The organism is Lacrimispora sp. 38-1 (assembly GCF_049890855.1).
Lineage (GTDB): Bacteria > Bacillota > Clostridia > Lachnospirales > Lachnospiraceae > Lacrimispora.
On the sequence record NZ_JBANEW010000095.1, the window covers coordinates 1 to 115,343 of the forward strand.

General features: G+C 42.5%; 120 protein-coding genes, 1 pseudogene and 2 other annotated features (1 of these 123 running past the window's edge). Of the genes and pseudogenes, 107 read left to right on the forward strand and 14 right to left on the reverse strand.

From position 1 onward, the window contains the following. Positions 1 to 108: 108 nt before the first annotated feature. Positions 109 to 1,251, forward strand: coding sequence for a CobW family GTP-binding protein (locus V7D18_RS23705; RefSeq protein ID WP_426158094.1), 1,143 nt, complete (start codon positions 109 to 111; stop codon positions 1,249 to 1,251). A 4-nt stretch (positions 1,252 to 1,255) separates the two neighbouring features. Beyond that, positions 1,256 to 1,723: a low molecular weight protein-tyrosine-phosphatase gene (locus V7D18_RS23710; protein WP_426158096.1), complete on the forward strand. Its 468-nt coding sequence runs from the start codon at positions 1,256 to 1,258 to the stop codon at positions 1,721 to 1,723. Between the two features lie 68 nt (positions 1,724 to 1,791). Here V7D18_RS23710 and V7D18_RS23715 read toward each other — a convergent pair whose 3' ends face one another. Continuing rightward, complete coding sequence (locus V7D18_RS23715; RefSeq protein WP_426158098.1) at positions 1,792 to 2,862, reverse strand: HD-GYP domain-containing protein; 1,071 nt, start codon at positions 2,860 to 2,862, stop codon at positions 1,792 to 1,794. Between the two features lie 317 nt (positions 2,863 to 3,179). On the opposite strand from V7D18_RS23715, the gene spoIIID reads away from it, so the two are divergent. The 12 genes from spoIIID to V7D18_RS23775 all read left to right on the forward strand — a co-directional run bounded on the left by spoIIID (position 3,180) and on the right by V7D18_RS23775 (position 14,619). Further along, entirely contained in the window at positions 3,180 to 3,455 is a 276-nt protein-coding gene (gene spoIIID / locus V7D18_RS23720; protein WP_097006808.1) for a sporulation transcriptional regulator SpoIIID, read from the forward strand. Between the two features lie 498 nt (positions 3,456 to 3,953). Beyond that, the gene (locus V7D18_RS23725) at positions 3,954 to 5,405 is read left to right on the forward strand and encodes an aminotransferase class I/II-fold pyridoxal phosphate-dependent enzyme (protein WP_426158100.1); all 1,452 of its coding nucleotides are present in this window, start codon (positions 3,954 to 3,956) and stop codon (positions 5,403 to 5,405) included. A 31-nt stretch (positions 5,406 to 5,436) separates the two neighbouring features. After that, positions 5,437 to 6,294, forward strand: a complete 858-nt coding sequence (gene speE, locus V7D18_RS23730) for a polyamine aminopropyltransferase (protein ID WP_426158102.1) — start codon at positions 5,437 to 5,439, stop codon at positions 6,292 to 6,294. Continuing rightward, positions 6,291 to 7,565 (forward strand): saccharopine dehydrogenase family protein, encoded by a 1,275-nt coding sequence (locus tag V7D18_RS23735; protein ID WP_426158104.1) that lies wholly within the window; start codon positions 6,291 to 6,293, stop codon positions 7,563 to 7,565. The genes speE and V7D18_RS23735 overlap by 4 nt, the downstream gene beginning before the upstream one ends. Positions 7,566 to 7,567: 2 nt before the next feature. Continuing rightward, positions 7,568 to 8,689 (forward strand): carboxynorspermidine decarboxylase, encoded by a 1,122-nt coding sequence (nspC, locus tag V7D18_RS23740; protein WP_426158106.1) that lies wholly within the window; start codon positions 7,568 to 7,570, stop codon positions 8,687 to 8,689. 24 nt (positions 8,690 to 8,713) lie between these two features. Continuing rightward, entirely contained in the window at positions 8,714 to 9,868 is a 1,155-nt protein-coding gene (gene aguA / locus V7D18_RS23745; protein ID WP_426158108.1) for an agmatine deiminase, read from the forward strand. After that, on the forward strand, positions 9,816 to 10,703 hold the full coding sequence (aguB, locus tag V7D18_RS23750) for an N-carbamoylputrescine amidase (RefSeq protein ID WP_426158110.1): 888 nt from the start codon (positions 9,816 to 9,818) through the stop codon (positions 10,701 to 10,703). Before aguA ends, aguB begins: the two co-directional genes overlap by 53 nt. A 140-nt stretch (positions 10,704 to 10,843) precedes the next feature. Continuing rightward, positions 10,844 to 11,227 (forward strand): protease complex subunit PrcB family protein, encoded by a 384-nt coding sequence (locus tag V7D18_RS23755; RefSeq protein WP_375340393.1) that lies wholly within the window; start codon positions 10,844 to 10,846, stop codon positions 11,225 to 11,227. 132 nt (positions 11,228 to 11,359) lie between these two features. Beyond that, positions 11,360 to 12,040, forward strand: a complete 681-nt coding sequence (gene cysE, locus V7D18_RS23760) for a serine O-acetyltransferase (RefSeq protein ID WP_426158112.1) — start codon at positions 11,360 to 11,362, stop codon at positions 12,038 to 12,040. Between the two features lie 78 nt (positions 12,041 to 12,118). Beyond that, a complete protein-coding gene (locus V7D18_RS23765) occupies positions 12,119 to 13,690 on the forward strand; it encodes a DUF3794 and LysM peptidoglycan-binding domain-containing protein (protein WP_426158114.1) in 1,572 nt (523 codons plus the stop codon). 282 nt (positions 13,691 to 13,972) lie between these two features. After that, on the forward strand, positions 13,973 to 14,227 hold the full coding sequence (locus V7D18_RS23770) for a GIY-YIG nuclease family protein (protein ID WP_426158116.1): 255 nt from the start codon (positions 13,973 to 13,975) through the stop codon (positions 14,225 to 14,227). 74 nt (positions 14,228 to 14,301) lie between these two features. Continuing rightward, a complete protein-coding gene (locus V7D18_RS23775) occupies positions 14,302 to 14,619 on the forward strand; it encodes a pyrimidine/purine nucleoside phosphorylase (RefSeq protein ID WP_426158118.1) in 318 nt (105 codons plus the stop codon). 58 nt (positions 14,620 to 14,677) lie between these two features. Here the strand turns inward: V7D18_RS23775 and trhA are convergent, their stop codons facing one another. Further along, positions 14,678 to 15,325 carry a PAQR family membrane homeostasis protein TrhA gene (trhA, locus tag V7D18_RS23780; RefSeq protein WP_426158120.1) on the reverse strand — a complete coding sequence of 216 codons (648 nt, stop codon included), beginning with the start codon at positions 15,323 to 15,325 and terminating at the stop codon, positions 14,678 to 14,680. Positions 15,326 to 15,525: 200 nt separating this feature from the next. Here trhA and V7D18_RS23785 point away from each other — a divergent pair, with 200 nt between their 5' ends. The 9 genes from V7D18_RS23785 to V7D18_RS23825 all read left to right on the forward strand — a co-directional run bounded on the left by V7D18_RS23785 (position 15,526) and on the right by V7D18_RS23825 (position 25,893). After that, a complete protein-coding gene (locus V7D18_RS23785) occupies positions 15,526 to 16,281 on the forward strand; it encodes a nitroreductase family protein (protein ID WP_426158122.1) in 756 nt (251 codons plus the stop codon). Then, positions 16,271 to 16,972 (forward strand): RluA family pseudouridine synthase, encoded by a 702-nt coding sequence (locus V7D18_RS23790; protein ID WP_426158124.1) that lies wholly within the window; start codon positions 16,271 to 16,273, stop codon positions 16,970 to 16,972. Before V7D18_RS23785 ends, V7D18_RS23790 begins: the two co-directional genes overlap by 11 nt. Before the next feature lie 98 nt (positions 16,973 to 17,070). Further along, positions 17,071 to 18,186 carry an AI-2E family transporter gene (locus V7D18_RS23795; RefSeq protein WP_426158126.1) on the forward strand — a complete coding sequence of 372 codons (1,116 nt, stop codon included), beginning with the start codon at positions 17,071 to 17,073 and terminating at the stop codon, positions 18,184 to 18,186. Next, complete coding sequence (locus V7D18_RS23800; RefSeq protein WP_426158128.1) at positions 18,183 to 18,764, forward strand: HD domain-containing protein; 582 nt, start codon at positions 18,183 to 18,185, stop codon at positions 18,762 to 18,764. Before V7D18_RS23795 ends, V7D18_RS23800 begins: the two co-directional genes overlap by 4 nt. Beyond that, the gene (locus tag V7D18_RS23805) at positions 18,754 to 19,845 is read left to right on the forward strand and encodes a M20 metallopeptidase family protein (protein ID WP_426158130.1); all 1,092 of its coding nucleotides are present in this window, start codon (positions 18,754 to 18,756) and stop codon (positions 19,843 to 19,845) included. The genes V7D18_RS23800 and V7D18_RS23805 overlap by 11 nt, the downstream gene beginning before the upstream one ends. Positions 19,846 to 19,934: 89 nt before the next feature. Beyond that, positions 19,935 to 20,141: a binding site (T-box leader), on the forward strand. 180 nt (positions 20,142 to 20,321) lie between these two features. Further along, positions 20,322 to 21,755 carry a proline--tRNA ligase gene (gene proS, locus V7D18_RS23810; protein ID WP_426158132.1) on the forward strand — a complete coding sequence of 478 codons (1,434 nt, stop codon included), beginning with the start codon at positions 20,322 to 20,324 and terminating at the stop codon, positions 21,753 to 21,755. Positions 21,756 to 21,789: 34 nt separating this feature from the next. Beyond that, the gene (locus V7D18_RS23815) at positions 21,790 to 22,995 is read left to right on the forward strand and encodes a CCA tRNA nucleotidyltransferase (RefSeq protein WP_426158521.1); all 1,206 of its coding nucleotides are present in this window, start codon (positions 21,790 to 21,792) and stop codon (positions 22,993 to 22,995) included. A 104-nt stretch (positions 22,996 to 23,099) separates the two neighbouring features. Next, positions 23,100 to 24,077: a spore coat protein CotS gene (locus V7D18_RS23820; protein WP_426158134.1), complete on the forward strand. Its 978-nt coding sequence runs from the start codon at positions 23,100 to 23,102 to the stop codon at positions 24,075 to 24,077. Positions 24,078 to 24,156: 79 nt separating this feature from the next. After that, the gene (locus V7D18_RS23825; RefSeq protein WP_426158135.1) at positions 24,157 to 25,893 is read left to right on the forward strand and encodes a phospho-sugar mutase; all 1,737 of its coding nucleotides are present in this window, start codon (positions 24,157 to 24,159) and stop codon (positions 25,891 to 25,893) included. 44 nt (positions 25,894 to 25,937) lie between these two features. Here V7D18_RS23825 and V7D18_RS23830 read toward each other — a convergent pair whose 3' ends face one another. After that, positions 25,938 to 26,822, reverse strand: a complete 885-nt coding sequence (locus V7D18_RS23830) for a putative ABC transporter permease (protein WP_426158137.1) — start codon at positions 26,820 to 26,822, stop codon at positions 25,938 to 25,940. A gap of 173 nt (positions 26,823 to 26,995) precedes the next feature. On the opposite strand from V7D18_RS23830, the gene V7D18_RS23835 reads away from it, so the two are divergent. From V7D18_RS23835 to V7D18_RS23915, 17 genes are all read left to right on the forward strand, one after another. Continuing rightward, positions 26,996 to 28,552, forward strand: a complete 1,557-nt coding sequence (locus V7D18_RS23835) for an ABC-F family ATP-binding cassette domain-containing protein (RefSeq protein WP_426158139.1) — start codon at positions 26,996 to 26,998, stop codon at positions 28,550 to 28,552. Between the two features lie 409 nt (positions 28,553 to 28,961). Further along, positions 28,962 to 29,972 (forward strand): rod shape-determining protein, encoded by a 1,011-nt coding sequence (locus V7D18_RS23840; RefSeq protein ID WP_349667511.1) that lies wholly within the window; start codon positions 28,962 to 28,964, stop codon positions 29,970 to 29,972. Positions 29,973 to 30,101: 129 nt separating this feature from the next. Continuing rightward, positions 30,102 to 32,327: an SF1B family DNA helicase RecD2 gene (gene recD2, locus V7D18_RS23845; protein WP_426158141.1), complete on the forward strand. Its 2,226-nt coding sequence runs from the start codon at positions 30,102 to 30,104 to the stop codon at positions 32,325 to 32,327. Positions 32,328 to 32,389: 62 nt separating this feature from the next. Next, positions 32,390 to 33,100 carry a double zinc ribbon domain-containing protein gene (locus V7D18_RS23850; RefSeq protein WP_426158143.1) on the forward strand — a complete coding sequence of 237 codons (711 nt, stop codon included), beginning with the start codon at positions 32,390 to 32,392 and terminating at the stop codon, positions 33,098 to 33,100. A gap of 49 nt (positions 33,101 to 33,149) precedes the next feature. Next, complete coding sequence (locus V7D18_RS23855) at positions 33,150 to 33,641, forward strand: GNAT family N-acetyltransferase (RefSeq protein ID WP_426158145.1); 492 nt, start codon at positions 33,150 to 33,152, stop codon at positions 33,639 to 33,641. Positions 33,642 to 33,671: 30 nt separating this feature from the next. Beyond that, positions 33,672 to 34,862: a MerR family transcriptional regulator gene (locus tag V7D18_RS23860; RefSeq protein WP_426158147.1), complete on the forward strand. Its 1,191-nt coding sequence runs from the start codon at positions 33,672 to 33,674 to the stop codon at positions 34,860 to 34,862. Between the two features lie 85 nt (positions 34,863 to 34,947). Beyond that, on the forward strand, positions 34,948 to 35,829 hold the full coding sequence (gene rfbA / locus V7D18_RS23865) for a glucose-1-phosphate thymidylyltransferase RfbA (protein WP_117417573.1): 882 nt from the start codon (positions 34,948 to 34,950) through the stop codon (positions 35,827 to 35,829). A 12-nt stretch (positions 35,830 to 35,841) separates the two neighbouring features. After that, the gene (rfbB, locus tag V7D18_RS23870) at positions 35,842 to 36,864 is read left to right on the forward strand and encodes a dTDP-glucose 4,6-dehydratase (protein WP_426158149.1); all 1,023 of its coding nucleotides are present in this window, start codon (positions 35,842 to 35,844) and stop codon (positions 36,862 to 36,864) included. Between the two features lie 25 nt (positions 36,865 to 36,889). Next, positions 36,890 to 37,735 (forward strand): dTDP-4-dehydrorhamnose reductase, encoded by an 846-nt coding sequence (rfbD, locus tag V7D18_RS23875; RefSeq protein ID WP_426158151.1) that lies wholly within the window; start codon positions 36,890 to 36,892, stop codon positions 37,733 to 37,735. Between the two features lie 231 nt (positions 37,736 to 37,966). Continuing rightward, positions 37,967 to 38,116, forward strand: a complete 150-nt coding sequence (gene rpmG / locus V7D18_RS23880) for a 50S ribosomal protein L33 (protein ID WP_013271142.1) — start codon at positions 37,967 to 37,969, stop codon at positions 38,114 to 38,116. A gap of 19 nt (positions 38,117 to 38,135) precedes the next feature. Next, positions 38,136 to 38,339 (forward strand): preprotein translocase subunit SecE, encoded by a 204-nt coding sequence (gene secE / locus V7D18_RS23885; protein WP_117417570.1) that lies wholly within the window; start codon positions 38,136 to 38,138, stop codon positions 38,337 to 38,339. A 23-nt stretch (positions 38,340 to 38,362) separates the two neighbouring features. Next, a complete protein-coding gene (gene nusG / locus V7D18_RS23890) occupies positions 38,363 to 38,878 on the forward strand; it encodes a transcription termination/antitermination protein NusG (protein ID WP_117417569.1) in 516 nt (171 codons plus the stop codon). Positions 38,879 to 38,963: 85 nt separating this feature from the next. Continuing rightward, positions 38,964 to 39,389: a 50S ribosomal protein L11 gene (gene rplK / locus V7D18_RS23895; RefSeq protein WP_097002672.1), complete on the forward strand. Its 426-nt coding sequence runs from the start codon at positions 38,964 to 38,966 to the stop codon at positions 39,387 to 39,389. Between the two features lie 156 nt (positions 39,390 to 39,545). Next, positions 39,546 to 40,241, forward strand: a complete 696-nt coding sequence (gene rplA / locus V7D18_RS23900) for a 50S ribosomal protein L1 (protein WP_314465957.1) — start codon at positions 39,546 to 39,548, stop codon at positions 40,239 to 40,241. A 40-nt stretch (positions 40,242 to 40,281) separates the two neighbouring features. After that, positions 40,282 to 40,425 (forward strand) — a sequence feature (ribosomal protein L10 leader region). Between the two features lie 153 nt (positions 40,426 to 40,578). Continuing rightward, on the forward strand, positions 40,579 to 41,073 hold the full coding sequence (gene rplJ, locus V7D18_RS23905) for a 50S ribosomal protein L10 (RefSeq protein ID WP_117417567.1): 495 nt from the start codon (positions 40,579 to 40,581) through the stop codon (positions 41,071 to 41,073). A 118-nt stretch (positions 41,074 to 41,191) separates the two neighbouring features. Then, a complete protein-coding gene (gene rplL, locus V7D18_RS23910) occupies positions 41,192 to 41,563 on the forward strand; it encodes a 50S ribosomal protein L7/L12 (RefSeq protein ID WP_104439192.1) in 372 nt (123 codons plus the stop codon). A gap of 259 nt (positions 41,564 to 41,822) precedes the next feature. After that, positions 41,823 to 42,026: a cold-shock protein gene (locus tag V7D18_RS23915; RefSeq protein ID WP_104439191.1), complete on the forward strand. Its 204-nt coding sequence runs from the start codon at positions 41,823 to 41,825 to the stop codon at positions 42,024 to 42,026. A 341-nt stretch (positions 42,027 to 42,367) separates the two neighbouring features. On the opposite strand, the gene V7D18_RS23920 is transcribed toward V7D18_RS23915, so the two are convergent. Next, complete coding sequence (locus V7D18_RS23920) at positions 42,368 to 42,985, reverse strand: AAA family ATPase (RefSeq protein WP_426158157.1); 618 nt, start codon at positions 42,983 to 42,985, stop codon at positions 42,368 to 42,370. A 179-nt stretch (positions 42,986 to 43,164) separates the two neighbouring features. On the opposite strand from V7D18_RS23920, the gene V7D18_RS23925 reads away from it, so the two are divergent. Together V7D18_RS23925 and V7D18_RS23930 are read left to right on the forward strand one after the other, a co-directional pair. Continuing rightward, positions 43,165 to 43,740, forward strand: a complete 576-nt coding sequence (locus tag V7D18_RS23925) for a polysaccharide deacetylase family protein (protein ID WP_426158159.1) — start codon at positions 43,165 to 43,167, stop codon at positions 43,738 to 43,740. Between the two features lie 70 nt (positions 43,741 to 43,810). Further along, the gene (locus tag V7D18_RS23930; RefSeq protein ID WP_426158161.1) at positions 43,811 to 44,293 is read left to right on the forward strand and encodes a rod shape-determining protein; all 483 of its coding nucleotides are present in this window, start codon (positions 43,811 to 43,813) and stop codon (positions 44,291 to 44,293) included. 98 nt (positions 44,294 to 44,391) lie between these two features. Here V7D18_RS23930 and V7D18_RS23935 read toward each other — a convergent pair whose 3' ends face one another. Both V7D18_RS23935 and V7D18_RS23940 read right to left on the reverse strand, forming a co-directional pair. Then, positions 44,392 to 45,171 (reverse strand): flavodoxin family protein, encoded by a 780-nt coding sequence (locus V7D18_RS23935; protein ID WP_426158162.1) that lies wholly within the window; start codon positions 45,169 to 45,171, stop codon positions 44,392 to 44,394. A 61-nt stretch (positions 45,172 to 45,232) separates the two neighbouring features. Further along, positions 45,233 to 47,896 carry a LuxR C-terminal-related transcriptional regulator gene (locus V7D18_RS23940; protein WP_426158163.1) on the reverse strand — a complete coding sequence of 888 codons (2,664 nt, stop codon included), beginning with the start codon at positions 47,894 to 47,896 and terminating at the stop codon, positions 45,233 to 45,235. A 355-nt stretch (positions 47,897 to 48,251) separates the two neighbouring features. Here V7D18_RS23940 and V7D18_RS23945 point away from each other — a divergent pair, with 355 nt between their 5' ends. From V7D18_RS23945 to mtnA, 5 genes are read left to right on the forward strand one after another with little or no spacing between them, the layout of a single operon-like run. Next, on the forward strand, positions 48,252 to 49,430 hold the full coding sequence (locus tag V7D18_RS23945) for a sugar ABC transporter substrate-binding protein (RefSeq protein ID WP_426158164.1): 1,179 nt from the start codon (positions 48,252 to 48,254) through the stop codon (positions 49,428 to 49,430). A gap of 44 nt (positions 49,431 to 49,474) precedes the next feature. Beyond that, positions 49,475 to 50,986, forward strand: coding sequence for a sugar ABC transporter ATP-binding protein (locus V7D18_RS23950; protein ID WP_426158165.1), 1,512 nt, complete (start codon positions 49,475 to 49,477; stop codon positions 50,984 to 50,986). Between the two features lies 1 nt (position 50,987). Beyond that, positions 50,988 to 52,007, forward strand: coding sequence for an ABC transporter permease (locus V7D18_RS23955; protein ID WP_426158166.1), 1,020 nt, complete (start codon positions 50,988 to 50,990; stop codon positions 52,005 to 52,007). Between the two features lie 38 nt (positions 52,008 to 52,045). Next, positions 52,046 to 53,275 carry an S-methyl-5-thioribose kinase gene (gene mtnK / locus V7D18_RS23960; protein WP_426158167.1) on the forward strand — a complete coding sequence of 410 codons (1,230 nt, stop codon included), beginning with the start codon at positions 52,046 to 52,048 and terminating at the stop codon, positions 53,273 to 53,275. Between the two features lie 20 nt (positions 53,276 to 53,295). Next, positions 53,296 to 54,396: an S-methyl-5-thioribose-1-phosphate isomerase gene (mtnA, locus tag V7D18_RS23965; protein ID WP_426158168.1), complete on the forward strand. Its 1,101-nt coding sequence runs from the start codon at positions 53,296 to 53,298 to the stop codon at positions 54,394 to 54,396. A 49-nt stretch (positions 54,397 to 54,445) separates the two neighbouring features. Here the strand turns inward: mtnA and V7D18_RS23970 are convergent, their stop codons facing one another. Beyond that, on the reverse strand, positions 54,446 to 55,213 hold the full coding sequence (locus V7D18_RS23970) for a DeoR/GlpR family DNA-binding transcription regulator (protein WP_426158169.1): 768 nt from the start codon (positions 55,211 to 55,213) through the stop codon (positions 54,446 to 54,448). A gap of 242 nt (positions 55,214 to 55,455) precedes the next feature. Between V7D18_RS23970 and V7D18_RS23975 the strand changes: the two genes are divergently transcribed. From V7D18_RS23975 to V7D18_RS24070, 20 genes are all read left to right on the forward strand, one after another. Next, the gene (locus tag V7D18_RS23975; protein ID WP_426158170.1) at positions 55,456 to 56,436 is read left to right on the forward strand and encodes a class II aldolase/adducin family protein; all 981 of its coding nucleotides are present in this window, start codon (positions 55,456 to 55,458) and stop codon (positions 56,434 to 56,436) included. 9 nt (positions 56,437 to 56,445) lie between these two features. Further along, a complete protein-coding gene (locus V7D18_RS23980; RefSeq protein WP_426158171.1) occupies positions 56,446 to 57,867 on the forward strand; it encodes an aldehyde dehydrogenase family protein in 1,422 nt (473 codons plus the stop codon). An 11-nt stretch (positions 57,868 to 57,878) separates the two neighbouring features. After that, complete coding sequence (locus V7D18_RS23985; protein ID WP_426158173.1) at positions 57,879 to 58,208, forward strand: BMC domain-containing protein; 330 nt, start codon at positions 57,879 to 57,881, stop codon at positions 58,206 to 58,208. Positions 58,209 to 58,223: 15 nt separating this feature from the next. Further along, a complete protein-coding gene (locus V7D18_RS23990) occupies positions 58,224 to 58,502 on the forward strand; it encodes a BMC domain-containing protein (protein ID WP_104439175.1) in 279 nt (92 codons plus the stop codon). Positions 58,503 to 58,535: 33 nt separating this feature from the next. Further along, positions 58,536 to 58,919, forward strand: a complete 384-nt coding sequence (locus V7D18_RS23995; RefSeq protein ID WP_426158175.1) for a BMC domain-containing protein — start codon at positions 58,536 to 58,538, stop codon at positions 58,917 to 58,919. Then, on the forward strand, positions 58,900 to 59,199 hold the full coding sequence (locus V7D18_RS24000) for a BMC domain-containing protein (RefSeq protein ID WP_104439173.1): 300 nt from the start codon (positions 58,900 to 58,902) through the stop codon (positions 59,197 to 59,199). Before V7D18_RS23995 ends, V7D18_RS24000 begins: the two co-directional genes overlap by 20 nt. Before the next feature lie 14 nt (positions 59,200 to 59,213). Further along, on the forward strand, positions 59,214 to 59,870 hold the full coding sequence (locus tag V7D18_RS24005; protein WP_426158177.1) for a phosphate propanoyltransferase: 657 nt from the start codon (positions 59,214 to 59,216) through the stop codon (positions 59,868 to 59,870). Continuing rightward, the gene (locus V7D18_RS24010; RefSeq protein ID WP_426158179.1) at positions 59,867 to 60,127 is read left to right on the forward strand and encodes a EutN/CcmL family microcompartment protein; all 261 of its coding nucleotides are present in this window, start codon (positions 59,867 to 59,869) and stop codon (positions 60,125 to 60,127) included. Before V7D18_RS24005 ends, V7D18_RS24010 begins: the two co-directional genes overlap by 4 nt. 19 nt (positions 60,128 to 60,146) lie before the next feature. Further along, the gene (locus tag V7D18_RS24015; RefSeq protein WP_426158180.1) at positions 60,147 to 61,265 is read left to right on the forward strand and encodes an extracellular solute-binding protein; all 1,119 of its coding nucleotides are present in this window, start codon (positions 60,147 to 60,149) and stop codon (positions 61,263 to 61,265) included. 13 nt (positions 61,266 to 61,278) lie between these two features. Next, positions 61,279 to 62,613, forward strand: coding sequence for a CoA-disulfide reductase (locus tag V7D18_RS24020; RefSeq protein ID WP_426158181.1), 1,335 nt, complete (start codon positions 61,279 to 61,281; stop codon positions 62,611 to 62,613). 27 nt (positions 62,614 to 62,640) lie between these two features. Continuing rightward, positions 62,641 to 63,480 (forward strand): CoA transferase subunit A, encoded by an 840-nt coding sequence (locus tag V7D18_RS24025; RefSeq protein WP_426158182.1) that lies wholly within the window; start codon positions 62,641 to 62,643, stop codon positions 63,478 to 63,480. Then, entirely contained in the window at positions 63,467 to 64,189 is a 723-nt protein-coding gene (locus V7D18_RS24030) for a CoA-transferase subunit beta (RefSeq protein ID WP_426158183.1), read from the forward strand. The genes V7D18_RS24025 and V7D18_RS24030 overlap by 14 nt, the downstream gene beginning before the upstream one ends. A gap of 12 nt (positions 64,190 to 64,201) precedes the next feature. Beyond that, on the forward strand, positions 64,202 to 65,380 hold the full coding sequence (locus V7D18_RS24035; RefSeq protein ID WP_426158184.1) for an iron-containing alcohol dehydrogenase: 1,179 nt from the start codon (positions 64,202 to 64,204) through the stop codon (positions 65,378 to 65,380). A gap of 14 nt (positions 65,381 to 65,394) precedes the next feature. Then, positions 65,395 to 66,402, forward strand: coding sequence for a dihydroxyacetone kinase subunit DhaK (locus V7D18_RS24040; RefSeq protein WP_426158185.1), 1,008 nt, complete (start codon positions 65,395 to 65,397; stop codon positions 66,400 to 66,402). A gap of 1 nt (position 66,403) precedes the next feature. Then, positions 66,404 to 67,033, forward strand: a complete 630-nt coding sequence (locus V7D18_RS24045) for a dihydroxyacetone kinase family protein (RefSeq protein WP_426158186.1) — start codon at positions 66,404 to 66,406, stop codon at positions 67,031 to 67,033. Positions 67,034 to 67,603: 570 nt separating this feature from the next. Continuing rightward, the gene (locus V7D18_RS24050; RefSeq protein WP_426158187.1) at positions 67,604 to 67,768 is read left to right on the forward strand and encodes a hypothetical protein; all 165 of its coding nucleotides are present in this window, start codon (positions 67,604 to 67,606) and stop codon (positions 67,766 to 67,768) included. Positions 67,769 to 67,858: 90 nt separating this feature from the next. Then, positions 67,859 to 68,302: a single-stranded DNA-binding protein gene (locus V7D18_RS24055; protein ID WP_426158189.1), complete on the forward strand. Its 444-nt coding sequence runs from the start codon at positions 67,859 to 67,861 to the stop codon at positions 68,300 to 68,302. Positions 68,303 to 68,452: 150 nt separating this feature from the next. Continuing rightward, positions 68,453 to 69,397, forward strand: a complete 945-nt coding sequence (locus V7D18_RS24060; RefSeq protein ID WP_426158191.1) for a hypothetical protein — start codon at positions 68,453 to 68,455, stop codon at positions 69,395 to 69,397. 115 nt (positions 69,398 to 69,512) lie between these two features. Continuing rightward, entirely contained in the window at positions 69,513 to 69,683 is a 171-nt protein-coding gene (locus tag V7D18_RS24065) for a hypothetical protein (protein WP_426158193.1), read from the forward strand. Positions 69,684 to 69,692: 9 nt separating this feature from the next. Continuing rightward, a complete protein-coding gene (locus V7D18_RS24070; protein WP_426158195.1) occupies positions 69,693 to 71,171 on the forward strand; it encodes a recombinase family protein in 1,479 nt (492 codons plus the stop codon). Positions 71,172 to 71,268: 97 nt separating this feature from the next. Here V7D18_RS24070 and V7D18_RS24075 read toward each other — a convergent pair whose 3' ends face one another. After that, positions 71,269 to 71,832 carry a TetR/AcrR family transcriptional regulator gene (locus tag V7D18_RS24075; protein WP_426158197.1) on the reverse strand — a complete coding sequence of 188 codons (564 nt, stop codon included), beginning with the start codon at positions 71,830 to 71,832 and terminating at the stop codon, positions 71,269 to 71,271. 162 nt (positions 71,833 to 71,994) lie between these two features. Between V7D18_RS24075 and V7D18_RS24080 the strand changes: the two genes are divergently transcribed. The 12 genes from V7D18_RS24080 (at position 71,995) to V7D18_RS24135 (ending at position 81,768) form a co-directional block, all read left to right on the forward strand. Next, entirely contained in the window at positions 71,995 to 73,215 is a 1,221-nt protein-coding gene (locus tag V7D18_RS24080) for an efflux RND transporter periplasmic adaptor subunit (protein WP_426158199.1), read from the forward strand. Then, positions 73,212 to 76,313, forward strand: coding sequence for an efflux RND transporter permease subunit (locus V7D18_RS24085; RefSeq protein ID WP_426158201.1), 3,102 nt, complete (start codon positions 73,212 to 73,214; stop codon positions 76,311 to 76,313). Before V7D18_RS24080 ends, V7D18_RS24085 begins: the two co-directional genes overlap by 4 nt. A gap of 158 nt (positions 76,314 to 76,471) precedes the next feature. Next, positions 76,472 to 77,311, forward strand: a complete 840-nt coding sequence (locus V7D18_RS24090; RefSeq protein WP_426158203.1) for a GNAT family N-acetyltransferase — start codon at positions 76,472 to 76,474, stop codon at positions 77,309 to 77,311. After that, positions 77,308 to 77,715, forward strand: coding sequence for a hypothetical protein (locus V7D18_RS24095; protein ID WP_426158205.1), 408 nt, complete (start codon positions 77,308 to 77,310; stop codon positions 77,713 to 77,715). Before V7D18_RS24090 ends, V7D18_RS24095 begins: the two co-directional genes overlap by 4 nt. Before the next feature lie 10 nt (positions 77,716 to 77,725). Next, complete coding sequence (locus tag V7D18_RS24100; protein ID WP_426158207.1) at positions 77,726 to 77,896, forward strand: hypothetical protein; 171 nt, start codon at positions 77,726 to 77,728, stop codon at positions 77,894 to 77,896. Between the two features lie 27 nt (positions 77,897 to 77,923). After that, positions 77,924 to 78,505, forward strand: coding sequence for a histidine phosphatase family protein (locus V7D18_RS24105; RefSeq protein ID WP_426158209.1), 582 nt, complete (start codon positions 77,924 to 77,926; stop codon positions 78,503 to 78,505). Beyond that, on the forward strand, positions 78,496 to 78,945 hold the full coding sequence (locus V7D18_RS24110) for a GNAT family N-acetyltransferase (protein WP_426158211.1): 450 nt from the start codon (positions 78,496 to 78,498) through the stop codon (positions 78,943 to 78,945). The genes V7D18_RS24105 and V7D18_RS24110 overlap by 10 nt, the downstream gene beginning before the upstream one ends. Positions 78,946 to 78,966: 21 nt before the next feature. Then, positions 78,967 to 79,470 (forward strand): DsbA family protein, encoded by a 504-nt coding sequence (locus V7D18_RS24115; protein WP_426158213.1) that lies wholly within the window; start codon positions 78,967 to 78,969, stop codon positions 79,468 to 79,470. Next, entirely contained in the window at positions 79,470 to 79,994 is a 525-nt protein-coding gene (locus tag V7D18_RS24120) for a GNAT family N-acetyltransferase (protein ID WP_426158215.1), read from the forward strand. The genes V7D18_RS24115 and V7D18_RS24120 overlap by 1 nt, the downstream gene beginning before the upstream one ends. A gap of 152 nt (positions 79,995 to 80,146) precedes the next feature. Further along, positions 80,147 to 80,401, forward strand: a complete 255-nt coding sequence (locus tag V7D18_RS24125; protein WP_426158217.1) for a DUF3781 domain-containing protein — start codon at positions 80,147 to 80,149, stop codon at positions 80,399 to 80,401. A gap of 46 nt (positions 80,402 to 80,447) precedes the next feature. Continuing rightward, complete coding sequence (locus V7D18_RS24130) at positions 80,448 to 81,035, forward strand: NAD(P)H-dependent oxidoreductase (protein ID WP_426158219.1); 588 nt, start codon at positions 80,448 to 80,450, stop codon at positions 81,033 to 81,035. A gap of 40 nt (positions 81,036 to 81,075) precedes the next feature. Then, positions 81,076 to 81,768 carry an aspartate/glutamate racemase family protein gene (locus tag V7D18_RS24135; RefSeq protein ID WP_426158221.1) on the forward strand — a complete coding sequence of 231 codons (693 nt, stop codon included), beginning with the start codon at positions 81,076 to 81,078 and terminating at the stop codon, positions 81,766 to 81,768. A gap of 89 nt (positions 81,769 to 81,857) precedes the next feature. Here V7D18_RS24135 and V7D18_RS24140 read toward each other — a convergent pair whose 3' ends face one another. After that, the gene (locus V7D18_RS24140; protein ID WP_426158223.1) at positions 81,858 to 82,733 is read right to left on the reverse strand and encodes a DMT family transporter; all 876 of its coding nucleotides are present in this window, start codon (positions 82,731 to 82,733) and stop codon (positions 81,858 to 81,860) included. 104 nt (positions 82,734 to 82,837) lie between these two features. Between V7D18_RS24140 and V7D18_RS24145 the strand changes: the two genes are divergently transcribed. The 15 genes from V7D18_RS24145 to V7D18_RS24215 all read left to right on the forward strand — a co-directional run bounded on the left by V7D18_RS24145 (position 82,838) and on the right by V7D18_RS24215 (position 94,797). Beyond that, positions 82,838 to 84,259, forward strand: a complete 1,422-nt coding sequence (locus V7D18_RS24145; RefSeq protein ID WP_426158225.1) for a PLP-dependent aminotransferase family protein — start codon at positions 82,838 to 82,840, stop codon at positions 84,257 to 84,259. 37 nt (positions 84,260 to 84,296) lie between these two features. Further along, on the forward strand, positions 84,297 to 84,842 hold the full coding sequence (locus V7D18_RS24150) for a dTDP-4-dehydrorhamnose 3,5-epimerase family protein (RefSeq protein WP_426158226.1): 546 nt from the start codon (positions 84,297 to 84,299) through the stop codon (positions 84,840 to 84,842). A gap of 54 nt (positions 84,843 to 84,896) precedes the next feature. Beyond that, on the forward strand, positions 84,897 to 85,433 hold the full coding sequence (dcd, locus tag V7D18_RS24155; RefSeq protein ID WP_426158228.1) for a dCTP deaminase: 537 nt from the start codon (positions 84,897 to 84,899) through the stop codon (positions 85,431 to 85,433). A 15-nt stretch (positions 85,434 to 85,448) separates the two neighbouring features. Continuing rightward, complete coding sequence (locus V7D18_RS24160; protein ID WP_426158230.1) at positions 85,449 to 85,949, forward strand: GNAT family N-acetyltransferase; 501 nt, start codon at positions 85,449 to 85,451, stop codon at positions 85,947 to 85,949. Between the two features lie 10 nt (positions 85,950 to 85,959). Then, a complete protein-coding gene (locus V7D18_RS24165; RefSeq protein ID WP_426158232.1) occupies positions 85,960 to 86,400 on the forward strand; it encodes a GNAT family N-acetyltransferase in 441 nt (146 codons plus the stop codon). 32 nt (positions 86,401 to 86,432) lie between these two features. Then, positions 86,433 to 86,744 (forward strand): hypothetical protein, encoded by a 312-nt coding sequence (locus tag V7D18_RS24170; RefSeq protein WP_426158234.1) that lies wholly within the window; start codon positions 86,433 to 86,435, stop codon positions 86,742 to 86,744. 104 nt (positions 86,745 to 86,848) lie between these two features. Next, a complete protein-coding gene (locus V7D18_RS24175) occupies positions 86,849 to 87,727 on the forward strand; it encodes an NAD-dependent epimerase/dehydratase family protein (RefSeq protein ID WP_426158236.1) in 879 nt (292 codons plus the stop codon). A 4-nt stretch (positions 87,728 to 87,731) separates the two neighbouring features. Next, positions 87,732 to 88,190 (forward strand): VOC family protein, encoded by a 459-nt coding sequence (locus V7D18_RS24180; RefSeq protein ID WP_426158238.1) that lies wholly within the window; start codon positions 87,732 to 87,734, stop codon positions 88,188 to 88,190. Between the two features lie 40 nt (positions 88,191 to 88,230). Continuing rightward, positions 88,231 to 88,680 (forward strand): SufBD protein, encoded by a 450-nt coding sequence (locus V7D18_RS24185; protein ID WP_426158240.1) that lies wholly within the window; start codon positions 88,231 to 88,233, stop codon positions 88,678 to 88,680. A 23-nt stretch (positions 88,681 to 88,703) separates the two neighbouring features. Continuing rightward, positions 88,704 to 89,549 (forward strand): GNAT family N-acetyltransferase, encoded by an 846-nt coding sequence (locus V7D18_RS24190; RefSeq protein WP_426158242.1) that lies wholly within the window; start codon positions 88,704 to 88,706, stop codon positions 89,547 to 89,549. 33 nt (positions 89,550 to 89,582) lie between these two features. Then, positions 89,583 to 90,326 carry a phosphotransferase gene (locus V7D18_RS24195; protein ID WP_426158244.1) on the forward strand — a complete coding sequence of 248 codons (744 nt, stop codon included), beginning with the start codon at positions 89,583 to 89,585 and terminating at the stop codon, positions 90,324 to 90,326. A 245-nt stretch (positions 90,327 to 90,571) separates the two neighbouring features. Beyond that, on the forward strand, positions 90,572 to 92,296 hold the full coding sequence (locus V7D18_RS24200) for a methyl-accepting chemotaxis protein (protein WP_426158246.1): 1,725 nt from the start codon (positions 90,572 to 90,574) through the stop codon (positions 92,294 to 92,296). A 209-nt stretch (positions 92,297 to 92,505) separates the two neighbouring features. Continuing rightward, positions 92,506 to 93,477, forward strand: a complete 972-nt coding sequence (gene pta / locus V7D18_RS24205; protein ID WP_426158248.1) for a phosphate acetyltransferase — start codon at positions 92,506 to 92,508, stop codon at positions 93,475 to 93,477. Between the two features lie 43 nt (positions 93,478 to 93,520). Then, positions 93,521 to 94,015, forward strand: a complete 495-nt coding sequence (locus tag V7D18_RS24210; protein WP_426158250.1) for a pyridoxamine 5'-phosphate oxidase family protein — start codon at positions 93,521 to 93,523, stop codon at positions 94,013 to 94,015. 20 nt (positions 94,016 to 94,035) lie between these two features. Continuing rightward, positions 94,036 to 94,797 (forward strand): MBL fold metallo-hydrolase, encoded by a 762-nt coding sequence (locus V7D18_RS24215; protein ID WP_426158252.1) that lies wholly within the window; start codon positions 94,036 to 94,038, stop codon positions 94,795 to 94,797. Between the two features lie 3 nt (positions 94,798 to 94,800). On the opposite strand, the gene V7D18_RS24220 is transcribed toward V7D18_RS24215, so the two are convergent. Continuing rightward, on the reverse strand, positions 94,801 to 96,798 hold the full coding sequence (locus tag V7D18_RS24220; RefSeq protein WP_426158254.1) for a methyl-accepting chemotaxis protein: 1,998 nt from the start codon (positions 96,796 to 96,798) through the stop codon (positions 94,801 to 94,803). A gap of 215 nt (positions 96,799 to 97,013) precedes the next feature. Between V7D18_RS24220 and V7D18_RS24225 the strand changes: the two are divergent. Both V7D18_RS24225 and V7D18_RS24230 read left to right on the forward strand, forming a co-directional pair. After that, positions 97,014 to 97,217, forward strand: a pseudogene (locus V7D18_RS24225) (polysaccharide deacetylase family protein); the annotation flags it as partial. A gap of 127 nt (positions 97,218 to 97,344) precedes the next feature. Next, positions 97,345 to 97,704: a heavy-metal-associated domain-containing protein gene (locus V7D18_RS24230; RefSeq protein ID WP_426158256.1), complete on the forward strand. Its 360-nt coding sequence runs from the start codon at positions 97,345 to 97,347 to the stop codon at positions 97,702 to 97,704. Positions 97,705 to 97,789: 85 nt separating this feature from the next. Here V7D18_RS24230 and V7D18_RS24235 read toward each other — a convergent pair whose 3' ends face one another. Next, complete coding sequence (locus tag V7D18_RS24235; protein WP_426158258.1) at positions 97,790 to 98,908, reverse strand: glycoside hydrolase family 5 protein; 1,119 nt, start codon at positions 98,906 to 98,908, stop codon at positions 97,790 to 97,792. A gap of 281 nt (positions 98,909 to 99,189) precedes the next feature. Here V7D18_RS24235 and V7D18_RS24240 point away from each other — a divergent pair, with 281 nt between their 5' ends. The 6 genes from V7D18_RS24240 to prfA all read left to right on the forward strand — a co-directional run bounded on the left by V7D18_RS24240 (position 99,190) and on the right by prfA (position 105,716). Beyond that, complete coding sequence (locus tag V7D18_RS24240) at positions 99,190 to 100,509, forward strand: replication-associated recombination protein A (protein ID WP_426158260.1); 1,320 nt, start codon at positions 99,190 to 99,192, stop codon at positions 100,507 to 100,509. A 164-nt stretch (positions 100,510 to 100,673) separates the two neighbouring features. Beyond that, the gene (rho, locus tag V7D18_RS24245; protein WP_426158262.1) at positions 100,674 to 102,347 is read left to right on the forward strand and encodes a transcription termination factor Rho; all 1,674 of its coding nucleotides are present in this window, start codon (positions 100,674 to 100,676) and stop codon (positions 102,345 to 102,347) included. A 132-nt stretch (positions 102,348 to 102,479) separates the two neighbouring features. After that, positions 102,480 to 102,686 (forward strand): 50S ribosomal protein L31, encoded by a 207-nt coding sequence (gene rpmE, locus V7D18_RS24250; protein ID WP_104439128.1) that lies wholly within the window; start codon positions 102,480 to 102,482, stop codon positions 102,684 to 102,686. 106 nt (positions 102,687 to 102,792) lie between these two features. Further along, positions 102,793 to 103,737: a DUF1385 domain-containing protein gene (locus V7D18_RS24255; protein WP_426158264.1), complete on the forward strand. Its 945-nt coding sequence runs from the start codon at positions 102,793 to 102,795 to the stop codon at positions 103,735 to 103,737. Beyond that, entirely contained in the window at positions 103,734 to 104,603 is an 870-nt protein-coding gene (gene prmC / locus V7D18_RS24260) for a peptide chain release factor N(5)-glutamine methyltransferase (RefSeq protein ID WP_426158266.1), read from the forward strand. Before V7D18_RS24255 ends, prmC begins: the two co-directional genes overlap by 4 nt. A 39-nt stretch (positions 104,604 to 104,642) precedes the next feature. Then, positions 104,643 to 105,716 (forward strand): peptide chain release factor 1, encoded by a 1,074-nt coding sequence (gene prfA / locus V7D18_RS24265; RefSeq protein WP_117416955.1) that lies wholly within the window; start codon positions 104,643 to 104,645, stop codon positions 105,714 to 105,716. Positions 105,717 to 106,149: 433 nt separating this feature from the next. Here the strand turns inward: prfA and V7D18_RS24270 are convergent, their stop codons facing one another. Then, positions 106,150 to 106,824, reverse strand: coding sequence for a GntR family transcriptional regulator (locus V7D18_RS24270; protein WP_426158268.1), 675 nt, complete (start codon positions 106,822 to 106,824; stop codon positions 106,150 to 106,152). A 409-nt stretch (positions 106,825 to 107,233) separates the two neighbouring features. Here V7D18_RS24270 and uxuA point away from each other — a divergent pair, with 409 nt between their 5' ends. Both uxuA and V7D18_RS24280 read left to right on the forward strand, forming a co-directional pair. Further along, positions 107,234 to 108,307: a mannonate dehydratase gene (uxuA, locus tag V7D18_RS24275; RefSeq protein ID WP_426158270.1), complete on the forward strand. Its 1,074-nt coding sequence runs from the start codon at positions 107,234 to 107,236 to the stop codon at positions 108,305 to 108,307. Positions 108,308 to 108,322: 15 nt separating this feature from the next. Further along, positions 108,323 to 109,936 carry a mannitol dehydrogenase family protein gene (locus V7D18_RS24280; protein ID WP_426158272.1) on the forward strand — a complete coding sequence of 538 codons (1,614 nt, stop codon included), beginning with the start codon at positions 108,323 to 108,325 and terminating at the stop codon, positions 109,934 to 109,936. A gap of 63 nt (positions 109,937 to 109,999) precedes the next feature. Here V7D18_RS24280 and V7D18_RS24285 read toward each other — a convergent pair whose 3' ends face one another. Then, positions 110,000 to 111,196 carry a dicarboxylate/amino acid:cation symporter gene (locus V7D18_RS24285; protein WP_426158274.1) on the reverse strand — a complete coding sequence of 399 codons (1,197 nt, stop codon included), beginning with the start codon at positions 111,194 to 111,196 and terminating at the stop codon, positions 110,000 to 110,002. A gap of 2 nt (positions 111,197 to 111,198) precedes the next feature. Next, positions 111,199 to 112,473, reverse strand: a complete 1,275-nt coding sequence (locus V7D18_RS24290) for a serine dehydratase subunit alpha family protein (RefSeq protein WP_426158276.1) — start codon at positions 112,471 to 112,473, stop codon at positions 111,199 to 111,201. Positions 112,474 to 112,623: 150 nt separating this feature from the next. Here V7D18_RS24290 and V7D18_RS24295 point away from each other — a divergent pair, with 150 nt between their 5' ends. The 3 genes from V7D18_RS24295 to V7D18_RS24305 form a co-directional block, all read left to right on the forward strand. Then, positions 112,624 to 113,511, forward strand: coding sequence for a LysR family transcriptional regulator (locus V7D18_RS24295; RefSeq protein ID WP_426158278.1), 888 nt, complete (start codon positions 112,624 to 112,626; stop codon positions 113,509 to 113,511). A 65-nt stretch (positions 113,512 to 113,576) separates the two neighbouring features. Further along, positions 113,577 to 114,563 carry a Gfo/Idh/MocA family protein gene (locus tag V7D18_RS24300; protein ID WP_426158280.1) on the forward strand — a complete coding sequence of 329 codons (987 nt, stop codon included), beginning with the start codon at positions 113,577 to 113,579 and terminating at the stop codon, positions 114,561 to 114,563. Between the two features lie 10 nt (positions 114,564 to 114,573). Continuing rightward, positions 114,574 to 115,343 carry the 5' portion of an MATE family efflux transporter gene (locus tag V7D18_RS24305; protein ID WP_426158282.1) on the forward strand. Its footprint extends 553 nt past the window's final position, so 770 of the gene's 1,323 nt are visible here — the first part of the coding sequence; it begins with the start codon at positions 114,574 to 114,576; the stop codon falls past the right edge of the window.

Below are 115,343 nucleotides of genomic sequence, written 5' to 3' on the forward strand. Positions count from 1 at the left end.
TATTATATGAAATAATGCTTAAGATAGGAATGCGTAAATCCAGGTGTGGGTTTGCGCTTTTTTGCATTTGAGAAGAACTGTTACTGGCCATTGAAAAGTGAGATGAATATGATGAAAAGAAAAATTAACAGGAAAATACCTGTAATATTGATTACCGGATATCTTGGTTCAGGAAAAACAACTCTGCTTCAGGGATTGCTTGAGAATGGAGATAACAGTGGTCTTGCATTAATTATAAATGATATGGGAAGCGTAAATGTGGATGGAAAGCTGGTAAAAAGTGTAGATTCTTCACAAGAAACAGCAAAGATGGTGGAATTGCAAAATGGGTGTATCTGCTGTTCTCTGCGGGAAGAATTTATGAATCAGATTGAAGAACTTTCGAAAGATCAAAGAGTAGACAGAATATTAGTGGAGGCATCCGGAATCAGCAATCCGGCATCTATCGCGGAAGGTTTTCTGCTATCAGAAGCAGGGACGGATGATTTGGGCGTGTATTTGCACTCCATTATAACAGTTGTAGATGCAGACCGGATTTATAATGAATTTTTAGTTGGGATGGAGGAGCAGCTTCAGGAAGATGAGGAAGAGGGACCTGATATCATAAACCTGGTTATGGACCAGATAGAATTTTGCAGCACAATCATTTTAAATAAATGTGATTTGCTGCCGCCTTTTAAAATTGAGCAGGTAATAAATACAATAAGGCAGATTCAGCCCGAGGCAGAGATCATTGAAACAACGTGGGGAAAAGTGGATTCCCGGCTTGTATTTGATGGAAAAGAGTTTGATTATGATAAAGTTATGAATTCATCATCACTGCAGAAAGCGCTTGCCAGAGAAAAACACATGGATGAATCCGGAACAGACGGTTATGGAGTTTCTTCATTTGTTTACGAAGAAAGAAGAGCATTAGACCGTAAAAAGTTTATGGGATTTTTGGAAAACAATTACCCCGAAACAGTAATTCGGGCCAAGGGTTATATCTGGTTCTCAGATGATCTGGTACATGCCCAGCTTTTTGAACAGGCAGGAAGAAATGCTTCTGTTTCAGAGGCTACCAGTTGGGTAGCGGCGCTGCCTGAAGAAGAGAAAGAAGAGATTATAAGAAATTATCCGGATGTGTTGGAAGACTGGGATGAGATCTATGGTGACCGTATGAACCAGATTGTATTTATTGGAAGGGACTATGACAGAGAAGGGCTGATAACAGTGTTAAATAACTGTATTTCAGGAGATGAAGGAGTTTAAATATATGATAAAAATATTATTTGTATGCCTTGGTAATATATGCAGATCACCAATGGCAGAGTTTGTAATGAAGGATTTGATTGATAAGAAGAATCTGACTGAAGAATTTTACATCTCTTCTGCTGCGACCAGTGCAGAAGAGATTGGAAATCCGGTTCATCATGGTACCCGGAATAAGTTAAAGGAATTAGGGATTTCCACAGCAGGCAAGTACGCAGTGCAGATGAAGAAAAAAGATTATGGAAATTATGACTATATATTGGGAATGGAACAAAGGAATGTTGCAGGGATTATGAGAATAGTGGAAAGTGATCCAAAGGGGAAGGTAAAACGGCTTCTGGATTACAGCCCCAATCCCAGGGATATTGCTGATCCATGGTTTACCGGTGATTTTGATACCACGTATAACGATGTAAAAGAAGGCTGTGAGACATTACTGGATACGATTCTTAAGTCAGAAGGCATCAATTAAAGGATGAAAACAGGAGGATGTTCTACGGAATCTTAGGTGAACGTCCTCCTGTTTATAAAACAATCTTATTAATCATCCATGTCTACGATTGTCATGTTAAGCGCTTCCGAGGATAAATTAATCTCCTTGCCAGCTACGCTGGGAGGATTGATGAAGCGGATAATTGGACGCAGGGAGAACCCTGGGGTATTATCTTTGACAACAGCCGTACTTCCGTCGCTTAATTTGACAATCGTACCGATTGGATAGGCGGAGACGCATTGAAAAAAGGCAGATAACAGTTCTGGGTCAAAATGGGAATTACAGCAGCTTGTGAGATAATCAAATATCTTCCGTGGATTCCAGGCTTTACGGTATGGTCTTGTCGCACTTAAGGCATCGTAAACATCAGCTATAGCCAGTATTCGGCCATAAAGAGGAATGTTCTCGCCTGCAAGTCCAAAAGGATAACCGCTTCCGTCATATTTCTCATGGTGGGTCTGTATTCCCTGAAGCACTGACTGCGAGATGGAAGTACAGTCAAACAGTTTGTCATAGGAGAGGCTGGGATGCTGCTTCATAATCTCGTACTCTTCATTTGTCAGAGGACCGGGTTTATTGGTGATTTCAATTGGGATATCTGTTTTTCCGATATCATGGAGCAGGCCGCAGAGGGCTAAATCATTAAGCTTGGAAATAGAGAGCCCGATATACCGCCCAATGAGTACGCTTAAAATTCCTACATACAGGCTGTGGGAATAAGTATAGCTGTCATAGTCTCTGATATCAATCATCTGAAACAGATATTTGTCCATACTTAAAACATTCATAACCACGGTTTTGGCTACGTCAGCAATACTCTCATATATCTGTCTGCTCGTCTGAAAAGTTACTTTTTTCAGGCTCTCATTGAAAGTTTCCTGTATGCTGATCAGCATTTTTGCCTTTAATTCAGGTTCTACAATATCTTCCGGCTCAATTCCCTCAGTAAGTTCAGTCTGAATATAGGCACCCTGTATGCCAATACTCATCATTCTGTTAATGGTACGGTCATTTAGGATGTAACCGGTTACGGCGAAAGGCAGCATTGGGTTTAAACCTGGTATGTTGCGGGCTAACTCCATACCTTCAGTCAATTTCTCAATAGGTAGATAAATCAATTCTTTACACCTCAACAGACTAAATGGCAGTCTCTTCTTTCTGTTCAGTAGTTTCCTTTTTATGTTAAAATTAGAAATAATTCCACATTATTATATTAAATTATAGATGGATTTCACAAATGCGTCAATGAGAATTTATTAACTTATCGTTGGATTAATGGAGAAAATTGTGGTTTCATTTTGTACAATTATAAGAAGTGGTGGTAAAATATGGTAATTTTAGTGAAAAATAATTTAATAAGAAATAAATTTTAAGCATTCATACTTGACCGTCATCCTGCATAAGTATGTAAAAACGTCCTAGCAGGGGGATTTTCTTGAAGGAATATATTGAAGAACGCGCGGTTGCGATCGCCAACTACATCATAGACTACCATGCAACCGTTAGGCAGACAGCAAAGAAATTTGGGATATCCAAATCTACGGTACATAAGGATGTGACGGACCGTTTAGAGCACATCAATCCGTCCCTGGCAGCCCGGGCCAGGGTCATCCTGGACATTAACAAGTCCGAGCGCCATATCAGAGGCGGCCTCGCCACCAAAGAGAAGTATCAGCACCGCCTTCAGATGTGCAGCAAAAAAGATTCATAAAACAAATGAGTGGGGAGACAGCCGCTGTTTGAGAAATGGTAGATGTTCTCAGATCAGCGGCTGTCATGATTCATGAAAATCAAAATTTTACAAAAAACAGGTTGACATGAATCTGCAAAATATGTTATTCTTTACCCCAGTATGAAGAGACATTATCGTTTTCATGCAAATATTGACCACTTCGTAAGAAGTTAAGCCCAGACGGACAGGCGGGTCAGCTGCCGAACGTGGGAAACCACATTATTGATTGAGTTAGAAGCTCAAATTTTATAAGTTGATTACTTTATAATCAGTGCATCTGCACATCATCTTGTGAAACGATCAATAATAGCAGGGACAGTATATTTGCTATGTAGACTCGAAAATGGTAATTGTCATGAATATAATGCGGACGGAGGCTTATTCCGTTATACGATTCATGAAATTTCAGGCAGGTGATGTACATTCACCTGCTTTTTTGATTGTAAGGAATTTTATTGCAGAGAGGTAATTTGCCATATGAACAGAGACGATCAGATGAGAGCTCCGATTTATGATGCTCTTGAGACATTTAGAAAAAAAAGAGTAGTGCCCTTTGATGTTCCCGGGCATAAACGGGGAAGAGGAAATCCGGAGCTGGCGCAGCTTCTTGGTGAGCGTTGTGTAGGGCTTGATGTTAATTCCATGAAGCCTCTTGATAATTTGTGTCACCCGGTGTCGGTCATTCGGGATGCGGAACAGCTTGCAGCTGAGGCTTTTGGAGCGGCAGACGCGTTTTTGATGGTGGGAGGAACCACCTCAGCAGTACAGAGCATGATCCTCTCCGTTTGTAAAGCCGGGGACAAGATCATTCTTCCAAGAAATGTCCATAAGAGCGCCATCAACGCGCTGGTGCTTTGTGGTGCAGTTCCTGTATATGTAAATCCAGAGGTTAACAGCATGCTTGGGATTTCCCTGGGCATGGAGATCAGCCAGGTTGAGAAGGCGATTGAGGAAAATCCTGATGCAGTGGCAGTATTTGTTAACAATCCAACTTATTACGGAATCTGTTCGGATATCCGCTCCATTGTGCGCCTGGCCCATGCCCACGGTATGAAGGTTCTGGCAGATGAAGCTCATGGAACCCATCTTTATTTCGGCAAAAATCTGCCTGTTTCTGCGATGGCAGCAGGCGCGGATATGGCGGCGGTTTCCATGCACAAATCAGGAGGAAGTCTGACACAAAGCTCGCTGCTTCTGCTCAATACCGGTGTGAACGGCGACTATGTGCGGCAGATCATTAACTTAACACAGACTACCAGTGCTTCCTATCTTCTTCTTTCAAGCCTTGACATTTCCAGACGGAATCTGGCACTTCGAGGAGAAGAATCCTTTGCAAAGGTTACGGAAATGGCAGAGTATGCCAGGGAAGAAATCAATTCCATCGGGGGATATTATGCATATGGAAGAGACTTAATAAATGGTACCAGCATCTTCGACTATGACGTGACCAAGCTTTCTGTTTATACGCTGGGGAATGGTCTGGCAGGAATTGAAGTATATGATCTTCTTCGGGATGAGTATGACATTCAGATTGAATTCGGAGATATCTGCAACATTCTTGCCTATATTTCCATCGGTGACAGGATACAGGATATCGAACGTCTGGTGGGTGCGCTTGCTGATGTGGAACGCCTTTATAAAAAAGACAGGACAGGTATGCTCTCGGGAGAGTACATAGCACCAAAAGTGGTGATATCTCCCCAGAAAGCATTCTATTCAAAGAAAGTATCTGTTCCGGTGAAGGAATCTGCCGGTAAGATCAGCGGAGAGTTTGTTATGTGCTATCCGCCTGGTATTCCCATTCTGGCGCCTGGTGAGATGATTACGGAAGAGATTGTGGAATACATCATTTATGCCAGAGAGAAGGGATGCTCCATGCAGGGAACAGAAGATCCGGCAGTGGAGAATTTAATGGTACTGACAGAGTAATTTCCGGTAAAAGGGAAAGATGGAGGAAAATATGGAGATATGGTTTTCGGAATTGCATACATCCAATGTAAAGCTTTCCGTCCGGATTGACAAGCAGCTTTTTTCCGGCGAAAGCGAATATCAGAGAATCGATGTATTTGAATCCCAGGAATTCGGAAAGTTTGTGGCTCTTGACGGAGACATTGTTTTTTCAGAAAAAGATGAATTTATTTATGATGAAATGGTAACTCATGTGCCGATGGCGGTTCACCCTGATGTCAGGAATGTGCTGATTATCGGTGGCGGGGACGGAGGCGTGGCGAAGGAACTTTTGCAGTATCCTTCCATTGAATCTATTGATGTAGTTGAGACAGATAAGCTGTTTGTTGAGGTATGCAGGGAGATATTTCCTGAGGTGGCATGCGGTCTGGCTGATGAAAGAGTACGGGTCTATTATGATGACGGACTTCGTTTTTTGAGAAATAAAAAAGAGGAATACGATCTGATTATCAATGATTCCACCGATCCCTTCGGTCATACGGAAGGGCTTTTTACCAAAGAGTTTTATGGAAGCTGCTATAAGGCGCTTAAAAGCGACGGAATTATGGTTTACCAGCATGGCAGTCCTTTTTATGATGAAGATGAACTTGCCTGCAGAAGCATGCACAGGAAGGTATACCGTTCCTTCCCGATCAGCCGTGTTTATCAGGCCCATATTCCAACCTGCCCGTCAGGCTACTGGCTGTTTGGCTTTGCTTCAAAAAAATATCACCCGATTAATGATTTTAAACCGGATAAATGGAACAAAATGAAAATAGAAACCTGGTACTATACCACCAATCTTCACACAGGAGCATTTATGCTGCCAAAATATGTGGAAGATTTACTGGAAGAGGAGGAAAAGGAATGAGCAGATTATTAGTAATCGGATGCGGCGGGGTTGCCGCAGTAGCAATCAACAAGTGCTGTCAGAACAGCGAGGTATTTACGGACATCTGCATTGCAAGCAGAACAAAGGAAAAGTGTGATGCTTTAAAGGCAAAGCTGGAAGGAAAGACAAATACAAGAATTGAAACCGCAAAAGTAGATGCGGATCACACAGAGGAAGTCATTGCTTTAATTAAGAGTTATCAGCCCGATGCCGTGTTAAACGTGGCACTTCCATATCAGGATTTAACCATTATGGATGCCTGCCTGGCTGCAGGTGTGGATTACATTGACACGGCTAACTATGAGTCGGAAGATACCGAAGATCCCCAGTGGAGGGCGATCTATGAGAAACGGTGTGAGGAGCTTGGCTTTACAGCCTATTTCGATTATTCCTGGCAGTGGAATTACAGGGAAAGATTTGAAAAGGCAAACATTACCGCACTTCTTGGAACCGGATTCGATCCTGGCGTTACCAGTGTATTTTCCGCTTATGCTCTGAAGCATTATTTTGATGAGATTCATACGATTGACATTTTAGACTGTAATGGCGGAGACCATGGATATCCATTTGCCACAAACTTTAATCCTGAGATTAATTTAAGAGAAGTATCTGCAAATGGATCTTACTGGGAGGATGGCCACTGGATTGAGACCAAACCTATGGAGCTGAAATCCAGATACAACTTCCCTGAGGTTGGTGAAAAGGATATGTATCTTCTTCATCATGAAGAGATCGAATCTCTGGCAAAGAACATTCCGGGAGTTAAGAGAATCCGCTTTTTCATGACCTTTGGGCAAAGCTATTTAACCCATATGAAATGTCTGGAGAATGTAGGTATGCTCTCCACTTCTCCTATTGAGTTTAATGGCCAGAATATTGTTCCGATCCAGTTTTTAAAAGCCCTTCTTCCGGATCCGGCTTCTCTGGGACCAAGAACAGTTGGAAAGACCAACATTGGATGTATTTTTACAGGAATCAAAGACGGAAAAGAAAAAACGATCTACATCTACAACGTATGCGATCATCAGGAGTGCTATAAAGAGGTGGAATCACAGGCTATATCCTATACAACCGGAGTTCCGGCGATGATCGGTGCCATGATGGTGGTGACAGGTCAGTGGAAAAAGCCCGGGGTATTCAATGTAGAGGAATTTGATCCGGATCCATATATGGAGGCTTTAAATAAATGGGGCCTTCCATGGGTAGTCTGTGAGGATCCTGAGACTGTAACCGTATGGAGACAGGAATAATCATGAAAATTGAGGAATTAAAGACTCCCTGCTATGTGATTGATGAGGGCAGGCTGACTGAAAATTTAAAGATTTTAAACGGAGTAAGGGAGAGGACCGGATGCAGCATTCTTCTTGCCCAGAAGGCATTTTCCTGTTTTGCAGAGTATCCGTTAATCGGTAAATACATTGATGGAACTACTGCAAGCGGGTTGTATGAGGCCAGACTTGGCAAGGAGGAGATGGGGCTGTCAAACCATGTTTTTGCTCCTGCTTATAAGGAAGCAGATTTTGAAGAACTGACAAAAATCTGCGACCACATTGTATTTAACTCATTTTCACAGCTGAAAAAATATAAGGACTGTCTTAGGGGAGTAAAAGCCGGGATCCGGATTAATCCCCAGTGTTCCACCCAGGATGGGCATGCTATTTATGATCCCTGTGCACCTGGGTCCAGAATGGGTGTGACGCGGGAACAGTTTGAGGAGGAGTATCTGCCTTATATCTCCGGTTTTCATTTTCATACACTCTGCGAGCAGAATGCAGATGCCCTGAAGACGACTCTGGATGCGGTGGAAGATCAGTTTGGTGAATATTTTCACCGGTTGTCCTGGATTAATATGGGCGGAGGACATCATATAACCAGAGCGGATTATGATCTGGAACTTTTGGAATGCTGTATTAAGAGAATTCAGGAACGATACGGGCTTCATGTCTATTTAGAACCCGGCGAGGCAGTTGCTTTAAATGCCGGATATTTAGTGACAGAAGTGATGGACGTGGTGGATAACGGAATCAAAACCTTAATTCTTGATGCATCGGCGGCGTGCCATATGCCGGATGTTCTGGAAATGCCTTACCGCCCGCCATTAAAGGACAGCGCAGATCAGGGAGAAAAGTCTTATACTTACCGTTTGTCCTCCTGCACCTGCCTGGCAGGAGATATAATCGGAGACTATTCCTTTGATCATGAGATAAAACCTGGAGATAAACTGTATTTTATGGATATGGCTATTTACTCCATGGTTAAAAACAACACATTCAATGGGATACCGCTTCCTTCCATAGCGATTATGGATCTGGACGGAGAATGCCGCGTAATAAAAGAATTCGGATACGAAGATTTTAAAAACAGGCTGTCGTAATCTGCCTGATATGAGGACTGAACTATGAAAAAGCTATCCACACTCCCGGCAGAAGACGGATTTTTTATGCCGGGAGAATTTGAGCCGCACCGGGGCTGTATTATGATCTGGCCCAGACGGCCGGGATCCTGGCCCTATGGGGCTGCAAACGCCAGAAAGGCCTTTGCAGAAATCGCAGAAGCCATTGCAGACAGTGAACAACTGATCATGCTGGCTGAAGAGGATACTTACGAGAATGCCCGAGCCATGCTTTCAGAGAGAATTGAAGTGATGGTGATGGAATCTGACGACGCGTGGGCGAGAGATGTGGGTCCTACTTTTGTAAAAGATAAAACAGGGTGCGTCAGGGGAATTGACTGGCAGTTTAATGCCTGGGGAGGTACCTTTGACGGTCTGTATCAGGATTGGGAGAAGGACAATCTTCTGGCGGGACGTTTTTGTGAAGAATTGGGATATACGGTTTATGATGCAGGGGACTTCGTTCTGGAAGGAGGCTCCATTCATTCGGATGGAGAGGGGACGGTTCTGGTGACGGAAAGCTGCCTCTTAAGCAGGGGGAGAAATCCTCTGCTGACTAAGGATCAGATTGAAGCAAGGTTAAAAGAGTATCTGGGAGCAGAGAAAATTATCTGGCTGAAGTATGGTATCTATCAGGATGAAACCAATGAGCATGTGGATAATGTCTGTGCTTTCGTACGTCCCGGCGAAGTGGTGCTTGCCTGGACTGACGACAGGGAAGATCCCCAGTATGAAATGTCACTGGAAGACTTGAGGATACTTGAGAGAGAGACCGATGCAAGGGGGCGTCATTTTATTGTTCATAAGCTTCCGATTCCCAAGGTTCCTGTCTGCATTACAAAAGAGGAACTGGCAGGCTTTGTTTTCGAACCGGGTGAGGATGAACGGGAGCCTGGTGAGCGGCTGGCTGCAAGCTATGTGAATTTCTATATTTCAAACGGAGGAGTGATTGTACCTCAGTTTGGAGATGAAAATGACAGGGAAGCAGTCCGTATTCTTACCGGCTGTTTTCCTGAGAGGAAGATCTACCCGGTTTATGCCAGAGATATTATTGTTGGCGGAGGAAATATCCACTGCATCACTCAGCAGATACCAAAAGGAGAAATTGATGAGAAAGGTAACAGCGGCAGCAGTTCAGATGAAGTGCTGCGAGAACGTTGAGAAAAATATTGTCACTGCGGAAAAGCTGGTCAGGCAGGCAGCCGCTGAGGGAGCCGGGATCATACTGCTTCCGGAGCTGTTTGAAAGGCCCTATTTCTGCCAGGAGAGACGGTATGAATATTACGGTTATGCAAAGCCTGCCGGGGAGAATGATGCAGTCATTCATTTTTCGCGGATTGCAGCAGAGCTTTCTGTGGTGATACCTGTCAGCTTTTATGAGCTGGCTGGAAACACCATGTTTAATTCCGTCGCAGTTCTTGATGCAGACGGGACGAATCTGGGAGTTTACCGAAAAACCCATATACCGGATGACCACTATTATCAGGAGAAGTTTTATTTTACTCCCGGAGACACCGGCTTTCAAGTGTTTGATACTAGATACGGAAAAGTCGGAATCGGAATCTGCTGGGACCAGTGGTTTCCGGAGACAGCCAGATGTCTCGCGCTCCTGGGGGCAGAACTGATTTTTTATCCGACTGCAATTGGAAGTGAACCTATACTGGAATGTGACAGTATGGAGCACTGGAGACGATGCATGATGGGGCATTCTGCCTCCAATATTATTCCCGTAATTGCTGCAAACCGGATTGGAGAGGAAACGGTTGCACCCTGTGAGGAAAATGGTAACCAAAGCTCTTCCTTAAAGTTTTATGGCTCCTCCTTTATTACAGACAGCACAGGTGCTTTGATTCAGTCCATGGGGCGGGAAGAGGAAGGCGTGATCCTGGCAGAATTTGATTTGGATGAGATCAGCAGGGACCGCAGAAACTGGGGACTGTTCAGGGACAGAAGACCGGAACAGTACGGGAAGATTTCAGGAAAGATCATACAGTAACTTAATTATTTGCGCTAAAAATAAAAAAATTTTCATAAAAATGGCGGACTCCCCATATAAATAGTAATAATCAATAAGTTGGGGAGTGCGCTATGAAGAGACTGTTTAACAGAAAATGGATGATTTTTTTCGGCCTCGCCATGTGGGTGCTGGTAGTTCGTACCCTAAGCGGGTGTACAGTAAACGGAGATAATGGAGACAAAGTACGGGATCTGGATTTTTCTGTGGTAGCAGATACGGATATACCACAGGAGCTCAGACAGATAATAGCAGAAAAACAACAGTCACCCTTTAAACTGACTTACAGTGATGATAAAAATCTTTACATAGTAGTTGGATATGGAAAGCAGGCAAGCGGCGGTTACAGCATAGCAGTCAATGATCTTTATCTTACTGACAATTCCATAGTCCTTGATACGGAATTAATTGGTCCGGAAAAGGGTGAAAATACAGGAACGGAACCATCTTATCCATTTATTGTGATTCGGACGGAGATGTCGGAGCTTCCGGTTGTATTTCAATAATTTATGTAAGAAAATAGCTGTTCTGTAAAAATATTGCAGAGCAGCTATTTTAAATTTCTCTTTTTTCTTTTGCCGCCATATGATATACTACATCAAACAGGAGTCGAAAGTAAGGAGAAAAGGAAGGTTCGTATGATATTAAAGGATATATGGCTAGATGTGAAAGCAGTAAAGCAGCGGGATCCTGCCGCCAGGAATGAACTGGAAGTCCTGCTTTTGTATCAGGGTGTTCACGCACTTATCTGGCATCGTTTCGCCCACTGGTTTTATCAGCACAAGATGTTTTTTATTGCAAGGATGATCTCCCAGACAGCCAGATTTTTTACACTGATTGAGATTCACCCCGGCGCAGTAATGGGGCACGGTATACTGATTGACCATGGCTGTGGGGTAGTAATAGGAGAAACTGCAGTTGTGGGGGATAACTGTACTATTTATCAGGGAGTTACTCTTGGAGGTGTGGGACTGAATAAAGGAAAGCGCCACCCCACGCTTGGTAATAATGTGACAGTAGGGTCAGGTGCCAAGATTCTGGGTTCTTTTGAAGTCGGCGATAACTGTACCATAGCAGCCAATGCCGTGCTTTTAAAGCCGCTGGAAAATAATGTAACCGCAGTGGGAATTCCCGCGCGTCCGGTAAAGATCGACGGAGTCCCCATACCAAAGAAAGAAAGCAAGATGGTTACCATGGAGCATTACTGTATGATGGAGGAACGTGTGAAGGAGCTGGAAGAGAAGCTGCTTAAACTGGAGAACCTGCTTTCTGAAAAAGAAACGGAGAATTTAAACGAAGAGGAGAAATCCCCGGAATAAATAAAAAAAGTATATTGGAACATGCACCTGCATACACTTTCTTAAAGGAATAAAAGAAGGTAAGGCAGGTGCTTTTTCATGTTGGAGCTGGTGAAGAAAAACATACATATGAATCGTTGGAAAGGAAACGCCACATCCCAGATTACGCTTGACGATGATTTCATTGTCCCTGACAGCATGGATGATGTGGAGCAGATTATTCTTAGTTCCGGTGAGATTACCATTGATTCCGTCAAGAACCAGGCGGAACGGGTAGTAGTCCGGGGAAAGATGGATTTTACCATTTTGTATCGGGGAGCAGAAGGCGGACTTTGTACTTTAAGCGGGAGCATTAATTTTGAAGAACCAATTAATGTACCCGGACTGGAAGAAAAGGATATGGTGCAGGTATTCTGCGAATTGGAAGATTTAAATGCAGGAATCATTAATTCCAGGAAATTAAGCGTAAAGGCCATTGTAACGCTGCAGGTAAAGGTTGAGACCATTTGCGACGTAGACGCTGCTATAGAAGTGGACACGAAACCCGTCGCAGGCGATGCTCCCAATGTAGAGACTCTTCGCAAAAAGGTGGATGTGGCAACGATTGCTCTTCGCCATAAGGACACGTTTCGGATTAAGGATACCATCAGCCTGTCTGGGAATAAGCCTAATATTGATCATATATTGTGGAGCGAAATGATATTAAGAGGCGTAACCACCAGGCCTATGGACGGTAAGATGATGCTTGATGGTGAACTGATGGTTTTTATTATTTATCAGGGAGAAGGGGAAAATGCTCCCATTCAGTGGTTGGAAGAGAGTATTCCATTTTCAGGAGAAATAGAAGTTCAGGATGTAACAGAAGATATGGTACCAATTGTCATGGTGCGGCTGATCCACAAGGATATTGAGGCGAAACCTGATTCAGACGGTGAAATGCGGGAAACAGATGTGGATGCAGTACTGGAACTGGATATGAAGCTTTATAAAGAAGAAAATATGGAGCTGTTAAATGACTTATATTCTACCAACCGTGATCTGGCGCTTCAGACAGGAGAAGCCTGCTTTGATAAGATACTTACTAAGAATATGAGTAAATGTAAAATTGCGGAGAAAATTACACTGGAACATGCAGACCGGATTCTCCAGATTTGCCACAGTGAGGGAATGGTTAAAATTGATGAAACGGAAGTAAAGGAAGACGGACTTCATGTGGAAGGTGTTCTGGAAGTAAAGATCCTCTATATGACGTCTGATGACTCACAGCCCATTCAGTGTGCAGTGGAAGACATTCCGTTCCATTTTCTGATTGAAGCTCCTGGAATTAATGAATCTACCATCTGTCAGCTGAATCCCGGTCTGGAGCAGTTAAGTGCAGTTATGATGGGCGGAGGAACCATTGAGGTAAAAGCCACCATTTCCCTGGATCTTCTGGCTTTACAGCCGGTATGCGAACAGATTATAACCAGTGCGGTGGATTCTCCCATGGATTTAAATAATTTGCAAAAACTGCCCGGGATTGTAGGCTATATTGTTCAGTCCGATGATACCCTGTGGAAAATTGCAAAAAAATTCCATACAACAATTGACACGATCATGACGGCCAACGGTCTTACGGAAAGTACTGTAAAGCCAGGAGACCGGTTAATTCTTGTAAAAGAAGTTTCATAAAATCAATGCCAGGCAAAGGTGATATGCTTTTGTCTGGCATTTCTGTCAGTTATCTACTGCATGATTTTATTAAAACAGGGTACTATAAAGATTGCTATTCACATATCGGCAAGTCCTGTTATATAATATATTATAGCTTAAGCTTTGTTCAACCATCGACGGCGCCATAACGCATCCAGCTGGTGCTTAAGATAGATGACAGGTTAGCCTGGGCGGTAGTGACGCGATTGCAAGGCGTTATTACCGTTTACATAGCATCATATTTACAAATGGAGAAGAAAAATGAATTATACTTATTTGGTTAAATGCGCGGATAATACTCTTTACTGCGGTTGGACAAACCATCTGGAAAAAAGAATCGAAGCCCATAACCAGGGAAAGGGTGCCAAATATACAAAGGCAAGAAGACCGGTGGAGCTGGTCTATTATGAATCTTATCCAACGAAGGAAGAGGCTATGCGCCGTGAGGTGCAGATAAAGAAGCTTTCCAGAAAGGATAAGCTGTTTCTTATAAAAGATTCCGGAAGTAAGGATTGACTTTTTTACTTTCTTACTTTAGTATATTAAATTATCAAATCTTAGGATACAGTATATTGACGGAGGAATCTGGAATGGCTCAGTTTGAACGTGTTACAGTAATAAAGAAAGCAAATGTCTATCATGGCGGTAAGGTAACTAGCCGTACGGTTTTGTTTGAGGACGGCTCCAGGAAAACACTCGGAATAATTTTGCCGGGAGAATATGAGTTTGGTACAGAAGATCAGGAATTGATGGAAATTCTTGCCGGTAAGCTGGAAGCATTGCTGCCGGATAGTGATAACTGGGAAATTTACGAGGCAGGGCAGTCTTTTACAGTACCGTCAAACAGTAAATTTAAAGTTTCAACTGATGAAGTAACGGATTATTGCTGTTCTTATATAAAGGAATAGACAAAAAAGAAGACTGGCGGGCATACAGCAGGATGCGTTCAGTCTTCTTTCTTTTATCCTAAGCTACGAATTGATACATGAGGATGTAGTGGCAGAAGCTCCCGCCCATTACAAACAGATGAAAAAGCTCATGGTTGCCGAAGCTTTTATGCCTGGATTGAAACAGAGGAAGCTTTAATGCATAGATGACGCCTCCGATCGTATAGATCAGTCCGCCTGCCAAAAGCCAGATAAAGGCAGCAGGAGGCAGAGCTAAAACAATCTTACGGAAAGCCAGGACGCAGATCCAGCCCATGGCAATATAAATTACGGAGGAAAACCATCTTGGGCACATCACGAAGAATGCTTTGATTACCATCCCTAATATGGCGATTCCCCAGACAAGAGCAAGGAGGCCCAGACCGGTTTTGTCACCCAGAACAATTAGACAGACCGGAGTGTAGGTTCCCGCAATCAGGATAAATATCATCATGTGATCTAATTTTTTCAACAGCTTATTAATCTTTGGAGAAATATCAAGGGTATGATAGATGGTGCTGGCGGCGTAGAGAAGAACCATGCTGATACTGAATACCGCGAGGGATGCCAGATGAAGTTCTCCGTCTGCAGAAGCTTTGATAAGCAGAGGAGTTGCCGCGATCAGGGCCAGAAGCATGGCTATAAAATGAGTGCCTGCACTGACTGGATCTTTAATTTTTATGTTCATAATGAAACCTCCTTGCATGAGAATTAAAAACTTGTGACGTAGTATTGAAAACTACGTTATATCTTTTTATATACTATACACTTTTGCGAAAAAGAATGCAAGTATTTTTTGAGTTTCAAAGTAAAAATCTTCATTGCTATTATTGGAAGTATGAAATATAATCAATAAAACAAAAGTCATGCAAAGAGAGGGATAATCAAATGAATAAAACGGTGAAGGAACTGATGGAGAGAAAGTCTGTCCGTGTTTATGAAGAGAAGCAGATTGAGCAGGAAAAAAAGGCAGCAATCATTGAAGTGGCCCTGCAGGCTCCGACTGCAGGCAATATGACTTTATATTCCATTATAGATGTGACGGATCCGGAATTAAAAAAGAAATTGTCTGTGACCTGTGACAATCAGCCATTTATTGCCCAGGCACCCATGGTACTTGTGTTTGTGGCGGATTATCAAAAATGGTATGACCTGTTTTGCAAGTATGAGGAAACAGTAAGGGCACCTGGAATGGGAGATTTTATGCTGGCAGCGGACGATGCGTTAATAGCGGCACAGAATGCGGTGGTTGCAGCACAATCCATGGGAATCGGCTCCTGTTATATTGGGGATATATTAGAACAGTACGAAACTCACCGGGAATTATTTTCTCTTCCCAGGTATGCAGTGCCTGCGGCAATGGTAGTTTTTGGTTATCCCGTTCAGCAGCAATTAGACAGAGTAAAGCCGAAAAGACTAAGACCAGAAGCGGTAGTTTTTGAAAATTCTTACCGCCGGATGGAGCCGGAAAGATTTGAGTCTGAATTAAATAAAGTCACTGACAGGGGCGAAGATTTTGAACGGTGGATCCGGGCCTTCTGCAGCCGCAAATGGAATTGTGATTTCAGCAGAGAGATGAGCCGCTCTGTAAAGGCAATGATGGATCAGTGGGAAAAAGAGGAGCGGCAGACAGATGAAGCTTAATATATTATTTGAAGATGATGAGATTCTTGTGGTGGAAAAACCAGCAGGAATTGAATCTCAGTCGGGAAAGACTTTTGAACCGGATATGGTTAGTGAAATAAAGAAACATATCAACACACTATCCACAAAGAAAGGGGAGCCATATGTAGGAGTTATCCACAGACTGGACAAGCCGGTTGGGGGGATAATGGTCTATGCAAAATCCCAAATAGCCGCTGAGGCTTTAAGCAGACAGGTTTCTGAGCATCAGATGGAGAAAATTTATTATGCAGTTGTTTGTGGAAAACCTGTGGATAACTTTGGCGCCTACGTGGATTATTTGTGGAAAGACGGAAAAAATAATTCTTCCAAAATTGTGGAAAAGGGGATAAAAAGTGCAAAACCTGCAGAGCTGGATTACTGGATTGTGGATTGTATTAATTTGGAAGGCAGAGAACTGAGTCTTCTTAAGATACGGTTGAAGACCGGCCGTCACCACCAGATCCGCGTGCAGATGGCTGGCCATGGCACACCCCTTTGGGGAGACCGTAAATATAATCCTGAATTTCAGGACTCCAAAGCAAAAGGAAATGTTGCCCTGTTTGCTTCTGGACTTACATTTACACATCCTTTATCGAGAAAGAAAATGACTTTTTCCATAAAACCGAATGAAGGCATGTTTCAATATTTTTCCTGGCAGGCTGCATTTTAAAAGGAATTTTTTACTATTTGAGTTTCTGCATATTTTTCGCCGTTTGATCAATAATAATCCTTGTACAAAAGAAGTACAAATCAGAAACAGGTGAGTCCATGGAGAAACCGAGCAGGAAACTGAAGAAAACAATTTTAATATTGGGAGTTACAGGGGCAGTTTATTTAAGCTTTCGATTTTTGCTGCCTCTTGTGATTCCCTTTTTGATTGCATATGTATTTGCACTTTCCCTCCGCCCTTCTGCGCTTTGGATTGAGAGAAAAACAAGGTTTAATTATAAAAAAAGAGTGATATCTCTGCCTCTTGCACTGATCGGAGGAGTAGAAATTTTTCTTTTTATGATTGTGCTTGGAGTATTCCTTTATTTTGCAGGCAGAAAGCTTTTTATGGAAGCAAGGCTGCTGTTAAAAAACCTTCCTCTGATTTTAGACGGTATAAACTCCTGGCTGATGGCAAACTGTTGCTTTGTGGAACGGTTTCTAAAACTCCCGGATGGTTACATGGTGAATGTGGTCAGCGATATATTAACCGGCGGTGAAGCAGCTATAAAAAGCAGGGCAATGCCATTTCTGATGACAAATTCCATGACGGTTTTAAAATGGGTCGTTCAGCTGACTGTCATTCTGGTAATTTTATTGATTGCAACCGTTTTATCCCTTCAGGAGATGGATGATATCCGCACCCGGCGGGATAATTCCATGTTCTGCTATGAGTATGCAATGCTTGGCAACCGCCTGATGACGGTAGGAAGTGCCTGGCTGAAGACTCAGGGAGCCATTATGCTTTTTACGATGATAATCTGCTCTGTCGGGTTGTTTCTTTTGAAAAACCCTTATTTTATTTTGCTGGGAATCATAATCGGATTACTGGATGCCATGCCTATATTTGGTACCGGAACTGTTTTGATACCCTGGGCCCTGATTTCACTGATTGAAAAAAACTGGCTGTCAGGAATAGGCCTCATTATTATTTATATTATCTGCTATTTTGTGAGGGAAATCATGGAAGCAAAAATAATGGGAGGTAAAGTGGGGCTGACGCCTTTGGAAACGCTGGTGTCTATGTATGTAGGACTGCAGCTTTTTGGTATTTTAGGATTTATCCTTGGCCCCATCGGACTTCTGATTATCGAAGATATCGTAGAGCTTTATGGAGGAACGTGCTATAATGACCCAAAGAAAGGCAGGAAAGATGAAAGGGGAGATGCACTATGAATCCGGATCAGCTGATAGAATTTTTAGGAATACTGGAAAAATTAAAATGTAATACCCGCCATAACTGGTCGACAAACGGAAGGCAGGAAAGTGTGGCAGAGCACAGCTGGCGGCTGGCTGTGCTGGCTATGCTGATGGAAGAGGATTTTCCGGAGCTTGATATGAATAAGGTTATACGCATGTGCCTGATTCATGACTGGGGAGAGGCTTTGACGGGAGATATTCCAGCTTTTCTTAAAACGGAGGCAGATGAAAAGACAGAAGCCGGTGCCATTGAGACGCTTTTGGAAAAACTGCCCGGTTCCCTTGCTTCGGGTTATCTGGCAATGTTTAAAGAACTGTCGGATCTTACTTCGGAGGAAGCAATTCTTGTAAAGGCTCTTGATAAGACCGAAACGTTAATACAGCATAATGAAGCAGGTCCCGAAACGTGGCTGCCTCTGGAATACGAGCTTAATTTAACCTATGGGAATGAAGTCTGCGGACATTTTGAAAAGACACAGCAGCTCCGTGACAAAGTAAGAGAGCATACGTTAAAGATAATGGAGAAGGAAGTGAGAGGCCAACGTGAAATATAATACATATGAACAGATAATCAGTGAGATAAAAATGTTGAGAAAAGAACTTCACAGTTGTCCGGAAAAATCGGGAGCGGAGAAGGAAACCATGAAGCGGTTGAAAGAATTTTTAAAAGACCGGACTTCTCTTACCATTGTAGATTGTGATACGTGGTTCTATGCCATACATGAGGAGGAGGGAGCATGGACCAGCAAGGCATTCCGGGCAGACATGGATGCAGTGATGGGGGAGGATAACCGGCTTTTTCATGGCTGCGGACACGACGGACACAGCGCCGTATTAGCGGGATTGTGCCTTCTTCTGGAGGGGAAAAAGACCGGAAGTAATATATATGCTGTTTTTCAGCCGGCAGAGGAAACCGGACAGGGGGCCAAAGTCTGTAGCAGACTTCTGGAGGAAAAGGGAATCCGTGAGATTTATGGATTTCATAATCTTCCCGGGTATCCCGCCGGAAAGGCAGTGGTAATAAAGGGAACCTTTGCATGTGCTTCCAGAGGACTTATTCTCAACTTTGAAGGCAGGCAGTGCCATGCTGCCTATCCGGAGGAGGGAATCAATCCTTCCTGGCTGATCGCTGAGTTAATCAGCAGTCTTCCATCACTGACAGAAAAGGCTGGTTCTCATGGTACAGTGCTTGCAACGATTATAGAAGTGAAGGCAGGGGGAGAAAACTTCGGCGTATCTCCTTCTGACGGGAAGCTGGCAATAACCATTCGCGCAGAACGTCTGTCAGAACTTAACCGGTTTCAGTCTTCCATACTTTCTCTGGCTGAAAAACGTGCGGTTGAGGGCGGATTAAAGTTTCAGTACCAGATTCTTGATGAATTCCCGGATACATACAACGAAACTGATATGGCTGAGGCCTGTAAACGAAGATTTGAGGAAAACAAAGTTCCTTATCTGGAAGAAAATGTGCCGTTTCGGTGGTCTGAAGACTTTGGCTGGTATTTAATGAAATCTCCCGGTATGTTTTTCGGTGTGGGAGCAGGAGAGGACTGTCCGGGTCTTCATACAGCTGCCTATGAATTCCCGGATGGAATTACGGAAGCTGCTGTACGGGCTTTTGCGGCACTTTTGTAGGAAATGTCTGGGAAAATGAATTGTCCGCCTCTTGACAAACATTTATAAATAACGTAAAATCAACCATACGATCTATAAAAACAATAGTAAATACGACGTTGAAGAGGATTAATAAGTGATGATGTATTCCAGAGAGAAGGCCCTTAGCTGAAAAGCCTTTATACCACTCATGACCCAACCTGCCTCGGAGTCCCGCAGTAAACTGCGGCGCTTGTCCGGCGTTATCGGATTAAAAGTGAGCCGCATGAAAGCAGCGGCTAAATTGGGTGGCACCGCCGAGCTGTTCGGTCCCTTTTCTAGGGATTGGATGGCTCTTTTTGTATCCCTCTATGCCCAAAGGACATGGGCAGGAATAATGAAATACCCTTCGGGTATCCCTTTATGCCCAAAAAACGTGGGCAGGAATAATGAAATACCCTTCGGGTATCCCTTTATGCCCAAAAAACATGGGCAGGAATAATGAAAGGAGTTTTATCATGGCTAAGGACAAGAAATTAGTAGAAGCGATCACATCCATGGATGTTGATTTCGCACAGTGGTACACAGATGTAGTTAAAAAAGCAGAATTAATCGATTACTCCAGTGTAAAAGGCTGTATGGTGATTAAACCTGCAGGCTATGCTATCTGGGAGAACATTCAGAAGGAGCTGGACTCCAGATTCAAGGAGACGGGCGTGGAGAATGTATATATGCCTATGTTCATTCCGGAAAGTTTATTAGAAAAGGAAAAAGACCATGTGGAAGGATTTGCTCCGGAAGTAGCATGGGTAACCCATGGCGGACTTGAGCCATTGCAGGAAAGGCTCTGTGTAAGACCTACATCTGAAACTTTATTCTGTGATTTTTATTCCAGAGAGATTCAGTCTTACCGGGATCTTCCCAAGGTTTATAACCAGTGGTGCTCCGTAGTACGCTGGGAAAAGACAACCAGGCCATTTCTTCGTTCCAGAGAGTTCTTATGGCAGGAAGGCCACACGGCCCATGCCACAGCTGAAGAAGCAGCTGAAAGAACAGAAATGATGCTTAACTTATATGCAGATTTCTGCGAAGAAGTGCTTGCAATGCCAGTTATTCGCGGTCAGAAAACGGATAAGGAGAAATTTGCCGGAGCAGAAGCTACTTATACCATCGAGGCTCTGATGCATGATGGAAAAGCACTTCAGTCCGGAACCAGCCATAACTTCGGAAGCGGATTTGCAAAGGCTTTTGAAATCCAGTATTCTGATAAGGAGAATAAGCTTCAGTACGTACACCAGACCTCTTGGGGACTAAGTACCAGACTGATCGGCGGCATTATTATGGTTCATGGAGATGATAACGGGCTTGTGCTTCCTCCAAGAATTGCTCCGGTTCAGGTAATGATCGTTCCTGTGCAGCAGCAGAAGGAAGGCGTTCTGGAGAAAGCATATGAATTAAAGAAAGTTCTTTCTAATTATAAGGTAAAAGTAGATGATTCTGATAAGAGTCCAGGCTGGAAGTTCAGCGAATCCGAGATGCGTGGAATTCCGGTGCGTGTTGAGATCGGACCGAGAGATATTGCTGAAAATCAGGCTGTTCTTGTCCGCCGCGATACTCATGAAAAATTAACAGTATCCTTAGATGAATTAAATGAAAAAGTAGGAGAGCTTTTAAGCTCCATTCAAAGCGACATGCTTGACCGTGCCCGTGCCCACCGGGATGCCCATACCTATGAGGCTGTGGATATGAACACCTTTGTGAAAACCGTGGAAGAAAAGCCAGGCTTTGTAAAAGCTATGTGGTGCGGATGCCAGGAATGCGAGGATAAGATCAAGGAGCTTACAGGCGCAACATCAAGATGTATGCCATTTAAGCAGGACCATCTGTCCGATACCTGTATTTGCTGCGGCAAGCCGGCAGTTAAGATGGTTTACTGGGGCAGAGCATATTAATCAGGAAATAAGAGATGCAGGAGGGAATGCAGTGATAACAATTCAGGTACCAGATGCAGCAGGAAAGATCATAAAACAACTGAATACCCATGGATTTGAAGCCTATGCGGTGGGTGGATGTGTAAGGGACAGCCTGCTTGGACGGGTACCAAAGGACTGGGACATCACCACCTCGGCAAAACCAGAACAGGTAAAGCAAATTTTTTCAAGAACGGTCGATACTGGAATTTTGCACGGTACAGTAACCGTGCTGATGGAGCATGAAGCCTATGAAGTGACGACCTACCGCATTGATGGAGAATATGAGGATGGCAGGCACCCAAAGTCTGTGGAATTTACCGGAAATCTGCTGGAAGATTTAAAACGGAGGGATTTTACTATCAATGCAATGGCATACAGTGACAGAGATGGGCTGGTAGATGCTTTCGGCGGAGCTATGGATTTAAGCGCCGGGATCATTCGCTGTGTGGGAAATCCCATGGACCGGTTTCATGAAGATGCTTTAAGGATTCTGCGGGCAATCCGTTTTTCTGCACAGCTTGGATTTCACATTGAAGAAGAAACGAATAAAGCCATTACTGCCATCGCACCGAATATGGAAAAAGTCAGTAAGGAGAGGATTGCTGTGGAACTGACAAAGCTCCTTCTTTCTGACTATCCGGAACAGATGAAGGCTGTATTTGAAAGCGGAATTGCGCCTTACGTTTCGGAACATTTTTCCACTGCAGAAAGAGGACTTTTTGAACTTGAAAAGCTTAAGCGGCTGCCTTCCAGCAAGCATGTACGCTGGTCAGGATTCTTACGTTTCTTAGACCAGAAGGAGGCAGCAGAAATTCTAAAGGAACTGAAGCTGGATAATGATACCACGGATCAGGTCAGAATCTTAACCGGTCTTTGGAAGACGGAAATTCCCGCTTTAAAACCGGAAATCAGAAAGGTTATGAGCAGGATTAAGATTTCCTTATTTGAGGATCTTTTAAGCTTTCAGAATGTATTCTTAAACGGTCCTTATCTGGAACAGTTAAAAACAGTCAGACAGTATGCCGGGGAAATCATCAATGACGGAGATTGCATTCACTTAAAGGATATGGCAGTCACCGGAAGAGATTTGATGGAAGCAGGAATAAAACCCGGTCCTAAAATGGGGGAAATCCTGGAATCATTATTTGACGAAGTTATAAAAAATCCGGAAAATAACAACCGTGAGTATCTTCTGAATTATTCTAAAGATCTCCCTTGAAAACATGCCCAGGCATGGATAACTTTCCCCTGGAGTTTGCATATTTTTTTCCGCCCCTTCATACCCTAGAAGTAGCTGATTAGCTAAGAGTTGGAGGGGTGGTTGTGAACGAGAAATACACAGAGGTGCTTTCGCAGTATGAGCTTGATATTCTGGATGTGAAACGCGGCCGGGGCGCCTGGCTGTGTGAAACAGATCAGGGGCTTAAGCTGCTGAGGGAATATAAAGGAACTATAAAGCGCCTGGAATTTGAAGATCAGGTATTTTTACAACTGGAAGAAACCGGCCATTTGAGTGTGGATCGCTACGTCAGAAACAAAGAAGGTGAAATTCTCTCCAGTGCCGAGGATGGGACCCGGTGGATCGTTAAAAACTGGTATTCGGACCGGGAATGTAATTTAAAGGATAGCAAAGAGGTGCTTTGCGCCATTGAACGGATTGCTTTATTACATAAAATGCTTCGTAAGGTAAAGTTTAAAGAGGAATGGAACTTAGGGTCCATTCTGGTGCAGCAGCCGGCTGAAGAGATGGAGCGTCACAACAGGGAACTGATACGGGCAAGAAGTTTTATCCGCAGTAAAAGAAAGAAGTCTGAGTTTGAACTATGTGTCATGGGGAATTATGACGTATTTTTTGATCAGGCTATGGAAGCCTGTAAAGGACTTGCAGGCTTTTGTGAGGAAAGCGGGATTGGGGAGGGGTATTTGTGTCATGGGGATCTAAACCAGCATCATATTCTGATGTGTGCCCATGATGTTGCGATTGTAGAGTTTAACCGGATGCACAGAGGTATGCAGATGGAGGATCTATACCATTTTATGAGGAAGGCCATGGAAAAGCATGACTGGAATCTAAAGCTTGGTATGTCCATGCTTGATACTTATACGAAAGTACTTCCTTTATCAGGTGCAGACAGGACCTGCCTGTATTATCTGTTTTTATATCCGGAAAAATACTGGAAGCAGATTAACTTTTATTATAATGCCAATAAGGCCTGGATACCGGCCAGAAATATTGAAAAACTAAGGGACTTAGAGATTCAGCAGCCTATGCGGAATCTTTTCCTGTCAAGAATAAAATAATGGGAATCTGCTTTCTTTTTGCCTTGTTATGATTTATAATAACCGTAACATGAAGTGGAGAGAAGGGAGCATTTTGCTTATGAAAGATTACAGAAGCATCTATGAAGAATGGCTGTCAAATCCATACTTTGATGAGGCAACGAAAAAAGAACTGCTAGGGATCAAAGATGATGACAATGAGATCAAAGAGCGTTTCTACCAGGACCTGGAATTCGGTACCGCTGGTTTAAGAGGTGTGATCGGAGCAGGCATTAACCGCATGAACATCTATGTGGTCAGAAAGGCAACCCAGGGTCTTGCGAATTATATCATAAAACAAGGTGGAGCCAACAAGGGCGTAGCCATAGCATATGACTCCAGACATATGTCTCCGGAATTTGCAGAGGAAGCTGCACTGACACTTGCTGCCAATGGAATCAAAGCGTATAAGTTTGAATCTCTGCGTCCTACTCCGGAGCTTTCGTTTGCTGTGCGGAAACTGGGCTGTATTGCAGGTCTGAATATTACAGCAAGCCACAATCCTCCGGAATATAACGGATATAAGGTTTACTGGGAGGATGGCGCGCAGTTTACCCCTCCTCATGATCAGGGGGTTACTGCAGAGGTTTTAGCGATAACTGATATCTCTACGGTTAAGACTATAACAAGGCAAGAAGCTGTTGCAGCAGATAAATATGAAATAATAGGCGCGTCTGTGGATGATGCCTACATTGCCCAGGTAAAGGCACAGGTCATGAATCAGGCTGCAATTGATCAGATGAAGGCTGAATTATCCATCGTTTATACCCCTCTCCATGGTACAGGCAATGTTCCGGCAAGAAGAGTCTTAAAGGAGCTTGGTTTTACCAATGTATATGTGGTACCGGAGCAGGAACTGCCAGATGGAGATTTTCCTACTGTCAGCTATCCCAATCCAGAGGCAGAGGAAGCATTTAAACTTGGCCTTTCCCTGGCAAAGGAAAAAGATGCGGATCTGGTTTTAGCTACCGATCCCGATGCGGACCGCCTGGGAGTTTACGTAAAGGATTATAAATCAGGAGAGTACATTCCGCTCACCGGCAATATGTCCGGTTCCCTCCTGTGCGAGTACGTATTAAGCCAGAGACAGGAAAAAGGCAGCATTCCGTCTGACGGTCAGGTGGTAAAGTCAATTGTAACGACCAATCTGGTGGATGCAGTGGCAAAGTCTTATGGGTGCGAACTCATTGAGGTGCTGACCGGGTTTAAGTATATCGGACAGCAGATCTTAAAGGAAGAGGCCACCGGCTATGGTACCTATCTGTTTGGGCTGGAAGAAAGCTATGGATGCCTGATCGGAACTTATGCCCGGGATAAAGATGCAATATCTGCAACGGCTGCTCTCTGTGAAGCTGCCGCCTATTATAAAACAAAAGGTATGAGTCTCTGGGATGCCATGATCGCCATGTATGAAAAATATGGATATTATAAAGATGCTGTTAACTCAATCGGGTTAAAAGGCATTGAAGGCCAGGCTAAGATCCGGGCGATTATGGAATCCATGCGAAGCAATACGCCTGTAGAGTTTGGAGGATATAAAGTTCTTTCAGCAAGAGATTATAAGGCTGATACGGTAAAGAATATGGAAACAGGAGCGGTGAAGTCCACCGGATTACCGTCTTCTGATGTGCTTTATTATGAACTGGAGGAGGATGCCTGGTTATGCGTCAGACCTTCCGGAACAGAACCCAAGATCAAGTTCTACTATGGTATTAAGGGAGCCTCAATGGCTGATGCAGAAGAGAAATCTGCGAGGCTGGGAAAAGCACTTATGGCAATGGTAGATCAGATGGTATAAATAACAAAAAGAAGGATTTCCATTTCGGGAAATCCTTCTTTTTGTTATTTTTTGAATTTCTTAGTATTCTCCTTTAATTCCCGGAGTGCTTCTCCAAACAGACGGGAAGAGGCGGAAGGGTTGCGTTTAAGAAGTCCTTTGGGATAAAAGGTAAGCCGTCCGGTCAGCTTTTCCCTGGTTTCGGTCAGGGCCTGAAGGCGCTCTGCCAAAGCGGATTCTTTAATTGCATTGGTAGTTTCTGTCTTAAGAGATGTGAGCTTCACCATGGTTTCTTCTTTTACGGAAGCAGCTTTCTGCATGGTCTCGGATTTCAGCTCGGAAACTTTCTGAGCGGTTTCTGCTTTTAAAAGTGACATCTGGACCTGAACTTCCTCCAGCTCAGACCTGATTTTAGTTAAGGATTCCAGTACCATACCCAGATCAAGAGCTGCCTTTGTGGACTGAACGGTGTCATAAACAAAAAGGATGCCAATTCCTGTTACCAGGGAGATACATGTCACTGCACTGAGGCGAAAAACCAGCCACTCCAGGGGACGGTGTACCACTTCTGTCAGAAGAATGGTGAGAAATCCCCAGGCAATGGAGGTGCCCAGACAGACATATCCGTTTAAATTAAATGGATTATTACTGTAATCCCAGTATTTCATTTTAAATAAGCGTTCCATGATATAACCGGTTAAGTACTCAAGAACAGAGGCCCCGGCCATACCAAATAGAAACACAAGAAGCAGATTTCCTTTTACAGGAAGAGATAAGAAAAGCATGAGGATTGCACCGCTGCCATAGAGCGGAAGTAAGGGGAGCCTTAAAAAACCCCGGTTTACAAAATGAAAGCTTTTCACAGAAACATAAGTGGATTCGATTACCCAGCCGAGAAAGCAATAAATGAAAAAAAACAGCAGCCACTGATACCAAGTATATACGTACATGCTTATATCCCTTTCTTCGTGTATTCATGTTGGATCTATCATATACGGTTTTGTCCGTTTTTGCAACCGAAATACGTAAGACTGAGGCAAAATATGCTTGCCTTAATTGCGTTGTTCATGTAGAATTATGATGTTTCGGTTAGTGGAATTGCACTTATGAAGGAGTTTTTTTGATGAGTATATTAAACGTAGAACATTTGACACATGGTTTTGGAGACCGCGCCATTTTTCAGGACGTGTCATTCCGGTTATTAAAGGGAGAGCACATCGGCCTGATCGGAGCCAATGGAGAGGGAAAATCCACATTTATGAATATCATAACGGCGAAACTTCAGCCGGATGAAGGAAAAGTTGAGTGGGCAAAGAGAGTCCGTGTGGGTTATTTAGACCAGCATACTGTTTTGGAAAAAGGAATGACCATCCGTGACGTTTTAAAAAGCGCATTTGCCTTTCTGTTTCAAATGGAAGAACAGATGAATGATATCTGTGACCGGATGGGAGAGGCGGACGAGGAAACCATGAATTCCATGATGGAAGAGCTGGGAACCATTCAGGATCTTTTAATGGCACATGATTTTTATATTATCGATTCCAAGGTGGAGGAAGTTGCGAGAGCATTGGGGTTAAGTGATATGGGAATCGATAAGGATGTGACGGAACTGAGCGGCGGACAGAGAACCAAGGTTCTTTTGGGAAAGCTGCTGCTTGAAAAGCCGGATATACTTCTTCTGGACGAGCCCACCAATTACCTGGATGTACAGCATATTGAGTGGCTGAAACGTTATCTTCAGGAGTATGAAAACGCGTTTATTCTGATTTCCCATGACATACCATTCCTAAACAGTGTTGTAAATATTATCTACCATATGGAAAATCAGGCACTGGACCGCTATGTGGGAGATTATGAAAAGTTCCAGGAAGTCTATGCTGTAAAACGGGCACAGCTTGAATCAGCATATAAGAGGCAGCAGCAGGAAATCGCAGAGCTGGAAGATTTTGTGGCGCGCAACAAAGCCCGGGTTTCCACCAGGAATATGGCCATGTCCAGGCAGAAGAAGCTGGATAAAATGGATGTAATTGAGCTTTCCAAGGATAAACCAAAGCCTGAGTTTCATTTTATGGAAGCGCGTACAGCGGGAAAGATGATCTTTGAGACGAAGGAACTGGTAATCGGATATGAGGAGCCATTATCAAAACCACTTAATTTAATCATGGAAAGAGGCGAAAAGGTTGTTTTATCGGGAGCCAACGGCATTGGAAAGACTACTTTGCTGAAAAGCATTCTGGGTCTGACCCCTTCCTTAAACGGTAATGTGGAGCTGGGTGATTATCTGTCCATCGGATATTTTGAACAGGAGATGGCTCCTGGAAATACGACCACCTGTATTGAAGAGATATGGAAAGAGTTTCCTTCCTATACCCAGTATCAGGTCCGTTCGGCCCTTGCCAAATGTGGCCTTACAACCAAACATATTGAAAGTCAGGTAAGGGTGCTCAGCGGAGGCGAGCAGGCGAAGGTTCGTCTGTGTAAGCTGCTAAACAGGGAAACCAATGTTCTTCTATTGGACGAGCCGACGAACCATCTTGATGTGGAAGCAAAAGAAGAACTGAAAAGAGCGTTGATGGAATATAAGGGAAGCATTCTGTTAATCTGTCATGAGCCGGAATTTTATGAGGGAGTTGCAACTAAGGTAATAGACTGCAGAGAGTGGGCGTTAAAGCTATCCTGATTATAAAATATACGGGATTCAATTCCTTGAAACAGAATAGAATCCCGTATTTTAAACAGAAAAAATCCGTTTCCTGTCATATGGAAACGGATGCATAATCTTTTAGGGGGGCCGGACGGTTTGCACCGTCCGGTATGAGTATGAAAAAGCTTTGTGATTTCAAGTAAGTTACTTGAAACAAAAGGCCCGTCATCCTTTCGGATAACGTATTATCAGTATATGATATAAATGTGAAGAAAATGTGTCCTACACATTAAAAAAACATAAACAAAATAAAAATTAAAAAAACCCTTTCAAAACCCAGGGTTATTGTATATAATAAGATAGAAAATGTGACTTCATTTACCAATTAACATAAATTTGAAGATAAAGGAAACCCTGGGAACAGGATACAGCGAACAGGAGGAAGATTATTATGATGATGTCTAATGACATTGGAATTGATTTAGGTACAGCAAGCATACTGGTTTATATCAAAGGTAAGGGTGTTGTTTTAAAAGAGCCGTCAGTTGTGGCTATAGACCGTGATACCAATAAAATAAAGGCAATCGGAGAAGAAGCAAGGCTGATGATCGGAAGAACACCGGGTAATATTGTAGCAGTCAGACCTTTGCGCCAGGGTGTAATTTCCGATTACACGGTAACGGAAAAGATGCTGAAGTATTTTATCAACAAAGCAGTAGGAAAGAAGACCTTAAGAAAGCCTAGAATCAGTGTCTGCATACCGAGCGGCGCCACTGAAGTTGAGAAAAAAGCGGTTGAAGATGCAACCTATCAGGCAGGAGCCAGAGAAGTGGCCATTATCGAGGAACCGGTTGCAGCGGCTATCGGCGCAGGGATTGATATTTCCAAGGCCTGCGGCAATATGATTGTGGATATTGGCGGCGGTACTTCCGATATTGCAGTGATTTCTTTAGGCGGCACAGTTGTGAGCACCTCCATTAAGGTTGCTGGTGATGATTTTGATGAGGCTCTTGTCCGTTATATGCGTAAGAAGCACAACCTTCTGATCGGCGAAAGAACGGCGGAAGAGATTAAGATCAACATCGGAGCTGCATACCGCAGACCGGAAGTTTTAACCATGGAAGTAAGAGGAAGAAACTTAGTAACCGGACTGCCAAAGACCATTGTTGTAACCTCGGACGAGACTCTTGATGCTTTAAAAGAGCCGGCGATGCAGATTGTGGATGCGGTTCATAATGTTCTGGAGAGAACTCCGCCGGAACTGGCTGCCGACATTTTTGACAGAGGAATTGTCTTAACAGGAGGCGGTTCTTTATTAAGCGGGTTAGATGCCCTGATCGAAGAGAAGACAGGCATCACAACTATGATTGCTGAGGATCCGCTGACTGCAGTTGCCATTGGAACCGGTAAATTTATTGAATTTATGCATGGCGGAAACAATAAAACAGAATTTTAATCAGGTACAGGCTGATATTTGTGTTCAGCTTTGATGATTAACAAAACTGCTCTTAACGGCCCTGGCGGTATCCAAAGATTCCGGCAGGGCTCCTTTTGCGGCAGTCTCTTAGCATTTTACGGAGGAAACATGGCGACAGTCTGCGGATTTGTAGAAAAAATTAAATACAGGAACGAAGACAACGGTTATACGGTACTGAGCCTTTCAGAAGACGGCGAGGAATATACGCTGGTAGGTAATTTTCATTACATCAGTGAAGGGGAACGGATTGAGGCGGTGGGGATTCTGACGGAACACCCCGTTTACGGAGAACAGCTGTCTGTCGAAAGCTATGAAATAAAAGCTCCGGAAGATACCGCTGCCATGGAACGTTATCTGGGATCCGGAGCGATTAAGGGCGTGGGTGCAGCGCTGGCAGCAAGGATTGTCCGCCGGTTTAAAGCCGATACCTTCCGGATTATGGAAGAAGAGCCTGAGCGTCTTTCCGAGGTAAAGGGTGTCAGTGAAAAGCTTGCCATGTCCATCTCCAATCAGGTTGAACAGAAAAAAGAGATGCGCCAGGCGATGATGTTTCTTCAGGAATACGGTATTTCCATGAATCTTGCAGTGAAGATCTATCAGGAATACGGCCCCAGACTTTACAGTATTGTTAAGGAAAATCCCTATCAGATGGCAGATGATATATCCGGTGTGGGATTTAAGATGGCGGATGAGATTGCCAGGAAAGCAGGCATTTTTACAGACTCGGATTTCCGTATCAAATGCGGAGTTCTTTATACCCTTCTGCAGGCAACTTCAAACGGTCATACTTACCTGCCCGAAGAGGAGCTGCTTTCCTCCGCTTCTGAGCTTTTAAAAGTGGAGCAGGCATCCATAGAAAAGCATCTGATGGACATGCAGCTGGACAAGCGCCTGATTATCAGGGAGACAGACGGGAAACGGACCGTTTATGCATCCCAGTATTATTATATGGAACTGAATGTGGCCAAGATGCTTCATGATTTAAATATCAGAGGAACCATGCCAGAGGAGGAAATCAGGACCAGACTTGTTAAGATTCAGGAGAAAGAGCAGATTGAGCTGGATGAAAAACAGGTAATGGCAGTGGTAGAGGCGGTAAACAGCGGACTTCTCATTATCACCGGCGGACCTGGAACCGGAAAGACCACTACCATTAATACCATTATCCGCTTTTTTGAAAGTGAGGAGATGGAGATATTACTGGCAGCTCCAACGGGCAGGGCAGCAAAGCGTATGACGGAAGCGACTGGATATGAGGCACGGACCATACACCGGCTTTTAGAGCTGACAGGGGTTCCGGGAGACGAACGTTCCGTATCCATGCATTTTGAACGAAATGAAGAGAATCCGCTGGATGCCGATGCTGTTATTATCGATGAGACGTCCATGGTGGACATTCATCTTATGCAGTCTCTGCTAAAGGCCATAAACCCCGGAACAAGACTCATACTGGTGGGAGATGTAAACCAGCTTCCAAGCGTGGGTCCTGGAAATGTGCTGAGAGATTTGATTGAATCCCAGTGCTTCAATGTGGTAATGCTGACGAAAATCTTCCGCCAGGCCACACAGAGTGATATTGTTGTTAATGCCCATATGATTAACCGGGGGGAATCAGTTCCCCTGGGTAAAAAAAGCAATGATTTTTTGTTTATCAAGAGGGAAGAACCGAATACCATCATCAATGCCATGATTACACTGGTTCAGAGCAAACTTCCGGCCTATGTTCACGCAGACCCCTATGACATTCAGATTATGACGCCCATGAGAAAGGGCGCCATTGGAGTGGAGCGGCTTAATTCTATTCTGCAGGAGTATTTAAATCCGCCTTCAGAGGCAAAGCAGGAGCGTGAGTCTGCAGGGGTGATTTACCGGACCGGCGATAAGGTGATGCAGATCAGGAACAATTATAATATGGAATGGGAAGTCAGAAACAAGTATGGAATTCCGGTAGAAAAGGGAACTGGAATTTATAACGGAGACATCGGGATCATCCGGGAGATGAATTCGTTTGCGGAGATGGTAACTGTGGAATTTGATGAAGGACGTCTGGTGGAGTACAGCTATAAACAGTTGGAAGAGCTGGAACTGGCTTATGCCATAACCATTCATAAATCACAGGGAAGTGAGTATCCAGCAGTGGTAATTCCTGTTTTCCCCGGTCCAAGAATGCTGATGACAAGAAACTTAATCTATACAGCAGTTACCCGTGCAAAAACCTGCGTTTGTCTGGTGGGGATGCCGGTCACGTTTCAGGATATGGTAAATAACGAAATGGAACAGCGCAGATATTCCGGATTAAAGGAACGTATCTGTGAAATAAATAAGCTGCCTTAAATTCTTTAGGCAGACGGTCCTGTCTGCCTGTCTTACAATTCTTAAAAGGAGAATCAATCCTTATGCAATCCTCTTTTTTTATTGACCTCTTATTTCCGCGGAGGTGTCCGGTCTGTGACGGGATCGTTATGCCGAAAGGCAGGCTGATCTGTCCCGAATGTGTGAAAGTGCTGTCTTTCGTTAAGGACCCTGTATGTAAAAAATGCGGCAAGGAGGTCTTTAGCAGCGACATAGAATATTGCTTTGACTGTATGAAACACAAAAGAACTTTTGAATATGGCAGGGCTCTGATTAATTACGACGAATACGCCAAAAACTCCATGGCTAAGATAAAATACAAAAATAAACGGGAATATTTAGATTTTTACGGAGACGCCATAAGTCTGCGTTATGAGAAGATTATCAGGCGTATGGGTGCCGGTGGTCTCGTTCCGGTGCCGGTTCATCCATCGAGAAAAAAAGAGAGGGGATTTAACCAGGCTGAGCTTCTTGCATGCAGAATCGGAGCGGGACTTAAGATTCCTGTCTTTCCTGATATTCTGGTGAGAAACAAGAAAACCATGCCCCAGAAGGCTCTCAATCCCACAGAGCGTTTAAAAAATCTGGAGGAAGCTTTTTTGCCGGGAAAGATGGTTGAAGGCCTTGAAAATATCATTTTAATTGATGACATTTATACGACTGGAAGTACAGTGGAAGCCTGTACCCGTGTGCTGAAAAAATCGGGAATCAGGAAGGTGTATTTTTTAACAATTTGTATTGGACGAGGGCAGTAGTTTGATGTATGATACATAAATAATACTGATTGACTCAGGAGGAATGGGAATGAACATCAGAACCGCAGTAGAAAAAGATATGCCGCAGCTCTTGGATATTTATAATTATGAGGCAGAGCATGGTTTTGCCACCTTTGATTTTACTCCTAAAACAATGGAGGAACGCATGGTATGGTTCCGCGAACATAATGTTGGAAATCATCCCCTGATTGTAGCGGAGGAAGATGGAAAGGCAGTTGGCTATGCAAGTCTTTCCGCCTATCGTCCCAAAGAAGCTTATAAAGAGACGGTGGAATTATCCATTTACATTGACAGGGAATACCGCAGAAGAGGAATTGCCGGAAAGCTGGCTGCAGTTATTCTTAAGATGGCGAGGGAAAGGGAAGACATACATACGGTTGTATCCGTAATTACAGGAGGCAATGAAGCCAGTATGAAACTTCATGAACAGCTTGGATTTGTTCACTGCGGAACGATTCGAGAGGTAGGGGAAAAATTTGGGGAAATTCTGGATATAGAAAATTATCAGATAATTCTGTAACACGGATTAAAATGAGAGAGGGAGAGGAAAATGAGCCACATTGAAGGGTACTATACTTCCGGAGAATTTGCGAAAAAGGCCAGTGTTTCCATACGGACTGTCCGGTATTATGACAAGCAGGGACTGTTAAAGCCTGCAGGCATGAGCGCCGGCGGATACCGGCTTTATACAGATTCGGATTTTGCAAAACTGCAGAAGATACTCTCTCTTAAGTATCTGGGATTTTCTCTTGATGAAATCCGTTCCATTACCATTAATGATAAGGATCATGATTATGTGGGAGAATCAATCAAGCTTCAGCTGAATCTGATCCGGAAGAGAATTGAACATTTAAAACTGGTAGAACAGACGTTAACAGAGACCTCGAAACTGGTTGCTGACCGCCAGTCTGTGGACTGGAATAAAATTCTTCACTTAATCCATATTACAAATATGGAAAAGACCCTGGTGGAGCAGTACAAGGATGCAGCCAATGTAAGCATTCGGATTGGTCTTCATAAAAAATATGCCACCAATCCTTTGGGCTGGTTTCAGTGGCTTTATGATCAGATGGAGCCCTTAAACGGGAAACACATTCTGGAACTGGGCTGCGGGAACGGAGAGTTGTGGCGGGTAAATAAAGACCGGATTCCCTCAGATGCGAAGCTTTGCCTGACGGATGTATCCAAGGGCATGGTTCGTGATGCACAGGAAAACTTAAGACAGGTCACGGGGCAGATCTCTTTTGAAGTTCTGGACTGCAGGCAGATTAAAAAGCCGGATGAAAGCTTTGATGCTGCCGCTGCTAATCATGTACTGTTTTATTTAACAAATCTTGATGCGGCATTAACTCAGGTTTACAGGGTTTTAAAAAAGGGCGGAATCTTTTACTGCAGCACTTATGGCAGAGAGCATATGAAAGAGATCAGACAGCTGGTACTGGAATTTGATTCCAGAATTGTCCTCTCAGAAGTAAATCTTTATGATGTTTTTGGATTGGACAATGGAGAAGAGATCCTGAAGAGCCATTTTAAATCTGTAAAAAAAGAAATTTATGATGACCATCTTAAGGTTACTGATGCAGGTGCACTGATGGAATATATTTTATCCTGTCACGGAAATCAGCAGGAGTTTTTAATCGACAGATATGAAGAATTCCGTGAATATCTGAAAAAGAAGATGGTGAAAAAGGGTTTTATCCATATTACAAAGCAGGCTGGTGTATTTATTTGCACAAAATAAGAAAAAAGTAATAGAAAAAGACTTGACCGTGACGTTACGTCACCCTTTATGATAGCAGTATGAATGAATATGGAGGAAATAAATAATGAAGGGAATAATTCTTGCCGGGGGGTCCGGCACCAGGCTGTATCCGCTTACCATGGTAACGTCCAAACAGTTACTGCCTATTTATGATAAACCCATGATTTACTATCCGCTTTCTGTTTTGATGAATGCAGGGATCCGGGATATTCTGATTATATCCACTCCCGATGACACACCGAGGTTTGAGGCGCTGTTAGGAAACGGATCACAGTTCGGGATTCAGTTATCCTACGCTGTACAGCCATCTCCCGACGGTCTTGCACAGGCCTTTGTTATAGGAGAGGAATTTATCGGAGACGACAGTGTTGCCATGATTCTTGGAGACAACATCTTTGCAGGTCACGGTCTTACAAAGCGTCTTCTTCATGCAGCAAATAAAAAGGATGGAGCCACTGTATTCGGTTATTACGTGGATGATCCCGAACGCTTTGGAATTGTGGAGTTTGATTCGGAAGGAAAGGCTGTTTCCATTGAAGAGAAGCCGTCTGCACCAAAGAGCAATTACTGCGTGACAGGTCTTTATTTTTATGACAATAAAGTTGTGGAATATGCGAAGAACCTAAAGCCTTCCGCCCGCGGTGAACTGGAGATTACAGATTTAAACCGCATTTACCTGGAAGAGGGCAAGCTGGATGTGGAGCTTCTGGGTCAGGGATTTACCTGGCTTGATACAGGGACCCATGAGTCTTTGGTAGATGCCACTAATTTTGTCCGGACCATGGAAACCCATCAGCACAGAAAACTCGCCTGTCTGGAAGAGATTGCTTATTTAAACCACTGGATCACAAAGGATCAGCTGGAAAAGAGTATTGAACCATTAAAGAAGAACCAGTATGGTCAGTATCTGATGGATGTGCTTGCAGGAAAATATATCGATAAGTAAAGGAGCAAATCAATGAAAATAATCGTTACCGGAGGAGCTGGATTCATCGGCGGAAACTTCGTACATCATATGGTAAATAAATACCCGGATTATGAGATAATCAATCTGGACCTTTTAACCTATGCAGGAAATTTAGAGACCTTAAAACCTGTGGAAGACAAACCTAATTATCGTTTTGTCAAGGGCGACATTGCTGACAGAACATTTATTTTCGATTTATTTGAAAAAGAGAAACCGGATGTAATCGTAAACTTTGCAGCAGAAAGCCATGTAGACCGTTCGATTACTGATCCTGAAAGCTTTGTAAGAACCAATGTTATGGGTACCACAACCCTGCTTGATGCATGCCGCACCTATGGAATCAAACGCTACCATCAGGTTTCTACAGATGAGGTTTATGGAGATCTGCCTCTTGACCGGCCGGATTTATTTTTCACAGAAGAAACTCCGCTTCATACATCAAGCCCTTATTCCTCATCAAAGGCCAGCGCTGACTTATTCGTTCTGGCATACCAGAGAACATTCGGACTTCCTGTTACCATTTCCAGATGCTCCAACAACTATGGACCGTATCATTTCCCGGAGAAGCTGATTCCGTTAATTATCAGCCGGGCTCTGGCAGATGAGGATCTGCCCGTGTATGGAACAGGAGAGAATGTAAGAGACTGGCTTCATGTATCTGACCACTGTGAGGCAATTGATTTAATCATTCACGAAGGCAGAGCAGGGGAAGTCTATAATGTAGGCGGACATAACGAACGCACCAATTTAGAAGTGGTGAAGACTATTTTAAGAGAACTGGATAAACCGGAAAGCTTAATCAAATATGTAACAGACCGCCCAGGTCACGACAGACGTTACGCCATTGATCCGAAGAAACTGGAAACAGAGCTTGGCTGGAAGCCAAAATATAATTTTGACACCGGAATCCGACAGACCATACAGTGGTATCTGGATCATGAGGACTGGTGGAAGCATATTGTAAACGGAGAATACCAGAATTATTTTGATAATATGTACGGAAAACGTTTATAAATTCCAATCGTAAAGTGAGGCAGTGATGAGAGTATTAGTTACTGGCGTAAAGGGCCAGCTTGGATATGACGTAGTAAATGAGCTGAAAAAACGGAACCATGAGGCAGTGGGCGTGGATATCGAAGAGATGGATATCACGGATGAGGAAAGTGTAAACCGGGTAATCCGGGAAGCTGCTCCTGATGCAGTCATTCATTGCGCTGCTTATACAGCTGTGGATGCTGCAGAAGAGAATGAGGAATTATGCAGGAATGTCAATGCCAGGGGAACCGGTAACATCGCCAGAGTGTGCAGGGATCTTGATATCCCAATGATGTATATCAGTACAGATTACGTATTTAACGGTCAGGGAACCCGCCCCTGGATGCCTGATGATAACAGAGAACCGTTAAATATTTACGGACAGACGAAGTACGAAGGGGAGCTGGAGGTAGAAGAGAACCTTGATAAGTATTTTATTGTACGTATTGCCTGGGTGTTCGGCGTAAACGGCAAGAACTTTATCAAGACCATGCTTAATATGGGAAAAACCAGGGATAAACTGAATGTTGTCGCAGATCAGGTTGGTTCTCCCACTTACACCTTTGACCTTGCCCGCCTTCTGGTGGATATGATTGAAACGGAAAAATACGGACGTTACCATGCCACCAATGAGGGCCTTTGCAGCTGGTATGAATTTGCCGGTGAAATCTTTAGACAGGCAGGCATGAATGTTACGGTTGAACCGGTTACTTCTGATCAGTTCCCGGTAAAGGCCAAACGTCCGATGAACAGCAGAATGAGCAAAGATAAGCTGAAGGAGAATGGCTTTCAGCCGCTTCCTTCCTGGCAGGATGCGTTAAGGCGGTATCTGACAGAGATCGAGTATTAAGCATACACACGGGAAACTTTAGGCTTGCATTTTTAAGTTTCCCGTGTTATAATGTCTGAATCCTACAATTTAGCAGGTATTTCTAAAAAAAGATTGACGAATCCAGTCCTGTATGTTATAGTAATTGGGCGAATGGAAGAGCTTAGGTCTTTTTTTTATGCTCAAAATTTCTTGCAGCAGAAAAAAGGGACTGAAAACACAACAACGATAATTTAAGTGGAGGTGGAAGTCGTGCGCACAAAAATCACACTGGCATGTACTGAATGTAAACAGCGTAACTACAACATGACCAAGGATAAGAAGACTCATCCGGACAGAATGGAAACCAAGAAGTATTGCAGATTCTGTAAGAGCCATACAATGCACAAAGAAACGAAGTAATTAGTTTAGGAGGCAGATTATGGGAGATACAGTGAACAACGAGGGAGTTCAGAAAAAAAGCTTTGTAAAAGGTTTGAAATCTGAGTTCGCCAAGATCGTTTGGCCTGACAAAGAAACCGTAACGAAACAAACAATCGCTGTTATGTCATCTGCGATTGCTCTAGGACTGATTATTGCGATTCTTGATCTGATCATCAAGTTTGGTCTCAGTTTTATCTTATAATTCGTAAGGGTTAAGGTGAGTTTATGTCAGAAGCAAATTGGTATGTAGTCCATACCTATTCAGGTTATGAAAACAAAGTAAAAGTTGACATTGAAAAAACAATCGAAAACAGAAACTTGCAGGATCAGATTCTGGAAGTATCGGTTCCTCTTGAATCCGTCATTGAGCTTAAGAATGGCGTGGAAAAAAAGGCCGATAAAAAGATGTTCCCCGGATACGTACTGATTCACATGGTCATGAACGATGATACATGGTATGTTGTACGTAATACCCGTGGTGTAACAGGCTTTGTAGGTCCTGGATCAAAACCGGTTCCTCTGACAGAAGATGAGATGCAGAAGCTTGGATTCAAGAATGAAGAAGTCATTGTTGGCTTTGAAGTGGGAGATACCGTTGTGGTAACTTCCGGTGCATGGAAGGATACTGTTGGTGCTATCAAGTCCATCAACGAAGGTAAGAAAACCATCACCATTAACGTTGAGATGTTTGGCCGGGAGACACCGGTGGAACTGAATTTCAGCGAGATAAAGAAGATGTAACAAGTAAAAGCGGCTTATACCGTTGTATAGGCTCGTGGGAGGGAAATCCCCGACAATACCACATTTATTTAGGAGGTGCCTAATTATGGCAAAGAAAGTAACGGGATATATCAAATTGCAGATTCCAGCAGGAAAGGCTACACCAGCTCCTCCTGTAGGTCCGGCACTTGGACAGCATGGTGTGAACATCGTACAGTTTACAAAAGAATTCAATGCAAGAACAGCTGACCAGGGAGATTTAATCATTCCGGTTGTTATTACTGTTTATGCGGACAGAAGCTTCAGCTTCATAACCAAAACTCCGCCAGCTGCTGTATTACTGAAGAAAGCATGCAAGCTTAAATCAGGATCTGCAGTTCCAAACAAGACAAAAGTAGCTACCATTTCCAAGGCTGAGTTACAGAAGATCGCTGAATTAAAGATGCCAGATTTAAATGCTGCATCTGTTGAAGCAGCTATGAGCATGATCGCTGGTACCGCAAGAAGTATGGGTATCACAGTAGAGGCTTAAGATTCTTAGCAAAGCCAAGTATAGCGCCGGCAGAGTTTCGCAACTCATGCCGTTCGGTGAGCCGCGAAGCAAATCGGACTTCCTTTATCTTGGATGGCGAAGTTTTGTAACGTGGGAGGGAAAATCCCCGACAATACCACTAGGAGGTTATTTAGAATGAAAAGAGGAAAAAGATACGCAGAGGCAGCTAAGACAGTAGATCGTGCTGTTCTCTACGATGCACCAGTAGCAATCTCTTTAGTTAAGACGAATGCAAGTGCTAAATTTGATGAAACCATTGAAGCTCATATCAGAACCGGTTGTGACGGACGTCACGCAGACCAGCAGATCCGTGGTGCCGTAGTACTTCCTCACGGTACAGGTAAGACTGTTCGCATCTTAGTTTTCGCTAAGGGTGTTAAGGCTGATGAGGCACAGGCTGCAGGAGCGGATTTCGTTGGAGCAGAGGAATTAATTCCGAAGATCCAGAACGAAGGCTGGCTGGATTTTGATGTAGTTGTTGCTACTCCAGACATGATGGGTGTAGTTGGTCGTTTAGGACGTGTCCTTGGACCTAAGGGCTTAATGCCAAACCCAAAAGCTGGTACCGTTACCATGGATGTAACAAAAGCAATCAATGATATCAAAGCTGGTAAGGTTGAGTACAGACTTGATAAAACAAATATTATCCACGTGCCAGTTGGAAAGGCTTCTTTTACAGAAGAACAGTTAGCGGACAACTTCCAGACGCTTGTTGATGCAATCGTTAAAGCAAAACCAAGTACAGTTAAAGGTGCTTATTTAAAGAGCGTTACACTTGCTTCCACCATGGGACCTGGCGTAAAGCTGAATGTAGCAAAGTTAATGAGCTAATTTTGCTTTGTGGTTGACATGTATTATAAATAATGTTATACTAATCAAGTATTGACTGCCGAAGACAGCAGGTGCCGCAAGGCATAAGGTGATAACGCCTGCCGAGGAATATGCAAGAATCATTTTGTGTAAATGAATTGTAAACCTCTCTGTCCATTTGGCGGAGAGGTTTTTCTTTGGTATATTTTTCTGAGTGAGGTCAGGCGTAAGCATGGGCTGAGTTCGGGGAAATAGCCGTTCAGTTAGCCAAGAGGCTAATCGGACTTCCTTTGCAGTTTATACGAACAGGCTTTTGCAGGCAGCTGCAGGGCTTAGACTAAACAGGAGGTAAACCATAATGGCAAAAGTTGAATTAAAACAGCCAGTAGTAAGCGAGATTAAGGAATTACTGGAAGGCGCTGAGACCGCAGTTGTTGTAGACTACCGTGGTATCACAGTTGCTCAGGATACAGATCTTCGTAAGAAGTTAAGAGAGGCTGGAATTTCTTACAAGGTATATAAGAATACCATGATCCGTTTTGCTGCTAAGGGAACAGCATTTGAAGCTCTGGATCCGGTTCTGGAAGGACCGACAGCAATTGCTGTATCCAAGACAGATGCAACAGCTCCAGCAAGAATCCTGGCTGAATTCGCTAAGACAGCTCCGGCTCTTGAAATCAAGGGCGGTGTTGTAGAAGGCATTTTCTATGATGCAAAAGCTATGGAGAAGATCTCCAGCATTCCTTCCAGAGAAATTCTTCTTGGAAAGTTACTGGGAAGCATCCAGTCTCCTATCACAAACTTTGCACGTGTTCTCAAGCAGATTGCAGACGGACAGGGCGCAGAGGCATGATTTACTTAATGAAGGCAAACGAATGTGCAGCCTGAATTTAGTAAATCAGCCGTTCGGTGAGCCAAAGGCGAACCGAACTTCCATTAAAAAAACATATTAATTACGGAGGTATATTATCATGGCAAAGTTAACAACAGCTGAATTTATCGAAGCGATCAAAGAATTATCTGTATTAGAATTAAACGAATTAGTAAAGGCATGTGAGGAAGAATTTGGTGTATCTGCAGCAGCAGGCGTAGTAGTTGCAGCAGCAGGCCCAGCAGCAGAAGCTGAAGAGAAGACTGAATTCGACGTAGAATTAACAGAAGTTGGTCCTAACAAGGTTAAGGTTATCAAAGTTGTTCGTGAAGCTACAGGCTTAGGCTTAAAAGAAGCAAAAGACGTAGTTGACGGAGCTCCTAAGGTATTAAAGGCTGGCGCTTCCAAAGAAGAAGCAGATCAGATCAAAGCTGCTTTAGAAGCAGAAGGCGCAAAAGTTACTTTAAAGTAATTAAATTATCGTCTATGACTGAACAGGGTCCATACCTCTTTAAAAGGGACAGGACCCTGTTTTTCCTATTGGGAATATCAGTTTTGTCTTGACATTTTTACGTTTTCGGGGTAGAATGTACGTGTAATATCGAATGGAGTTATGATTTCACATATTTTTGTAAGTCATTATTTTCGGATGATGGTTTACAAAAATATGTGATTTTTTGTTTCAGGCGATATATCAAATTATTTTTTATTTATTATAGGAGGTACGCGTTATGAACAACGGTACAGTAAAATGGTTTAATGGTGCTAAGGGATATGGTTTCATCGTAAATGATGCAACTGGCGAGGAAGTATTTGTACACTTCTCAGGAATCGTTTCTGATGGTTACAAGACTCTTGAAGAGGGACAGAAAGTAACTTATGAAACAACAGAAGGAAATCGCGGTCTTCAGGCAGTTAATGTTTGCCTGGCTTAATTAGATCCTTAGTTGAAAAATAAGCCTTTTGAGGGTTGCCACCATTTTAATGGAAGGCAGCCCTTTTTGCATATATAAGGATGAGGCCGATTTTCTTACCGGAGCGGTTACCCTGCTTCCCCTTCTTACGCTGATGTTTTATCCTGTTGAGTCAGATCAGGAAGGAATCCCAATCCCAGGTTTATTATAACTGAGGTAGGAGTAGGATATCGGTTTACTGAAATTTGAAAACAGGCAGAGATCAGAAAAATACAGGATTTTCCGGTGTCTGCCTGTTTTAATTCTAAACGATGTTTCAGAAGTCAGTACGTGATAAGTAAGTTTTCATGTGGGATTATGTATTATTTTTCGGTTGAAAGAGCGGATATGGGGTCGGCATAGAGGTGTTTGATTGTGTCAATGGTCCGGGTGATTCCCAATTGGCTGATGTTAAACAGAATCTGATGGGATTCAATGTTTCCCCACCTCCGGTCTGTATATGTCTCGTAATACTGCTTTCGGCGGTGGTCCATTTTTTTAATGGATGCTTCCGCTTCTTTTTTCGAGATGTTATAGCGCTTCATAATACGCTCGGTGCGGTCCTTGAATGCTGCGTAGAGAAATATATTCAGACATAGAGGATTTTCCCGCAGAACGTAGTCAGCACATCTGCCTACAAATATGCATGGCCCTTTATCAGCCAGGCTTTCAATGATTTTACTTTGTGTCTCGAACGTGCTGTCATTTAATGGAATTCTTCTTGGGGCAAGACCGTTATAACGGTACGTAGACAGAAATGTGTTGAAAACTGATTCATCTACTGCCTCAATAGTGATTTCTGAAAGACCCAGTTTTTCCGCAGCCATTTCCACCAGATCCCGGTCATACATGGGAACCCCCAATTCCTCAGATAGTCTGAATGCGATCTCGTGTCCTCCGCTGCCGAACTGGCGGCCGATTGCAATGATCCTGTGCTCCATTTTAATCCGCTCCTTCCCTTAGGGATTGTACACAATATTTAGAAATATATTGTTAATATATCTTAATTATAGCGTATTTTAGAAGGGAAAGATAGAAAAAAACTGAAATTTTCTGGTTTTATTTTGACCTTAAAGACCATAGATTGTTTAATAAAAGCAGAAAGCCGGCTTGTGAGTTTATGAAAATAAGATGGAAATTGGCCTGTCTGTTGGCAGTCATTGTACTGGATATTGCCTTTGCAGGGGCGTTGTATTATAATTACAGTGAGGCAAAAAATACATTGTTTCTTCCGGCAGATGCCGGAGGAGAGGCAAAGGAAGAGATTCGGAAACAGTTTTCCGGTGATAAACAGATTGCACTGACATTTGACGACGGACCTCATTCCGTTTATACACCCATGCTTTTAGACGGTCTTCGCAAACGGGGTGTCCATGCTACCTTTTTTCTTCTGGGAAAAAATGTGATAGGCAAGGAAGCAATTGTGAAGCAGATGCAGGAGGATGGGCACCTCATCGGAAACCATGGCTATAGTCACGTACAGATGAATAAGGAGGCTGTGTCCAATGCCTGCGAGCAGATTGAGGAAAATAACCGCCAGATAGAGGCTATTACGGGAGTACGGCCCCAGTACCTTCGACCGCCCTATGGGTCGTGGAATGAGGAATTGGAGTGCACAACCAATATGACGGTGGTACTGTGGGATGTGGATACGTTGCATAGAGATGGAAAATTTAGAAAAAGTAAAATTATTTAGGGTATTAGAGATAGCATATATTAAATAAAAATGAAAAAGTCCTTTATTAAAAACGGAAGGTGAAATAGTTATGGGAATTAAAGGATTAGAGGGAGATTTTTCTCCCGTTGAAATACGAGGATATACTTCAAAGTCAATGCAAACATACTCTGATTATGCAGTTATCGCTATAAATGAATCGCATAAAGTTATTGCAGTTGGGAAAGCGGCATACCAATATATTGACGCAATTGAAAGTAGTGATATGGGTGAAATTTCTGTTTATTCTACTTTTAAGAGAAACGTAGTTGCCGAATTTTTGGAAACTGTTATGGTAGTGAAATTGATTTTTAAAAATATTCTTCCAGGTATAACATATAAAATATTTAAACCAACTGTTGCTGTATGTATCCCTTTTGAATTAACAGGGGTGGAAATAAAAGCATTTCAAGATGTGTTCTATGCGGCTGGAGCAAGGAAGGTTAATATTTTTAAACTGGAGTTTGAAGATATTAAAAGAGAATTAGCAAAGAACTACAGTATTGTTATCGGTATTATACCTAATAAGCTTTAGAATAAGATTATTCTGATATGTAAACCTCCAAACTGATAATTTTATCTTATACCAATCTGGAGGTTCACATAATCTTCAAAATACACCATACATCCGATTTAGTTAATTATTATATTTTTGCCATTCATCATTTTTCTCATTATATATTTTAGAAAATCAGAGTAAAATCTTTTGGCAATCCCTATTTTTTGACTGGTATAGTAGTTTTTTTCTAACCAGCCGCGTTCCAGCCAGTAATTATATTCGATATTTTTCTTTTGTGCTGATTTTAGAGCTTTACACTGCATTGCACGGAACATTGCAAGTTGATATAAGGATGGCTGGTCTGCTTTTCTTTTTTTGTATATTTTATCCACCAGTTTGTCAATTCTAATCTGAACGTCCGTTTTATATTTCTCATCTGATGATAATGTAGATCCGCAAACGCCTACTATACCTGCAATATCAAATCCCCACCCGACTGCCGTCATTTTCATATAGTTAAGCGTTCCTTTTAAGCCGGAACCTCCAGTGGAGGAAAGCAGAATTGCCTTTTTGCCAAAAAAACGCGGTCTATGAAACAGAAAGGAAAAATTATCATAAAAATTTTTCATTAATGCAGTAACATGCTGTTCATAAACCGGGCAGGCAAATATCACAATATCACAGTCCATCATTTTTTCAAGTAATAAACCGGTAACCTGAATATGGGGGCAATACTGTTCTCCTTTTGTATAACACAAGAGACAGCTTTTACAAAATCCTAAATCTAAATCCCTGAGAAATACATATTCCACCTGTGATTCACTGATCCTGTTGAAACTTTTTTCTATCATTTCTATTGTTTTGAAACAATCACCATTTTTTCTGGGGCTTCCAATAATTGCTGTGATTTTCATGATTTTTCCTCCAAAATATATATTGTTGCATCCATGATACAACATTCTGGAGCTGAATAAATCAGTAAATAGTATGAATTATACCTCTTTTTTCTGCTTCGACCACTGCTTTCGAACGGCTTTTCACTTCCAGCTTGGTAAACAGATTCAGGATATGACTTTTTACCGTACTGACTGAGATAAACAATGATTGTGCGATTTCTTCATTACTTGCACCGTCACTGATCAGCTTTAATACCTCCAGTTCTCTTTTGGTCAAAAGCGGTTTTTCTTTGACTGTTTTCTGAGATCTCTCATCAAAAAATTTTAAAATTTCTTTGGCATACATCAGGCTCCGATTGTCAGAAATGGTATTTTTCAAGGTCAGAAAATCATTCAGCATAGATTTCATTCTGGATCCATAATTGATCAATAATCTCAAATAATTTTCATTCGAGCATTTGATCAGCGCCTTATGTAACTCCGCAAAAGCAGCTTCTGGTTTTGATATACTTTGCAATGCGTCTGATTTTAGTATTTCTAACTGCATTTCATAAAGCCCGCCAATACTGTCCAGTTTCAATATTTCATCAATACAAAGAAGGGCATTTATATATTCTTTTCTTTTAACCAGTATTTCTGCCAGCAGAACATAATCATGAAGATTATATTTTTTTAAATGATCCGTATGGGACAAATGATATTGTTCAATAAAATCTTCTGCTTTCTCTATTTCACCCATATCCAGAAAAATTCTTGCCCTGCAGTATTCAATATGTCTTTTGAAGCCATAAGTGTTATCTTTCTCTGACAGAACCAGTGCTTTATCCATTACTTCAATTGCCCTGCAGTTACTGCCTTTGGCTAACAATGACCGGGCTTTTATTACATAGCAATTATTTTTTATATCAAAAATGCCGCCCTTTTCAAACATTTCTATTGCTTTATCTGAATACTCAGCAGCGTGTTCTATATCATTTTTCATATAAAATATTTCTGATAATCCTGAAAAAACAATTCCTAATAATGGAATGGAATTTCCGCCTTTTTCTTTTAAATAATTTTCCGCTTCCTGATATAGTATTTCTGCTTCTCTGAATCTGCCCTGGCAGGTCATCATCATACCAAGCCCTCCCCAGGAATAAGCGGCCGAATACAGATTTTCAATTTTAATACTGGCTGTAAGTGCTTTTGAGTAATATTCTTCTGCCTCCGGAACATCACCATGAACAATGTATGTGGTTGCAATACTCATTAAAGCTGCTGCATAATTGGGGTTAAACGAATCCACCAGCTCCATGGCGTTTTTTAACAGCTGAATACTTTCTTCCAGATGATCCATTTTGATAAATGCTTTTGCAATAAGAAACTCCCCTTTAACGTCTGACGGCAGTGTTGCATCTTCAGATTCTTTTTCAATCAGCTCTATATAATAACTGGCATCACTGACTTTATGTCTGGATAAATATATCCATACGTAATCCAGCATCAACCGTATATTCCTGAATACATATTGTGCCGGTATACATTCTATCCATTTTTCAATCACTGTAAACTGTCCCTGATAAATAAGAGGACTGCTGATCTGATCGATTAAATGAATTGCCTTCTCATAGTTTTGCGCCTTCAGATAGCAGGTACAGGCTTCCTGTGTATATCCTTTTATTTCGTACCATTGTCCAGCCTTCCAATATATATCTTTCACTAATCCAGGCTGCTCTTCTTTTGCTTTCTTTCTTAAAAAAGCAGCAAAAAGACTATGATATCGATACCATTGATCCTTTTGATCGAAACAGGAGATAAAGAGATTCATCTCAAGCACCTGCTTTAACAGTTCATTACAATTTTCCATATCAGTCACAGCCTGGCACAGCTCACAGGAGAACGCATTTAACTGCGATGTCTTTATCAGAAACTCATAAACGGCAGGAGACTGGCTGTTTAAGATGTCTTCCATGAAATAATCAGCGAAATTTGACTGAAGCATCATTACCTGCTTATCATATATTGATTCTATGCCCTTACGTTTACAGAATAATGCAGCAATCTGAAGCCCCACCGGCCAGCCTTCTGTTAGTTCATACAGTCGGATTAAATGATCCTGTGCAACCTTTAGCTCCATGATTTCATTTATATAAGCTGCTGTCTCGTTTTTGGTGAATTTCAGCTCTTCCACTCCGATTTCAATGATACTATTGGAGTGCTTTATTCCTGATAGCTGGGATATTATGCGGAGTCGGCTGGTAATAATCAGGTGTATATTATAAGGCATGTGATTAATAAAAAATTTCAACCCATTCAGAATCTGCGTATTTTTTATTACATGCAGATCTTCAATTATAAAAAGGAAACTTTTCCTGTTCTCCAGTATTTCATTGATCAGTACCGTAATTATTGTTTCTATGCCGCCTATTCTGGAGGTATTTAACAGATTTAACGATTTTCCACCGATGTCTGGTATTACTGATTTTATTGCTGAAACAAAATAAATCCAAAATCTGTTCTCTTCATTGTCCTCTGCCTCCAGCGTGAGCCATGCTGCATATATTGATCTTTTTTTATGCATTGTAATCCAGGAGCTTAACAGAGTCGTTTTTCCAAATCCGGCCGGCGCACTTATTAAGGTAAGTCTGGTGTTTACTGCGTCATCCAGTATGCAAAAAAGATTCTCTCTTGTTATGGCTTTCTGGCGGTAAATGTGATTAATACTGAATTTAGTTTCCAGAAGATCTATATGATTTTCCATAATACTCTCCTTGCCTGAAAAAATTCTTGTCCTTACAGATTATACCATATATGGAAAAAATATAATGAAAGAAATAATAATAGCTTTGATTTGATTGTTAATTTATTTTGTTGAATGATTTTGATTTTTGGCTGAGAAATTATTCAAACCACTATTTTGCCAAAATATGGAATGAAAAAATGCGAAAACAACAAAAATACAACAATAAAACAACTTAAAACAAAAATAAATCAATAAAAATAAATAAAATATATTGAAAAATCAAAATTAATATGTTACAATTTCCACATAAAGGACATATCGGGGTGTGTCCGGAGCAATAAACTATATTTTTCATTTTAAGGAGGTTTATTTTATGAAAAAGGGGTTAGCAATGATTCTTGCAGCAGCATTGGTTCTTTCGGCAACGGGATGCGGCAGCGGGACAACAGCAGCGACTACGGCTGCAGAAACAGAGAAAAAAACAGAAGCTTCAAAAACAGAAGAAACCACAACAGCAGCACAGAAGGTAGCAGAAGCACAGGCTGCAGGTTCTCTGAAAGGTAAGAAAGTCGCAGTTGTCAGAAATTTAGCTGCCGGCGATCATACACAGCAATTCCTCGATGGCTGTGTATCAGAAGGCAAAAAATTTGGGTGGACTGTAGATACGTTTGTTACGGATGGGGATGATGCAAAGGCGCAGGAGACCGTAGCACAGGTGATTGCAAAAGGCTATGACGGTCTGATTGTATCTCACGGACAGCTTTCTTATTCTTACGATATGTTAAAGCCTGCAAGAGATAAGGGAATGGCAGTTGTGACGTTTGATACCATGCCTTTTAAGGGCGGAGATGCAAATGGTCTTCTTCTGGAAGGCGTGACCTCAACCGCTCAGAATGATCAGGCACTTGCAGAACTTTCACTGGGCTATATGATGAAGGAATTTGAGGCAAAGGGAGGCAAATATCCCATGAAGGTGCTGAAAACATTTATGGGCCCTGGCATTCCTCCTCTGGACAGGCGTAACGAGATTTATACCAAACTGGAAGATGAAGGAAAGATTAAGACTCTGGAGATAATTGCACCTTCCGATTCTGCCAATGCAAGAGGGGATATGACCAATAAGACAGCAGCCATTCTGCCCAAGTATCCGGAAGGATCCGTCGATGCAATCTGGGGATGCTATGATGAGCTTGCCAAGGGCGTTCTGCAGGCACTCAATGATGCGGGCAGAACTGATATTCCTATGTATACCATTGACGTATCCAATGATGATATCCAGCTGATGGTTAAGAATCCACAGGTGTGGAAATCTACAGCGGCGGTTGATCCAAAGCTCATTGGAATTGTGGATACCCGTCTTCTTGCTCTAAAATTATTAGGAGAAGAAACTCCAAGTTATTTTGACTTAAATGCCAGTAACATAGTAACAACGCAGCTGAGTGCAGAGACCACCATGGGTGATCTTGGCAAGATTATAGATGGCTGGGGCGATGCAGAAGATCCCAAAGGAGCTCTGTACACCGATATAATTCAAGGACTTTATGTAGAATAGAGGGATCCGTTTTCCAGTCATTACATAGGTAAGGAAGAGACGTCATGAACGAGATAAAGCTTGAAATGAAGGATATATCCATAGAGTTTCCAGGGGTTAAGGCTCTGAATGGAGTTGATTTTAGTTTGACAAGTGGCAGCATTCATGCGCTCGTTGGAGCCAATGGTGCCGGCAAGTCCACGCTGATGAAAGTGCTTGCCGGTGTTAACACACATTATACGGGACAAATAAGTGTTGGAGGGGAACCGGTTGAAATCCGGTGCCCCAAAGATGCGAAGAACCTGGGAATAGAAATTGTGTTTCAGGAAGTGGACACAGCCTTAATCCCATATCTGACTGTAGCTGAAAATGTGATGTTTAACACCCTGGTCAATAAAATGGGGAAAAAACAGGTTGTACATTGGAAGGAAATCAAACGGGCAGCAAAAGCAGTTCTTGAAAAGTTAAATGTGGCAGTCGATATTAATAAGCCGGTATCTGCGCTGACACTTGCACAAAAGCAGATGGTTTTGATTGCACGGTGTGTGGTGGAAAAATGCCGTTTTCTCATATTGGATGAACCCACAGCCCCCCTTTCTAATTCCGAAACACTGGAATTGTTCCGGGTTGTCCGTGAATTAGCCAAAGAGAATGTTGGTGTGGTATTTATCTCTCACCGGCTGAGTGAGCTATATGAGATCTGTGAAAGCATAACCATAATGAGAGACGGTATGCTGGTGACGAATTTACCTCTTACAAAGGAACTGGAGGTAAATACCCTGGTGGAATATATGCTGGGACGCTGCTATGAGGATAATTATACTAAAAAAACATGTGAAATCGGAGAACCGCTCCTTGAAATAGACGACCTTACTGAGAAAGACGGCAAGGTGAAGAATATAACCTTAACCGTCCGCGAAGGGGAAATAGTAGGTGTGGCAGGTTTGGTAGGAGCCGGTAAGACGGAACTGTGCAAGACGTTATTTTCTGCCTATCAGCATAAAAGCGGTACCATAAAGCTCCGGGGAAAAGTAATCCATGCAAAAGGTCCCACTCAGGCGGTAAAAAACGGTCTGGCTCTGGTTCCGGAGGAACGCAGGAAGGAAGGCGTTCTGATCTCAGATTCGGTAGTATCCAACATTTCCGTGGCGGCTATGGAGAAATATACCAACAAATTATCTGTTGTCAATAAAAAGCGGGAGAAAGAGGATGCGAGAAGTATGATCCGTAATCTTGGGATCAAGACGCCGTCTGAAAACCAGGTGGTATCCCTTTTATCCGGAGGAAACCAGCAGAAGGTAGTAGTGGGTAAGTGGCTGAATAAAGATTCGGAAGTTTATATTTTCGATGAGCCCACAAAGGGAATTGATGTAGGTGCCAAACAGGATATGTATGAGCTGATTGAAGGCCTTGCTGCCAGAGGAAAAGGCATTATCTATGCAACCTGCGAATTTCAGGAAATATTAAGTATCTGCGACCGGATTTATGTCATGTATGACGGAGAGATTATCAGGGAGCTGAAAGCTGCGGATACGGATGAGAAGGAACTGCTTTATTATTCGACAGGAGGTAAATGATATGTCTGGGGCAGAGAAGGTAAAGAAGAAAGGTAATTTAGGGGATTTTGTAACAAGATGGGGCACGATTGCAACAATGGTAATCCTGTTTATTCTGTTTACGTTTGGAAACTGGAATAAGGATACGGGGACAAGCATGTTTCTGACTCAATCCAATATGATCACAATTTTAAGAGCCGTGTCGATTACCACAATTATTGCGACTGGTCTTACATTTGCACTGGCTGTAAATGGTATGGATCTTTCCATTGGAGCTACGGCACAGCTGGCAAATGTATTTGTAATGACATGTTTTGTATGGCATAACATCAACATCGGTATTTCAGTGCTTCTCACAGTTTTTATCTGTTTAAGCGTTGCGGTGATTAACAGCATTCTGATTGTAAAATTTAAGATACCGGATATGGTTGCAGCACTTTCTGTTATGTTTATGTATCAGGGCGTTTCCATGACCTATTCAAAGGGCGGTGCCATTACGGAGCGTATGACCAGGGCTGATGGAACACAGGCGCCGGGTCTTGTTCCGGAAGCATTCCGGGCTCTGGGAAAGGAGCCGTGGCTGATCATCATCATGGTTTGTGTGGTGCTGTTTGCATATTTCTTTCTGAATTTTACAAAGCATGGCAGATATATGTATGCGGTAGGAGGTAATCCTGAAGCGGCGGAGCTTTCAGGAATTCCTGTGGCAAGGTATAAGATTCTGGCCTATTTTCTGTCAGCAACCTTTGCTTCAATAGGAGGCATCTGTCTGGCAGCGCGTGTGGGCACAGCCCAGATCTCTGCCGGAGATGCATATTTAATGCCATCTGTATGCGCAGCTTATATTGGCTTTTCTGTATTAGGGGCTGGGAAGGCCAATGCATTTGGAACATTTGCAGGAGCGGTTTTAGTGGGTATGCTGGAAAATGGCCTTATCATGATGTCCGTTCCGTATTTTGCAATGAACATAATTAAGGGCGCAGTCCTGGCAATTGCACTTGCTATGACCTATGCCAGCGGAAAAACAAAGAATGCAAATTAAGCAGCAGATTATAAAATGATCAGGGGAAGGTGACAAAAATGTCTAAATACGACAGTTATTTTTTAATGAAGGCACCAGAAGTTCCAGGTTACGTACAGGAAAAGCTTTCCTATTTTGACAAAGGAGCCGAGCTGGAATGTAAGGAAATTGGTGACGGGAACCTAAACTATGTGTTTCGGGTAAAGGATGCAAAAAGCGGGAAATCAATTATTGTGAAACAGGCAGGCGAGGCTCTTAGAATCTCTGCTGACATGCATATTTCCACTGACAGAGGCAGAATTGAAGCGAAGATTCTGGGAATCCAGGAAATGTACGCGCCGGGACTGGTTCCAAAGGTATATCTCTATGATGGTGTTATGTGCGCCATGATCATGGAGGATATGACCGGTCATACCATGATGCGGACCGGCCTGATTAACCATGAGATCTATCCTCTGTTTGCGGATCATGTGACCACATTTATGGTAAATTCTCTATTACGGACAACGGATGTAGTGATGGGGCATAAGGAAAAAAAGGAGCTGGTTAAGAGCTTTATTAACCCCGATTTATGTGAGATCAGCGAAGATCTGGTGTACAGTGAACCTTTTATTGACTATAACCACAGAAATCATGTGTTCCCACCCAATGAGGATTTTGTAAGGGAAGAGCTTTATGAGGATCAGGCGCTGCATTTAGAAGCTGCAAAGCTGAAATTCGAATTTATGAATCATGCACAGTCGCTGATTCATGGAGATCTGCATACAGGGTCCGTATTTATTAATAAGGAGCACACGTTCATTTTTGATCCGGAGTTCGCATTTTTCGGACCTATGGGTTACGATATCGGCAATGTGATAGCAAATATATTCTTTGCATGGTGCAATGGAGACGCCGTCATTTCTGATGAAGAAAAGAAAGCAGAGTTCTGCGGATGGTGCCTTCAGACCATATCAGATGTGGTGGATTTATTTGTTGAAAAATATAATCGGGTATTTGATGAATACGCCACTGACACTATGGCAAAAGTACCGGGATTTAAAGAGTGGTATCTGGAACGGATCCTTTCTGATACAGCAGGAGTTGCCGGACTGGAATCAATACGCCGGATTGTTGGCATGGCCAATGTAATTGATATTACAACCATTCCGGATGAAGCGAAACGGGCAAGGGCAGAGAGAATTGTGATCACGCTGGCAAAAAAATATATTATGAACCGGGATACCTTCCGTTGCGGAGCAGATTATTTAACAGCCATCAAAGAGGCAGCAGGCAAGTACGAATCATAAAAGACGGGAAAGGCAAAAACATGAGTGAAGACAAAAAGAAATCCATTATGGATTATGACACAGTGGCACTTGATGAAGAAAACCATGCCCTTGTTATCATAGACCAGACACAGCTTCCGTATAACACGGAAATTCTTTCATTAACAAAACAGGAGGATATATGGAATGCCATTTATCTTCTTCAGGTAAGAGGGGCGCCTGCAATTGGAGTGGCGGCAGCTATCGGTATTTATCTGGCAGCAAGAGAGATTAAGGCTTCTGACTTTGGAGATTTTTACGGGAAATTCAGTAAAGCAAAGGATTATCTTGATTCAGCCCGTCCTACCGCTGTCAATCTTTCATGGGCTTTAAAACGAATGGAAGGAATTGTTTTGGACAATAAAGACAAGTCTGTTTCTGAGATCGTGGAGCAATTGCATAAAGAGGCTGTAAAAATAAGAGAAGAGGATATCTGGGTATGTAAGACAATTGGAGAATATGGTCTTACCCTTGTAAAACCGGGCGATGGTCTGCTGACACACTGCAATGCAGGGCAGCTGGCGACTGTGAAATATGGCACTGCAACGGCACCTATGTATCTGGGACAGGAACGGGGGTATCACTTCCGCATTTTCTCAGACGAAACCAGACCTTTGCTCCAGGGAGCAAGACTGACATCGTTTGAGTTAAAGGAATCCGGACTTGATGTAACCGTAATCTGTGATAATATGTCTGCTTCTGTTATGCGTAAGGGCTGGGTTAATGCAGTGTTTGTAGGGTGCGACAGAGTGGCAGCCAATGGAGATACTGCAAACAAAATCGGAACCTCCATGGTGGCACTGGCTGCGAAACGCTACGGTGTGCCTATGTATATCTGTGCACCTACCTCTACAATTGATTTGAATACACCTACCGGTAAGGAGATCCACATTGAAGAACGTCCTGCAGCGGAAGTGGTGGAGATGTGGTATGAAAAACCAATGGCTCCCGAAGGCGTGAAGGTGTTTAATCCTGCTTTTGATGTGACGGATCATGATTTAATTGCAGGAATTGTGACAGAGTATGGAATCGCAAGAGAGCCATATAGTGAGTCGTTAAAAGAGATATTCCGGAGGAAGCAGGAAGCCTTAAAATGTGAGTGACGGCAAAGAGGATGCCTTACTTTAAGAGACATCCTCCTGAAAGACCGGGCTATGCGTCAATGGCCTCATACAGGGTGACATTATTTTTAGTCAGATATTCTGTCCACTGGCTATCCAGATTTTTGTCGGTGATCAATCCGGTAATTGCATCAAAACCGGAAATCCAGATAAAAGAGGTTTTATTGAATTTGGAATGGTCAGCCACAAGATAGATATGATTACTGCGTGTGATCAATGTCTGCCGTATGGCTGCAATTGATTCGTTGGAATCGGTGATTCCGTGTTCCATGGATATGCTTCGGCAGGACATAAAGGTCTTATCCAGATAGAAAGACTCTAAATTCCGTATTGCCGTATTGCCGACAAATGCTTTATCTCTTGATGCATAGGAGCCTCCCAGCGTTATGAGGCGTATATCTTCTTTATCCTGAAGTTCATTGATAATGAGAAGGGAATTGGTAACGACTGTCAGACGCATTCCCTGAAGCTCGCGGGCGATCTGGAGAGCGGTTGTAGAGGCATCTAAAAAGATGGAATCGCCGTTATGTATAAGTGAGAGGCATTTTTTAGCAATGGCCTGCTTGCTTTCCATATATGCGGTTTCCCTTATGGTAAGTTCCACATTGTTCTCAACTCCGTCTTGTATGAATGCACCTCCGTAAGTTCTGGTTAGAAAACCGTCGTCTTCCAGCTGCTTTAAATCACGGCGTATCGTTTCCTCGGTTACGGAAAATGTTTTAGATAGTTCAGTTACTGTGACGCTTTTCTTTTCTAATATAATATCTTTGATTTTGGCTTTCCTTGTTACTGCTAACATAGGTATGTTCCTTTCTTTCTGTGAACAATTATTTTTGAAATGCAGTATGAAACAATAAGAATACAGTGACATATAAGTATATTGTATATTTTTTTGGACGAAATGTAAAGGAAAAATGATCAAAATAAAAACAAAACAAAATAAAACACATAAAATCAAATATAAAATTGCTAAAATACAGCAAAAATTGACAAGTTCAGACAAGCCATGTATATAGTCGTTTGAACTTTGGAGGGATCGTTATGATGACAGTTCAAGGCGTGAAATACATGTCTGATTTTGAAGCCAAAAAGGCAATTTTGGATATTGGCAAGCGTATGTATGACAAAGGCTTTGTGGCTTCCAATGATGGAAACATAAGCTGTAAGGTGGGACCAAACACGATCTGGACAACACCGACCGGTGTATCCAAGGGTTTTATGAAACAGGATATGCTTGTAAAAATGGATTTGAACGGCAAGGTGCTCATGGGGAAAGCAAAGCCTTCTTCAGAAGTAAAGATGCATTTAAGAGTATATCAGGAAAATCCGGATGTACAGGCAGTCACACATGCTCATCCTCTGGTGGCAACCAGCTTTGCCATTGCAGGCATCAGTCTGGATACGGCTGTTTTGACGGAAGCAGTACTGGGGCTGGGATCAATTCCTATTGCAAAATATGCCACTCCTGGTACGGAAGAAGTTCCTGATTCGATTGCACCGTTTGTAAATACCCACAATGGGGTACTCCTTGCAAATCATGGAGCATTAACCTGGGGAAAAGATATTTTCCAGGCATTCTACCGGTTGGAGTCCATTGAATATTATGCAACCATATTGATGTATACAGGGAATATAATCGGCCGTCAGAACGTACTTTCCTGCGACCAGGTAAATAAGCTGCTTGATATCCGGCAAAAGCTGGGCATTACTGCAGGCGGAATACCACCCTGTTCCTTACAGGAAACCAATATGAGAGATGTAATTACTTCTTCCGATATCCGGCCATCCTGGCCTGCTGCGCCGATTCAGGCTCCGCTTAATCCGCCGGTAAATGAATTAAAAGGTGTAACTCCTCTTGTTAAACCCGGGCAGTCTTCCTATCCTAAGGAAGGCGGATGTTCTTGTGGGATTACTGCTTTGCCAAAGGAAACGGTGGAAAAGAAAGATACAGAGCATTTGAGCAAGGCAAAGGAGGAAATTATTGCTGAGGTTGTCAGAAGAGTAATGGGGCAGTTTAACTAGGAGGAAAAAATGGAAATTGGGACAAGGGAGATTGAACTGATTGTAAGGGAAGTGCTTGCAGGACTGGAAAAGAAAAACCCCGCGCCATCTTATGTTCCTTCCCGGAGCGATAACGGAGTATTTGACCGGGTGGAGGACGCAATTGAGGCAGCTTACACCGCTCAGCGAGATTGGATCAATCATTATAAGGTAGAAGACAGGAGAAGGGTTATTGAGGCGATCCGATCCGCTGCAGGAAAACATGCCCAGTCACTGGCATCGATGGTGTGGGAAGAAACCGGTATGGGCCGTGCGGAAGATAAGCTTCAGAAACATCTGGCAGTCATTGAGAGGACTCCGGGAGTGGAATGCCTGACTACAGAGGCGATCTCCGGCGACGGCGGGCTTATGATAGAGGAATATGCCCCGTTTGGAGTCATTGGAGCTATTACGCCATCAACAAACCCGACGGAAACCATTATTAACAATACGATCAGTATGATTGCCGGAGGCAATTCGGTTGTGTTTAATGTTCATCCAGGCGCCAAACGGTGCTGTGCCCACTGCCTGAAGTTGCTTCATCAGGCAATTGTGGAAAGCGGCGGTCCGGCGAATCTGATTACCATGCAAAGAGAACCTGACATGGAAGCGGTTAACATTATGACCGCTGATCCGAGAATCCGTCTGATGGTGGGGACCGGAGGAATGGGTATGGTAAATGCGCTGTTACGGTCAGGCAAGAAGACGATTGGCGCGGGTGCAGGCAATCCGCCTGTTATTGTAGATGATACCGCAGATATAAAGCTGGCAGCCAGGGAGATTTACCGTGGAGCCTCCTTTGATAATAATATTTTATGCCTGGCAGAGAAAGAAGTCTTTGTAATGGAGCAGGCTGCCGATGAGCTTATATACCAACTGCAGCAGGAGGGAGCATTTTTGCTTCAGAAAGATCAGCTGCAGGAGATTTTGAAACTTGCCATGATTGAGAAAAACGGCACTTATGAAGTAAATAAAAAATGGGTAGGAAAGGATGCAGCTTTGTTCCTGGAAGCCATAGGCATACACAGTGATAAAGAGGTGCGGCTTCTGATCTGTGAAACAGACAGAAATCATCCCTTTGTCATGGTGGAGCAGCTGATGCCTGTTCTTCCCATTGTCCGCCTGAAAACCTTTGAGGAATGTATGGAAAGTGCAAAAGTGGCAGAATCGGGAAACCGCCATACTGCATCCATGTTTTCCCGGAATGTGGAGAACATGACCAGATTTGCAAAGGAGATCGAGACTACTATTTTTACAAAGAACGGAGCCACTTTAAGAGGTGTGGGAATCGGCGGAGAAGGACATACCACAATGACAATCGCAGGTCCCACGGGAGAAGGCATCACCTGCGCGAAAAGCTTTACCAGAAAGCGCAGATGTATGCTGGCTGAAGGCGGCTTAAGGATCATCTGAGGGAGGTACATATGGCAATTGGCTTTTTGGAGTGTGCAGGATTTGGAGCGGTTTTGTATGCCATGGATAAAGCGTGCAAGGCTGCAGATGTGAAAATCATCGGCATTGATACCATTAATCCAAAGGATGCTGCATCTTTTATTCCTCTTACCGCTCAGGTGAAATTTGAGGGTGGGGTGGATGATGTAAAGGAAGCCTGTGAAGCAGCAAGGCGGGCAGCGCTTGAGCTTAACAGTCCAGGGGAAGTTCTGGTACGGATGATCGAAAGGCCGTACGAAGGTACAAAAGCATTGGCCCGCATAACAAAGGTAACATTCATGGAAGATAATATAAATGATTAGAGGAGGTAGAATGGTATGGCATCCACATCAATCGGTTTAGTAGAAACAAGGGGATTAATTGCCTCCATAGAAGCGGCAGATGCAATGTTAAAGGCGGCAGACGTGGAACTGGTGGGAACGGAAAAGATCGGTTCAGGACTGGTAACGGTCATTGTAACCGGCGAGGTCGGGGCAGTTAAGGCGGCTACCGAAGCGGGAGAAGCGGCGGCTTCCAGAATCGGAGAGCTGGTAGCTGTCCATGTGATTCCCAGACCACATCAGGATATAGACAAGATTCTGCCAAAAGCAAAATAGTGATGATAGTTCCGGCAGAAAAGGTGGGTTATCATGAAAAGAAACGGAAACGCCATAGGAATACTGGAAATAAATTATTACGCCAATACAGTTTTTGTGGTTGATCAGGCGCTGAAAGCGGCGCAGGTGGAGATTGTCAGCTGTCATAAGACATTGGGCGGCAGGATGTGCCATACTGTGCTGGCAGGCGAGACATCAGCGGTTTATGCGGCAATGGAAGCGGCCAGAGATTCCGGTCGGATCGTGGGCGAGGGCAACATAAAAGTATGTGTCTCGATTAATAACCCTCATCAGGAGGTGTGGAAGCTGTTAAATATGATAGACAGACATGAGGAAGAATCGAAAACCGAGACAGGTAAGGATCATGAGAATGAAGATAAAACAGGAGGAGAAGGAAATGGCAGAGATATCAGTTAAGAAGGGCATGCTGGCACTGGGGATGGTTGAAACAAGAGGTCTGACTGCATCGATTGAAGCGGCAGATGCCATGTTAAAGGCAGCAGACGTTGAAATGGTTGGTACAGAAAAGATTGGCTCAGGTCTGGTAACCGTCATGGTACAGGGAGATGTGGGAGCTGTAAAAGCAGCGGTAGAGGCAGGAGAAGAGGCTGCTTCCAGAGTTGGAGAACTGGTGGCTGTCCACGTAATTCCAAGACCTCATAATTCCATAGCAGGAATTATTCCGCTGATTAAATAAGGGATAAGTGTCTGATGGAAAACAGGGAAGAACTGATTCAGAAAATAACAGGAATGGTTCTGGAACACTGGAACCGGCTAAGTACTGATCCCTATCAGGTTCCGGTTGGCATTTCGGCAAGACATGTACATTTATCAAGAGAACACGTGGAAACACTGTTTGGAGCAGGATATCAGCTTACATCCCAAAAATCATTAAGCCAGCCTGGTCAGTTTGCATGCAAAGAACAGGTTGAAGTCTGCGGTCCGAAAGGATCGATAGGGAAAGTCCGGATTCTTGGTCCGGAGAGGAAACAAAGTCAGGTGGAGATGGCTTTTAGTGACTGCAGAATTCTGGGTATTCAGCCCCCTGTCAGGACTTCCGGAGATTTAAAAGGAACTCCGGGAATCCTGCTTAAGGGACCTGCCGGCGAAGTCTCTCTGAAAGAGGGTGTTATGATTGCCGACCGTCACATTCATATGACGCCAGAAGAGGCAGAATGGTTTGGTGTATCAGATGGGGAACGGGTGAATGTGGTGGTTCCAGGGGAAAAAGGAGGCGTACTTGGCCGGGTTCTTATCCGGATTACCAGGGAGAGCCGTCTGGATTTTCATGTAGATACAGATGATGCCAATGCATTTTTGCTGAAACAGGGGCAGTGGATCACCATTAGAAAGGATGATGCCAGATGATATTAGGAACGATTATGGGGACTGTGGTTTCCACAAGAAAGTGCAGAAATCTGGTGGGGTTTAAGCTCCTTTTGGTGGAACCGTATTACGGAGAAAAAAAGAATATATTCGTGGCAGCTGATACCATGGGAGCCGGAATTGGGGAACTGGTGCTGGTAACGACTGATGATACTACCCAGTTTGCCCTTGACCGCTCGGCACCGGTTGATGCTTTTGTCGTGGGTATTGTAGATGCACCTCCTCAATTGGGGAAATAAACAGAGGGAGGGAATTGATATGGAGCAGGGAATATTAAAGGTCCTTGCAGTTGCAGATCCGGCAGTAAACGGTTATCTTGACAGAGAATTGGGGATTCTGGACGGATATAAGGGAAGTGTGGAATTTCAAATTGTACCGTGGTCGGAGTATTATGCCAGAATGATGGAATCACTTACCGGAAGCGATGATTATGACATTATTATGGCAGCAGGTCATCTGTGGCTGTCTGATTTTGTACAAAAGGGCTATCTGGCAGAAATTGAGTTTGAAGAGGATGATATCCTTCCTGCCATTGCCAGGGAAATGAGCTATCAGAATAAGGCATACTTATCTCCTTCTTTCTGTGACGGTCATATGATTGTATACCGTAAGAGTCTGCTTTATAAGGCGCTTGGAAAGGAGCTGGGGCCTGTTATCACGCCTCAGGAATACCTGGATACAGCAAAGGCTCTTGCGGCATTATATGGAAGAAAGGCCGTGGCAATGAAGGCTGATTCGTCAGAGATATTTACCGATGCACTTCCTTTTCTCCGTATGTATGGAGGAGATGCCTATGATTTGGCGGGAAATCCAGTCTGCGGTAATGTGGAGACAATAAGAGGGCTTCAGTCTTATTGTGAACTAAAGTCATTTGCTTTGAAAGGCACGGAACTCTTCGCAAATGAGGAGATTGCAGAGGCTATCCGAAAGAAAAAGGCTGTTATGGCAGTAACATGGAGCGGACAGCTTGGATCTGTATGGGAGAATGGCTGTCTGGAGCCGGAGGATTTAGGTTTCAGTACATTTTCAACTGCATGGAATGTGACGTGGTCCTTTGCCGTCTGCTCAGGAAGCAGGAAACGGGAAGCTGCCAACGGCTTTTTAAGATATCTGCGTTCTTCTGAGGTTGACTGTAAAACAGGAATGGTAAGCGGGGCGCCTGTGAAAGAGTCGAGCTATCGGAAAGGAGCCGGTAACTATCCATGGTTTCCGGTGCAGAAAATGATGATTCAGTCTGCAAAGCCCCTTCCTCATATAAAACGGTCAGGTGATAAAAACGCAATCCTATACCAAAAAATATATCAGGCTTTCACAGGAGAATTATCAGCCAGGGATGCGATGGAATCTGCAGAGCGTGAAATAGCTGATAAAACCTGATGGAGGAAAATTTATGAAGATTATTATAATCGGAGGAGTTGCGGCAGGTATGAGTGCCGCATCCAAGATACGCAGGCTGAATTCTGAAATTCAGGTTACCGTTTACGAAAAGGGCGGATTCCTTTCCTATGGTGCGTGCGGGCTGCCTTATTATGTAGGAGACTTTAATGAGGATTACAGAAAAATGATTGCCCGCAGCCGTGATGCATTTGAAAAGATGGGAGTAGAAACATTTCTAAAGCATGAGGTGATATCAGTTGATGCTGGAAAAAAGCAGATTGTCGTGAGGGATCTTGTATCTGGCAGAGAGTTCGAGGATACTTATGATAAGCTGATGATCGCAGTGGGAGCAGAGGCAGTGATTCCTCCGTTTCCGGGCAGAGAGCTCATGGGAGTCCATGCTTTAAAGAATATGGAAGACGGAATCTTTTTAAAAGAATACGCAAAAATGGAAAAGATCCGGAATGTAGTCATCGTAGGCGGAGGCTACATTGGCGTAGAATGCGCCGAGGCTTTTTTACATATAGGGAAAAATGTTCGTATGATAGAAACGGCTCCCAGAATTCTTGCATCCTTTGATGAAGAAATGACGGCGCTTGCTCAGGAAGAGCTGTTAAAGCAGGGGGTAAAGCTTCATACTGGTGAAAAAGTGGAGGCGTTTGAAGGCGACGGACTTTATGTCAATCGCGTAATTACAAACAAAGGAAGTTATGATGCAGATTTAGTTATTGTCGCAGCAGGGGTAAGACCCTGTACGGAATTTCTGAAAAATACCGGCATAGAGAGAGGGAAAAACGGAGCAATCATAGTGGACAGGGAAATGAGAACTTCCATACCGGATATTTATGCTGCAGGTGACTGTATTCTTGTCTATCATGAAATATTAAATGAAAACACTTATCTGGCTCTTGGAACGGTAGCCAATAAATGCGGGCGGATTGCCGGTACGAATCTGGCAGGAGGCAGTGAAGTGTATCAGGGAGCACTGGGGTCTGCAGCTGTTAAAGTCTGCGGGCTGGAGCTGGGGCGGACCGGCATGAGCGAAGGGGATGCAAAACGTCTTTCTATTAATTACAGTACTTTGCTTGTCACGGTGAATGATCATCCGGCTTATTATCCAGGACCTACCCCGATTACAATTAAGCTGATCTATGAAAAGGAAACCAAACGTATTCTTGGCGCCCAGACCTGCGGGGAAAAAGGGGCAGTTCTTCGGGCGGATGTATTTGCTGTCGCCATTCACTGCAGGATGACAACGAAAGAACTGGGAATGACGGACCTTATTTATGCACCTCCGTTTGCGGGAGTCTGGGATGCCATACAGATTGCCTGTAATGCAGCAAAATAGGGACAGCAGGCGAGAAAGGGGCAGTTCATGAGTAAAATTATATCGATGCAGGAAGCAGCAGCCCTGGTCAGTGATGGAGCAGTTCTTGGGATCGGCGGGAATGTACTTCACCGCGCGCCTATCGCTTTTGTAAGGGAACTGGTACGTCAGAGTAAGCGTAATCTGAAGCTGGTTAAAACTGCGGGCGCAATGGATGTGGATATGCTGTGCCTTGGAGGATGCGTAACCAGTGTAGATGCCGGGTTTATCAGCTATGAAAGTGAGTTTTCTCTGGCAATGCATTACAGAAAGGCAGTGGAGAGCGGCCGGGTAAAAGGAAATGAGCATGCCTGTTATACTGTTATTTCCGCACTTCGGGCGGCCAGCTATGGAATCGGATTTATGCCGGTAAAAGGTCTGACAGTCAGTGATTTAATTGAAGAAAATGATTATTTTACCAAAATAGCGGATCCATTTACAAATGAAATGGTTACGGTAGTAAAAGCGATTCGTCCGGATGTGGCAGTAATTCATGTTCAGGAGGCAGATGAAGACGGCAATGCCAGAATAACAGGCCCTCTGTTTGAGGATGTCCTGCTTTCCAGAGCGGCAAAGAGGGTGATTCTTACAGCAGAACATATCGTCCCCGGTTCTTTGTTTTCCAGCAGAACTAAAAAAGCGGACATACCAGATTTTCTGGTTCATGGAGTTGTGCATGCCGCAAAAGGTGCTGCGCCCTGTTCCTGTGCGGGAAACTATGATGTTGATTCAAAAGGAATTCTTACATTTAAAGAGATTAAAGACCAGGATGGTCTGGCTGTTTATCTTTCGGCATATGAAAAGGCGGACCGCAGAGGCTTGGGAGGCAAAAATAATGGAAAAAGATAACCGGATCTGTGACATTATGGTGTGCGCAATGGCCCGTATGATTCAGGATGGAGACAAAGTGTTTCACGGAGTATCTTCCCACATGCCAATGATTTCTGTGCTTCTTGCAAAGGAACTCCATGCTCCCCATGCCGTACATTTGAACATACCGGGTGGAGTTGATCCATCCCCCAGAAAGCTTAAGAAGTATACCAGTGCAGGCAGCGAGCTGTTAGAAGGTGCAAGATCCTGCTTCCCACTTATGGAGGTATTTGATTTATCCATGAGAGGGGGGCTTGATATGGCATTTTTAAGCGGTGTCCAGTTTGATAACAGGGGCAATGTGAATGCATCGGTAATTGGCAGTTACCAAAAACCAAAAGTAAGGCTTCCAGGCGGTGCAGGAAGTTCAGTTTTGATACCCACTGCGAAGAGGGCTGTTATCTGGAGAACGAAGCATGATAAACGGACGTTTGTAAACCAGGTGGATTTCATTACAACAAAAGGGAATGTGGACCGGATTGTAACTCCTCTTTGCATTTTTAAAATGGAAAATGGAGAACTGGTTCTGGATACCATACATGAAACATCAACTCTTAAGGAAGTTCAGGATAACACCGGATTTCCTGTTAAATATTCACGAATTGCAATCACCCCGTCTCCCACAAAGACTGAGCTTTCTGTGTTAAAACGGATCGATCCGGGTGATTTCAGAAATATAGAATTTTAGGGAGAATTTACTATGGGGCTTTTAAGAGTGAATGCAGTGGCTGCCAGTTTTTTTGGAAGGGGATCCATTGGTATGCTGCCTGCGGAACTTAAAAAGAGAGGGTTGAAACGGGGACTCATTGTTACGGACCAGTTTCTGTATAAGAGCGGAGCAGCGGATAAAGTGGGTTTGTTTTTGCTGGAAGCGGGAATTGAATATGCTGTCTACTATCTGGTACAGCCGAATCCTGCAGTGGCTGTGATTAATGAATGCCTGGAAGCGGCGAAAGCTTTAAACGTTGATTTTCTGACTGCAGTTGGCGGCGGATCTGCGATTGACACGGCAAAGGCAGTCAGCATTGTACTGGAAAACGGAGGCCGGATTGAAGATTATGAGGGAATTAATCAGTCTGACAGACCTGGAATACCCGTTGTGGCAGTAAATACAACTGCGGGAACCGGTTCAGAGGTCACATCATTTTATATTGTGACCAATCCGGACAAGCATACAAAGATGTGTATGGTGGATACCAATTGTATGGTGAGCATTGCTGTCAATGATATTGATTTTATGATGAGTATGCCCAAAAATCTGACTGCATCAACTGGTATGGATGCTATGACTCATGCTATTGAAGCAGCAGTTTCAAAGCGGTGCACTCCTTTTACCGATAAAGATGCCCTTTGGGCAATCGGGGTGATTAAGAGTTACCTGCCAAAAGCTGTGGAGGACGGAGAAAATGAGACTGCCAGAGAAATGATGGCTTATGCAGAATACAGCGCAGGAATGGCTTTTTCTAACGCAGGTCTTGGGATGGTTCATGCTATGGCGCATTCCCTTGGGGGACGTTTCAATCTTCCTCACGGTGTCTGCAATGCAATTTTATTGCCCTATGTAATGGAATTCAATGGAAGTAAAAAAAATATTGCAGAGCGTTATAAAAAAGTGGCAAAATGTCTGGGCATCGAGGAGGCTGAGACCATGTCAGGGGAACAGGCGGTGAGGGAGGCGGTTTTCCGAATCAGAAAACTGTCAAAAAGAATCGGGCTGGCAGAATGCTTAAGTGATCTTTCTGTGGATTACCGTGCCTTTGGGGATCTGGCGGAGAGTGCCATGGTTGATGCCTGTATGGAAGACAATCCGTTTAGACCTGCAAAAGAAGAAATTATTGAGGTATATCAAAAGGCTTATTATGGTATTTCATCAAAATAGAAGAAGGTGAAAATATGAAAAAGTTAATGAATGATGCGGAAAATTATGTAAATGAAATGCTGGAAGGAATCTACCTGACACATCCAGATCAACTTACCTTTACAGGAGATGATCTGCGATGTCTTGTAACCACCCAAAAGACAGAAGGAAAAGTCGGAATTGCCACTGGAGGAGGCTCCGGACATCTTCCGTTGTTTTTAGGCTACGTAGGCAGGGGAATGTTAGATGGCTGCTGTGTAGGAGATGTGTTTCAGTCACCAAGCGCCAATCAGATGCTGGAAGTGACAAAGCAGATTGACTCAGGAGCGGGGGTTCTTTACATTTACGGGAATTATAACGGGGATATTTTCAATTTTGACATGGCTGCTGAGATGGCGGACATGGAAGAAGGAATCCGGGTGGAGCAGGTGGTAGCAGGTGAAGATGTTGCCTCTCCTCCGGCGAAAGATGGAGGGAAGAATACCAGAAGAGGGGTTGCCGGCATTTTTTTTGTATATAAATGCACAGGTGCGGCGGCGGCCTCAGGAAAAGATCTTTCACAGGTAAAGCGGATTGCAGAAAAGGCGGCTTCAAATGTAAGAACCATGGGAGTGGCACTGACACCCTGCACGGTACCAAGAGTCGGTCATCCCGGATTTGAGATTGCTGAGGATGAGATGGAAGTCGGCATGGGAATTCATGGAGAGCCGGGTATCCGACGGGGAAAGATGGAATCTGCAGATCAGATTACAGAAGAAATGGTTGATAAAATCCTGAAAGATATTTCCTATGAACCAGGTGATGAAACGGCAGTTCTTATCAATGGACTGGGAGCAACACCATTAGATGAGCAGTATATTGTTGCCAGAAAGGTTCATCAGATATTAAAAGAAAAGAATATCCGGGTACATCGCTGTTATGTGGGAGAGTATGTCACCTCCATTGAGATGGCGGGTTTGTCCATATCTCTTTTAAAACTGGATGAGGAACTGAAAGGTTATCTGGATGCTCCGGCAGACACACCATTTTTTAAGCAGGTATAGAATGGAGAATAATATGAATCAGCAGGAACTGATTGCCATGCTTGGCAGGATCAGCAAAATAATGGGAGAAAACCGGGATTATCTCATAGAACTTGACAGTGTGGTCGGAGACAGTGACTTAGGCTTAACCATGTCTGATGGATTTCGGTCCGCCTATGATTCGGTATCGGATGGTATGGAACCGGATCTTGGGAAAATGCTTTATAAGGCAGGTAAGACCATGGGCAATAAGGTTCCTTCCACTATGGGGACGTTGATGGCAGCAGGTTTTATGCGTGCTGGAAAAGTCTTAAAGGGAAAAACAGAACTTACTGACAAAGATGTTGCCTCTCTGTTTCAAGCTTATGAGGATGGCGTTGCTGACCTTGGTAAGGCAAAATTAGGAGAAAAAACTTTTCTGGATGGGTTTCAGCCTGGAATAGATGCTCTTGCAGCTGGCTTAGATGCTGGTATTTCTCTTGAGATGGCCTTACAGGAGGCAGCTAGTGCTGCATGGGCAGGTTTTGAAAATACCACGGCTATGGTTGCAGTTCACGGAAGAGCAGCCACAAGAGGGGAGGCTTCCCGCTCTTTAAAGGATCCGGGAGCCGCTGTGGGGGCCCTGATCATGAAGGCAGTGGCAGAAAAATAGATTCTAAAACAAAGAAAACCGCTGCAAAGTAGATTGATGTGATCCCAATAAAACCTGACTTATTGAGGGCACATCAATCTACTTTGCAGCGGTTTTTTGCTGAAAGGTCTTTACTAAATGTAATTTATCTGTTAAGATGATATTGCTTAAATCTGAATTCATTTCTATGATATGCATTATCTGTTTTACATTCTGAATTATTTAAATTTATTTCCCATTACTCGTATTTTTATTTTCTATATTGTCTTGTAGTAATAATCATTTATTCAGCTTATTTTCCACTATCATTCTTTATAAATATCAGGTGATTTTTCTAATTTTAAATGGCGGATCGTTTCCATTTTCTTTATGTATTCTATTTCTAATATTCCCTAGTATTGCAGTGTATGTACGAGTAATAATCAAATATAATTTACTGTATTTTTTGAGAGGAGGTGTCAGGCCAGTCAACGAAATGAAGGATACGTAATGATTTGAGCAGGAACAGTTAACAAAATGGGCAGCCGATGCAGGTAGCTGGATATTAAGCATCTCTGCGAAACAAATATAGGGATCAGGGAGGGTTAAACAATGTTGATCATCATGTTGCTTCCGTATTTAATACTTGGTTTTATATATGCATCAGCTGTAGTTTTGGGTGTGACACTTCTATTCTGTGTCGTTGTTTTAAAGCCAAAACGGAAAAAGGGGAAAGACAGTGGCTATGTGAATACAAAGAAAAAACGGGATGCTTAAAGTAAACAGAAGAAGACCTTCGGGCTAGCTTCATAATAAACAATAATCGCTCCTCTGCCCAATCCGGACAGAGAAAGAATGGAGGTAAATATGAATCGGGTAATTTTAATGGGAAGACTGACCAGAGACCCCGAAGTGAGATATTCACAAGGAGAACGTACAATGGCAATTGCCAGATATACACTGGCGGTTGATCGCAGAGGACGTAAAAATCAGGACAGCAATGAGCCAACGGCTGATTTTATTAACTGTGTTTCGTTTGATAAAACAGGAGAATTTGCGGAGAAATACTTTCATCAGGGAATGAGAGTATTGATTACGGGAAGAGTTCAAACAGGCAGCTACATAAATAAAGACGGAGTTAAGGTGTACACTTTTGAGGTCATTGTAGATGAACAGGAGTTTGCTGACAGTAAGAACTTGTCTGCTGGAGGAAATCAGGCGGTTTCTAGGCAAGAACCTTCCGGCGCCATGGGAGATGGGTTTATGAATATCCCTGATGGTATTGATGATCCGGATTTACCGTTTAGTTAAGTTGGAATAATAGGAAGGGTAATTGGAATTGTGCTGATAAGGAAAAAGATAATAAAAAACATAACTGAAAAAAAAATATTTAACACTATTTTTCTGACTGTTCTTGTTTTTATAGGGGGTTCCTTTAATATCGCATACGGGGCAGAAAAAATGGTTGAAATAAAGAAAGAATTCCGCACAATAAATAAGGAGGATGAGGGAAGAAACCATTTTGAGAAGATCATCGAAAAAAATGGAATAAAATACATGTTAAGGTCCCTGCGGACAGACCACGAGGAATTAATTTATCCTGGCAGTGTTTTAACAATTGATTCCCCGCCTTTTATGGGAAGCCCGGAAGGCTATATCCCTCAGAAAATAGTGGAGGAAGAGGGAAAGAGGTATCGTTTAACTGCCAGTGAGATTCAGGATATTTCTATGGAAGAAAAAACGAAGTATTCAGAATCGTCTGTTTTATATAAGGGGGTGGAGTATATTGACCAAATGCCTGAGCAGGCACAGGTACGGGTGAGAGATGAAGACTTAAATCAGGAACAAATAGTTGAATTGCCTGCAGTTTCCTATGCAGAAGAAAGTAATTACTGGAATTACGATTTTACCTTTCCCATAACGGTATCAGGCTATCAGGAAAAATCGTATTTACTGGGAGATACGGAAATACCGAATGTAGTGCCTCTTATAGATTATGCAGAAGCATTTTTGAAGTATCTGAATCTGCCTCCGGATTATTATGAAATAACAAGTATTGCATGGACTGGTGAACCGGAGGAACGAAATGGAGATTTGGTCCGTACCGCACAGGCGCGTGGGAGGAAGCTGGTAAAAAACATTAGGGGTATATATGGAGGGGAGGTCACATTTCCGGCTGTACAGGCTAAGGTATATCGGGGATCTTATGTGGAAGAGGGGGCGGAAAACCAGACAGATCATTTGATTTATAAGAAAATTGTAACAGCTGTTTATGAACGTCAGACAGGGGAGGAATTTCCAGAGATATTAAGATCCATTCTTACAAAAACTATTGTACTGACTGGATTTCTTATATTGTTCATAGTGATACTGATTCTCTGCAGAAAGAAAAAAATCAAAAACTAATCCATTATCTGACTTAAATCCCCGTTGAAAAAGAAGCCTGTCCCTGTGGATTAATTATCATCGGCTGACATATATTGAAACAAGTAATTGCATGAATGAGGTGAAATCGTACTGCATGAGAGTAGAAAATATTTATCCCATCTACAAAAGCAATCGTGACAGGGAGATATCAGTGCAGAAGATATATGAAGAGCTTCAATTAATTTTTTATCATAAATCACAATCTGAAAAGAATTGTTCTCTCATGGAAAAAGAACAGACGGTTGATGAAAAGAAGGGAAATTAATTAAGCCATATGGATGCGATTTATGCAAGACAGTCAATTGATAAAAAAGACAGTCTCTCCATTGAGACGCAGCTGAGTTTCGCCAGGAGTATTGCAGTTGGTGAGCCGAGATTATACATAGACAGGGGTATTTCGGGTAAAGATGTGGTACACAGACCGGAGTTTTTAAAATTATTAAATGATATAAAAAAAGGTACGATTAACAGAATACTTGTTTATAAGCTTGACCGTTTTACCCGCTCGCTTCTGGATTTTACAAACACCTGGGAATATATGAGCAAATATAAGGTAGAGTTTATTTCCGTTACGGAAAATTTTGACACCTCAACACCCATAGGAAAAGCAATGATATTTATTATGGCCGTGTTTGCTCAGATGGAGCGGGAGCAGATTTCGAAAAGAGTTTATGACAATTATTATGACAGGATTGAACTGGGGCGCTGGCCGGGAGGTCCCGCTCCCTATGGTTACAGCAATACAGCAATCACACATGGAGAACAAAAAGTTTCTTCGTTGAAACTGGAAGATAACATAAAGAATCTGGAAGAGATTATGAAGATTTATGCTTATCCAACTACCAGTCTGGGAGATATCGGGCGAATGATGACAGCAAGACAGTGTCCGGGACCCAACAGTGAAAAATGGTCCCCCTGTTCCATTGGGCGGGTGCTTAGAAATCCTGCCAGCGTAAAATGTGATCATGCTGTCTATTCGTACTTTAAAAAACTTGGAGTAAATATTATAAATCCACTGAAAGATTTTAACGGGGAGCACGGCGGTATGCTGGTGGGGAAAAAGGGAGCAGTGACAAAAGGAGCACTGGATTCAAAGGAGGCTACCTTTGCTATTGGTAACTGGCCTGGATATATTGATTCTAAGTTGTGGCTCCGGTGTCAGAAAAAACTGGATACAAACGAGAAAGTGGCTTCCAATGATGGTCCGCGCAACAGCTGGCTGACGGGACTGATAAAATGCGGTGACTGTGGGAGGGCAGTAATGGTTCGAAAATACAAGCGCAAATCAGATGGAGAAATAGTCCGGACTTTAAGATGCCGCGGAAAGGATTTTCTGGATTGTAATTTAAAACCTCAGATGAGGATTGAACAGATTGAGGGGGCTGTTGAGATAGAACTGGAAAAGCTTCTTGACAGCTGCAAACCAACTCCCATTGAAAATGTGAATGAAACCAATGAACTGGAGCTGGGACTGATCCGGATTGATGAAGCTGTTACCAATTTAATGCAGGTTCTAAAGACAAAATCAGTCAGTTCACTGACCGTCGATTATATTAATAAAGAGTTGGAAGAACTGACGCAGACGAAAGAAAAATTATTAGAGGAGAAAGGGAAAATGGTCAGGAAATCTGAATTACCGCAAAAAATTATTTTTTCTCAATTAAATAAAGAAGATAAACGGGCTGTTGCATTTTCTTATCTGGAAACAGTTGTGGTTTACGAAGATTATATCAGTTTGATATGGAAGAAATAACGGAACCTGCACATCTTTCAAAGAAGTATCCCCAGGAAAAAAGCTGTGGATGCTTCTTTTATATTTCACCCGTTGCCGGGCATATGCAGTATCTGACTTACCATACAATCATTGAACTCATATAATCCACCATTTGATCTATGGAAACCCGCATACCGTTTTGCAGCCACCACATAATCAGAGCTATCGCAGCCCCGGTATAATATTCCGACATGATAGCGATTGGAACCGGACTGGGAACACCTGAGCGTGCTTCGTCCATACGGAAACACCGGTCAAGGTAGGTACTGACAGTGTTTCTTAAAAGATCGGCCATAAAGTCATTTTTAATATGGGAGGCACTCTGAACGAAAAAATCTTTATAATTTCTGGCATATTCAAACATCTGGCGGATGATACGGCGATAATATTCCTGTTCTGATTCGCCCTCTTCAATATGTAAATCTATAAATTTACGCTGCTCATCCGAAAACATAGTCTCCAACAGCTGGTATTTATCCTCAAAATGCTTATAGAATGTGGTGCGGTGTACCATGGCCTTTTTACAGATATCGGTCACGGTAATTTCTTCAAATGGCTGTTTCAGAACCAGCTCAAATAGGGCATCACTAAGAAATCGGTAGGTTCTCAGCATACGCAGGTCAGTTGTCTGATCTTCCATATATCATTCTCCAATCTACACTTATTGATAAAATGTAGTTTAGGCTACACTTTACAAAGTCTGTTTCTTGCTTTTTCTCTGAAAAAATAATATCATGCAAATCGACAGGTGTAAACAAAAAATACCGAAAAGATACAGCGGTGATGATAAAGGAGAAAGGCAATGATAGAGAGAAAGAGAATACCCATATGGGCGGCAGTACCTGCTTTGTGCGCATTGCTGCTGGTGGGATGCAGTGGCGATAAAGGACAGGAAAAAAAGGAAATGAGAAGTATTTCTGTTGCAACCGTAAGTGAAGCGGCTTATACGGACACACTTAATTTAAGCGGTAATGTAACTCCGGTTGAAACCGCGAATCTTTCGTTTAAGCTGGACGGAAAGCTGAAGGAAGTATATGTTCGGGAAGGTGATCCGGTAGAAATGGGACAGAAGGTGGCGGAGCTTTCCATGGAAGATTATTCTCTGCAGGTCCGGTCTGCCCAGGCGCAGTTTCGGGCTGCAGAAGCTCAGTATGCGACAGCAAAGATGCAGGCGGATACTGATGCTCCCTCCAAAATCGCACAGGCAAAAGCACAGCTGGTGCTGACTCAGAAAACTTATAACAGAGTAAAAGTCCTTTATGAGGCTCAGGCAGTATCCCAAAGTGACCTTGATGAGATTTCAGCAAAGCTGGCGGCTGATTCTGAGACATATCACCAGGCACTGGAAGGGAAAAACATGGCTGTCGCGCAGCTTGAGGCAGCAGGGGCTCAGAAAGACCAGGCTGCGGTTGCGGCGGATAAAGCAGTCAGGGATCTGGCGGATACTGCGCTGAACAGCCCCATGAAGGGAGTGATATTAAAAAAGCTTATGAATGGAGGTGAAACGGCAGCAGCCGGATATCCGGTTGTAGTGATCGGACGAACTGATGAAGTTTACATAGAAGTTGGTATTCCCGATGAACAGATCAATGAGATTAAGCAGGGACAGAAGGCGGAAGTCTCAGTATATGGTATAGAAACTGGGTTTGAGGGAAGTGTTTCAGGAATTGGTGCGTTAGCGGACAGCAATACACGGACCTTTACTGTGAAAATCCGTGTAAAAAATACAGCCGGCGTGTTAAAACCCGGAATGATTGCCAATGTCATCCTCCATACCGGTTCACAAAAATCTGTTTTAATTCCGTTGGACAGCGTACTGCAGCGTGCGAATGGATCAGTTGTATTTGTGTATGATGCTGCCAGCGGCACTGTGACCAGAAAAGTCGTGACGACCGGGGAGATCAGGGGCAATTCCATTGAAATTCTTTCCGGACTGGAGTTTGGAGAACAAATCGTAACAGAAGGTCAGTTTTTATTATATGACGGCGATGCTGTTCAGCTTGCAGAGGAGGTTAAGCCATGATTGCATGGAGTGTTAAGCATAAAAGCATTCTTGCTCTGCTGACCGGACTATTTATGATACTTGGTATTTATGCTTATGTCGTAATGGAGAGGCAGGAAAATCCCGAGGTCACCAGCCCGGTCGCTTCCGTTACCTGTATTTATCCAGGTGCGAGTCCGGAGGATATAGAAAAGCTGATCGTCAAGCCGATTGAAGATAAGATTGATACCATTTCGGGAATCAAGAAGCTGGAAAGCTATTCCGTGGATTCAGCCGGAGTAATTCAGATCACACTGAAAGATATGAGTGATAATGAAATTAATAAAAAGTGGGACAAGCTGCGGGAAAAGATTGATGAAATAAAGCCAGAGCTTCCCGCTGATGCACAGGCACCTGTAATAAAAACGGACTTTTCAAGTTCCTACGGACTCATTTTAGGCCTTTCAGGGGAAGACAACACCAATCAGGAGATGGCAGATGTTGCCAGGCAGATAAAAAATATGCTTTCCAAAGATACAGATGTGAAAGCTGTGGATATCATGGGTGACGAAAAGCAGCAGGTGGAAATTGACTTAAACATGTCAAAGCTTCAGCAGTACGGTATTTCTCCTGCTACAGTCGCCACTCAGCTGGGAGCCCGTAATATTAACATCCCCGGCGGTAACCTGGAACTTACAGGCACTAAGATACCGGTGCAGGTATCCGGGGAATATCAGTCTATGGAGGAAATAAAGAATACAATTGTTTCTGTTTCCACTGATTCCGGAACTCCTGTTTATTTAAAAAATGTGGCTGAAGTTCTTCAGACACCGGTAAAGCCGGAAAAGCTGGTGTTTGTCAATGGAAGCCAGGGAGTGCTGATCGGTGTCAAATATGCGGATGGAATTAATATATTAAATGTGGAAAAGCGCCTTCAGTACAAGATTGATGAGTTTAAAACGTCAAAGCTGTATGCGGGAATGAAACTGACAGAATTAAATAATCAGGCCAGTTTTGTAAAGGATTCCATAGATATGTTTGCAGATAACCTGATTGAAGGGGTTCTGCTGGTATTTATCGTTGTTCTTATATCCATGGGACTGCGGTCAGCTGCTGTTGTATCTATTCCCATTCCTGTTATCTGTATTCTTGTATTTGGTTACATGTATCTGACAAGAATTCCTCTTCACCAGGTAGCGGTTGCATCGCTGATGATATCGTTAAGCTTAATGGTTGCAAACGGAATTGTTGCAAATGATAACATACACGTTTATCTGGCCAGGGGTGAAACGCTCACGAATGCCTGTATTAATGGTGTAAAGGAGGTTGGAATTCCCATTCTGACTTCATCACTGACTACGGTTGCCTCCTTTCTTCCTTTGGCAATGATGAACGGAGATGCGGGAAAATTTGTAAAAACGCTGCCAATTCTGGTAAGTGTGGCGCTGGCAGGTTCTTATCTGACTTCTCTGACAATTGTTCCGGCTCTGGCACATCTGCTTAACCGTCAGCCGGCCAAAGATAAGCCTGTCAAAGCAGAGCCATCCAGATTTGCAGTATGGATACAAAAAATAGCAGAAAAACTGCATTTAAAGCAAATTCTGGAAAAAGGGAATGAATTATATGGACGCTTATTGAGTTTTTCATTAAAGAAACCACGTGCGGTTCTGTTATTTTTTGCCGGTTTGCTTGCGGCTTCTTCTCTTGTAGTACCGACTCTCGCCGTGCAGCTTTTTCCTCCTGTAGAACGTGATCAGTATGTACTTAACGTAACAACCCAGGACGGAAGTACTTTAGAAAAAACTCTGGCTCAAAGCCAGAAGTTAGCCGCTGTGCTGGAGAATGAAAAATCCGTACACTCCTTTGCAAGCACGGCTGGTGATGGTTTTATGAAATATTATGTTACCTTTGAACCGGAACAGCAGGCTACGAACAAAGCCCAGTTTCTGATTAATGGAACCCGTGCAGAGGCCGCTGCTGTAGAAAAGAGAATTCTTGAAGCGGTTCCGGGGATCAGCACTACCCTTAAATATTTAGAAATCAGTTTGCCCCTGACGTACCCCATTCAGGTACGAGTATCCGGTGATGATATTGAAAAACTTCGGAGCGCAGCCGCTGAGATAGAGGAACGCTGCCGTACTGTACCGGGTACCCGAAATGTGGAGGACAACTATGGAGATAACAGCTACCGCTTAAACGTAAATGTAAATGAGGAAAAGGCGAACCTTGTAGGAATCACCAACTACGATGTTGCCAGTACAGTGCGAATGGCGGTAAACGGATTAGAAATATTAAAGATGAAACAGAAGGATCTGGAGAAAGATTCCCTGCCGGTTATTGCAAAAATATCCGATAAAGATAAAACCAGCAGGGAAATACTAAATACCATATTCCTGACTTCGCAGGTGACAGGAAAGAATGTTCCGCTGACGCAGATCGCCGAAATACAGACCCAGTCATCATTAAACCAGATTATCCGCCGAAACAGCCAGCGGACCATTACCATTGGCAGTTATGTGGAAGATGGATACAATACGGCAGCAGTGATGGGAAATGTGGAAAAAAGTATGAAAGATCTCAAGCTTCCGGACGGTTACACTTTGGAATACGGCGGCGAAAGTGAAAACAGCACGGATGCATTTTCTTCCATGACATTGCCCACGATCATCGCAGTTATCCTGATTTATATCATACTGGTATTTCAGTTTGGAGATCTTGTAGAGCCGCTGATCATAATGGGTACGATTCCGCTGTCATTTATCGGCATTATCTGGGGCTTAAAGTGGATGGGGTATCCCATTGGATTCATGGCGCTGTTAGGTGCAATCAGCCTCATGGGAGTTGTTGTTAATAACGGTATTGTACTTCTGGATTATATCAAGGTGCTGATTCCCCAGTCGGGTAGCGTTAAGGAAGCCATTGTTAAGGCATGTGAAACGCGAATGCGCCCAATCATGATTGGAATGGTAACAACCGTTTTCTCCCTTCTTCCGCTTATGACTTCAGGAGGACCGCTGTGGGCACCTATGGCCACAGCAGTAATATTCGGAATGATCCTGTCCACAGTTTTAACTATGATTGTTATTCCCTGTGCTTATGCAATGATTGCCTCTGGGCGTGCAGAACAAAATAGAAATTAAATTTATTTCGAAAAGGTTTAAGAAGGCTTTGTTCACAATATTATGAACAAGGCCTTTTCCTTTATATGGAGTTAAATTAAAAAACTACTAAACAAATAAACTATATTTTTTTGAAAAATATGTTATTATATTGTCAAAGATTGAAAACGGGAGGTACTATGGAAAATCATATAAAAATAATTGAAGCCATAAAAGAATACTGCCTCGGGCATTCTGGTTCTTATGAAGCAAGACCATTTGGGGAGTATCCAATTTGTTACAAGGTAATGGGGAAAATATTTGTGCAGCTCAATCCGCAGGAAAATTTTTATAAAATAACCTTAAAATGTGATCCGGAAAAATCATACCTTTATCGTCAGCTTTATCCGGGAATCATAGTAAGGGGTTACCATTGCCCTCCCGTTCAGCAGCCGCATTGGAATACGGTTGATTTAGATGCGTTTTCAGATCAGGAGCTGCTGTTCCAGATGATTGATGAGGCTTATGAATGCGTGATAAATAAATTCAGTAAAAAAGCAAAAGAGAAGCTGGGCAGTCTGTCTGTGCTGGAGTTTCGCAATACGGATGGAGATGAACCGGATTTTGCAATGCTTTGCGGGAGGCTGGACCACGCGCTTAATGAGATTGTGGGAAGTCATTATCAAAGAAGTAAGTATGACCAGTACAATCAGAGAGACAGTATTCATGACGTGATTGTTGCATATCACAATGGAGAACCGGTGGCGTGCGGATCATTTAAAATGTTTGACGAAACTCATGCGGAGCTGAAACGGGTTTATGTGGAACCGTCACATCGCCATATGGGGTTAGGCGGGGAATTAATCCGGAGATTAGAGGCAAAGGCAAAGATGAATGGTTATATCTGGTGTATTCTGGAAACCGGGAGGCTGTTAGATGCAGCTCATATGATGTACAAAAAGGCAGGTTATCAGATTATTCCTAATTATGGTCAGTATGTTGGGATGGAGGATTCCATTTGTATGGAACGTAAAATATGATGGGGGTAGAAAACATAGAAAAATATGAACTTGGGTTAAAGAAAAAATCATTCTCCCTGTTCTTTCATGGAGGAGAGATCTGGTGTGAGCATCTGGATTCTCTTTATGATCAGATGGAGCTGCTTAAACAGAAATTTATGCAGGATTTATTACAAATTCAAAAGCCGTCTTCCAGTTCATTTGTAGCGGTTATTCTGGATGATTCCAATGTTGACAGTGAAATATTGGATCAGATTCTTCATGAGTTTTTCAGATTAAATAAGCAGCTGCGTAAAGTTGTCTTTGTGGGATTAAATTCAAAAATGAAACGATATATGAAAAAGAGAAGCGCAGATACTAATTACTTAATGATCTGCATGGATGATTTGGAAAAGGCCAAAGAATGGCTTGTAAGGAAGGAATGAAGGGGGTATTATGAATAATAAAGAAATCATTGAGCTGGCGATGCAGCAATCAGCAATTGACAGTAATTGCTGTATGGAGGATTTTAGAAGGAATGAGAATAAGGTTGTACTTTCTGTAAAAAATCCCAAAGCCCGAAAATATTTAGAGCTTTGCAAAATATCCGGTTGCTCATTGTTTTGAGACACCGAAATGAATGGGTAGGGAACCATGACAACAATATATTTTATTCGGCATGCCGAACCAGATTATACAAATCATTCTGATGCGGAGCGGCAGCTGACACAAAAAGGAATAGAAGATAGTGAATTAGTAACCAGTTATTTAAGAGATAGGGATATAGATGTGGTCTTTTCCAGTCCATATAAAAGAGCTGTGGATACTGTACGACATTTTGCAGATTCCTATCATTACCCAATTGTACTGGTTGATGAATTTCGTGAAAGAAAAATTGACAGCTGTTGGATAGAGGATTATACAAAATTCTGTAAAATGCAGTGGGAGAATTTTGATTATAAGCTTACTGATGGTGAAAGCTTAAGGGAAGTTCAAACAAGAAATCTTGAGGTTTTGATAGATATTTTGAAGAAATATAAAGATAAATCAGTTGTAATCGGATCTCATGGAACCGCATTAAGTACGGTTATCCATTATTACGATCCAACCTTTGATTTTGCACAATTTCAGCAGATTCGGTATTTAATGCCATGGATTGTAAAGTTTACATTTGATGATGAAAAACTTATGGGAATTGAAAAAATAGAGATTCGGAGAAGTAAATTATGTTTATGAATACAGACTTTTTAAAAAATGACGAAATATCTCTTAAGTTAGTTAAAACAACTGTTGGCAACATCCATAAGCAATGGCTTCCTGCCTACCATTTCACAATATATGATAAGCAGGGTAAAGAAGCTGGTGGATGTGATTTAAGAATCGGACATAACAATAATGTGTACTATGGCGGCAATATTGGATACCACATCGATGAACAATATCGTGGATCTCATTATGCCGGAAAAGCCTGCCTGTTACTGTTTCAGCTGGCTAAAAAACATAAGATGGATTACCTTATTATCACCTGCAATCCCGACAACCATGCTTCAAGGAGGACCTGTGAATATGCAGGCGGAACATTAGAAAAAATTGTACAGATACCAGATGATAATGATATGAGAAAAGCTGGAGAAACAGAAAAATGTATCTATCGGTTTCATTTACAAGATTATTAAAAATTAGTGAGGTGACTAACGATGAAAAATGAATTACATGTCTTTTTTGATTATATCTGTCCGTTTTGCCTGAGAGCACATAACTATTTAAAGGAACTTATGCCGGAATATCCGGATCTGCCTATAGTATGGCATCCCTGCGAATCCCACCCCAGACCAGACCGGTATGGTCCTCATAGTGATTTGTGCATTCAGGGATATTTTTATGCTCTTGATCATGGAGTTAATATTTTGGATTACCATGACCGTATGTACCAGGCAACCTTTAAAGATCATGTTAATATTGAGGATATTGATGCTCTCAGCGATTATGTCAGCGATATGGTTGATACGAATAACTTTAAACAGTCGATTCAACAGGGTATTTACCTGGAAAAACTTGCGGGATCCAATGAACTTGCGTTTGAACATTCTGGTGTCTGGGCGGTCCCTGCATATAGAATGGGTGATTTGAAACTAGATGCAGTTGAAAATGTGGGTGTTGATAAAGAACAGATTCGGCAGTTTTTAAAGGGGGAAAAGTAATGCGGCTGAAAAATAATATGTTATTAATAATTGATAAGGCTGTCAAAGCGGATGCGGCTGAAATAATTGAATTTCTTAATATTGTGGGTGGAGAGAGTGATAATTTATTGTTTGGAGCAAATGGTTTTCATACGTCGGTAGAAGCAGAAGAAAATTTCATAGAAAACCTCCTGCATTCTAATGTTTCGGCTCTGTTTACAGGGAAAATTGAAAATGAAATAGTATGTACAGGCAGCATAATGACCTCACCAAGAGAAAGAATATCTCATCAGGCGGATCTCGCCGTTTCAGTGAAAAAGAAATATTGGGGATTAGGTATAGGAACACACCTGATGCAGACAATGATTTCTTTTGCTAAAAGAAATGGTCAGACAGAAATACTGCATTTAGGCGTGAAAGAAGATAATTTAACTGCAGTAAATCTATATAAAAAAATGGGATTCAATGAAATAGGCAGGCATAAAAACTTCTTTAAGATTGATGGGAAATATTACGATGAAATTCTAATGGATTTGCATTTATGAAACCATCTCCCAGCCGTGCAAAGGTAATACCCCTTTCCTTTATAATCAAAGCAACTTTACTATAAAAATAAGCCATTATGAAAAGCTATTATCGGGATAGTAATTTCATTTGGAACAAAATAATATAAATTTTAATACGTGGGAGTTATGAGATGAAAATTGATTCTGTGGAAAATGATTTAATAAAAAATCTTGATAAAATACACACAACAGAATTAGGTGTTCAGAGGATCAGGATGAATCTGAGTCTGGACACGCCGGATTTAATTGCATGGAGTAAAAATTGTGTTGAAAATGCAGACATCATAATCAGAAAAGGAAAGAATTGGTATGTGGATGTTGGCGGCTGTATTTTAACTATTAACGCACATAGTTTTACAATAATTACAGCCCATAAAAAGAAATAATGGGAAGAACAGTGAAATTCTCTTAAATAGAGCGGAGGACAAAACTATGAGAGTGTTTGTCGTGTACTGCCATCCAAGTAAAAAAAGCTTTACGCATGATATCAAACAGGTATTTTTAAAGGGATTAAATGATGCAAATCATGAATTTGTTGTCTCTGATTTATATGAGATGAATTTTAATGAGGAGATGTCAGAAGACGAATATGAAAGAGAAGCTTATTACAGAACGGATATCCCAGTGGCTGATGATGTTATTGAAGAACAGCGGAAAATACAGGAATCTGATGCAATCGTATTCATATATCCTGTTTTTTGGACCGAGGCTCCTGCAAAATTAGTAGGGTGGTTTGACCGGATTTGGACGACCGGTTTCGCATATAATCCGAATCCCCAAATGAAAGTACTTAAGAAGGCATTATTTATCTTAAGTGCTGGAAAAACAATGGAATCTCTTGAGGAAACAGGGGAATCTAATGCTATGAGAACTGTGATGATGGGAGATAGGATCAGAAACAGAGCACTTGAGAAAGAAATGATTATATTTGATGGTACTACCCATTGGGATGAGGAGCAACGAAAGGAACGGGTGGCAGTGCATCTTAATACTGCATATAAGTTAGGGTTAAATTTTTAAATAAATAATATGGATTAATTCAGCTGGCAGGAGGAATATTGTGAAAAAATTAGGCTTGATAGGTGGCATGGGACCGGAGTCTACCATTCCCTATTACCGCGATATTGTTTATGGTATTAAACAAAGAGTGGGGAAGGACTATTATCCTCAATTAACAATTGAAAGTGTTAATGTTTTTAAAGTTTTAAAATTATGCAGAGAAAATAGGCACGAAGAATTGACCAATTATCTTCTGGAAGCAATCAATAATTTGGAACGTAGCGGAGCAGAAATAGCTGCTTTATCAGCAAATACACCGCATATCGTATTCGACAGGCTTAAAGAACAAACATCCATACCTCTAATCAGTATTATTGAGGCGACCTGTCAAGAGGCTGAACATAGAGGTTTAAATAAAATAGGTCTGCTTGGAACCATTTTTACAATGACGGGAGATTTTTATAAAAAACCTTTTTATGAGAAGAATATAGAGATTGTGGTTCCATCAAGTTTATCAATGGAATTTATTAACGAAAAAATTACAAAGGAGTTGGAACTTGGCATAGTGAAAGAAGAAACACGAAAGAGCTTTCAAAAAATAATTATGCAGATGAAAGATGAAGATAATATTCAGGCTGTAATTTTGGGTTGTACAGAACTACCTTTGATTTTAAGTGATGAAGTGAGTTCTGTCCCGTGCCTGGATACAATGCAAATACACATCGCGTCTATAATAAATGCTATTCTTGGCTAATCTTCATCTTGCCTAGTTTATAAACAAACTGGCAAGAAGTTGAAGGATTTGCCATCGGAAATAATTGTCTCATTAGCTGTTACAGCCGCTTAACTTGTATGGTATTGTGCTTTTACAAGATAAACACCTGCCACTACTATAATAATTCCAGCAATTTCTTTTGATGATATTATTTCTGAAAATAATAGGAAGGAATAGACGGATGCAATCGCCGGTTGTGAAAGACAAATAATAGATGACAAATTCACATTGATTTTTCCCTGGCAATGTGCAAGAAGGTTATGTCCTATTACCTGTAAGCAAAGAGTTAAACCTAGCAATGGCCAGAGCTCGTTTATACCATTTGGAACCTGAAAACCCTCAATCAACGCAGAAGAAATAAATAAAGCTGTGACACTTCCAAACCCGCTTACAAACATTATAACACTGCTCTCAATTCTGTCCCGCAGCCTGTAAGATATCAAAAGAAAGCTTGCGTAGAAAAATGAGGCACAAAATGCTAAAAAATCACCAAAATAATTGGAAGTATTGGGATTGTTTTTTCCGCCAATTAAGATGAATACTCCCAAAAGTGTTATTACAGCCCCCGCGAAGAAAAATTTGGGTATCTTTTCTTTGAAAAGGAAAAAGGATACCGGAATGACTGTGAGCGGAGTTAAGTTTGTCAGTAAATTAGCATTAGCTACCGAAGTAAAGCTGAATGATAAATTCCAAAGTGATATATCTCCTGCAAGAAAGACGCCCGCTAAAAATAAGATGATGATATCTTTTCGTTTTAGCCGATTCAGGTTTTTATAAGCGAGTGGATATAGAATCGGCAGGGAAAACAGTACACGGTAAAATCCTGTATTGATTGGAGACAATGCACTGTATTTTACAAATATTCCGCCAGTAGCCAGGAATGCTACTGCAACAAGCTCCAATAGAATATCCTTTGATTTATTGTGTCTGATACTTATGTCCATGATAGTTCTCCTTTGTTCATTTTTAACTTATGATATATCAATGATGGTACTATTAAAAGTGCCACTAAAACATAAAATAATGGGGCCACTAATGAGGAGGGTTTATGATTTTCGTTGTGAAAGAAAGCAGAGAACCTTTGTATATGCAAATCTATCAGCAGTTAAAAAAGGAAATAGTAAACGGCATAATGAAAGAAGGAGATATTCTGGCTGGAAGCAGAGGACTGGCAAAAACATTAAGTGTAAGCAGAAATACAGTTGACAGCGCATATAGCCAGCTATTAGCGGAAGGATATATTACGCCGAAGAAGGGAGTGGGATATGCAGTTACTTCATTGCCTGTATTGAAGCTAACCCACAAAGGGTCATTTTGTGCGGATACAGGACAGATAGTCTCAGATCATGAAATCTCGAGGAAAAAAGATGTTGTATATGATCTGACAAATGGAAGTCATACCAATGATCTTTTTCCTAAAGCACTTTGGCGGAAATATATGTTAGAATGTCTGGATTTGCTGGACCGCGAAAATAAGTTAGCCTCTCATATGGATCAGCAGGGAGAGTTGTATTTAAGACAAAATCTGCTCTCCTATCTTATGCGCATCAGAGGTGTACGGTGCAATGAAAATCAGATAATAATTACTTGCGGGATTCAGCAATCACTGGAATATTTATGCAGCTTATTCAACGATAAAAAAGTATGCGTAATAATGGAAGAGCCTGGATACCACAAAGCAGCGGCGGTTTTTAAAAATAATGGTCTCGATATTAGGACAGTACCGACGGATGAAAATGGGCTGGTGGTTTCCAGGCTGCCAGTGCAGACTAAGAATTATATAATATATTCAACACCTTCACACCAATTTCCAACAGGAGTAACTATGCCCATAAAGAGACGTCTGGAATTATTACAGTGGGTAAAGGATCATAATGCTTATATTTTAGAAGATGATTTTGATAGCGAACTGCGGTATTATGCAAGACCAATTCCATCCCTTCAATCAATTGATGAAGAGGATCGGGTGATTTATCTGGGTACGTTTTCAAAAGCCTTATCACCTTCGATCAGGATGGGGTATATGATTTTACCTCCTCAGTTGCTGAAATTATACCTGGAAAAATTCGGGGATTATAACAGTACGGTCCCTGTACTGAATCAGTATACGATAGCCCGCTTAATAGAAACCGGAGAATATGACCGGCATATCAGGCGGCTAAACCATGTATTTCGGAAACGGCTGGAGCGATTTAATGATGAGTTTTCGGATGTTAAAGATAGAGTGAAAATATCCGGAAACGGCAGCGGCCAGTATTTTCTTCTTGAATTTTCATCAATGGCAGATCAGGAGAAGCTGATAAACAAAGCGATGGAGTATGGGGTCAGAGTATACCCGACAATGCAGTTCTGGCAGGAGAAGGCGGATTGTCCCCCCAATACTATTTTTATGGGTTTCAGTAAAATTGACTTGAAAGATATACCGGATTGTGTAAGGCGATTAAAAACTGCATGGTCAGAATGGCTATAATTTATTTTCCCTATAATTGAAGAGGAATGATTATTTTATGAAAATTGAAAGCACAAAACTTAAAGATGTTAAAATTATTGAATATGATCCCAGGTTTGATAACAGAGGCTTTTCATACTGTATCTATAATAAAAGCGAATCAGAGCAGGCAGAAATCAATTTTGAATACATTGAGGAGCGGGTGTACTTCTCAGAAAAAGCAGGCACGCTCTACGGCATTCATTTTCAGAATAATCCCAAACCACAGACAAAGCTTCTGTATTGTATCAAAGGCAGGGGCATTGATTATGCGGCTGATTTACGAAGAAGTTCGCCCACGTATTTACAGTGGGTTGGTGTAGAATTAAGTGCGGAAAACAGGAGACAGATTTACATTCCGAAAGGATTTGGTCATGCATTTATATCTCTTGAAGACGGAACTATGAATGTTATGCGTTTCGATGAACCATTTGACAGCCGGTTGTCACGTCAAATCGCATATGATGATCCTGAGATTGGAATTAAATATCCCATGAATGATCCAATACTCGCACCTCATGACAGGAATGCCCCGTTGTTATCAGAAAGCGATTTAAATCTTTAAAAGTTTAGTATGAAACCACAAAATAATTAAACGACAAAAAGGATGGCTGCCGATATGATTCTATCTGATAAAACAATTATTAAAATGCTAAAAGAAAAAACTCTGTTTATAGAACCCCTGGAAAAGGGACAGATTCAGCCCGCAAGTGTGGATATTCGCCTTGGAAACACATTTAGTGTAGTGGAAGATACTTCAGACGGAATTATCACAATGCAAAACGAGATTAAATACAAGACAATTGTGACGGATAAATATCTTCTCCTTCCGGGTCAGTTTGTACTTGCAACCACGCTGGAGTATTTTGCAATGCCAGATGATCTTACCGCATTTGTTGAAGGAAGAAGTTCTCTGGGCAGGATGGGGCTTTTTATCCAGAATGCTGGTTGGGTTGATCCGGGGTTTGAGGGAGAAATAACCCTTGAGTTGTTTAATGCGAACCGCTGCGCGATTGAGCTGCAGTCTGGCCGCAGAGTTGGACAGCTTGTTTTTGCCAAGATGGATGAGAATGCTTTGAATCCATACCGGGGAAAATATCAGGGCCAGAAAGGGGCGACCGGGTCAAAGGTATTTATGGATAACGATGTAAGATAATTAATGGAGGCTGAAATGGTAATTACGTATCGAATCCCAACACCGGATGATATGAAGAAAGTCAGTGAACAAATTAGGCGCAGCTACGTGGCTGCATACGAAAGACTTATGGATCAAGAGTATTTATCAACGTTGAAAGCAGATCACTGGGAACCGATTTTGCAGGAAAGTATCCAGAACGGGGATACCTGTCTTATTGCAGAATGCGATGGAAACATTATAGGAAGTACCGTTTTCGGAACGGTTCCAGTCAGCGATAAAACCCAGGCTCAGTGGCACGCATTCTATCTTTTGCCCCAATATATTGGCATTGGAGTCGGACATTTGTTCTATCAGAAAATTGAGGAAGAAATGGTACGGCAGAAATGTGAGTGCTGTATACTGGAAGTATTGTCTTCTAATGAACGGGCAATTAAATTTTACATAAGCCATGGTTTTACAAAGTCAGAAACTTTCGAAGTGGAAGAGAATGGCATGATATTATTATGTGATAAAATGACGAAAGATTTCAGGTAAGGAGCGATTTATGGAATTTGAGATGCAGGAAAATGTTTTGACTGTAAATGATTATCAAAAACTTAGAACATCTGCGGGCTGGAGCGAGTTACCAGAGCAGCAGATAGAGACTGCATTAAAGAACTCATTATTTATAATAGCAGTCAAATATCAGGAACAGGTTGTGGCTATGGGCAGACTTGTGGGAGATGGGTGTTATATCTGCTATATCCAGGATCTGGTTGTATTACCGGAATACCAGGGTAAAGGTATTGGAAAATATATAATAGAAAGGCTTATTTCTTATGTAAGGGAGCAGGGAATTCCAGATACAAATATTACATTGGGACTCTTTGCAGCCATAGGGAAAGAAGGTTTTTATCAGAAACAGGGATTTCATATCCGGCCAAATGATAACAGAGGGGCTGGAATGGAGATTATATTACCCGTACACCAGGATACAGGAGCATAGCTGGAAGTAAAAATAGAAAAGGAAGGTATGGCATGCAAACAATTATTATCCGGTTATCTCCGGAGAAACTTGAAAATGCTGATTTGGATTTGCGTTACTATATTCCAGAACGTATAGAGGAAATAACTGACGGAATGGTTCAGGACAATGGGTATGATTATCTGGAGGAAAATGCTCTGGCACTTTGGCTCCAGACAGAGGATGCGATCGGTGCTTATCCAGCTATTGTGAAGCTGTTTAGGGAAGAATCCTTTATGGGAAATGACCTTTCTTTGTCAGCGGAACTATATATCTCTGAAAAAGATACGGATGAGCTGGAAAACTGCAGGCTTGTTTATCCATAATAAAAGGGGGAAGATCCAATGGTACATTTGGTATACTGCACTATAACTATGAAAAGTCCAGGTTCTGACATTAATAAATAAGTAACTTCAAAAGAAGGAATAATATGAGAATTTTGATGTTTGGCGGTACAAGATTTTTTGGTATCCATACAGTAAATGAATTAATACAAAATGGACACGATGTCTCCATCGCAACAAGAGGTATCACGTCTGATAAGTTTGGAAGAAGTGTTAATAGAATCATTCTGGACCGGAACAATCAGGAGAGTCTGAAACAAAGACTTGCCGGAACACATTATGATGTGGTGATTGATAAACTGGCATATTGCTCTAACGATGTGAAACAGATATTTGATGTTATTGATTGTGATAAATATATTCAGATGTCCAGCACCGCTGTTTATGATCCCAAGCACTGGAATACCGTGGAAGAGGACTTTAATCCTAAGGATAAAGAACTGGTCTGGTGTTCAAGAATGGATTTTCCATATGATGAAATAAAAAGACAGGCAGAACGCGCACTATGGCAGAGATACCCGGACAGAAAAATCGTTTCAGTCCGATATCCATTTGTATTGGGAAAAGATGATTACACAAAAAGACTGTTGTTTTATGCTGAACATGTAAAAAATGGTCTGCCTATGAATATTGATAACACAGATTCCCAGATGAGTTTTATAAGGTCTGACGAAGCCGGAAAATTAATGGCATTTCTGGCAGACAGTAATTATACCGGACCAATTAACGGCGCTTCTGATGGAACAATATCAATACGGGAAATTCTTGATTATTTGGAGCAGCGGACGGGGAACAAAGCAATTCTTACAGCAGCTGGAGAAAACGGTCCATACAATAACGAACCTGAATACAGCATTAACACAGACCGGGCGAAACAATGCGGTTTTACTTTTACCAATATTAAAGACTGGATCTTTGAACTGGTTGATGAGTATTTGTCCGATATCACATATGGAAGGAAATAAAAAAATGTTTCGATACGTACATACTAATATTATTGCGAAAGACCCTGATAAACTGATTGCCTTTTACAAAGAAGTATTTCACTGCAAAAGTATCGGAGAGGAACGGGATTTAAAAGGACAGTGGCTGGACAGGCTGACAGGTTTAAATAATGCCCATATTATGGGAGAACACTTATTACTGCCCGGTTACGGTGACGATCATCCCACACTGGAAATATTTTCCTATGATGCAGTCAGAGAGACCGTAATAGGAGAAGTAAACCGCCCTGGTATTGCCCATATTGCATTTGAAGTTGACGATGTAGAGACAACCCTGGAATTAATGATACATGCCGGAGGAAGCCAGGTTGGTGAATTGGTCACGGCCGAATATCCCAATGATACAGAAGCTGTCTTTGTCTATGCCAGGGACCCGGAAGGCAATATTATTGAGTTACAAAGCTGGAGGCAGAAAAAGAACTAAGTATTTCTGGCTTTTTGCAGTAGGGAGGAGTGTGAACAATATGGACCAGATTCTGGAACTTGTGTGTGGATTAAAAGACAAAAACGATAAATATGCATATCAGTGTTTGAAAAAACTGGAGTCTGAAAGTTTAATCTCAGATGCAGTTTACCCATATTTTGATCTTTTTGCTGAACTAATAGATCATCCTAATTCATATTTCAGAACCAGAGGAATTATATTAATTGCAGCAAATGCAAAATGGGACAGGGAAAATAAAATTGATGAAATCATTGATCAGCTTCTTAAACACGTGGGAGATGAGAAGCCAATTACGGCAAGACAGTGCATAAAAGTGTTGCCGCTGGTAGCTCAATATAAACCTGATCTGGCATATGATATCATCATGGCTTTGCGTAATGCCAATACCCAAATGTACAAGGACAGTATGCAGCCATTGGTTAATAAAGATATAACTGAAGCATTAAACCGTATAGATAAGTTAAAATGATAAATCCACAGGGGGGACTGTAAATGCTGCATTATGAGTCATTAATACATGTAGAAAGAGAAGTAATATATCAGGCTTTTTTAAAAGCCTTTTCCGATTATCAGGTCCGCCTGGATATGTCATTTGCCCAATTTGAAAAGATGCTGAAACGGAGAGGCTTTGATCCCAAGGTATCCGTTGGAGCCTTTGATGAGGACGGTCTGGTCGGATTCATTTTAAATGGCTGCAGAAAGTGGAATGGAAAAGCTACGGCATACGATGTAGGAACCGGGGTGATACCGCAGTTTAGAAAACAGGGGATCACCAATCATATGCTTCAGTCAGCAAAACAACATTTTAGTGATACAGGAGTAGAACAATATATTTTGGAAGTACTGACCTCTAATACCGCCGCCGCAAATATTTACAGAAAAAATGGCTTCACTGTGGAGAGAGAATTCCTGTGCTGTCAGATGACACGGGGGAAGGACAGATCGGATCCCATTCACCAGGCAGAGCATATTTTAAATCCGGATTGGGAAGTGCTTGGTAGTTTTTGGGATTTTCCCCCATCCTGGCAAAATTCCATACAATCCATAGAAGCAGTACCGGAGAGCTTTATTATCTCGGCTGTGCGCAAAAACAATTGTATTGCTGGTTACGGGATAATCGATAAGTCAACCGGGGAAATTCCACAGATAGCTGTGGATAAGAGCTGGAGAAACAAAGGTATTGGCAGCAGCATACTGGCAGATTTAATTGAGCAGACGGATTCGGATCAAATAAAAATTTTGAATATCGATACCCGTTCGGAGGCAATGCTTCAATTTATTTCAGCCGCTGGTTTTCACAATACAGTTAATCAGTATGAGATGAAGCTGGAATTATAACAGAGAAAATAAGTGTAAACAGGAGAGGTATAAATGAATCTCGGGGAAATAGTTGGTGTCGGTAATACTGCAACCGTATATGAGTGGGAAATCGGAAAAGTAGTGAAGCTTTTTCGTGAGGGCTATTCCTGTCAGGATGCGATCAGAGAATTTGAAAATGCAAGGGCTGTAAATGATATGGATTTTCCAAAACCGAAAGCATATGAGTTTATTACATATGAAGGAAAACATGGAATTGTGTACGATAAGGTGATGGGAGAATCTTTACTTGACTGGACTTTAAGAACCGGTAATCTGGAGAAATGTTCAATTCTTATGGCGAAAGCACACAAGGCTATTTTGAAACATGATATCACAAATGTACCTGATTACAAAGATTTTTTGATATACCAGATAAAGAAAGCCTCCATAACAAAAGAAGAACGGCAGAATGCACTTTATCTGGCTGATCAGCTGAAGAATGGAACGACTTTGTGTCACGGTGATTTTCACCCAGGCAATGTAATGCTATTCCAGGATCGTATATCTGTCATCGATTTTATGAATGTATGCCGGGGGAGCAGGCTGTATGATATTGCGAGAACAGTATACTTAATCGAATATACACCAGTACCATCCGGTGCAGATAATCCAGAGAAGATCAGAAATCTCAAGAAAACACTGTCACGGCTATACCTGGAACAAATGAATTTAAATAAAGACAGTATAAAAGATTATTTGACCGCCATTTCTGTTGCTCGAAAAGGTGAGTGCCCGGAAGAAAATCGAATGTACTGATGTTACTAAAAACAGTGGAATCTGCATTGACAGGAACTTTTATAACCGCATTGCCGCTGAAAATATATGTATGTTACAATAATTGATAATTATATTATTAATAGAATATAACGTAATTGTTAATTAATAGTCAAATAATATGGCGAATATTATTGAAAATATACTTAATTATCTCGCGTTTTTGTCGATATTATCCATAAGAGCTGAAGAAATACCAGCTGACTAAACGAGCGGAGGTAAAGGCTATGAACATCATAAAAAACTTAAAAGTGGCAAACAAATTATGGCTGATTATTTTTCCTGCAATTTTCACACTCATATTTTTGCTGGTGTTTTTTATTTATCGATCAAACAAGATTATGGAAGATTCAAAGACATCTTTATACGATGAGGTTTTTGTCAGTACGGATAAAATCCTGAATGCAGACCGGGATTTTTATCAGGCAGCTATTGCGCTGAAGGAGCTGTATCTGGAAAAGGGTAAATTGAAAGATGAAGACAAAAATAAACTGATAGCAGACTTTGATGAAAATGTCAAACAGGTTCAGGACCGGGTTTCCTCCGCACTTGACAATGTAAAATCAAACGAAGCTCTTTACCGGAACTATCAGCATTCCACAGCCCAATTAACTCTGGAGCAGTTATATACAGCTTTTCAGGCAGACTTTCAAACATGGCTGAATGCATATGACATTAAAAATGATACAGGGGATATGGAGTTGTCACAGTCCAGCTTTGACAAAGCAAGAGAAGACATTAATTTGATGACAGAACTGCTTGAGGATTATGCCAATACCCGATCTGCTGAAATTGAAAACAGTGTAACCCAAAGTATCCGGACATCAGTTGCCACTATAGCTGTTGTGATTTTTTTAATTGCTCTGTTCTCGATTCAGACTCTCCGCTATTTAAAAACGAATATCCAGTATATTACCGGTATCAGCAAACGGATTGCCCAGGGAGAATTATCTCTTGAAATAGATGAGAAAAAAATCACCAGAGATGAACTGGGACAGCTTTGTGAGGCAACCGGACAGACGCTCCGGCAGTTGAATGAATATAATTCATATATCAATGAGATCACTGAGGTACTTGACATTATGGCTGGGGGAGATATGAGAATTACATTAAGTCAGGAATACTCCGGCAAGTTTTCTTCTATTAAAAGTTCCCTGCTTCGTATTTCCTCCTCTCTGAATAAGACACTGTCCACAATTGCGGATTCTTCCAGACATATAGATTCGAGTTCCAGGCAGATTTCCGATACCGCACAGTCCCTGGCCCAGAGCACAACAGAGCAGGCGAGTTCTGTGGAAGAACTGTCTGCTTCCATTGCAGATGTGTCTCAGCTGGTACATAAGAATGCAGCCAGTGTGACAGAAGCCGCTGATTATATCGGAGAGACAGTCATGGATATTAATGAGAGCAATGCTTCCATGAAGCAGATGCTGGCTTCCATGGAAGAAATTGGCAGTTCCTCCGGTCAGATCAATAAGATCATTGCAGTAATTAATGATATCGCATTCCAGACCAATATTCTTGCATTGAATGCGGCTGTAGAGGCAGCAAGAGCAGGCGCAGCAGGAAAGGGCTTTGCGGTAGTTGCAGATGAGGTCCGGAATCTGGCAACAAAATCTGCCAGCGCAGCGCAGCAGACCTCTTCCCTCATTGAAGATTCCATTAAAGCAGTTTCAGACGGCTCAAAGCTGGCAGAAGATACGGCAGATGCGCTGGAACGTGTTTCCTCAAAGGCATCTCAGATTAATGAGATTATTCTTAAGATTAAAGAGGCTTCCTCTGAACAGGCTGTCTCTATTTCCCAGATTAATCAGGGAATTGAGCAGATCTCTTCTGTTGTACAGACAAATGCTGCGACTGCGGAGGAAAGTGCCGCTTCCAGTGAAGAACTGTCAGGTCAGGCAGCCCTGTTATATAGCGAAGTGGGTAAGTTTAAGCTTGCAGATGTATGACCCCTTTTCATTATCAATTATTATTTGAATAAGTATGTTTTGGGAATAGCCCGGACTGTTATATTACAGTCCGGGTTGTATTAATTTAAAGACACTGGTTTGATTGTTATATTTCATTACTTAGGCTATAATATTTGTAATTGGTTAAGTAATATAAAAATCTTAAAATGGAAAAAATGAATAGAAAACAAGATACGGAGGAATTGAATATGTTTGAACCAATGATTGCTGCATTGAAATTGCAAAAAAGGCGAATTGTTTTTACTGAGGGGACTGATCCAAGAATATTAGAAGCAGCCAGCCGCCTGTATCGCGAAGAAATTCTAACTCCCATTTTGCTGGGGAATCCGGATAAGATCAACGCTGCAGCCAGAGAGTGTAACAAGCCGATTGATGAAATTGAGATGATCGATCCTCTGAATTATGATGGTCTGGATGAAATGGTATTAAAAATGACAGAATTAAGAAAAGGTAAAATGGACGAAGCAGCCTGCCGCGAAGCTCTCAAAAAGTCCAACTATTTTGGAACCATGCTGGTTCAAATGGGTAAGGCAGACTGCCTTTTGGGAGGAGCAACTTATTCCACTGCAGACACAGTGAGGCCTGCCCTTCAGCTGATTAAAACCAGACCTGGCAGCAAAATTGTTTCCAGCTGTTTTATTCTTTCCAGGAAAACAGAAGGTGGGAATGAGATGTATGCCATGGGTGACTGTGCCATAAACCTTGATCCCAATGACGGGGAGCTGGCGGAAATCGCATGTGAAACAGCCCGGACAGCCAAACGATTTTCCATCGATCCAAAGGTTGCCTTACTTTCCTATAGCACACTGGGGTCAGGAAAGGGAGAGTCGGTTGATAAGGTGAGAATGGCAGCTGAGAAATTAAAAGCCATGAATCTGGATTTTCCGGCAGACGGAGAATTGCAGTTTGATGCGGCATTTTCTCCTGTTGTGGCAAAAACGAAAGCTCCGGAATCAGCGGTTGCAGGAAAGGCCAATGTTTTCATTTTCCCGGATATCAATGCCGGTAATATCGGTTATAAAATTGCACAGCGCTTAGGCGGATTTGAAGCTTTCGGACCCATCCTGCAGGGATTAAATGCACCGATTAATGATCTTTCCAGAGGCTGTAATGCAGACGAGGTTTATAAAATGTCTATTATTACAGCAGCACTTATATAGCTTACAAACAGATAGTTCACTGTCTTCGTGAAAGGAGTTTTATATGTTTAGAGAAATGCGGCGTAAAAATCAGGTACTGTCAGCAGAAGAAAGCATTCAGATTCTGGAACGGGCAACGTCCGGAGTGCTTGCTGTATCTGGTGATGATGATTATCCATATGCTGTCCCCTTAAGTTATGTATACCATGATAATAAGATTTACTTTCATGGTGCAAAAACAGGTCATAAATTAGATGGAATTACAAGAAATGAAAAAGTTTCATTTTGTGTAATTGATCAGGATCAGGTTGTACAGGATGAATATACCACATATTTTCGCAGTGTCATTGTATTTGGCAGAGCCCGTATCATGGATGAAGAGGAGAAAAGAAGAGCGCTTGAAATTTTAACAGCAAGATACTCACCTGATATAGAAGCGGCCAGGCGTTCACAGGCAATTGACAAAGGGTTAAAAGCTGTCTGCATGATAGAACTTGAAATTGAACATATGAGCGGGAAAGAATCAATTGAATTGGTTAAGCAAAAAGAAATACAATAAATGAAAAAGGGATGATTTAAATGGACAGGTGGTTTACACTTGATCAAATTGATTCGGATACTCACATCATCAGCGAATACCGCCATTGGGAGGAGACTCACTGTTATCTGCTGGAAGGAGAAGAACGATGTCTGCTTATAGACACCGGTCTTGGCATCTGCAATATTTCAGAAGAAGTAATGCGTCTCACAGATAAAAGGGTAACTGCAGCTGCGACACATATCCACTGGGACCATATCGGCGGGCACCAATATTATCCGGATTTTTATGCGCATGAAGCGGAACTGGAATGGCTGAACGGAGGTTTTCCGTTATCTGTGGATACAATCCGTGATATGGTTACTGACCGGTGTGATCTGCCGGAGGGGTATGATATCACTACTTACAAGTTCTTTCAGGGAGTTCCTGCACGGGTACTGAAAGACGGTGATACCATTGATCTGGGAGGGCGGGAGATTACTGCATTACATACACCTGGGCATTCTCCCGGACATCTGTGTTTTTGGGAAGCGAAGCGGGGATACTTATTTACCGGTGATCTTGTTTATAAAGATACGCTGTTTGCTTACTATCCTTCCACCGATCCCAAGGCATATCTTGAGTCTCTGGAAAAAATTGCAGCGCTGCCTGTTAAAAAAGTATTTCCGGCTCATCACAGCCTGGACATTCACCCGGAGATTTTAAGCCGTATGAGGGACGCTTTCCGCCAGCTGGAAGCGGATGGCGTCCTTCATCATGGTAGCGGTACCTTTGATTTCGGAGACTGGGCTGTCTGGCTTTGATATTTAAAATTTAAATGATCCGACCAGTGATTTTAATGACACAGCCTGTGCAGATAATTCTTCTGCTGTAGCAGCACTTTCTTCTGCTGCAGCAGAATTAGACTGCACAACATTGGAAATTTGATCGACACCTATGAGCATTTGGTTGATTGCATCATTTTCCTGTTCTGTAGCTGAAATTATTTCTCTCATACTTCTTACTGCGATTTCGGTTTTTTCCACAACTTCCTTTAATGATAAACCTGTTTCATCAACCATACGTGACCCTTCTTCTACCGCGAGAATGGATCGCTCTATCAGTGCAGTTGTACTGCTGGCGGCCTGACTGGATTTGGCGGCCAGACTTCTTACCTCATCTGCAACAACAGCAAAGCCCTTGCCGACGCTTCCTGCGCGTGCAGCTTCTACCGCAGCATTCAGGGCCAGAATATTTGTCTGGAAAGCAATTTCTTCTATCACTTTAATTATTTTTCCTATCTCAGCAGAAGTGGTATTTATTTCCCTCATTGCAGAAATCAGACTATTCATCTGATCGTTGCTGAATTTAATTTTTTCCCCCAGCTCTGACATGTACTTTTCTGAAGCTGCTGCATTGGAGGTATTTAGTTTTGTCCGTGAAGAAATTTCATCAAAAGATGCTGCAAGTTCCTCTACGGAAGAGGCTTGTTCGGTAGCCCCCTGAGCCAGTCCGGTTGCGCTTGCCGCCAGTTGTTCTACTCCAGAGGTTACCTGACTGGAGGCAATATCAATCTGATGCAACGTATTTGTTATATTATTGCTCATATAGGTGATGGATGTATAAATTTCATGCATATCACCCACATAGGCGCTTTCTGGTATCTGAGGCTTTGCTGAGAAGTTTCCTCTTGCCATTTCTCCAAGAAGATATTTTATATCTTCAATGATAGATTGAAGAGAACTTGTTAACATTTTTGCTGACTGAGTCAACAACATTGTCTCATCATTGGTCTTAATGTCTGCAACGATACTGTGGAAATCCCCTTCTGCAAGCTTCTGTAGCCGGGTTGTACATATCTGAATCGGTTTCCCAATGGCATTTGCCAATTTAGCAGCGGATAGAAAGCTTATGATAAGAGCCAGTACAATCACTGCAATGGTCATGGCGATACTCTGGACCGTTCCACTTAAAAAATCATTGACAGGGGCACTGATTGCAATACTCCAGCCGTTGGTTTCTCCTATTGGGGCATAAGCAAGATATTTATTCTGCCCTTGATATTTGTAAGATCCAAAACCATTTTTTCCGGAAATCATTTCTTTCAGTATTGCTGCCAAAGATGCATACTGGGGGTCTTTTTTAGATTCTTCTATGTAATTAGTCTGGTTTTTGATTAATTCATAGTTTGGATGTGCGATCATCGTTCCCTTGCTGTCAGTGATGTAGGCATATCCATTCTTACTGACATTTATGGAAGAAACCAGAGTATTGAGAGAGCTTACATCCATACATGCCATAACTGCACCGATGACTTCTGTATTCTGGATACCGTCCTTCCAGATTGGAGCCGCAACAGCACACACATATTCTCCGGAGTCTCTGCTGTAAATTGGATCGCTGATATTTGATTTACCAGCAAGTGCGGATATGAAGTATTGTCTGTCACAAACGTTTAACTCTGAATTTGCAAGACTAACTCCCTCTTTATCAAATAAATAGACCTGGCTCCAGTTATATGATTTTTTGTAATGTTCTAATATTTCCAACTTCTCAGTAATTGGCATTGTATCTACTGATAACTCTTTTACGGTGCCTAATGTTTCTACAATATTTAATGTGGATTTCAGACGATATTCTACCTGACCTGCTGCCGCTGCGGCAGTTGTTTTTAAATTATTTTTCAAGATATAGATTGTTGACGAAAAGTTGAGCAAACATGTTAAAAAACCTACAAAGATAAGTGATGCAGAAACCATTACCATGATCATAAACCGTATCTTTCTTTTAATTGTTGTCACTTTTTGTAATTTGTTGTTATTCATATTTTTCTCCTTTTCGTATTGTGGGGTAAAATATAACAATAAAAAAACCGATTATGGATAAATTTTATTATAATTATACAAAAAAGTAAACAAAATTATTGATAAATGAAAAAACTTTTATCGACAAAATACGACATATTATGTCGACAAAAGTTTAACAAATTCTACTGTTTTACAGTTAAAGAGTGACGGAAAGGAAGAAGTATTTTCCAGCTTTATGCAATGTGGATACATTGGACTGGAAGACCCAGAATACAAAAAAAATCGTCCGCCACATAGTAAAACATGTGGAGCCTGGTGATATCATACTTCTTCACGATGTATTCCCTACATCTGTAGAAGCTGCGCTGGAGGCGATTGATGTATTAACCAAACAGGGTTATACGTTTGTTACAGCGGATGAATTATTAATTGATTAATGAATGTTTCAGGATTTGCTGCCGGAATTGAAAAAAAGTATCATTAAAAGCTCTTCCACATTGGCATTTTCGTTATATAATATTCTTAGAACAGAAATGTCCATTATATAACAAAGGAGGAGTTAATATGTCAACAGCCGTAATTTGTACGATTTTAATTGTGATCTGCTATTTTGGATTAAAAAGTTCAATTAAAAGGACAAAGCAGGGCTGCTGTGGAAGCGGCAGTGAAGAAGTTAAGAAAGTAAAAGCTGCAGACACCAATGAATCCCATTATCCGTTTACCGTGACTCTTCAAGTAGATGGAATGACCTGTGCCAACTGCAGAAAAAAAGTGGAGAATGCATTCAACAGTCTTAATGGGATTTATGCGGCCGCAGATTTAGAAAAAAAGCAGATTGTGATTCATATGAAAGAAAAATTAGCAGATGGAGAGATGAGAGATATTGTAAAAAAGGCTGGTTATTTTCCAGGCCGGTTCCTTTAACCTTAATGCTTTCGGCGCAGAGGGGCTGCTGCTCCATAAGTGATATATCAACTTGTGGAGCAGCAGCCTCTTTGATCAGACGGATTTATCGAATCCCGTTCATCATTGCATTTACAATATCGGGGTAATAAAAGGTATAATTTATTCTGTCGAGCAGACCAAAGAGCTCGCCATCACCACTTATGGCACCATTATCCCACCAGATGCAGGGAATCCCTTTCGCTTTGGCTGATTTTACATAGAAATTAGCCCAGTCAGTACGCTGTTTCAGATTGTTCTTATTCATTGCACCGAATTCACCAAGTATGACCGGATAACCTTTGGAAATGAAATATCGGTCAATACTGTCCATCAGATAGGTTATGGCCCCGGTATCTGCTCCGTTATCAAGACGCCATTCCGAAGTTCCGGAAGTATTCAGGGCAAAGTCATAAGGAGTGTAAGCGTGTATAGAGACAATGATCTTATTATCCTTTGGTATAACAAAGTTATCCCAGGCATTTGTGGCTGAAGTAGCAGCATAAGGCGGTATCATTAAATGTCTTAAAGAGTTGTTGCCGCTTAAGCTGCGAATGGTCTTTACAAAAGCTGCATTGAAGCGGTTCACGACCTCCTGGCCTTCTTTATTGCCGCCGTTCCACTCATCAGCCGTACCCTTTTGCCGTGGCTCATTCAGACCTTCAAAGATCAGATGCTCATCATAATTTTTAAATCTTTCCGCGATCTGGGTCCATACTTTTGTAAGTATCCTGGTAGCAGCAGCTTCATTTGCGAAGGAAGGAAAATGCCATTCCTCATGATGAAGGTTCAAAATAACGAACATCTTGTTATTGATGCCATAATCTACAACCTCCACAACCCTGTTAAGCCACGCAGGATCAATGGTGTAATCCGGTGCAGGTCCTAGGTGTTTTTCCCAGGTAGTTGGAACTCTTAAGGTATTAAAGCCACCTGCTTTGATTTTATCAATCATGGCTTTATTCGTTTTTGGATTCCCCCAGGATGTTTCGGAAGAAAGGCCAAAACCTCCTGTTGCATCCAGGGTATTTCCTAAATTCCATCCGATATGGATTTCCCTGACCAGTTCTGTGGAAGAGATATTCCGGATGGCTGCAGGCCTGCCTGCTTTTTGTGCGGCGGTCTCATTCATAAGCCCTGCCTGTTCTGACATAATACTCGTAGTTTTCATGTTTTTTGTACTCATATACCCTCCTATAAAAATATTTTTTTACTACAATCAGAGAATAACACGTCTTGTATCAGTTTAAAATGAAATTTAATGCAATAAAATCTGTGAAATAAGATAAATAGCAACAACTATAGATTAGGCAGCAGATTTTAGAGAAAAAGCGAGTGATAATACATATGGATGCATAGAGAACAAATGTTCTTGACAAATGACCGGACACTGCCCATAATAAAGAAAAAGAGATCAGAATAAGCCCTGTTTATCTGGATACGGGATAACGTATGGAGGAGAAGAAAATGGATTTATTTGATTATATGAGGGAAAACACGATGGAAAAAGAATCCCCTCTTGCTTCCAGGCTTCGTCCGTCCACCCTGGAAGAAGTGGTGGGCCAGCAGCATATTATCGGAAAGGATAAGCTCCTTTACCGCGCGATCAAAGCGGATAAACTGGGATCTGTGATATTCTACGGACCTCCGGGAACGGGGAAAACCACTCTGGCCAGGGTAATTGCCAATACCACCAGTGCGGATTTCAAACAGCTCAATGCAACTGTGGCCGGAAAAAAAGATATGGAAGAAATTGTAAAAGAAGCTAAGGATTCTCTTGGGATGTACGGGAAGAAGACCATTCTTTTTGTAGATGAGATTCACAGGTTCAATAAGGGGCAGCAGGATTATCTTCTGCCTTTTGTAGAAGACGGAACATTAATATTAATCGGCGCTACCACGGAAAACCCATATTTTGAGGTAAATGGTGCCCTTCTTTCCCGTTCCCGGGTATTTGAACTGAAGACACTGGAGAAAGAAGACATTAAGGAACTGATCAGACGGGCAGTTTACGATAAAGAGAAGGGAATGGGCGCCTATGACGCAGTCATTGATCCGGAGGCAGAAGATTTTCTGGCAGATGTGGCAAACGGCGATGCGAGAGCAGCGTTAAATGCGGTGGAGCTTGGCGTCATGACAACGGAACGGGATCCTCATGACGGGAAAATTCATATTGATATGGAAGTGGCGCAGGAATGCATTCAGAAACGTGCAGTCCGGTACGATAAAAACGGTGATAACCACTACGATACCATATCTGCATTTATTAAAAGTATGAGAGGTTCGGACCCCGATGCAGCAGTTTATTATCTGGCAAGGATGCTTTATGCAGGGGAGGACATTAAATTCATAGCCAGAAGAATTATGATCTGTGCGTCAGAAGATGTGGGGAATGCAGATCCGCAGGCGCTTGTGGTGGCAGTAGCGGCGGCACAGGCAGTGGAGCGGATCGGACTTCCGGAGGCCCAGATCATTTTATCCCAGGCAGTTACTTATGTGGCATGTGCCCCCAAAAGCAATGCGGCGTGTATCGCAGTATTTGAAGCACAGGATGCGGTAAAAAATAAAAAGACCATGCCCATACCGGTTCATTTACAGGATTCCCATTATAAAGGTTCCTCAAAGCTTGGACATGGGCAGGGGTATCTCTATGCCCACGATTATGAAAATCATTATGTGAAACAGCAATATCTGCCGGATGGCCTGGAAGGCACGGAATTTTACCGGCCTACGGAAAACGGATATGAGAAAAAAATCAGGGAACACTTGAGCTTTCTGAAAAAATAACTTTTCTTTTTATATATTAAGGTATATAATAGGCATATCGTACGACCTGATTCAACATGATTAGGACCGGAAGTGCATTCCGGTCGTCTGTTTGCGATATTCTATCGTAAATCATTCCCAAGATTACGAAACAACTGGTATAAGGAATCATGAAGGAGATTAATATGCGTGAAAAATTACAGACATTGCCGTTAGCGGAGTTAAAGGAGCTTGCCAAGGCCCAGGGGATAAAGGGCTTCAGTTCCATGAGAAAGCCCGATATTATAAATATACTCTGTGAAAAGGAAGGAGAGACTTCTGATATCGCAGTTGAGGGCGGGAGTGTTTCGGCAGAAAAAAGGGAACCGGTCAGAGAGCCGGTAACCGAACAGACAGAGAAGGAAACCGGCAGACCGCCTGTACCAGCTCCCCAGCCCCAGGTGCAGTCCGCCGTAGAGCAGCAGAACACACCGGTTCAGAACAATATTAAGAAAACGGTGGTCCGTTCTTACCGTCAGGATACACAGCAGAGAACATACCGCCCGACAGGGGGAGCAGTTTCTGAGGGAAATAACAGATATGATAATTCCGGAAGAAGTGAAGGAATGACCAGGAATGAAACACCGGTAAAGCAGGAGAGCCCTGCCAGGGCGGAATCAAGGCAGGAATATGGTGCGGAAGAACCAAGGGTGGATTTTCAGCCAAGCCCTGAACTTCAGGAGCTTGACAGCGGAATTGATGCCCATGGGATACTGGAAGTCATGCCTGATGGATTTGGCTTCATCCGTTGTGAAAATTATCTCCCCGGTGAGAATGACGTCTATGTGGCTCCATCCCAGATCCGTCGCTTTAACATGAAGACCGGAGACATTATTCATGGCAGCCGCAGAGTAAAGACTGCAGCAGAAAAGTTTGCAGCACTCTTATATGTGAAGAAGATTAACGGATATCCCACCAACATGGCAGAGCGCCGCCCGAACTTTGAAAATATGACTCCTATTTTCCCTGACAAGCGTCTTCATATGGAGACAGACGGAGGAAAGAATACAACTGCCATGAGAGTTGTGGATTTGTTAGCTCCCATTGGAAAAGGGCAGAGAGGTATGATTGTATCACCGCCAAAGGCAGGTAAAACTACTTTATTAAAGCAGGTGGCCAAAGCAATCACACTCAATCATCCTGAGATTCATCTGATGATACTTCTCATTGATGAGCGTCCGGAAGAGGTTACAGATATCAAGGAATCGATCGTAGGTAATAATGTGGAGGTTCTTTATTCCACGTTTGACGAACTTCCGGACCGCCACAAACGGGTTTCGGAGATGGTAATTGAGAGGGCCAAACGTCTTGTAGAGCATGGAAGAGATGTGGTAATCCTTTTAGACAGCATAACCCGCCTTGCAAGAGCCTACAACTTAACGGTTGCACCAAGCGGAAGAACTCTTTCCGGCGGTCTTGATCCTGCAGCTCTCCATATGCCCAAGCGCTTTTTCGGTGCAGCAAGAAACATGAGAGAAGGCGGCAGTCTTACCGTACTTGCCACAGCACTTGTTGATACAGGAAGCCGTATGGACGATGTTATTTATGAGGAATTTAAAGGTACGGGCAATATGGAGCTGGTGCTTGACCGGAAGCTTTCAGAGAAGAGAATCTTCCCGGCTATTGATATTTTAAAGTCAGGAACCAGAAGAGACGATCTGCTCCTTACCAGAGAAGAAGCAGAGGCTGTTGACATTGTGCGTAAGGCGACCAATACATTAAAACCAGAAGACGCAGTAGAAAAAATTCTGGACCTGTTTTCAAAAACCAGGAATAACCGGGAATTTGTGGAGATGTCAAAGAAGATGCGCTTTTTCTAAGGCTGTAATCTTTTATATAATAAATGCTTGCATTAAGTTTTTTTCTATGTTATACTATACAAGCTGTTTATTAGACAAAGTCGGTTTACAAACCGCGATTTAATAGAAATCAGAGTATGCGAGGTGAAAATCATGAAAGAGGGAATCCATCCAAATTACTACCAGGCAAAGGTTGTTTGCAACTGCGGTAATGAATTCGTAACTGGTTCTACAAAGGAAGACATCCACGTAGAAGTTTGTTCTAAATGCCATTCATTCTACACCGGTCAGCAGAAAGCTGCTTCCGCTCGTGGACGTATTGATAAATTCAATCGTAAATATGGCGTTAAGGCTGAATAAGTTTGGAGCAAAGAAAAGGTTGAGTTTAGTGGAAACACTTTAGCTCAACCTTTTTTGAGATTAGAATATTGTTACATCTATTTTCTAACAGAGAGGTGGTTGGCGTATGAAGTATTCAGGAATCGGCGGTCAGGCCGTGATTGAAGGCGTTATGATGAAAAACAGGGATGAGTATGCCATAGCAGTCCGTAAGCCGGACGGAACCATTGAAGTGAAAAAAGATGCGTATGTCAGCATGGGAGAAAAAGTAAAGCTGTTTTCTCTTCCATTTTTCAGAGGTATTTTCAGTTTTGCTGATTCCATGATACTGGGTATGAGGGCGCTCACCTTTTCTGCCAGCTTTTTCGAGGATGATGAGGAGGATTCAGAACCCTCCGGATTTGAGAAACTGCTGGAACGGATCTTTGGTGAAAAGATGGAAAAAGCTCTGATGAGCATGGTGATGGTATTTTCCGTAATCATGGCGATCTGCATATTTATGGTGCTTCCTTTGTTTCTGGCTAATATATTTCACCGTTTCATTCAGTCACAGACTGTGATGGCTGTATTGGAAGGTGTAATCCGTATCGGTATTTTTATCACTTATATTAAACTGGTTTCCCGCATGGAGGACATCAGACGTACCTTCATGTACCATGGAGCCGAACATAAATGTATTAACTGCCTGGAACACGGGCTGGAACTGAATGTGGAGAATGTAAGAAAAAGTTCCAAGGAACATAAACGATGCGGAACCAGTTTCCTTTTAATCGTAATGATTATCAGCATTCTGTTTTTTATGGTGATTCAGGTAAAGACTCTTCCCTTGAGAATTTTGAGCCGTATTATTCTGATTCCGGTGATTGCAGGGGTATCCTATGAGTTTCTGCGTTTAGCAGGACGGAGCGATTCAAAGCTGGTGGATATTATAAGCAGACCGGGCATGTGGATGCAGGGGCTGACTACCAGTGAACCCGATGACTCTATGATTGAAGTAGGGATTGCCTCTGTGGAAGCCGTATTTAACTGGAGAGAATTTCTTGGTAAGAATTTTCCGGAGAACAAATCATGAGTTTAACATTAAATCAGTTATTGGAAGAAGGAACAGACAGACTGATGAAGGCAGGGATACAGGAAGCTGCGCTTGATACAAGATATCTGCTGTTTGAAGCATTCCATACAGATCTGACTCATTTCCTTATTGAGCGCAACAGAGTTCTGAATGCAAAAGAGGAGCTGGGAGAATCTGTACGTAATTTTTACCGGATGCTTGGGCTGCGGTCGGAGAGAATACCCCTTCAGCAGATAACCGGGAGCAGGGAATTCATGGGTCTGAATTTTTTTGTCAATGAACATGTTCTGATTCCAAGGCAGGATACAGAGACACTGGTGGAGCAGATTTTAAAGGATTATAAGGACAGGAATCCCAGGGTTCTGGATTTATGCACCGGCAGCGGGTGTATCGCCGTAAGTCTCGCAAAGCTTGGCGGGTTTGAATCGGTTATAGCTGGGGACATTTCCGAAGAAGCTTTAAAAGTTGCGAAAAGGAATGGGGAAGCAATTTTGGGAAAAGAGAAAATTACATTTCTGTTAAGCGATTTATTTAATGCTTTTAAGAAAGGTGAAACGTTCGATGTGATTGTGTCCAATCCGCCCTATATTCCCACTGAGGTAATAAAAGATCTGCAGCCTGAGGTAAGGGATCATGAGCCTGTACTGGCACTGGATGGAAAAGAAGATGGTCTTTACTTTTACAGAAGACTGGCAGCAGAAAGCCGTAATTATCTGAATCCTGACGGTGCGGTTTATCTGGAGATTGGTTATGACCAGAAAGACGCAGTCAGCACACTGCTTGAGCAAGCCGGTTTTATAAAGATCCGTTCCTGGTGCGATGCGGCGGGCCTGGACCGCGTATTGAGCGGAGTTTTAGAAAAATAATGGGCAGAAGCCCTTTTGGTGACATTTTGGAGGATACCAATGTTTGATCGATTAGATGATATATTAATTCATTATGAAGAGCTGATGCAGGAGCTTAACAACCCGTCCGTAGCAGAGGATCAGAACCGGTTTCGGAAGCTGATGAAAGAACAGGCGGATTTAGCAGATCTTGTGGAAGCTTATACCCAGTATAAGAAGGCGAAGCAGACAGTGGAAGAAAGTCTGGCTCTTCTTGAGGAAGAGAGCGATGAAGAGATGCGGGAGATGGCAAAAGAAGAATTATCGGATGCCAAGAAGCAGATTGAACAGCTGGAACAGCGACTTAAAGTACTTCTTTTGCCCAAGGATCCCAATGATGATAAGAATATCATGCTGGAAATCCGTGCAGGAGCAGGTGGTGATGAGGCTGCACTTTTTGCTTCTGAGCTGTACCGCATGTATGTGAATTATGCAGAAGCCCAGAGATGGAAAGTAGAGTTAATCAGCGTTAATGAAAACGGAATCGGCGGTTTTAAGGAAGTGGTTGCCATGATTACAGGAAAAGGCGCTTATTCCAAGATGAAATACGAAAGCGGCGTTCACCGGGTTCAGAGAGTACCGGAGACGGAGAGTGGCGGCAGAATCCATACTTCAACGGCTACTGTGGCAGTTATGCCGGAAGCAGAAGATGTGGATGTAGTGATTGAGGATAAGGATGTCAGAATCGATGTAATGCGTGCTTCCGGTAACGGCGGACAGTGTGTCAACACAACGGATTCCGCTGTTCGTCTGACTCATATGCCTACTGGTATTGTAATTTACAGCCAGACTGAAAAATCCCAGCTTCAGAACAAAGAGAAGGCATTCCGTCTGCTTCGTTCCAAGCTTTATGATATTGAGCTGGAGAAGAGACAGAATTCTGAGTCGGAGGCGCGCAGAAGCCAGATCGGTACAGGTGACCGGTCTGAGAAGATCAGAACGTATAACTTCCCTCAGGGACGTGTGACAGATCACCGGATTAAGCTGACTCTTTATAAGATTGATTCCATCATGAATGGAGATATTTATGAACTTCTGGACTCTCTCATTGCGGCAGACCAGGCAGAAAAACTTGCCAGACTGAATGAAAATTAAGGGGATTACCAGAAATTTCTGCAAAGATTCTAAAATAAATGCCTGTACTTGTAATATTTTAAACAGCAGGTATAATATAATAAAGAAGGGCAATCGCCACAGGGTGGTTGGCTAATCAGAAAAGCAAAAACCTTCCCGACCGGCCAAAGTACAGGGAAGGCTTTTTGCGGTCAGTGACACGTCATAAAGACGAATGTCAGCAGTGCCAGAAGGAACGTACCAAAAGACATTAAGTCCTTGAAATCATAATTCTTCATAAGCAACACCTCCATTCTATGTAGAATCGAGGCCTACCACCCTATACACGATTGCCAGCAGTTTGTACCTGCCAGTATAATTATATGTACCAACTCATAAATATACCAATAAAAAATGAAAATATCTGAAAAATCCCTCTTGGACATAGTCGTTGTCTGAGAGGGATTTTTTGCTGTTAGATGAAATAGTCAGGAAATGAAGCCACAAGCTCTGACTTTTCCAGCTGGTGTCTGTTTATATGCCTGGTCATCAGGATTTCAGCAAGCTCTGAATCCCTGCGCTCAATGGCATATATAATATTCTCATGATCTTCCACAATCCTGGTAGGCTTGCTTGATTTTAAGGAAAGGGTTCTGATCCGGTCAAAATGGACCATCTGGGATTGAATGATCTCAAACGTTCTGGCTTTATTCACAGATTGAAACAAGAGCATATGAAACTCATTATCCAGAGGGAAGAACTTTGCTGTATCTTCCTGTTCCAGGCAGAACTTCTGCTCACTTATATTGTCTTTCAGCTTCTTTAAATCCACTGGTTCCGGACTTTCGCATGCAAGCTTTAAAACCGCATTTTCCAGAACAAGTCTCATAAAGCGTGCTTCTTCAATGCGTTCATAATCGATTTTTGATATATAGCTGCCCCTTTGGGGAAGTATTTCAACAAGGCTTGATTTGCTCAGTTCAATCAGTGCCTCTCTGACTGGCGTTCTTGAAAGCTTTAAGGTAGAAGAAAGCTCATTTTCACTTACTGCACTGCCCGGAGCAAGCTCCAGGTTAATGATATTATAGAGAAGAACGCGTATGGCATAGTTTCTTGCATTCTCTCCGGGAGACCGATCGAACAATTTCATAAAAAACCTCTCTTATCAAAATATAAATCCTGCTGACAGGATCATACGGTTAGTATACTACTGAACAGCAAGTTTATCTATCGTTTTATTTAAAAACCCGTTTGGATCGGGAGATAACTTGTATACAAGTATCATGCTTTGTAAACATTAAAATGTCAATGACATAAGAATAGAAAATAAAAATATGTGAATATGCACAAAAAAGTAGTTATAAAATGTACAAAATTACATATTGAATATTTCCTTGTAATATACTACCATACAAGATAGAAGGGCATGTAATAGAAAAATTCATACATGTTTGGTTGGCTGGGCAATACTAGCACATAATAGGAACAGCACTTATTTTGTGCCGGCCGCATCTATACGTAAAAACCATGAATGATTAAAAAACAGGAGGAACGAAACAATGGAAATGACTTTACGCTGGTATGGACCAGGATATGACAGTGTGTCTCTTGAACAAATCAAACAGATACCCGGAGTAAAAGGTGTTGTTACAACCCTGATGGGAAAACAGGCAGGAGAGGTTTGGACCGAGGCAGAGATTTTGGAACTTAAAAAAGCAGTGGAGGATGCAGGCCTCACCATTGCCGGAATCGAATCAGTTAACATTTCTGACGATATTAAGATCGGTACCGAAAAGCGGGAACAGCATATTGCAAATTATATCCAGACTCTTGAAAATCTGGGTAAAGCCGGAATTCATATGGTCTGCTATAATTTTATGCCGGTATTTGACTGGACACGTTCCGATCTGGCAAGAGTACGTTCTGACGGATCAACCGTACTTGCTTATAACCAGGATGTAGTGGATAAAATCGATCCCGCACATATGAAAGAATCTGTTGAAAAGATGTCCAACGGCTTTGTAATGCCAGGCTGGGAGCCGGAGCGTCTGTCACGTCTGGAAGCTTTATTTGAGGCATACAAAGACATCGACGAAGAGAAGCTGTTTAATAACCTTGTTTATTTCCTTGAGTCAATCGGTGAGGTGTGTGAAAAATATGATATCAGGATGGGTATTCACCCCGATGATCCCGCATGGCCAATCTTCGGTCTGCCAAGAATCGTACGTAACAAGGAATGGATAGTAAAACTGTTAAAGGCTGTTGACAAGCCATACAATGGTATTACCTTATGCACAGGATCTCTTGGATCCAATCCGGCCAACGATATCTGTGATATAATTAAAGCTGCAAAGGGAAGAATTCCATTTGCACATGTGAGAAACTTAAAATACAACAGTGAGAGAGATTTCGAAGAAGCAGCACATCTTTCTTCTGACGGCTCCATGGACATGCATGCCATTATGAAAGCACTGTATGAAACAGGATTTGATGGTGTGATCCGTCCGGATCATGGAAGAATGATCTGGGGAGAGGTTGCCATGCCTGGATACGGTCTTTATGACAGAGCACTGGGAGCAGTATATCTCCAGGGATTATGGGAAGCCATTGATAAGGAATCAGGGAAAAACTAAGGAGGCAGTGCCGGTATGAAGCTGACATTAGAAGGTTTAAAAAATAAAGAAGCCTGGGAGGCAGCTGGAATCAGTCTTCCGCTTTATGACATTGAGACAGTGGTCAGAGAGACAAAAGAATCACCGGTGTGGGTGCATTTTGGAGCAGGTAATATTTTCCGTATCTTTATCGGAGGAATTGCAGACACTCTGATTGCCCAGGGAGAAAGTACCAAAGGAATTACCTGTGTAGAGACTTTTGATTTTGATGTAATTGATAAGATCTACGATCCATATGACAATCTGGTTCTTGGAGTAACCCTGAATGCAGATGGCTCCACTGGAAAAAAGGTGATCGGATCCCTGACAGAAGCAATCAGGGCCCAGTCCTCTGCTGCATCTGAGTGGAACCGCCTGAAGGAGATCTTTGTAAATCCTGGCTTGCAGATGGCGTCTTTTACTATTACAGAAAAAGGCTATGCACTGAAGGGAACAGAGGGAAACTATTTCCCATTTATCTTGGCAGATCTGGAAAATGGTCCTGATAAAGCAGTTTCCGCCATGGCAGTGGTATGTGCGCTGCTGTTTGAACGGTTTAAGGCTGGAAAGGCACCTCTGGCGGTGGTTTCCATGGATAACTGCTCTCATAATGGAGAAAAGCTGAAACAGTCCATCGTGACAGTTGCAAGAGAATGGGAGAGCAGAGGGTTTGTGGAGAAAGCCTTTGTTGACTACCTGGAAGACGAATCCCGTGTTTCTTTCCCCTGGTCCATGATTGATAAGATCACACCACGTCCTGCAGATTCTGTATGCAGCGAGCTGGAAAAAGCAGGAGTCGAGGATATGGCTCCGGTAATTACATCCAAGAAGACCTACATCGCGCCGTTTGTTAATGCAGAGGGACCTCAGTATCTGGTAATCGAAGATAAATTCCCCAACGGAAGGCCGGCACTTGAGAAAGCCGGTGTGTATATGACAGACCGGGATACTGTAAATAAAGTAGAGCGAATGAAAGTTACCACCTGCTTAAATCCGCTGCATACGGCACTGGCTGTTTACGGCTGTGTTCTCGGATATACACTGATTGCAGATGAGATGAAGGATGCGCAGCTGAACCAGCTGGTTCATGAGATTGGTCCGGTAGAAGGTATGCCGGTTGTTACTGACCCTGGTATTCTTTCTCCTATGGAATTTGTAGATGAAGTAATTCGTGTCAGAATCCCCAATCCTTTTATGCCTGATACACCTCAGCGAATTGCTACTGATACATCTCAGAAGGTTGGAATTCGTTATGGCGAGACCATTAAGGCATATGTGGAAAAATACGGAGATGCGAAAAAATTAAAAGCAATTCCTCTGGCAATTGCTGGCTGGTGCCGTTATCTTCTGGCAGTGGATGATGAGGGTAAGGCATTTGAACTCTCTTCTGATCCTATGATTCCGGAACTGACAGAGAAGTTAAAAGGAATTGAACTTGGAAAACCGGAGACTTATCATGGCCAGCTGAAAGAAATCCTGTCTAATGAGCATATTTTTGGAATTGATCTATACAAGGCAGGTATTGGAGAAACGATTGAAGAAATGTTCTGCGCTCAGATTACGGGAGCCGGAGCAGTGAGAGAAACACTGAAGCGTGAATTAAATCACTGATGAAGAAAGAAAAGTGCGTCCTGGCAGGGGGGGGGAAGTCCTGCCCAGGACGCACTTTGTATATTATGATATTCCTGATTCTATTTTCTGATTCTTAATTCCGTGTTTTTCAGCAAAGCCGGTTAGAATCATAGTCAGGGCTCCGTCTCCGGTTACATTGCATGCAGTACCAAAACTGTCCTGCAGTGCAAAGATTGTCAGCATGAGAGCGGTTCCCATCTCGTCAAAACCTAAGACTCCGGTGATCAGACCAAGTGATGCCATGACAGTTCCTCCGGGAACACCTGGCGCCCCGATTGCAAATACACCCAAAAGAGTACAGAATAAAATCATGGAACTAAGGGAAGGCATGGAACCGTAAAGGATTTTCGATACAGTCATAACAAAGAAAACCTCGGTCAGTACAGATCCGCATAAGTGGATGTTGGCAAAAAGCGGAATACCAAAGTCCACCATATCTTCTCTCAAAGCTGGCTGTGATTTTTTCGCACATTTTAAGGCAACGGCCAGAGTTGCTGCCGATGACATGGTTCCAACGGCTGTGATGTAGGCAGGACCGTAATTGCGCAGAACATCAAAGGGATTCTTTCTTGAATAAACACCGCCGATCAGATACAAAAGCGCCAGCCAGATATAATGCCCTACCATTACAATCAGCACGACCTGGAGGAAAACAGGAAGCTGTTTTGTGATGGTTCCTTCGTAGGACAGAGCGCAGAAAGTAAATGCGATAAAAACAGGAAGAATGGGTATGACTACCTTAGTTACAATGGAAAGAACAATTTCCTGAAATTCCTCCAAAACCTGGGTAATAACCTTGGATTTTGTCCAGGTGGCAGCAAGGCCCAGCAAAAGTGAAAACACCAGTGCACTCATGACCGGCATGATCTGGGGAATATCCAGCTGAAACACAATACCCGGAAGTTCCTTTAAGCCATCTGTATTTGCGGAAATGGACAGATGGGGGATCATAATATATCCTGCTGTCATTGAAAACAAAGCTGCTCCTAAGGATGAAATATAGGCGGCGGAAACAGCGATTCCCAGCATTTTTGATGCATTGTTGCCTAAACGTGTAATTGACGGAGCTATAAAGCCGATGATAATGAGCGGAACACAGAATACAATGATCTGATTCAGTATGTATTTAACTGTCACAACAACATTCATCAGTTGTTCTCCAGCCACCTGCCCGATTAAAATTCCCCCAATAACCCCCAGAAGTAATTTAAATGGTAAACTACTTACTAATTTTTTCATACCTATTCTCCTATCATGATTTTAATGATTTCCTCGTTGGTTTCTTTCATGCCTCTTTTCCCCAATCTTCCAACGTTTCTCAGCGTAGCCTCTACGCCTTTTGTGACAATGCCGTCCCCATCCAGAAACTGCTGTCCCTGACTGTACATGCTGTATCCAAAGATTCCGGCCTCAATGGAGGATGCAATCTTTGCCGCACAGGAAGCCTTTGCGCCATCACATACAATACCGGAAACAATGGCCAGTGCATTGACGACCGTGTGTATGATCTCTTCGTAGCCTCCTCCGCATAGATAGGCTATTCCGGCTCCTGCCCCTGCCCCCGCATTGACCGCTCCGCAGTAAGCGGATAATCTTCCAATGGGAGTCTTCTGATGAATAGAAGTTAAGTTGGATAAGGCAAGTGCACGGTACATGGTTTCCTCACTGACTCCTAATTCCTTTGCATAGACGATTACAGGAACGGATACTGTGATCCCCTGATTGCCGCTTCCCGAGTTAATAATGACTGGCAGCTCGCAGCCATTCATACGGGCGTCAGAACCGGCCGCAGCCATGGCCTTTGCTTTAAGGGAAATGTCGCTGCCTGCGCTCTTTAAAAGTACCTTACCGATATTGGCGCCGTAGTCATTCTTAAGCCCCTCCTCGGCAATGGCCCAGTTGTACTTAATCTGACGGTCCAGCGTTTCTTTGATATCAGCTATGTCTACTGTATTAATAAAATCCCAGATATCCTCCATATTGAGTAAGCTCCGGTCAGTCAGGGCCTCTTCTTCTTTGCCGGCATCCAGCTGTTTTAAGATTACCCCGTCTTTCTCGATCAGTACTATATTGGTATGGTAATTGGCAATCCGCACTTTGCAGGTGGAAGACCCTTTATATAAAGTGATAAGGATATCGAAGGTGATTCCGTTATCGATATGTATAACCTCTATTTCAGTCTCCTCCATGAATTTTTTCATCCCGGCGATCTGCTCTGGTGTAACGCAGGAGATCACTTCCAGTTCCTTTTCCGGATCTCCCGCCACGATACCTGCAGCAGCGGCAGCGGGGATTCCCTTTAAATGACCGGTATTGGGAACAATTACGGATTTTACATTTTTAATGATACTCCCGCTGGCACCTATTACCACCTTATCAGGCATAGCCCCAAGAGTTTTTCTTGCTACTGCGGCAGCGTAAGCCAGGGCGATTGGTTCCGTACAGCCCATGGCGGGAACCAGTTCCTCCTTCAGTATCTGCACGTAGGCGCGGTATTTACAATTTGCCTTTTCCATACTTTTAAAGTCCTTTCTGATCGTGTGCTTAAAATACTCATCTTTTGAGTTGATTTCTGAGTGACTTTAATGTACCATAAAAACATGTGGATGTAAAATTTAATGTTTTTATGATTATGTTTAATATTTTTAAATGATGAGAGGAAAACTATGGAACTCCGTGAGATACGAACGTTTTTAGAAGTGGCTGATTTAAAAAGCTTCTGCAGGGCTGCAGAAAAGCTTAAATATTCCCAGGCGGCAGTCACTGTTCAGATTAAACAACTGGAAAGAGAATTAAATATCCACTTATTTGACCGGATTGGAAAACAAACCACTCTGACCCATGAGGGGGAGATGTTTTATCAGTATGCATCTGAAATTATGCGCAATGTGGCCTATGCCCGTAATGCGCTGGGGCAGTCATCGGAACTGACGGGCAGGCTGGTGATCGGTACAATCGAATCCATCTGTTCTACACTGTTTCCTCCGCTGATCAGGGAGTATCACCACCGGTATCCCAGAGTCAATATCAATATTATTGTTGATTCTCCAGGTACTCTGCTGAACATGATGAACAGCAATCAGGTAGATATGGTGTATTTTCTGGATCGCAGAATGTATGATGCCAAATGGGTTAAAATATTGGAAAAACCGGAAGAAATCATATTTGCTGCATCAATGGATCATATATTTGCAAAGGAAACCGGACTTACCATCGAACAGGTGATTACCCAGCCACTGATACTGACAGAAAAAGATGCAAGCTACCGGTTTATACTGGAGCAGTATCTGGCATCAGACGACAAGAAGCTCCATCCCTTCCTGGAAATTGGAAATACGGAGTTTATCATAAAACTTCTTAAGCAGAATGAGGGAATCTCCTTTCTTCCCGAGTTTACTATAAGAAAAGATATGGAGCTGGGAAGTCTGACCGCGCTTTCCATGAAAGAATTTCATTTGAGGACGTGGAGACAGATCGTTTATCATAAGGATAAGTGGCTCAGCAGGGAGATGAAGGCGTTTATGGAACTGGTTTTGGAGATGGAGGAGCATTGATATTGTACGGGCTGTAACCATGTGATATACTAAGAGAACTAGAATAATCAGCTGGAGGATAAACTATGGAAGTATTGAAAATTGGGATCATGGGAACAGGCAGAATTGCATCACTGCTGGCAGAGACCATGGTTCAGATGCCTGAAGTCTGTTTGTATGGAGCTGCTTCACGAAGCCTTGAAAAGGCGGAAGAATTTGCAGCACGTTTTTCTATAAAAAAAGCTTATGGCTCTTATGAAGAACTGGCGGCTGACAGCGGGATTCAGCTGATTTACATTGCGACTCCTCATTCGGAGCATTACAGCAATGCCAGGCTCTGTCTGGAGCATGGAAAGCATGTTCTCTGTGAAAAATCCTTTGCAGCAAATTATTCCCAGGCGAAAGAGATGATTGATCTGGCAGAAGAGAAAAACCTGATGATCACGGAAGCCATGTGGGTACGTTATATGCCTATGGCTGAGACATTAAAAGAAATTCTTCATTCCGGCATTATCGGAGAACCAATGACACTCACTGCCAATCTGGCCTATCTGGTATCGGATAAGCCCCGGATTGTTAAGCCGGAGCTTGCAGGAGGAGCGCTCTTGGATGTAGGAGTTTATACACTTAATTTTGCCTCTCTTGTCTTCGGCGATGAAATTACAGATATATCCTCCAGCGTGATAAAGACAGAATCGGGAGTGGATGCTCAAAACAGCATCACGCTTCTTTATCCCGGCGGAAAAATGGCTGTACTTAACAGCTCAGTTCAGGTACTTTCTGACCGTCAGGGTATTATTTACGGAACAAAAGGATTTCTGGTTGTGGAAAACATCAATAATTTTGAATCTATTTGTGTATACGATCGGGATCGGAAGCTGGTGGGAACCTATGAAAGACCGCAGCAGATAACAGGATATGAATATCAGGTTCTGGCCAGCAAAGCGGCCATTGAGCAGGGACTGACCGAGTGCCCGCAGATGCCTCACCAGACGACTCTTCATGTTATGAAAGTCATGGACGAGCTTAGAAGACAATGGGGGATACGTTATCCCTTTGAAAAGGACGAATGAGGATACCGGTATGTTTAATAGAAAAGATTTGATCCGGCTGCTGGCCCCTTTAATTGTGGAGCAGATCCTGGCAGTTTTGGTAGGGATGGCAGATGTGGTCATGGTGGCGGCAGTCGGAGAAGCTGCGGTATCCGGAGTTTCCCTTGTTGATTCCATCAGCATACTGATACTCCAGATCCTGTCTGCCCTGGCTACCGGGGGAGCTGTTATTTCAGCCCAGTATCTGGGTAAAAAGCAGTCGGAAAATGCTTGTAAGGCAGCAGGTCAGCTCATAGGTGTGACTACGGTATTGTCACTGGCAGTATCCATAATTGCATTGGCAGGTAACAGGCTTTTGCTGGCATCAATATTCGGAAATGTGGAAACTCAGGTGATGAATGATGCAGTGATATACTTTAGAATCACAGCGTTATCCTATCCCTTTATGGCGATTTACAATTCCTGTGCAGCGCTGTTTCGTTCCATGGGTAACTCAAAGGTATCCATGGTGGTATCACTGGTGATGAATACCATAAACATCGCAGGCAATGCTGTCTGCGTTTTCGGACTGCACATGGGGGTGGCCGGTGTGGCATTTCCCACCCTTGCCAGCCGTATTGTAGCAGCAGTTATGATGTTTTATCTGATTCAAAGCCCTGATAATACAGTCAGAATCAAACGGCTTGACGAATTAAGACCCGATTTTCATATGATAAGAAACATTCTGTCGGTCGGGATTCCCAACGGACTGGAAAACGGCATGTTCCAGTTTGGAAAAATTGCACTGCAGAGTCTGGTATC

Bases quoted from the DNA above. Each gene is read 5' to 3' on its own strand.
- rho (WP_426158262.1), top strand. From the start codon at position 100,674: ATGCGTGAAAAATTACAGACATTGCCGTTAGCGGAGTTAAAGGAGCTT.
- V7D18_RS24285 (WP_426158274.1), bottom strand. From the start codon at position 111,196: ATGAAAAAATTAGTAAGTAGTTTACCATTTAAATTACTTCTGGGGGTT.
- V7D18_RS23970 (WP_426158169.1), bottom strand. From the start codon at position 55,213: ATGTTAGCAGTAACAAGGAAAGCCAAAATCAAAGATATTATATTAGAA.
- V7D18_RS23990 (WP_104439175.1), top strand. From the start codon at position 58,224: ATGGCATCCACATCAATCGGTTTAGTAGAAACAAGGGGATTAATTGCC.
- V7D18_RS23925 (WP_426158159.1), top strand. From the start codon at position 43,165: ATGAAAATAAGATGGAAATTGGCCTGTCTGTTGGCAGTCATTGTACTG.
- V7D18_RS24010 (WP_426158179.1), top strand. From the start codon at position 59,867: ATGATATTAGGAACGATTATGGGGACTGTGGTTTCCACAAGAAAGTGC.
- rplA (WP_314465957.1), top strand. From the start codon at position 39,546: ATGAAAAGAGGAAAAAGATACGCAGAGGCAGCTAAGACAGTAGATCGT.
- V7D18_RS24015 (WP_426158180.1), top strand. From the start codon at position 60,147: ATGGAGCAGGGAATATTAAAGGTCCTTGCAGTTGCAGATCCGGCAGTA.
- V7D18_RS23770 (WP_426158116.1), top strand. From the start codon at position 13,973: ATGAATTATACTTATTTGGTTAAATGCGCGGATAATACTCTTTACTGC.
- secE (WP_117417570.1), top strand. From the start codon at position 38,136: ATGGGAGATACAGTGAACAACGAGGGAGTTCAGAAAAAAAGCTTTGTA.
- V7D18_RS24070 (WP_426158195.1), top strand. From the start codon at position 69,693: ATGGATGCGATTTATGCAAGACAGTCAATTGATAAAAAAGACAGTCTC.
- V7D18_RS23835 (WP_426158139.1), top strand. From the start codon at position 26,996: ATGAGTATATTAAACGTAGAACATTTGACACATGGTTTTGGAGACCGC.
- V7D18_RS23850 (WP_426158143.1), top strand. From the start codon at position 32,390: ATGCAATCCTCTTTTTTTATTGACCTCTTATTTCCGCGGAGGTGTCCG.
- V7D18_RS24055 (WP_426158189.1), top strand. From the start codon at position 67,859: ATGAATCGGGTAATTTTAATGGGAAGACTGACCAGAGACCCCGAAGTG.
- V7D18_RS24065 (WP_426158193.1), top strand. From the start codon at position 69,513: ATGAGAGTAGAAAATATTTATCCCATCTACAAAAGCAATCGTGACAGG.
- V7D18_RS24035 (WP_426158184.1), top strand. From the start codon at position 64,202: ATGGGGCTTTTAAGAGTGAATGCAGTGGCTGCCAGTTTTTTTGGAAGG.
- V7D18_RS24120 (WP_426158215.1), top strand. From the start codon at position 79,470: ATGCGGCTGAAAAATAATATGTTATTAATAATTGATAAGGCTGTCAAA.
- nspC (WP_426158106.1), top strand. From the start codon at position 7,568: ATGAAAATTGAGGAATTAAAGACTCCCTGCTATGTGATTGATGAGGGC.
- nusG (WP_117417569.1), top strand. From the start codon at position 38,363: ATGTCAGAAGCAAATTGGTATGTAGTCCATACCTATTCAGGTTATGAA.
- V7D18_RS23725 (WP_426158100.1), top strand. From the start codon at position 3,954: ATGAACAGAGACGATCAGATGAGAGCTCCGATTTATGATGCTCTTGAG.
- aguB (WP_426158110.1), top strand. From the start codon at position 9,816: ATGAGAAAGGTAACAGCGGCAGCAGTTCAGATGAAGTGCTGCGAGAAC.
- V7D18_RS23800 (WP_426158128.1), top strand. From the start codon at position 18,183: ATGAATCCGGATCAGCTGATAGAATTTTTAGGAATACTGGAAAAATTA.
- dcd (WP_426158228.1), top strand. From the start codon at position 84,897: ATGATTCTATCTGATAAAACAATTATTAAAATGCTAAAAGAAAAAACT.
- V7D18_RS24050 (WP_426158187.1), top strand. From the start codon at position 67,604: ATGTTGATCATCATGTTGCTTCCGTATTTAATACTTGGTTTTATATAT.
- V7D18_RS23785 (WP_426158122.1), top strand. From the start codon at position 15,526: ATGAATAAAACGGTGAAGGAACTGATGGAGAGAAAGTCTGTCCGTGTT.
- rfbD (WP_426158151.1), top strand. From the start codon at position 36,890: ATGAGAGTATTAGTTACTGGCGTAAAGGGCCAGCTTGGATATGACGTA.
- V7D18_RS24075 (WP_426158197.1), bottom strand. From the start codon at position 71,832: ATGGAAGATCAGACAACTGACCTGCGTATGCTGAGAACCTACCGATTT.
- V7D18_RS24255 (WP_426158264.1), top strand. From the start codon at position 102,793: ATGAAGTATTCAGGAATCGGCGGTCAGGCCGTGATTGAAGGCGTTATG.
- rplK (WP_097002672.1), top strand. From the start codon at position 38,964: ATGGCAAAGAAAGTAACGGGATATATCAAATTGCAGATTCCAGCAGGA.
- mtnK (WP_426158167.1), top strand. From the start codon at position 52,046: ATGTCTAAATACGACAGTTATTTTTTAATGAAGGCACCAGAAGTTCCA.
- V7D18_RS24190 (WP_426158242.1), top strand. From the start codon at position 88,704: ATGCTGCATTATGAGTCATTAATACATGTAGAAAGAGAAGTAATATAT.
- V7D18_RS24300 (WP_426158280.1), top strand. From the start codon at position 113,577: ATGGAAGTATTGAAAATTGGGATCATGGGAACAGGCAGAATTGCATCA.
- V7D18_RS24210 (WP_426158250.1), top strand. From the start codon at position 93,521: ATGTTTAGAGAAATGCGGCGTAAAAATCAGGTACTGTCAGCAGAAGAA.
- V7D18_RS24130 (WP_426158219.1), top strand. From the start codon at position 80,448: ATGAGAGTGTTTGTCGTGTACTGCCATCCAAGTAAAAAAAGCTTTACG.
- V7D18_RS23930 (WP_426158161.1), top strand. From the start codon at position 43,811: ATGGGAATTAAAGGATTAGAGGGAGATTTTTCTCCCGTTGAAATACGA.
- V7D18_RS23765 (WP_426158114.1), top strand. From the start codon at position 12,119: ATGTTGGAGCTGGTGAAGAAAAACATACATATGAATCGTTGGAAAGGA.
- V7D18_RS23710 (WP_426158096.1), top strand. From the start codon at position 1,256: ATGATAAAAATATTATTTGTATGCCTTGGTAATATATGCAGATCACCA.
- V7D18_RS23980 (WP_426158171.1), top strand. From the start codon at position 56,446: ATGGAAATTGGGACAAGGGAGATTGAACTGATTGTAAGGGAAGTGCTT.
- V7D18_RS23705 (WP_426158094.1), top strand. From the start codon at position 109: ATGATGAAAAGAAAAATTAACAGGAAAATACCTGTAATATTGATTACC.
- V7D18_RS23940 (WP_426158163.1), bottom strand. From the start codon at position 47,896: ATGGAAAATCATATAGATCTTCTGGAAACTAAATTCAGTATTAATCAC.
- rplJ (WP_117417567.1), top strand. From the start codon at position 40,579: ATGGCAAAAGTTGAATTAAAACAGCCAGTAGTAAGCGAGATTAAGGAA.
- V7D18_RS23985 (WP_426158173.1), top strand. From the start codon at position 57,879: ATGGCAATTGGCTTTTTGGAGTGTGCAGGATTTGGAGCGGTTTTGTAT.
- uxuA (WP_426158270.1), top strand. From the start codon at position 107,234: ATGGAAATGACTTTACGCTGGTATGGACCAGGATATGACAGTGTGTCT.
- V7D18_RS24175 (WP_426158236.1), top strand. From the start codon at position 86,849: ATGAGAATTTTGATGTTTGGCGGTACAAGATTTTTTGGTATCCATACA.
- V7D18_RS24170 (WP_426158234.1), top strand. From the start codon at position 86,433: ATGCAAACAATTATTATCCGGTTATCTCCGGAGAAACTTGAAAATGCT.
- V7D18_RS24125 (WP_426158217.1), top strand. From the start codon at position 80,147: ATGAAAATTGATTCTGTGGAAAATGATTTAATAAAAAATCTTGATAAA.
- V7D18_RS23860 (WP_426158147.1), top strand. From the start codon at position 33,672: ATGAGCCACATTGAAGGGTACTATACTTCCGGAGAATTTGCGAAAAAG.
- V7D18_RS23755 (WP_375340393.1), top strand. From the start codon at position 10,844: ATGTGGGTGCTGGTAGTTCGTACCCTAAGCGGGTGTACAGTAAACGGA.
- speE (WP_426158102.1), top strand. From the start codon at position 5,437: ATGGAGATATGGTTTTCGGAATTGCATACATCCAATGTAAAGCTTTCC.
- V7D18_RS23735 (WP_426158104.1), top strand. From the start codon at position 6,291: ATGAGCAGATTATTAGTAATCGGATGCGGCGGGGTTGCCGCAGTAGCA.
- prmC (WP_426158266.1), top strand. From the start codon at position 103,734: ATGAGTTTAACATTAAATCAGTTATTGGAAGAAGGAACAGACAGACTG.
- V7D18_RS24280 (WP_426158272.1), top strand. From the start codon at position 108,323: ATGAAGCTGACATTAGAAGGTTTAAAAAATAAAGAAGCCTGGGAGGCA.
- aguA (WP_426158108.1), top strand. From the start codon at position 8,714: ATGAAAAAGCTATCCACACTCCCGGCAGAAGACGGATTTTTTATGCCG.
- V7D18_RS24200 (WP_426158246.1), top strand. From the start codon at position 90,572: ATGAACATCATAAAAAACTTAAAAGTGGCAAACAAATTATGGCTGATT.
- V7D18_RS24145 (WP_426158225.1), top strand. From the start codon at position 82,838: ATGATTTTCGTTGTGAAAGAAAGCAGAGAACCTTTGTATATGCAAATC.
- V7D18_RS24040 (WP_426158185.1), top strand. From the start codon at position 65,395: ATGAAAAAGTTAATGAATGATGCGGAAAATTATGTAAATGAAATGCTG.
- V7D18_RS23955 (WP_426158166.1), top strand. From the start codon at position 50,988: ATGTCTGGGGCAGAGAAGGTAAAGAAGAAAGGTAATTTAGGGGATTTT.
- V7D18_RS24005 (WP_426158177.1), top strand. From the start codon at position 59,214: ATGGAAAACAGGGAAGAACTGATTCAGAAAATAACAGGAATGGTTCTG.
- trhA (WP_426158120.1), bottom strand. From the start codon at position 15,325: ATGAACATAAAAATTAAAGATCCAGTCAGTGCAGGCACTCATTTTATA.
- V7D18_RS24025 (WP_426158182.1), top strand. From the start codon at position 62,641: ATGAGTAAAATTATATCGATGCAGGAAGCAGCAGCCCTGGTCAGTGAT.
- V7D18_RS23945 (WP_426158164.1), top strand. From the start codon at position 48,252: ATGAAAAAGGGGTTAGCAATGATTCTTGCAGCAGCATTGGTTCTTTCG.
- V7D18_RS24235 (WP_426158258.1), bottom strand. From the start codon at position 98,908: ATGAGTACAAAAAACATGAAAACTACGAGTATTATGTCAGAACAGGCA.
- mtnA (WP_426158168.1), top strand. From the start codon at position 53,296: ATGAGTGAAGACAAAAAGAAATCCATTATGGATTATGACACAGTGGCA.
- V7D18_RS24290 (WP_426158276.1), bottom strand. From the start codon at position 112,473: ATGGAAAAGGCAAATTGTAAATACCGCGCCTACGTGCAGATACTGAAG.
- V7D18_RS24110 (WP_426158211.1), top strand. From the start codon at position 78,496: ATGTTTATGAATACAGACTTTTTAAAAAATGACGAAATATCTCTTAAG.
- rfbA (WP_117417573.1), top strand. From the start codon at position 34,948: ATGAAGGGAATAATTCTTGCCGGGGGGTCCGGCACCAGGCTGTATCCG.
- V7D18_RS24220 (WP_426158254.1), bottom strand. From the start codon at position 96,798: ATGAATAACAACAAATTACAAAAAGTGACAACAATTAAAAGAAAGATA.
- V7D18_RS23950 (WP_426158165.1), top strand. From the start codon at position 49,475: ATGAACGAGATAAAGCTTGAAATGAAGGATATATCCATAGAGTTTCCA.
- V7D18_RS24085 (WP_426158201.1), top strand. From the start codon at position 73,212: ATGATTGCATGGAGTGTTAAGCATAAAAGCATTCTTGCTCTGCTGACC.
- V7D18_RS24115 (WP_426158213.1), top strand. From the start codon at position 78,967: ATGAAAAATGAATTACATGTCTTTTTTGATTATATCTGTCCGTTTTGC.
- V7D18_RS24000 (WP_104439173.1), top strand. From the start codon at position 58,900: ATGGCAGAGATATCAGTTAAGAAGGGCATGCTGGCACTGGGGATGGTT.
- V7D18_RS24090 (WP_426158203.1), top strand. From the start codon at position 76,472: ATGGAAAATCATATAAAAATAATTGAAGCCATAAAAGAATACTGCCTC.
- V7D18_RS24160 (WP_426158230.1), top strand. From the start codon at position 85,449: ATGGTAATTACGTATCGAATCCCAACACCGGATGATATGAAGAAAGTC.
- V7D18_RS23975 (WP_426158170.1), top strand. From the start codon at position 55,456: ATGATGACAGTTCAAGGCGTGAAATACATGTCTGATTTTGAAGCCAAA.
- V7D18_RS24045 (WP_426158186.1), top strand. From the start codon at position 66,404: ATGGAGAATAATATGAATCAGCAGGAACTGATTGCCATGCTTGGCAGG.
- proS (WP_426158132.1), top strand. From the start codon at position 20,322: ATGGCTAAGGACAAGAAATTAGTAGAAGCGATCACATCCATGGATGTT.
- V7D18_RS24195 (WP_426158244.1), top strand. From the start codon at position 89,583: ATGAATCTCGGGGAAATAGTTGGTGTCGGTAATACTGCAACCGTATAT.
- V7D18_RS24185 (WP_426158240.1), top strand. From the start codon at position 88,231: ATGGACCAGATTCTGGAACTTGTGTGTGGATTAAAAGACAAAAACGAT.
- V7D18_RS24165 (WP_426158232.1), top strand. From the start codon at position 85,960: ATGGAATTTGAGATGCAGGAAAATGTTTTGACTGTAAATGATTATCAA.
- rfbB (WP_426158149.1), top strand. From the start codon at position 35,842: ATGAAAATAATCGTTACCGGAGGAGCTGGATTCATCGGCGGAAACTTC.
- rpmE (WP_104439128.1), top strand. From the start codon at position 102,480: ATGAAAGAGGGAATCCATCCAAATTACTACCAGGCAAAGGTTGTTTGC.
- V7D18_RS24295 (WP_426158278.1), top strand. From the start codon at position 112,624: ATGGAACTCCGTGAGATACGAACGTTTTTAGAAGTGGCTGATTTAAAA.
- V7D18_RS24060 (WP_426158191.1), top strand. From the start codon at position 68,453: ATGGTTGAAATAAAGAAAGAATTCCGCACAATAAATAAGGAGGATGAG.
- V7D18_RS23790 (WP_426158124.1), top strand. From the start codon at position 16,271: ATGAAGCTTAATATATTATTTGAAGATGATGAGATTCTTGTGGTGGAA.
- V7D18_RS23995 (WP_426158175.1), top strand. From the start codon at position 58,536: ATGAAAAGAAACGGAAACGCCATAGGAATACTGGAAATAAATTATTAC.
- V7D18_RS23915 (WP_104439191.1), top strand. From the start codon at position 41,823: ATGAACAACGGTACAGTAAAATGGTTTAATGGTGCTAAGGGATATGGT.
- cysE (WP_426158112.1), top strand. From the start codon at position 11,360: ATGATATTAAAGGATATATGGCTAGATGTGAAAGCAGTAAAGCAGCGG.
- V7D18_RS24030 (WP_426158183.1), top strand. From the start codon at position 63,467: ATGGAAAAAGATAACCGGATCTGTGACATTATGGTGTGCGCAATGGCC.
- V7D18_RS23855 (WP_426158145.1), top strand. From the start codon at position 33,150: ATGAACATCAGAACCGCAGTAGAAAAAGATATGCCGCAGCTCTTGGAT.
- V7D18_RS24230 (WP_426158256.1), top strand. From the start codon at position 97,345: ATGTCAACAGCCGTAATTTGTACGATTTTAATTGTGATCTGCTATTTT.
- V7D18_RS24020 (WP_426158181.1), top strand. From the start codon at position 61,279: ATGAAGATTATTATAATCGGAGGAGTTGCGGCAGGTATGAGTGCCGCA.
- V7D18_RS23795 (WP_426158126.1), top strand. From the start codon at position 17,071: ATGGAGAAACCGAGCAGGAAACTGAAGAAAACAATTTTAATATTGGGA.
- V7D18_RS23825 (WP_426158135.1), top strand. From the start codon at position 24,157: ATGAAAGATTACAGAAGCATCTATGAAGAATGGCTGTCAAATCCATAC.
- V7D18_RS23830 (WP_426158137.1), bottom strand. From the start codon at position 26,822: ATGTACGTATATACTTGGTATCAGTGGCTGCTGTTTTTTTTCATTTAT.
- pta (WP_426158248.1), top strand. From the start codon at position 92,506: ATGTTTGAACCAATGATTGCTGCATTGAAATTGCAAAAAAGGCGAATT.
- V7D18_RS24105 (WP_426158209.1), top strand. From the start codon at position 77,924: ATGACAACAATATATTTTATTCGGCATGCCGAACCAGATTATACAAAT.
- V7D18_RS24140 (WP_426158223.1), bottom strand. From the start codon at position 82,733: ATGGACATAAGTATCAGACACAATAAATCAAAGGATATTCTATTGGAG.
- V7D18_RS24150 (WP_426158226.1), top strand. From the start codon at position 84,297: ATGAAAATTGAAAGCACAAAACTTAAAGATGTTAAAATTATTGAATAT.
- V7D18_RS24080 (WP_426158199.1), top strand. From the start codon at position 71,995: ATGATAGAGAGAAAGAGAATACCCATATGGGCGGCAGTACCTGCTTTG.
- V7D18_RS23935 (WP_426158162.1), bottom strand. From the start codon at position 45,171: ATGAAAATCACAGCAATTATTGGAAGCCCCAGAAAAAATGGTGATTGT.
- V7D18_RS24100 (WP_426158207.1), top strand. From the start codon at position 77,726: ATGAATAATAAAGAAATCATTGAGCTGGCGATGCAGCAATCAGCAATT.
- rplL (WP_104439192.1), top strand. From the start codon at position 41,192: ATGGCAAAGTTAACAACAGCTGAATTTATCGAAGCGATCAAAGAATTA.
- V7D18_RS24180 (WP_426158238.1), top strand. From the start codon at position 87,732: ATGTTTCGATACGTACATACTAATATTATTGCGAAAGACCCTGATAAA.
- recD2 (WP_426158141.1), top strand. From the start codon at position 30,102: ATGGCGACAGTCTGCGGATTTGTAGAAAAAATTAAATACAGGAACGAA.
- V7D18_RS24270 (WP_426158268.1), bottom strand. From the start codon at position 106,824: ATGAAATTGTTCGATCGGTCTCCCGGAGAGAATGCAAGAAACTATGCC.
- V7D18_RS24240 (WP_426158260.1), top strand. From the start codon at position 99,190: ATGGATTTATTTGATTATATGAGGGAAAACACGATGGAAAAAGAATCC.
- V7D18_RS24215 (WP_426158252.1), top strand. From the start codon at position 94,036: ATGGACAGGTGGTTTACACTTGATCAAATTGATTCGGATACTCACATC.
- prfA (WP_117416955.1), top strand. From the start codon at position 104,643: ATGTTTGATCGATTAGATGATATATTAATTCATTATGAAGAGCTGATG.
- V7D18_RS23775 (WP_426158118.1), top strand. From the start codon at position 14,302: ATGGCTCAGTTTGAACGTGTTACAGTAATAAAGAAAGCAAATGTCTAT.
- V7D18_RS23920 (WP_426158157.1), bottom strand. From the start codon at position 42,985: ATGGAGCACAGGATCATTGCAATCGGCCGCCAGTTCGGCAGCGGAGGA.
- V7D18_RS24095 (WP_426158205.1), top strand. From the start codon at position 77,308: ATGATGGGGGTAGAAAACATAGAAAAATATGAACTTGGGTTAAAGAAA.